Origin of the sequence: Nonomuraea sp. NEAU-A123 (genome assembly GCF_018603905.1) — a bacterium.
Classification (GTDB): Bacteria; Actinomycetota; Actinomycetes; order Streptosporangiales; family Streptosporangiaceae; genus Nonomuraea.
Genome location: NZ_JAHFZZ010000003.1, coordinates 673,390 through 786,049, shown reverse-complemented (window position 1 = coordinate 786,049; position 112,660 = coordinate 673,390). Strand labels below are relative to the sequence as shown.

At 68.7% G+C, this 112,660-nt stretch carries 113 protein-coding genes, 1 tRNA gene, 1 pseudogene and 1 riboswitch (2 of these 116 running past the window's edge); of the genes and pseudogenes, 42 read left to right on the top strand and 73 right to left on the bottom strand.

The window, feature by feature from the left end; translation table 11 throughout:
• Positions 1-581 carry the 5' portion of a TetR/AcrR family transcriptional regulator gene (locus tag KLK06_RS12095; RefSeq protein ID WP_214635439.1) on the bottom strand. The gene continues 22 nt to the left of window position 1, outside the view, so 581 of the gene's 603 nt are visible here — the first part of the coding sequence; its start codon is at positions 579-581; the stop codon falls past the left edge of the window.
• A 100-nt stretch (positions 582-681) separates the two neighbouring features.
• On the opposite strand from KLK06_RS12095, the gene KLK06_RS12090 reads away from it, so the two are divergent.
• From KLK06_RS12090 to hypF, 6 genes and pseudogenes are all read left to right on the top strand, one after another.
• Positions 682-2,163, top strand: a complete 1,482-nt coding sequence (locus KLK06_RS12090; protein WP_214635438.1) for an NAD(P)/FAD-dependent oxidoreductase — start codon at positions 682-684, stop codon at positions 2,161-2,163.
• A 123-nt stretch (positions 2,164-2,286) separates the two neighbouring features.
• The gene (locus KLK06_RS12085) at positions 2,287-3,666 is read left to right on the top strand and encodes a cytochrome ubiquinol oxidase subunit I (protein ID WP_214635437.1); all 1,380 of its coding nucleotides are present in this window, start codon (positions 2,287-2,289) and stop codon (positions 3,664-3,666) included.
• A 12-nt stretch (positions 3,667-3,678) separates the two neighbouring features.
• Positions 3,679-4,662, top strand: coding sequence for a cytochrome d ubiquinol oxidase subunit II (gene cydB / locus KLK06_RS12080; RefSeq protein ID WP_214635436.1), 984 nt, complete (start codon positions 3,679-3,681; stop codon positions 4,660-4,662).
• A 78-nt stretch (positions 4,663-4,740) separates the two neighbouring features.
• Entirely contained in the window at positions 4,741-5,505 is a 765-nt protein-coding gene (locus KLK06_RS12075) for an SIS domain-containing protein (protein ID WP_250905184.1), read from the top strand.
• Complete coding sequence (locus KLK06_RS12070) at positions 5,502-6,146, top strand: SIS domain-containing protein (protein ID WP_214635435.1); 645 nt, start codon at positions 5,502-5,504, stop codon at positions 6,144-6,146. Before KLK06_RS12075 ends, KLK06_RS12070 begins: the two co-directional genes overlap by 4 nt.
• A gap of 15 nt (positions 6,147-6,161) precedes the next feature.
• Positions 6,162-8,375, top strand: a pseudogene (hypF, locus tag KLK06_RS12065) (carbamoyltransferase HypF); the annotation flags it as partial.
• A gap of 90 nt (positions 8,376-8,465) precedes the next feature.
• On the opposite strand, the gene hypE reads toward hypF, so the two are convergent.
• The 16 genes from hypE to KLK06_RS11990 all read right to left on the bottom strand — a co-directional run bounded on the left by hypE (position 8,466) and on the right by KLK06_RS11990 (position 22,305).
• Positions 8,466-9,539, bottom strand: a complete 1,074-nt coding sequence (gene hypE, locus KLK06_RS12060; protein WP_214635434.1) for a hydrogenase expression/formation protein HypE — start codon at positions 9,537-9,539, stop codon at positions 8,466-8,468.
• Positions 9,536-10,663 carry a hydrogenase formation protein HypD gene (gene hypD, locus KLK06_RS12055; protein ID WP_214635433.1) on the bottom strand — a complete coding sequence of 376 codons (1,128 nt, stop codon included), beginning with the start codon at positions 10,661-10,663 and terminating at the stop codon, positions 9,536-9,538. The genes hypE and hypD overlap by 4 nt, the downstream gene beginning before the upstream one ends.
• Before the next feature lie 21 nt (positions 10,664-10,684).
• Positions 10,685-10,957, bottom strand: a complete 273-nt coding sequence (locus tag KLK06_RS12050) for a HypC/HybG/HupF family hydrogenase formation chaperone (RefSeq protein WP_214635432.1) — start codon at positions 10,955-10,957, stop codon at positions 10,685-10,687.
• The gene (locus tag KLK06_RS12045; RefSeq protein ID WP_214635431.1) at positions 10,935-11,297 is read right to left on the bottom strand and encodes a hydrogenase maturation nickel metallochaperone HypA; all 363 of its coding nucleotides are present in this window, start codon (positions 11,295-11,297) and stop codon (positions 10,935-10,937) included. Before KLK06_RS12045 ends, KLK06_RS12050 begins: the two co-directional genes overlap by 23 nt.
• A gap of 8 nt (positions 11,298-11,305) precedes the next feature.
• Positions 11,306-11,413: a hypothetical protein gene (locus KLK06_RS63025; protein WP_374197106.1), complete on the bottom strand. Its 108-nt coding sequence runs from the start codon at positions 11,411-11,413 to the stop codon at positions 11,306-11,308.
• A gap of 51 nt (positions 11,414-11,464) precedes the next feature.
• Entirely contained in the window at positions 11,465-12,247 is a 783-nt protein-coding gene (locus KLK06_RS12040; RefSeq protein ID WP_250905183.1) for a hydrogenase maturation protease, read from the bottom strand.
• On the bottom strand, positions 12,231-13,226 hold the full coding sequence (locus KLK06_RS12035; protein ID WP_214635430.1) for a hypothetical protein: 996 nt from the start codon (positions 13,224-13,226) through the stop codon (positions 12,231-12,233). The genes KLK06_RS12040 and KLK06_RS12035 overlap by 17 nt, the downstream gene beginning before the upstream one ends.
• 3 nt (positions 13,227-13,229) lie before the next feature.
• Positions 13,230-13,901 carry a DUF6084 family protein gene (locus KLK06_RS12030; protein ID WP_214635429.1) on the bottom strand — a complete coding sequence of 224 codons (672 nt, stop codon included), beginning with the start codon at positions 13,899-13,901 and terminating at the stop codon, positions 13,230-13,232.
• The gene (locus KLK06_RS12025; RefSeq protein WP_214635428.1) at positions 13,898-14,110 is read right to left on the bottom strand and encodes a hypothetical protein; all 213 of its coding nucleotides are present in this window, start codon (positions 14,108-14,110) and stop codon (positions 13,898-13,900) included. Before KLK06_RS12025 ends, KLK06_RS12030 begins: the two co-directional genes overlap by 4 nt.
• Positions 14,107-14,799 carry a DUF5947 family protein gene (locus tag KLK06_RS12020; RefSeq protein WP_214635427.1) on the bottom strand — a complete coding sequence of 231 codons (693 nt, stop codon included), beginning with the start codon at positions 14,797-14,799 and terminating at the stop codon, positions 14,107-14,109. Before KLK06_RS12020 ends, KLK06_RS12025 begins: the two co-directional genes overlap by 4 nt.
• Before the next feature lie 11 nt (positions 14,800-14,810).
• Positions 14,811-15,326 (bottom strand): hypothetical protein, encoded by a 516-nt coding sequence (locus tag KLK06_RS12015; protein ID WP_214635426.1) that lies wholly within the window; start codon positions 15,324-15,326, stop codon positions 14,811-14,813.
• A 9-nt stretch (positions 15,327-15,335) separates the two neighbouring features.
• Complete coding sequence (locus KLK06_RS12010) at positions 15,336-17,129, bottom strand: nickel-dependent hydrogenase large subunit (RefSeq protein ID WP_308168207.1); 1,794 nt, start codon at positions 17,127-17,129, stop codon at positions 15,336-15,338.
• 18 nt (positions 17,130-17,147) lie between these two features.
• The gene (locus tag KLK06_RS12005; protein WP_214635425.1) at positions 17,148-18,188 is read right to left on the bottom strand and encodes a hydrogenase expression protein HypE; all 1,041 of its coding nucleotides are present in this window, start codon (positions 18,186-18,188) and stop codon (positions 17,148-17,150) included.
• A gap of 243 nt (positions 18,189-18,431) precedes the next feature.
• On the bottom strand, positions 18,432-20,375 hold the full coding sequence (locus KLK06_RS12000) for a fibronectin type III domain-containing protein (protein ID WP_214635424.1): 1,944 nt from the start codon (positions 20,373-20,375) through the stop codon (positions 18,432-18,434).
• A 291-nt stretch (positions 20,376-20,666) separates the two neighbouring features.
• Positions 20,667-21,710, bottom strand: coding sequence for a hypothetical protein (locus KLK06_RS11995; RefSeq protein WP_308168206.1), 1,044 nt, complete (start codon positions 21,708-21,710; stop codon positions 20,667-20,669).
• 4 nt (positions 21,711-21,714) lie between these two features.
• Positions 21,715-22,305 (bottom strand): hypothetical protein, encoded by a 591-nt coding sequence (locus KLK06_RS11990; protein WP_214635423.1) that lies wholly within the window; start codon positions 22,303-22,305, stop codon positions 21,715-21,717.
• Between the two features lie 299 nt (positions 22,306-22,604).
• Here KLK06_RS11990 and KLK06_RS11985 point away from each other — a divergent pair, with 299 nt between their 5' ends.
• The gene (locus KLK06_RS11985; RefSeq protein WP_214635422.1) at positions 22,605-23,510 is read left to right on the top strand and encodes a hypothetical protein; all 906 of its coding nucleotides are present in this window, start codon (positions 22,605-22,607) and stop codon (positions 23,508-23,510) included.
• A 40-nt stretch (positions 23,511-23,550) separates the two neighbouring features.
• On the opposite strand, the gene KLK06_RS11980 is transcribed toward KLK06_RS11985, so the two are convergent.
• The 8 genes from KLK06_RS11980 to KLK06_RS11945 form a co-directional block, all read right to left on the bottom strand.
• Complete coding sequence (locus tag KLK06_RS11980) at positions 23,551-24,531, bottom strand: sulfotransferase (protein WP_250905182.1); 981 nt, start codon at positions 24,529-24,531, stop codon at positions 23,551-23,553.
• 152 nt (positions 24,532-24,683) lie between these two features.
• Positions 24,684-25,652 carry a virginiamycin B lyase gene (locus KLK06_RS11975; protein ID WP_214635421.1) on the bottom strand — a complete coding sequence of 323 codons (969 nt, stop codon included), beginning with the start codon at positions 25,650-25,652 and terminating at the stop codon, positions 24,684-24,686.
• Between the two features lie 502 nt (positions 25,653-26,154).
• Positions 26,155-26,340 carry a hypothetical protein gene (locus tag KLK06_RS11970; RefSeq protein ID WP_214635420.1) on the bottom strand — a complete coding sequence of 62 codons (186 nt, stop codon included), beginning with the start codon at positions 26,338-26,340 and terminating at the stop codon, positions 26,155-26,157.
• Between the two features lie 23 nt (positions 26,341-26,363).
• The gene (locus KLK06_RS11965; protein ID WP_214635419.1) at positions 26,364-27,032 is read right to left on the bottom strand and encodes a DUF11 domain-containing protein; all 669 of its coding nucleotides are present in this window, start codon (positions 27,030-27,032) and stop codon (positions 26,364-26,366) included.
• A 140-nt stretch (positions 27,033-27,172) separates the two neighbouring features.
• A complete protein-coding gene (locus KLK06_RS11960; RefSeq protein ID WP_214635418.1) occupies positions 27,173-27,613 on the bottom strand; it encodes a hypothetical protein in 441 nt (146 codons plus the stop codon).
• 190 nt (positions 27,614-27,803) lie between these two features.
• On the bottom strand, positions 27,804-36,917 hold the full coding sequence (locus tag KLK06_RS11955) for an S-layer family protein (RefSeq protein WP_214635417.1): 9,114 nt from the start codon (positions 36,915-36,917) through the stop codon (positions 27,804-27,806).
• Positions 36,910-37,893, bottom strand: coding sequence for a hypothetical protein (locus tag KLK06_RS11950; protein ID WP_214635416.1), 984 nt, complete (start codon positions 37,891-37,893; stop codon positions 36,910-36,912). The genes KLK06_RS11955 and KLK06_RS11950 overlap by 8 nt, the downstream gene beginning before the upstream one ends.
• A gap of 153 nt (positions 37,894-38,046) precedes the next feature.
• A complete protein-coding gene (locus KLK06_RS11945) occupies positions 38,047-39,021 on the bottom strand; it encodes a Gfo/Idh/MocA family protein (protein WP_214635415.1) in 975 nt (324 codons plus the stop codon).
• Between the two features lie 129 nt (positions 39,022-39,150).
• Between KLK06_RS11945 and KLK06_RS11940 the strand changes: the two genes are divergently transcribed.
• On the top strand, positions 39,151-39,777 hold the full coding sequence (locus tag KLK06_RS11940; protein ID WP_214635414.1) for a TetR/AcrR family transcriptional regulator: 627 nt from the start codon (positions 39,151-39,153) through the stop codon (positions 39,775-39,777).
• A gap of 15 nt (positions 39,778-39,792) precedes the next feature.
• On the opposite strand, the gene KLK06_RS11935 is transcribed toward KLK06_RS11940, so the two are convergent.
• From KLK06_RS11935 to KLK06_RS11925, 3 genes are all read right to left on the bottom strand, one after another.
• Positions 39,793-40,794, bottom strand: coding sequence for a fatty acid desaturase (locus KLK06_RS11935; RefSeq protein WP_214635413.1), 1,002 nt, complete (start codon positions 40,792-40,794; stop codon positions 39,793-39,795).
• Between the two features lie 19 nt (positions 40,795-40,813).
• Positions 40,814-41,122, bottom strand: coding sequence for a UBP-type zinc finger domain-containing protein (locus KLK06_RS11930; RefSeq protein ID WP_214635412.1), 309 nt, complete (start codon positions 41,120-41,122; stop codon positions 40,814-40,816).
• A gap of 363 nt (positions 41,123-41,485) precedes the next feature.
• On the bottom strand, positions 41,486-41,746 hold the full coding sequence (locus KLK06_RS11925) for a hypothetical protein (RefSeq protein WP_214635411.1): 261 nt from the start codon (positions 41,744-41,746) through the stop codon (positions 41,486-41,488).
• A 568-nt stretch (positions 41,747-42,314) separates the two neighbouring features.
• On the opposite strand from KLK06_RS11925, the gene KLK06_RS11920 reads away from it, so the two are divergent.
• Positions 42,315-43,880 (top strand): hypothetical protein, encoded by a 1,566-nt coding sequence (locus KLK06_RS11920; protein WP_214635410.1) that lies wholly within the window; start codon positions 42,315-42,317, stop codon positions 43,878-43,880.
• On the opposite strand, the gene KLK06_RS11915 is transcribed toward KLK06_RS11920, so the two are convergent.
• A complete protein-coding gene (locus KLK06_RS11915; RefSeq protein WP_214635409.1) occupies positions 43,877-45,922 on the bottom strand; it encodes a tetratricopeptide repeat protein in 2,046 nt (681 codons plus the stop codon). The two genes, KLK06_RS11920 and KLK06_RS11915, sit on opposite strands and share 4 nt — an antisense overlap.
• Positions 45,923-46,052: 130 nt before the next feature.
• On the opposite strand from KLK06_RS11915, the gene KLK06_RS11910 reads away from it, so the two are divergent.
• The 3 genes from KLK06_RS11910 (at position 46,053) to KLK06_RS11900 (ending at position 49,613) form a co-directional block, all read left to right on the top strand.
• Positions 46,053-46,421: a hypothetical protein gene (locus KLK06_RS11910; protein ID WP_214635408.1), complete on the top strand. Its 369-nt coding sequence runs from the start codon at positions 46,053-46,055 to the stop codon at positions 46,419-46,421.
• A gap of 169 nt (positions 46,422-46,590) precedes the next feature.
• Positions 46,591-48,405, top strand: a complete 1,815-nt coding sequence (asnB, locus tag KLK06_RS11905; RefSeq protein WP_214635407.1) for an asparagine synthase (glutamine-hydrolyzing) — start codon at positions 46,591-46,593, stop codon at positions 48,403-48,405.
• 29 nt (positions 48,406-48,434) lie between these two features.
• On the top strand, positions 48,435-49,613 hold the full coding sequence (locus KLK06_RS11900) for a cytochrome P450 (RefSeq protein ID WP_308168205.1): 1,179 nt from the start codon (positions 48,435-48,437) through the stop codon (positions 49,611-49,613).
• Here the strand turns inward: KLK06_RS11900 and KLK06_RS11895 are convergent.
• The 12 genes from KLK06_RS11895 to KLK06_RS11840 form a co-directional block, all read right to left on the bottom strand.
• Positions 49,610-51,886 (bottom strand): polysaccharide lyase 8 family protein, encoded by a 2,277-nt coding sequence (locus tag KLK06_RS11895; protein ID WP_214635406.1) that lies wholly within the window; start codon positions 51,884-51,886, stop codon positions 49,610-49,612. The two genes, KLK06_RS11900 and KLK06_RS11895, sit on opposite strands and share 4 nt — an antisense overlap.
• A gap of 17 nt (positions 51,887-51,903) precedes the next feature.
• Positions 51,904-53,001 (bottom strand): serine hydrolase domain-containing protein, encoded by a 1,098-nt coding sequence (locus KLK06_RS11890; RefSeq protein ID WP_214635405.1) that lies wholly within the window; start codon positions 52,999-53,001, stop codon positions 51,904-51,906.
• A gap of 269 nt (positions 53,002-53,270) precedes the next feature.
• Positions 53,271-54,011 carry a YcnI family protein gene (locus tag KLK06_RS11885; RefSeq protein WP_214635404.1) on the bottom strand — a complete coding sequence of 247 codons (741 nt, stop codon included), beginning with the start codon at positions 54,009-54,011 and terminating at the stop codon, positions 53,271-53,273.
• Positions 54,012-54,079: 68 nt separating this feature from the next.
• Positions 54,080-54,658, bottom strand: coding sequence for an MFS transporter (locus KLK06_RS11880; protein WP_214635403.1), 579 nt, complete (start codon positions 54,656-54,658; stop codon positions 54,080-54,082).
• A 2-nt stretch (positions 54,659-54,660) separates the two neighbouring features.
• Positions 54,661-55,182 (bottom strand): DUF305 domain-containing protein, encoded by a 522-nt coding sequence (locus tag KLK06_RS11875; protein ID WP_214635402.1) that lies wholly within the window; start codon positions 55,180-55,182, stop codon positions 54,661-54,663.
• A 309-nt stretch (positions 55,183-55,491) separates the two neighbouring features.
• Entirely contained in the window at positions 55,492-56,445 is a 954-nt protein-coding gene (locus KLK06_RS11870) for an anti-sigma factor domain-containing protein (protein ID WP_214635401.1), read from the bottom strand.
• Positions 56,442-57,149 (bottom strand): ECF RNA polymerase sigma factor SigK, encoded by a 708-nt coding sequence (sigK, locus tag KLK06_RS11865; protein WP_214635400.1) that lies wholly within the window; start codon positions 57,147-57,149, stop codon positions 56,442-56,444. The genes KLK06_RS11870 and sigK overlap by 4 nt, the downstream gene beginning before the upstream one ends.
• Positions 57,150-57,285: 136 nt before the next feature.
• The gene (locus KLK06_RS11860) at positions 57,286-58,101 is read right to left on the bottom strand and encodes an SAM-dependent methyltransferase (protein WP_214635399.1); all 816 of its coding nucleotides are present in this window, start codon (positions 58,099-58,101) and stop codon (positions 57,286-57,288) included.
• A gap of 84 nt (positions 58,102-58,185) precedes the next feature.
• Positions 58,186-58,572, bottom strand: a complete 387-nt coding sequence (locus tag KLK06_RS11855; protein ID WP_214635398.1) for a RidA family protein — start codon at positions 58,570-58,572, stop codon at positions 58,186-58,188.
• Positions 58,573-58,583: 11 nt separating this feature from the next.
• Positions 58,584-59,024, bottom strand: a complete 441-nt coding sequence (locus KLK06_RS11850; RefSeq protein ID WP_214635397.1) for a PaaI family thioesterase — start codon at positions 59,022-59,024, stop codon at positions 58,584-58,586.
• Between the two features lie 154 nt (positions 59,025-59,178).
• On the bottom strand, positions 59,179-59,901 hold the full coding sequence (locus KLK06_RS11845) for a glycosyltransferase (RefSeq protein ID WP_214635396.1): 723 nt from the start codon (positions 59,899-59,901) through the stop codon (positions 59,179-59,181).
• Complete coding sequence (locus tag KLK06_RS11840) at positions 59,898-60,245, bottom strand: STAS domain-containing protein (RefSeq protein ID WP_214635395.1); 348 nt, start codon at positions 60,243-60,245, stop codon at positions 59,898-59,900. Before KLK06_RS11840 ends, KLK06_RS11845 begins: the two co-directional genes overlap by 4 nt.
• 321 nt (positions 60,246-60,566) lie before the next feature.
• Between KLK06_RS11840 and KLK06_RS11835 the strand changes: the two genes are divergently transcribed.
• The gene (locus KLK06_RS11835) at positions 60,567-60,866 is read left to right on the top strand and encodes a hypothetical protein (RefSeq protein ID WP_246653767.1); all 300 of its coding nucleotides are present in this window, start codon (positions 60,567-60,569) and stop codon (positions 60,864-60,866) included.
• 21 nt (positions 60,867-60,887) lie between these two features.
• Here the strand turns inward: KLK06_RS11835 and KLK06_RS11830 are convergent, their stop codons facing one another.
• A complete protein-coding gene (locus tag KLK06_RS11830; protein ID WP_250905181.1) occupies positions 60,888-62,000 on the bottom strand; it encodes a sensor histidine kinase KdpD in 1,113 nt (370 codons plus the stop codon).
• A complete protein-coding gene (locus tag KLK06_RS11825; protein WP_214635393.1) occupies positions 61,997-62,695 on the bottom strand; it encodes a response regulator transcription factor in 699 nt (232 codons plus the stop codon). Before KLK06_RS11825 ends, KLK06_RS11830 begins: the two co-directional genes overlap by 4 nt.
• A 93-nt stretch (positions 62,696-62,788) precedes the next feature.
• Here KLK06_RS11825 and KLK06_RS11820 point away from each other — a divergent pair, with 93 nt between their 5' ends.
• The 3 genes from KLK06_RS11820 to KLK06_RS11810 are packed head-to-tail and all read left to right on the top strand — an operon-like array spanning position 62,789 to position 63,881.
• On the top strand, positions 62,789-62,962 hold the full coding sequence (locus KLK06_RS11820; RefSeq protein WP_214635541.1) for a hypothetical protein: 174 nt from the start codon (positions 62,789-62,791) through the stop codon (positions 62,960-62,962).
• Positions 62,959-63,180 carry a DUF6412 domain-containing protein gene (locus KLK06_RS11815; RefSeq protein ID WP_214635392.1) on the top strand — a complete coding sequence of 74 codons (222 nt, stop codon included), beginning with the start codon at positions 62,959-62,961 and terminating at the stop codon, positions 63,178-63,180. Before KLK06_RS11820 ends, KLK06_RS11815 begins: the two co-directional genes overlap by 4 nt.
• Positions 63,181-63,233: 53 nt before the next feature.
• Complete coding sequence (locus KLK06_RS11810) at positions 63,234-63,881, top strand: membrane protein insertase YidC (RefSeq protein WP_214635391.1); 648 nt, start codon at positions 63,234-63,236, stop codon at positions 63,879-63,881.
• Between the two features lie 8 nt (positions 63,882-63,889).
• On the opposite strand, the gene KLK06_RS11805 is transcribed toward KLK06_RS11810, so the two are convergent.
• On the bottom strand, positions 63,890-64,321 hold the full coding sequence (locus KLK06_RS11805; protein WP_308168204.1) for an ATP-binding protein: 432 nt from the start codon (positions 64,319-64,321) through the stop codon (positions 63,890-63,892).
• A 143-nt stretch (positions 64,322-64,464) separates the two neighbouring features.
• Positions 64,465-66,333, bottom strand: coding sequence for a PAS domain S-box protein (locus tag KLK06_RS11800; RefSeq protein ID WP_214635389.1), 1,869 nt, complete (start codon positions 66,331-66,333; stop codon positions 64,465-64,467).
• Between the two features lie 96 nt (positions 66,334-66,429).
• On the opposite strand from KLK06_RS11800, the gene KLK06_RS11795 reads away from it, so the two are divergent.
• Entirely contained in the window at positions 66,430-66,996 is a 567-nt protein-coding gene (locus KLK06_RS11795; protein WP_214635388.1) for a methylated-DNA--[protein]-cysteine S-methyltransferase, read from the top strand.
• 49 nt (positions 66,997-67,045) lie between these two features.
• Here the strand turns inward: KLK06_RS11795 and KLK06_RS11790 are convergent, their stop codons facing one another.
• The 3 genes from KLK06_RS11790 to KLK06_RS11780 form a co-directional block, all read right to left on the bottom strand.
• On the bottom strand, positions 67,046-68,389 hold the full coding sequence (locus KLK06_RS11790) for a cytosine permease (protein WP_214635387.1): 1,344 nt from the start codon (positions 68,387-68,389) through the stop codon (positions 67,046-67,048).
• Positions 68,380-68,489, bottom strand: a riboswitch (TPP riboswitch). (Overlaps the previous gene by 10 nt.)
• A gap of 201 nt (positions 68,490-68,690) precedes the next feature.
• Entirely contained in the window at positions 68,691-69,014 is a 324-nt protein-coding gene (locus KLK06_RS11785) for a rhodanese-like domain-containing protein (RefSeq protein WP_214635386.1), read from the bottom strand.
• Positions 69,011-69,448, bottom strand: coding sequence for a helix-turn-helix domain-containing protein (locus tag KLK06_RS11780; protein ID WP_214635385.1), 438 nt, complete (start codon positions 69,446-69,448; stop codon positions 69,011-69,013). Before KLK06_RS11780 ends, KLK06_RS11785 begins: the two co-directional genes overlap by 4 nt.
• A gap of 76 nt (positions 69,449-69,524) precedes the next feature.
• Between KLK06_RS11780 and KLK06_RS11775 the strand changes: the two genes are divergently transcribed.
• Positions 69,525-70,946 carry an MFS transporter gene (locus KLK06_RS11775; RefSeq protein WP_214635384.1) on the top strand — a complete coding sequence of 474 codons (1,422 nt, stop codon included), beginning with the start codon at positions 69,525-69,527 and terminating at the stop codon, positions 70,944-70,946.
• Positions 70,947-70,950: 4 nt separating this feature from the next.
• Here KLK06_RS11775 and KLK06_RS11770 read toward each other — a convergent pair whose 3' ends face one another.
• Both KLK06_RS11770 and KLK06_RS11765 read right to left on the bottom strand, forming a co-directional pair.
• The gene (locus KLK06_RS11770) at positions 70,951-71,829 is read right to left on the bottom strand and encodes an Fpg/Nei family DNA glycosylase (RefSeq protein WP_214635383.1); all 879 of its coding nucleotides are present in this window, start codon (positions 71,827-71,829) and stop codon (positions 70,951-70,953) included.
• 43 nt (positions 71,830-71,872) lie between these two features.
• Positions 71,873-72,478 carry a TenA family protein gene (locus KLK06_RS11765; protein ID WP_214635382.1) on the bottom strand — a complete coding sequence of 202 codons (606 nt, stop codon included), beginning with the start codon at positions 72,476-72,478 and terminating at the stop codon, positions 71,873-71,875.
• A gap of 23 nt (positions 72,479-72,501) precedes the next feature.
• Here KLK06_RS11765 and KLK06_RS11760 point away from each other — a divergent pair, with 23 nt between their 5' ends.
• Positions 72,502-73,155 carry a GPP34 family phosphoprotein gene (locus tag KLK06_RS11760; protein WP_214635381.1) on the top strand — a complete coding sequence of 218 codons (654 nt, stop codon included), beginning with the start codon at positions 72,502-72,504 and terminating at the stop codon, positions 73,153-73,155.
• Positions 73,156-73,201: 46 nt separating this feature from the next.
• On the opposite strand, the gene KLK06_RS11755 is transcribed toward KLK06_RS11760, so the two are convergent.
• Entirely contained in the window at positions 73,202-74,482 is a 1,281-nt protein-coding gene (locus KLK06_RS11755) for an LCP family protein (RefSeq protein WP_308168203.1), read from the bottom strand.
• Positions 74,483-74,742: 260 nt separating this feature from the next.
• Between KLK06_RS11755 and KLK06_RS11750 the strand changes: the two genes are divergently transcribed.
• Positions 74,743-76,089, top strand: a complete 1,347-nt coding sequence (locus tag KLK06_RS11750; RefSeq protein ID WP_214635380.1) for a hemolysin family protein — start codon at positions 74,743-74,745, stop codon at positions 76,087-76,089.
• Positions 76,086-77,102: a hemolysin family protein gene (locus tag KLK06_RS11745; protein WP_214635379.1), complete on the top strand. Its 1,017-nt coding sequence runs from the start codon at positions 76,086-76,088 to the stop codon at positions 77,100-77,102. Before KLK06_RS11750 ends, KLK06_RS11745 begins: the two co-directional genes overlap by 4 nt.
• A gap of 317 nt (positions 77,103-77,419) precedes the next feature.
• Here the strand turns inward: KLK06_RS11745 and KLK06_RS11740 are convergent.
• Positions 77,420-77,502: transfer RNA gene (locus KLK06_RS11740), tRNA-Leu, on the bottom strand.
• A gap of 199 nt (positions 77,503-77,701) precedes the next feature.
• On the opposite strand from KLK06_RS11740, the gene KLK06_RS11735 reads away from it, so the two are divergent.
• The 7 genes from KLK06_RS11735 to pknB all read left to right on the top strand — a co-directional run bounded on the left by KLK06_RS11735 (position 77,702) and on the right by pknB (position 86,404).
• Complete coding sequence (locus KLK06_RS11735; protein ID WP_214635378.1) at positions 77,702-78,442, top strand: DUF3662 and FHA domain-containing protein; 741 nt, start codon at positions 77,702-77,704, stop codon at positions 78,440-78,442.
• A 17-nt stretch (positions 78,443-78,459) separates the two neighbouring features.
• Positions 78,460-78,930: an FHA domain-containing protein gene (locus KLK06_RS11730; RefSeq protein ID WP_214635377.1), complete on the top strand. Its 471-nt coding sequence runs from the start codon at positions 78,460-78,462 to the stop codon at positions 78,928-78,930.
• Entirely contained in the window at positions 78,927-80,222 is a 1,296-nt protein-coding gene (locus KLK06_RS61395) for a Stp1/IreP family PP2C-type Ser/Thr phosphatase (RefSeq protein ID WP_214635376.1), read from the top strand. The genes KLK06_RS11730 and KLK06_RS61395 overlap by 4 nt, the downstream gene beginning before the upstream one ends.
• Positions 80,223-81,614, top strand: a complete 1,392-nt coding sequence (locus tag KLK06_RS11720) for an FtsW/RodA/SpoVE family cell cycle protein (protein WP_214635375.1) — start codon at positions 80,223-80,225, stop codon at positions 81,612-81,614.
• Positions 81,611-83,074 (top strand): penicillin-binding protein 2, encoded by a 1,464-nt coding sequence (locus KLK06_RS11715; RefSeq protein WP_214635374.1) that lies wholly within the window; start codon positions 81,611-81,613, stop codon positions 83,072-83,074. The genes KLK06_RS11720 and KLK06_RS11715 overlap by 4 nt, the downstream gene beginning before the upstream one ends.
• 21 nt (positions 83,075-83,095) lie before the next feature.
• Positions 83,096-84,463 carry a protein kinase gene (locus KLK06_RS11710; RefSeq protein WP_214635373.1) on the top strand — a complete coding sequence of 456 codons (1,368 nt, stop codon included), beginning with the start codon at positions 83,096-83,098 and terminating at the stop codon, positions 84,461-84,463.
• Positions 84,464-84,547: 84 nt separating this feature from the next.
• Positions 84,548-86,404 (top strand): Stk1 family PASTA domain-containing Ser/Thr kinase, encoded by a 1,857-nt coding sequence (gene pknB, locus KLK06_RS11705; protein WP_214635372.1) that lies wholly within the window; start codon positions 84,548-84,550, stop codon positions 86,402-86,404.
• Between the two features lie 145 nt (positions 86,405-86,549).
• Here the strand turns inward: pknB and KLK06_RS11700 are convergent, their stop codons facing one another.
• Genes KLK06_RS11700 through KLK06_RS11690 form a run of 3 tightly spaced genes read right to left on the bottom strand, consistent with a single transcriptional unit; the run spans position 86,550 to position 87,884 of the window.
• Positions 86,550-87,122 (bottom strand): aminodeoxychorismate/anthranilate synthase component II, encoded by a 573-nt coding sequence (locus tag KLK06_RS11700; RefSeq protein ID WP_214635371.1) that lies wholly within the window; start codon positions 87,120-87,122, stop codon positions 86,550-86,552.
• Entirely contained in the window at positions 87,119-87,277 is a 159-nt protein-coding gene (locus KLK06_RS11695) for a hypothetical protein (protein ID WP_214635370.1), read from the bottom strand. The genes KLK06_RS11700 and KLK06_RS11695 overlap by 4 nt, the downstream gene beginning before the upstream one ends.
• A gap of 1 nt (position 87,278) precedes the next feature.
• Positions 87,279-87,884, bottom strand: coding sequence for a class E sortase (locus KLK06_RS11690; protein WP_214635369.1), 606 nt, complete (start codon positions 87,882-87,884; stop codon positions 87,279-87,281).
• Between the two features lie 142 nt (positions 87,885-88,026).
• On the opposite strand from KLK06_RS11690, the gene KLK06_RS11685 reads away from it, so the two are divergent.
• On the top strand, positions 88,027-88,272 hold the full coding sequence (locus KLK06_RS11685; protein ID WP_214635368.1) for a cell division protein CrgA: 246 nt from the start codon (positions 88,027-88,029) through the stop codon (positions 88,270-88,272).
• A gap of 33 nt (positions 88,273-88,305) precedes the next feature.
• Here KLK06_RS11685 and KLK06_RS11680 read toward each other — a convergent pair whose 3' ends face one another.
• Positions 88,306-89,178: a rhomboid family intramembrane serine protease gene (locus KLK06_RS11680; RefSeq protein ID WP_214635367.1), complete on the bottom strand. Its 873-nt coding sequence runs from the start codon at positions 89,176-89,178 to the stop codon at positions 88,306-88,308.
• A gap of 65 nt (positions 89,179-89,243) precedes the next feature.
• Positions 89,244-89,777 (bottom strand): peptidylprolyl isomerase, encoded by a 534-nt coding sequence (locus KLK06_RS11675; protein ID WP_308168202.1) that lies wholly within the window; start codon positions 89,775-89,777, stop codon positions 89,244-89,246.
• Positions 89,778-90,041: 264 nt separating this feature from the next.
• Between KLK06_RS11675 and KLK06_RS11670 the strand changes: the two genes are divergently transcribed.
• Positions 90,042-90,437: a hypothetical protein gene (locus tag KLK06_RS11670; RefSeq protein WP_214635365.1), complete on the top strand. Its 396-nt coding sequence runs from the start codon at positions 90,042-90,044 to the stop codon at positions 90,435-90,437.
• Between the two features lie 107 nt (positions 90,438-90,544).
• Entirely contained in the window at positions 90,545-91,621 is a 1,077-nt protein-coding gene (locus KLK06_RS11665) for a hypothetical protein (protein ID WP_214635364.1), read from the top strand.
• Between the two features lie 48 nt (positions 91,622-91,669).
• Here the strand turns inward: KLK06_RS11665 and KLK06_RS11660 are convergent, their stop codons facing one another.
• Positions 91,670-92,113 (bottom strand): hypothetical protein, encoded by a 444-nt coding sequence (locus KLK06_RS11660; RefSeq protein WP_214635363.1) that lies wholly within the window; start codon positions 92,111-92,113, stop codon positions 91,670-91,672.
• A gap of 123 nt (positions 92,114-92,236) precedes the next feature.
• On the opposite strand from KLK06_RS11660, the gene KLK06_RS11655 reads away from it, so the two are divergent.
• From KLK06_RS11655 to KLK06_RS11645, 3 genes are read left to right on the top strand one after another with little or no spacing between them, the layout of a single operon-like run.
• Positions 92,237-92,908: a response regulator transcription factor gene (locus KLK06_RS11655; RefSeq protein ID WP_214635362.1), complete on the top strand. Its 672-nt coding sequence runs from the start codon at positions 92,237-92,239 to the stop codon at positions 92,906-92,908.
• Positions 92,909-92,967: 59 nt separating this feature from the next.
• Entirely contained in the window at positions 92,968-94,539 is a 1,572-nt protein-coding gene (locus tag KLK06_RS11650; RefSeq protein ID WP_308168201.1) for a HAMP domain-containing sensor histidine kinase, read from the top strand.
• 38 nt (positions 94,540-94,577) lie between these two features.
• Entirely contained in the window at positions 94,578-94,964 is a 387-nt protein-coding gene (locus tag KLK06_RS11645) for a Rieske (2Fe-2S) protein (protein WP_214635361.1), read from the top strand.
• Here the strand turns inward: KLK06_RS11645 and KLK06_RS11640 are convergent.
• The 5 genes from KLK06_RS11640 to KLK06_RS11620 form a co-directional block, all read right to left on the bottom strand.
• Positions 94,951-95,916 (bottom strand): GNAT family N-acetyltransferase, encoded by a 966-nt coding sequence (locus KLK06_RS11640; protein WP_214635360.1) that lies wholly within the window; start codon positions 95,914-95,916, stop codon positions 94,951-94,953. The two genes, KLK06_RS11645 and KLK06_RS11640, sit on opposite strands and share 14 nt — an antisense overlap.
• A 10-nt stretch (positions 95,917-95,926) precedes the next feature.
• A complete protein-coding gene (locus KLK06_RS11635) occupies positions 95,927-96,361 on the bottom strand; it encodes a hypothetical protein (protein WP_214635359.1) in 435 nt (144 codons plus the stop codon).
• On the bottom strand, positions 96,358-96,735 hold the full coding sequence (locus tag KLK06_RS11630; RefSeq protein WP_214635358.1) for an SgcJ/EcaC family oxidoreductase: 378 nt from the start codon (positions 96,733-96,735) through the stop codon (positions 96,358-96,360). Before KLK06_RS11630 ends, KLK06_RS11635 begins: the two co-directional genes overlap by 4 nt.
• A 111-nt stretch (positions 96,736-96,846) precedes the next feature.
• Complete coding sequence (locus KLK06_RS11625; protein WP_214635357.1) at positions 96,847-97,446, bottom strand: PadR family transcriptional regulator; 600 nt, start codon at positions 97,444-97,446, stop codon at positions 96,847-96,849.
• Positions 97,447-97,510: 64 nt separating this feature from the next.
• Complete coding sequence (locus KLK06_RS11620) at positions 97,511-98,317, bottom strand: MBL fold metallo-hydrolase (protein WP_214635356.1); 807 nt, start codon at positions 98,315-98,317, stop codon at positions 97,511-97,513.
• Positions 98,318-98,374: 57 nt separating this feature from the next.
• Here KLK06_RS11620 and KLK06_RS61390 point away from each other — a divergent pair, with 57 nt between their 5' ends.
• Positions 98,375-98,497, top strand: a complete 123-nt coding sequence (locus KLK06_RS61390; protein WP_284734950.1) for a hypothetical protein — start codon at positions 98,375-98,377, stop codon at positions 98,495-98,497.
• A 47-nt stretch (positions 98,498-98,544) separates the two neighbouring features.
• Here KLK06_RS61390 and KLK06_RS11615 read toward each other — a convergent pair whose 3' ends face one another.
• Positions 98,545-99,186: a response regulator transcription factor gene (locus tag KLK06_RS11615; RefSeq protein WP_308168200.1), complete on the bottom strand. Its 642-nt coding sequence runs from the start codon at positions 99,184-99,186 to the stop codon at positions 98,545-98,547.
• Positions 99,177-100,649 carry a histidine kinase gene (locus KLK06_RS59765; RefSeq protein ID WP_308168199.1) on the bottom strand — a complete coding sequence of 491 codons (1,473 nt, stop codon included), beginning with the start codon at positions 100,647-100,649 and terminating at the stop codon, positions 99,177-99,179. Before KLK06_RS59765 ends, KLK06_RS11615 begins: the two co-directional genes overlap by 10 nt.
• Positions 100,650-101,012: 363 nt before the next feature.
• Between KLK06_RS59765 and KLK06_RS63020 the strand changes: the two genes are divergently transcribed.
• From KLK06_RS63020 to KLK06_RS11595, 3 genes are all read left to right on the top strand, one after another.
• Entirely contained in the window at positions 101,013-101,252 is a 240-nt protein-coding gene (locus KLK06_RS63020; protein ID WP_214635354.1) for a chloramphenicol phosphotransferase CPT family protein, read from the top strand.
• A 117-nt stretch (positions 101,253-101,369) separates the two neighbouring features.
• Positions 101,370-102,227 (top strand): glycerophosphodiester phosphodiesterase family protein, encoded by an 858-nt coding sequence (locus KLK06_RS11600; protein WP_214635353.1) that lies wholly within the window; start codon positions 101,370-101,372, stop codon positions 102,225-102,227.
• A gap of 150 nt (positions 102,228-102,377) precedes the next feature.
• Complete coding sequence (locus KLK06_RS11595; protein ID WP_214635352.1) at positions 102,378-102,629, top strand: hypothetical protein; 252 nt, start codon at positions 102,378-102,380, stop codon at positions 102,627-102,629.
• On the opposite strand, the gene KLK06_RS11590 is transcribed toward KLK06_RS11595, so the two are convergent.
• Both KLK06_RS11590 and KLK06_RS11585 read right to left on the bottom strand, forming a co-directional pair.
• The gene (locus KLK06_RS11590) at positions 102,610-103,611 is read right to left on the bottom strand and encodes a 1-acyl-sn-glycerol-3-phosphate acyltransferase (protein WP_214635351.1); all 1,002 of its coding nucleotides are present in this window, start codon (positions 103,609-103,611) and stop codon (positions 102,610-102,612) included. The two genes, KLK06_RS11595 and KLK06_RS11590, sit on opposite strands and share 20 nt — an antisense overlap.
• Positions 103,608-104,327 carry a GNAT family N-acetyltransferase gene (locus KLK06_RS11585; protein ID WP_214635350.1) on the bottom strand — a complete coding sequence of 240 codons (720 nt, stop codon included), beginning with the start codon at positions 104,325-104,327 and terminating at the stop codon, positions 103,608-103,610. The genes KLK06_RS11590 and KLK06_RS11585 overlap by 4 nt, the downstream gene beginning before the upstream one ends.
• A 231-nt stretch (positions 104,328-104,558) precedes the next feature.
• On the opposite strand from KLK06_RS11585, the gene KLK06_RS11580 reads away from it, so the two are divergent.
• Both KLK06_RS11580 and KLK06_RS11575 read left to right on the top strand, forming a co-directional pair.
• Entirely contained in the window at positions 104,559-104,813 is a 255-nt protein-coding gene (locus KLK06_RS11580; protein ID WP_214635349.1) for a hypothetical protein, read from the top strand.
• 122 nt (positions 104,814-104,935) lie between these two features.
• The gene (locus KLK06_RS11575; RefSeq protein ID WP_214635348.1) at positions 104,936-106,129 is read left to right on the top strand and encodes a hypothetical protein; all 1,194 of its coding nucleotides are present in this window, start codon (positions 104,936-104,938) and stop codon (positions 106,127-106,129) included.
• Between the two features lie 49 nt (positions 106,130-106,178).
• Here KLK06_RS11575 and KLK06_RS11570 read toward each other — a convergent pair whose 3' ends face one another.
• The 6 genes from KLK06_RS11570 to KLK06_RS11545 form a co-directional block, all read right to left on the bottom strand.
• A complete protein-coding gene (locus tag KLK06_RS11570; RefSeq protein WP_214635347.1) occupies positions 106,179-106,844 on the bottom strand; it encodes a C39 family peptidase in 666 nt (221 codons plus the stop codon).
• 178 nt (positions 106,845-107,022) lie between these two features.
• Positions 107,023-107,874, bottom strand: a complete 852-nt coding sequence (locus KLK06_RS11565; RefSeq protein WP_250905179.1) for a DUF72 domain-containing protein — start codon at positions 107,872-107,874, stop codon at positions 107,023-107,025.
• Positions 107,875-108,306: 432 nt separating this feature from the next.
• Positions 108,307-108,861: a PIN domain-containing protein gene (locus KLK06_RS11560; protein ID WP_214635346.1), complete on the bottom strand. Its 555-nt coding sequence runs from the start codon at positions 108,859-108,861 to the stop codon at positions 108,307-108,309.
• A 2-nt stretch (positions 108,862-108,863) separates the two neighbouring features.
• The gene (locus KLK06_RS11555; protein WP_308168198.1) at positions 108,864-109,319 is read right to left on the bottom strand and encodes an excisionase family DNA-binding protein; all 456 of its coding nucleotides are present in this window, start codon (positions 109,317-109,319) and stop codon (positions 108,864-108,866) included.
• Positions 109,320-109,412: 93 nt separating this feature from the next.
• A complete protein-coding gene (locus tag KLK06_RS11550) occupies positions 109,413-109,907 on the bottom strand; it encodes a VOC family protein (RefSeq protein WP_214635345.1) in 495 nt (164 codons plus the stop codon).
• 73 nt (positions 109,908-109,980) lie between these two features.
• Positions 109,981-110,673, bottom strand: a complete 693-nt coding sequence (locus KLK06_RS11545; RefSeq protein ID WP_214635344.1) for a GntR family transcriptional regulator — start codon at positions 110,671-110,673, stop codon at positions 109,981-109,983.
• A gap of 209 nt (positions 110,674-110,882) precedes the next feature.
• Here KLK06_RS11545 and KLK06_RS11540 point away from each other — a divergent pair, with 209 nt between their 5' ends.
• Together KLK06_RS11540 and KLK06_RS11535 are read left to right on the top strand one after the other, a co-directional pair.
• Positions 110,883-111,941 (top strand): sugar ABC transporter substrate-binding protein, encoded by a 1,059-nt coding sequence (locus KLK06_RS11540; protein ID WP_214635343.1) that lies wholly within the window; start codon positions 110,883-110,885, stop codon positions 111,939-111,941.
• 8 nt (positions 111,942-111,949) lie between these two features.
• On the top strand, positions 111,950-112,660 hold the 5' portion of the coding sequence (locus tag KLK06_RS11535; protein ID WP_214635342.1) for a mandelate racemase/muconate lactonizing enzyme family protein. Its footprint extends 375 nt past the window's final position; the window shows 711 of its 1,086 coding nt (coding positions 1-711); its start codon is at positions 111,950-111,952; the stop codon falls past the right edge of the window.

Here is a 112,660-nt window from a genome sequence, read left to right as displayed (position 1 = left end):
TCCGTGGTCGCGCGGGCGAGTGCGGTGGTCGCGCGCCGGGCGGCGGCGATGACATCGTCCGGGTCGGCCTCCGTGCCCCGCGCCGACAGGAGCGCGGCTCCGGCGGTGTCGAAGACCATGCGCGTCAAGAGGCGGTCCTCCATGCTCGCCCCCTCGTCGACGAGCAGGTCGATGACGCGGTCGAAGTTCGACCGGATATCCCGGCCGCCTTCCGCCAGCCGCCTCATGACCGGCTGATTGGCCTGCGCGAAAAGCATGGCCTGAAGATGTTCGGGAGTGGTGCCCTGTAGCCAGCGCAGCGCCGCCTTCTCCAGCCGATCGGGGGTGGGCGGCTGCGCGGCGAGCCACTCGATGAAGTCGTCGAGTTCGTGCCGGCGCCCTTCCACGAGGCTCGCCACGATCTCCTCTTTGTTCTGGAAGTGGTAGTACAGCGAGGATTTCGTCATCCCGAGCGCGCTGGAGATGTCTCGGGTCGAGGTGCCCTCGTAGCCCTTCTCCGTGAACAGCCGCAGCGCGACGCGGAGGATCTCCGCGCGGGTCTCGGGGCCCGTACGCCGGTCACTTCCCGTGTTCGTCGACATGGATGGTCCCTTCGGTCGCCTCAGTGTACTTGCTCAACGAACGCCCGTTCAGTTACTGTCAACACTGCTGAACGAACGCCCGTTAAGTAAGGACTCCGCCATGAAATCCCCCGTACGCATCGCCATCGTCGGCGCCGGCCCCGGCGGCCTGATGTGCGCCCGAGTCCTGCAAGGACACGGCATCGACGTCACCGTGTACGACGCCGACGCCTCCGTCGAAGCCCGTGACGCCGGCGGGACCCTGGACCTGCACGCCGACACCGGACAGATCGCCATGGAAGACGCCGGCCTGTTCGAGGAGTTCATGAAGCTCGCCCGGCTCGAAGGGCAGGCCAAGAGCCGGCTCGACCAGCACGGCACCGTGCTCGACGCGTTCGTCCCCGACCAGGACGACACCGCCGCCCCGGAGATCGATCGCGGGCAGCTCCGCGCCATGCTCGCCGAACACGTGCGGCCCGGCACCGTGCACTGGGGACACAAGCTGGTCACCGCGACTCCGCTCGGCGACGGCGGGCACCGCCTCGAGTTCGGCAACGGCGTCACCGCCGAGGTGGGTCTGGTGATCGGCGCCGATGGCGCCTGGTCTCGGGTCCGGCCGCTCCTGAGCGACGCCACGCCTGACTACACGGGCGTCTCGTTCCTCGACGTCCGTTTTGAGGACGTGGAAACCCGTCATCCCCAGATCGCGAAACTCGTCGGGAACGGCCATCTGTTCGCCAATGACGGCGACGGCCGGGCCATCATCGGCCAGCGCAACAGCAACGGCCACATCCGCGCCTACCTGGCCCTGCGTACCGACCTCGACTGGCACGGCAAGGCCGGCGTCGACCTGGGCGACGCGGGCGCCGTACGACGGTTCCTGCTCAAGGAGTTCAGCGGCTGGGCCGAGGAGATGCTGCCCTTCCTCACGGACGTCGACGGCGGCTACCTCAACCGCCCGATCTACGCCCTTCCCGCCCCGCTCACCTGGGCGCACACGCCCGGCGCGACACTGCTCGGCGACGCGGCGCACCTGATGGCGCCTTTCGGGGGGTACGGGGTCAACCTCGCCATGCTCGACGGAGCCGAGCTCGCCCACGCCATCGCCGAGGAGGCCACTCTCGACGAGGCGATCACCCGATACGAGGCCGTCATGCTGCCTCGCTCGGGACAGCACGCCGTCGCCGCCAACGGCGGACTCGACTCGTTCTTCGCTTCGGGCGACTTCGGCTCCGCCGACTTCCCCGACCACGAGGCGGAACACCAGAGGTACCGGGAGGCCGCCGCCGCCTACCGCCGCGGGCAGTCGCGTGCCACGGCGGTGGACGGCACCTGGACGGTGAGCTTCCGCACGCCCCGCGGCCGGCAGCAGGCCGAACTGCGGCTCGCCGCCACCGCTGGCTCCCTGACCGGAGCCTTCGACGGCACCCCGATCCAGGACGGGCAGGTCGACGGCACCGAGATCGGCTTCGTCGCCACTCTCACCTCACCGTTCAAGATGAAGGTCACGTTCACCGTCTCGGTCGAGGGCGACACGATGACCGGCACGGCGAAGGCGCCGATGATGACCATCCCCATCACCGGCACCCGTCAGACCGCCTGAGGCGGCGACATGATGCTGGAGGTGTTCGAGCTCGTCATGCGACCTGGACTGTCAGCATCCTGCCCGACGACTGGCGGCGCGTCATGACAAGGCGTGCATACTCGGACACTTACAGTAAGAGTCGTGGATGCCTTGGAGCTCGCGCGCTGGCAGTTCGGGGTTACTACGGTGTATCACTTCCTGTTTGTGCCGGTCACGATAGGGATGTCGCTGTTGGTGGCGATTCTGAACACGGCGTGGGTGCGCACCGGTAAGGTCGCCTACCTTCGCGCCACCAAGTTCTTCGGGACGCTCTTCCTGATCAACTTCGCCATGGGCGTGGTGACGGGGATCGTGCAGGAGTTTCAGTTCGGGATGAACTGGAGCACCTATTCCAGGTTCGTCGGCGACATCTTCGGCGCGCCGCTCGCGCTGGAGGCGTTGCTGGCGTTCTTTCTGGAGTCGACGTTTCTGGGGCTGTGGCTCTTCGGCTGGGGTCGGCTGCCGAAGAGGGTGCATCTCGCGTGCATCTGGATCGTCGCGTTCGGGACGATGCTGTCCGCCTACTTCATTCTGGCCGCCAACTCGTTCATGCAGTGGCCTGTGGGTTTCAAGGTCAATCAGCGTGCCGAGCTGGTCGACTTCGGAGCCGTGCTGACCAACAAGGTGGTGCTGGCCACCTTTCCGCACACGGTCTTCGGGTGCTGGCTGGCCGGTGGGGTGATCCTGATGGCGGTTTCCGCCTGGCATCTGGCTAGAAAGCGGGATCTCGAGGTGTTCAGACCGTCTCTGCGGCTCGGCATTGCCGCGGTGCTGGTGGGCGCTCTGGGCACTCTTGTCTCCGGCGACATCCTTGGCAAGATCATGACGCAGACCCAGCCGATGAAGATGGCCGCCGCCGAGGCGCTCTACGAGACGCGGCAGCCCGCGCCGTTCTCCCTGTTCACCATCGGGACGCTGGACGGCACCAAGCCGATCTACCAACTGGAGATCCCGAACCTGCTGTCACAGCTCGCCACCGGCTCGTTCGACGGCAAGGTCGAGGGCATCAACAACCTCCAGGCGGCGTACGAGCGGAGGTTCGGCCCGGGCGACTACCGTCCCTACATTCCGGTCGCCTACTGGGGTTTCCGGTTGATGATCGGGTTCGGCCTGCTGGCCGCGCTGGTGGCGCTCGTCCTGCTCTGGCTGACCCGTGGCCGGCAGGTCCGGGGCACGGGCTGGGTCTGGAAGGTCGCCGTCTGGTCGGTCGTGCTGCCCTTCCTCGCGCACAGCTTCGGGTGGATCTTCACCGAGATGGCCAGGCAGCCGTGGATCGTGTTCACCCAGATGAAGACCGCCGACGGCGTCTCGCCCAGCGTCGGCGCGGGCACGGTGCTCACCTCGCTGATCGTCTTCACCATCCTGTACGGCGGGCTGGCCCTGGTGGAGGTCGGCCTCATGATCAAGTACGGCAGAGCGACCCCACCGTCCGCCGACGACGCGGAGCCGCATGACGGCGGCGAGACGTCGTTCGCCTACTAGGAGGATCGCCCAGTGGAGCTCACCGAGGTCTGGTTCGTGGCGATCACCGTCCTGTGGGTCGGGTACTTCGTCCTGGAGGGGTTTGACTTCGGCGTCGGCATGATGCTGCCGGTCGTGGCCCGGAACGAGACGGAACGCCGGGTGATGATCGACACGATCGGCCCCGTCTGGGACGGCAACGAGGTGTGGCTGATCACCGCGGGAGGCGCCACGTTCGCCGCGTTCCCCGAGTGGTACGCCTCGCTGTTCAGCGGGTTCTACCTGCCGCTGCTGCTGATCCTGGTGGCACTGATCGTGCGCGGGGTGGGCTTCGAGTATCGCGGCAAACGGGACTCCGTGGCCTGGCGGCTGCGATGGGACGCGGGCATCGTCGCCGGCTCGTTCGTGCCCGCGCTGCTGTGGGGGATCGCGTTCGCGAACATCGTGCGGGGTGTGAGACTCGACGCCGACCACGAGTACGTCGGTACGTTCTGGGACCTGCTCAACCCCTACGCGCTGCTCGGTGGGCTGACCACGCTGACCCTGTTCGCCACGCACGGAGCCGTCTTCCTGGCGTTGAAGACCCGCGGGGAGATCAGCCGGCGCGCGGCCTCGGTGGCGCTCAAGACGGGCGTCGCGGCGGCCGTGCTCATGGTGGGCTTCCTGGCTTGGACGCAGATCTACGGCGGCGTGGTCGGCACGGTCATCCTGGCCGTCTTCGCCGTCCTCGCCTTCGCCTCCGCGCTGGGCGCCATCGCCAGAGGCCGTCAGGGGTGGGCGTTCCTGCTGTCGGCGGTCGCCATCGGGGTGACCGTGATCAGCCTGTTCGTGGTCCTCCACCCCAATGTCCTGCCATCGACGATCAACCCGGCCTACAGCCTGACCGTCGAGAACGCGGCCGCGACACCGAAGACGCTCGGCATCATGACCGGGATCGCGGCGTTCTTCCTGCCGCTGGTGGTGCTCTATCAGAGCTGGACCTACTGGGTCTTCCGCCACCGAGTAGGCGCCGGTTGAGATCAATTAACAGTTTCATGGGATTGCCGGTATTTATGCCCGGGCACAGCGCATCGAGAGCCGCGGAAAGGACCGTTCATGACACACGTTCTCGGCACGTCTCTTCAGGAACGGGACGCGGCGGGCCTCGCGCTGGCGGAGGATGCCGAGCCGATCGCCCGAGCGTGTCAGGACGTGGCCCGGCGATTCCAGCGGGGCGGGCGGCTGCTGAGTTTCGGCACCGGCCAGTCGGCGGCCGACGCGGCGCATCTCGCGGTGGAGTTCGTTCATCCGGTGATCGTGGGGAAGCGGGCGCTGCCGGCTGTCTCGCTGGCCAACGACGCGTCGGCGCTGAGCGGGCTCGCCCACGCGGGAGTCTTCGCGAGCCAGTTGCGGCTGCTCGGGCGGGCCGGGGACATCGCGGTGGGCATCACGATCGACGAGGCCGGCGGCGAGGTGGCGGCGGGGCTCGCGGCGGCGCACGACCTGGGCATGATGACGCTCGCGCTGACGAAGACCGGCGTCGACCTGCCGGTGGTCGATCACCTTCTCGTGGCGCGCAGCCGTGATCCGCTGATCGCCCGAGAGATCCATATGACGACATATCACGTCCTCTGGGAGTTGGTGCACGTGTTCTTGAACGACCCCCGGCTGACGGAGGAGTGCCCGGACGAGGTATGCGTGACCTGCTCGGACGCGGCCGTACCCGTCCGGATCACCGCCCTGCGGCCCGGACACCTCGCGCTGGCCGACACCCCCGACGGCGAAGAGGAGATCAGCGTGCGGCTGGTCGACGTGCGGGCGGGCGACGTGGTCCTGGTGCACGCGAAAGAGGCCATCGCGGTAGTGGAGAGAAGGCCGTGACCGACGCGCTCTACCCTTTCCTGTCCGCAGCCGAGAGCGACGCCGAACCGCTGCTGGACACGGTGACCCGGTCCACGGTGGAGAAGGCTCGGGAGATCGTCGCGCTGCGGCGGGAGGTGCTCACCCTGTTCGGTCCGCGGATCGCCGCGTGCGGCGAAGCGCTCGCCGAGGCGTTCGCCGGCGGGGGCCGCCTGTTCGCCTTCGGCAACGGCGGCAGCAGCACCGACGCGCAGGCGGTGGCCCACCTGTTCCTCGCGCCGGGAGACGGGCACCGCGGGCTGCCGGCCATGTCGCTGACGGCCGACATCGCGCTGCTGACCGCGCTCACCAACGACATCGGCTTCGACGCGGTCTTCGCCCGGCAGCTCGCCGCCCTGGGCACCGGTGCGGACATCGCGATGGGGATCTCGACGAGCGGCGGCTCGGTGAACGTGGTGCGTGGACTCCAGGAGGCCAAGCGCCTCGGCATGGTGACGGTCGGGCTCGCCGGCTCGGGGGGCGGCCAACTGGCCGAGTGCGGTGCCGTCGACCACCTGCTGGTCATCCCGTCCTCGTCCGTCCATCGGATTCAGGAGGCGCAGGCCACCGTGTGCCATGTGCTGTGGGAGTCGGTCCAGCGGGCGCTGGACGAGGCGGCCTGACCGTTGGACCGGATCGTGCGCTCCCGGATCCGGGTCGAGGGCATCGTCCAGGGCGTGGGGTTCCGGCCGTTCGTCCACGGCGTGGCCATCCGGTACGGCCTGTCGGGCACGGTCGCCAACGACGGCTCCGGGGTGTTCATCGAGGTGGAAGGCCCTCCGGAGGCGGTGACCGCGCTGATCGAGGCGGTCCGCCGGAACCCGCCCGAGCTGGCGGTCGTGGACCGGGTGAGCGTGGCACCGGTGTCGCCCACCGGCGCCAACGGCTTCCGGATCGTCCAGAGCGTGACCGGCGGATCCCGCCGCGCGCAGGTGTCACCGGACGCGGCGACCTGCGACGACTGCCTGGCCGAGCTGTTCGATCCGGCCGACCGCCGCTACCGGTACCCCTTTGTCAACTGCACCAACTGCGGTCCCAGGTTCACGATCATCACGTCGGTGCCGTACGACCGCGCCGCCACCACCATGCGGCGCTTCGCCATGTGTACGGCATGCGAGGCCGAATATCGGGATCCCGGTGATCGCCGCTTCCACGCCCAGCCGGTGTGCTGCCCCGGCTGCGGTCCCACGCTCACGCTGCACACGTCCGGCGGCGCGGTGATCGCGGGTGACCCGGTGGCCGAGGCGGCGGGGCTGCTCGGCAGCGGATCCGTCCTCGCGGTGAAGGGACTCGGGGGCCACCACCTCGCGGTGGACGCCGCCGACGAGGACGCGGTCGCGGCGCTGCGGGCCCGCAAACACCGCGGGGACAAGGCGTTCGCCGTGATGGCGCCGGACCTGGCCGCCGTACGAGAGCTGTGTGATCTGGACGGTGCGGCGAGCGGGGTGGTGGCTGCCCTCACCGGCCCGCGCCGCCCGATCGTGCTGCTGCCGCGGCGCCCCGGCTGCCCCATCGCCGCCTCGGTGGCGCCCGGCAACCGGGACCTCGGCGTGCTGCTGCCGTACACGCCTCTGCATCATCTGCTGGCCAGGGAGCTGGGCCGCCCCTATGTGCTGACCAGCGGAAATCTGTCCGGTGAGCCCATCGCGCACCGCGACGAGGACGCGCGGCGGCTGGCCGCCGACGCCTTCCTCACCCACGATCGGCCGATCCACACGGGGCTCGACGACTCGGTGGTCCGGATTTTTCGTGACACGGAGGTTCCGGTACGGCGAGCCCGTGGGCACGCGCCCGCGCCGATCGCGCTGCCCTGGGCGTTCCCCCGGCCGGTTCTCGCGTGCGGAGCGCAGCTCAAGAGCACGTTCTGCCTGGCCACGGGGAGCCACGCGTTCGTCTCCCAGCATCTGGGCGACCTGGAGAACTACGCGACGATGCAGGCCTTCGCCGGCGGGGTCGCCCATTTCCGGCGGCTGTTCGGGATCGAGCCGGAGGTGGTGGTCCACGACCTTCACCCGGAGTACCTGTCCACCAAGTACGCCCTCACCCTCGACGGCGTTCAGCCGCTCGGCGTGCAGCACCACCACGCCCACATCGCGTCCTGCCTGGCCGACAACGGCGAGACCGGCCCGGTCGTCGGCATCGCCCTCGACGGTACGGGCTACGGCACGGACGGCACGATCTGGGGCGGCGAGCTGCTCGTGGCCGACCTGGCGGCCTTCGAGCGGGCGGGGCATCTGGAGCCGGTGCCGATGCCCGGCGGCGTCACGGCGATCCGGCAGCCCTGGCGGATGGCCGCGGCCTTCCTGCACAGCGCGTTCGGCCCCGGCTCCTTCGACGACCTCGGAGTGGTCCGCCGCAACCAGGACCGGTGGCCGGCCGTGGCGGCCCTCGTGGCGAACGGCCCGGCCGGCCAGGTGACGTCGAGCGCGGGCCGGCTGTTCGACGCGGTGTCCGCGCTCCTCGGGGTCAGAGACACGATCACCTACGACGGACAGGCGGCGGTGGAGCTGGAGCAGCGGGCGGACCCGGGGGTCCGCGGCGGGTATCCGGTCACCGTCGCCGGGACGGTCATCCGTACCACCGATCTGATCCGCGCGGTCGTCAGCGACCTGCGCCGGGGAGAGGCGCCGGAGGTGATCGCGGCGAGGTTCCACCACGGGCTGGCCACGGCGGTGGTGACGGCGGCGACCCGGGTCGCGGCCGCCACCGGTCTGGAGGTGGCCGCGCTGTCCGGCGGGGTGTTCTGCAACACCCTCCTGCTCGGCGCCGTGGTCGACGGGCTGCGCCGCCACGGCCTGCGCGTACTGCTGCACCGGCGCGTGCCCTGCAACGACGGCGGCATCAGTCTCGGGCAGGCCGCAGTGGCGGGGGCTCGGGACAGAGCGTCATCTGCCGGCGCTCGGGACCGAGCGTCGGCAGATTCGCGGCAGCGGGACCGAGCGTCAGCAGATGCGTGGCAGTGGGTCGCCGACCAGCATGTCCACGATGCGGGTGCCGCCGAAGGAGGTCTTCAGCAGCACCAGGCCGGGCGGGTCCTCCCCCACCCAGCCGATGATCGCGGCTCCGGCGCCGACCGGATGGCTCCGCATGATCTCGACCGCCCGCTCGGCGTGCTCGCCGTCCACGACGGCGACCAGCCGGCCCTCGCAGGCGACGTACAGCGGGTCGATCCCGAGTAGCTCGCACACACCGGTGACCGCCGGCTGGACCGGTACGGACTCCTCGTCCATCACCACGGTGACGCCCGAGGCGGTCGCCACCTCGTTCAGCACAGTGGCCACGCCGCCTCGGGTGGCATCCCGCAACGTCCGCACCTGCGTGGGCAGGGCGTCCAGGAGGTCGGCCACCAGCCCGTTCAGCGGGGCGGTGTCCGAGAGCGTGTCCGCCTCGATGCCGAGCTCGCCGCGGGCCAGCATGATGGCCACGCCGTGCTCACCGATCGGACCGGACACGATGACCGCGTCGCCGGGCTGGGCCGCGGAGATGGACGGCGTGCCGGGGCGGTCCACGACGCCGACGCCCGCAGTGGTGACATAACACCCGTCGGCCTTCCCCCGCTGGACGACCTTGGTGTCGCCGGTGACGATCGAGACGCCCGCCGCCTCGGCCGCGGCGGCCATCGAGGCGACGATCCGCCGCAGGTCGCCGATCGGGAACCCCTCTTCGAGGATGAACCCGGCGGACAGATACAGCGGGCGGGCGCCGCATACCGCGAGGTCGTTGACGGTGCCGTTGACCGCCAGGTCGCCGATGTCGCCGCCGGGGAAGAACAGCGGGGAGACCACGAACGCGTCCGTGGTGAACACCGCGCGCGAGCCGTCGAGCGCCAGCGTGGCCCCGTCCTCCAGCGGGGCGAGCAGCGGATTGCGGAACGCCTCCAGGAAGATCGCGTCGATCAGGTTCCGGGTCGCCTTGCCGCCGGAGCCGTGCGCCAGCGTGATCCGTTCCTCCCGCACCACCGGGCGGCGGCGCCGGATGCGCTCGATCCGGTCGAGGACCTGCTTCTCCGTGGTCATGCCCGGGTCGCCTCCCGCACTCGTTCCCGGCTGAACCGGCCGAAGTTGTAGTACGCCGCGCACGCCCCCTCCGACGAGACCATGCAGGTCCCGATCGGCGTCTCAGGGGTGCACGCGGTGCCGAACACCTTGCACTCCCACGGTTTGAGCACGCCCTTGAGCACTTCACCGCACTGGCACGCCTTGGGATCGGCGATGCGCGTACCGGGGATGTCGAATATCCGCTCCGCGTCGAAGGCGGCGTACTCCTCGGCCATGCCCAGCGCCGAGTGGGAGATGAAGCCGAGCCCGCGCCATTCGAAGTGCGGGCGTACGCGCATCACCGTCCCGATCGCCTCCATGGCGATCCGGTTGCCGTCCCAAGGCACCACCCGCGCGTACTGGTTCTCCACCTCGCCACGGCCCTCGGCGAGCTGGCCGAGGAGCATGTCGACCGAGTGGAGGATGTCGAGCGGCTCGAACCCGGCAACCACGAACGGCTGCCGGTAGTCGCGCGCGATGAACTCGTACGGCCGGCAGCCGATGATCGTGGAGACGTGGCCGGGCCCGATGAAGCCGTCGAGCCGCAGGTCGGGCGAGTCGAGTATCGCCTTGATGGCCGGGATGATCAGGACGTGGTTGCAGAAGACGGAGAAGTTCTCGATGCCTTCCTCGGCCGCCCGCAGCACGGTCACCGCCGTCGACGGCGCCGTGGTCTCGAAGCCGATCGCCATGAACACGACCCGCCGGTCCGGATGCGTCCGGGCGATCTTGAGCGCGTCGAGGGGCGAGTAGACCATCCGGATGTCCGCGCCCTCTGCCTTGGCGTCGAGGAACGTGGACTCGCCCCCGGGCACCCGCATCATGTCGCCGAACGAGGTCATGATCACATCGGGCTGACGGGCGATGTGGATGGCGTCGTCCACCCGTCCCATGGGGATGACGCAGACGGGACAGCCCGGCCCGTGTACGAGCGTCACGGCCTCCGGCAGGTAGTCCTCGATGCCGTGTTTGTAGATGGTGTGCGTGTGTCCGCCGCACACCTCCATGAACTTGTACCGGCGTCCCGGCTCGCACCGGGCCGATATCCGCGCCGCCAGCGCCCGGGCCGTTTCGGCGTCGCGGAACTCATCGACGAATCGCATCGGGCTCCTTGCAGACGAGGGTCATGAGATGTCCGATTCCTTGAGCGCGTCGATCTCGTCGGTGTACGCCTGCCCGATCCCGTGCAGCATGTCCATCACGGCCTTGGCCTCGGACTCGGAGATCTTCGACAGGGCGAATCCCACGTGGACGAGCACCCAGTCGCCGGGCTTGAGGTCGTCGTCGGCGAGCAGCCCCATGTTGATGCGGCGGCGTACTCCGCTGACGTCCACCATGGCGAGGTCGGTGAACTCCTCGACGGTCCCCACGAGCTCACCGGGAATCCCGAGGCACATCGGCTTCCCCCTCGAACTGGACCGATTCGAGGACCAGCTCGTCGCCGCCGTGGACGGCCACGTCGTCGTCGCCGCACCGCGGGCAGACGGCGAGCACGTCGACGGACTCCGACGTGTGGCCGCAGGTGCCGCAGTCCACGGTGACGGGCGTGACGACGAGGTCGAGGGCGGCGCCCTCGGCCGCGCTGCCCAGGGCCGCGAACGCGAAGGCCTGGTCGAACGCCTCACCGACGACGGCATGGCGGGCGCCGATCCGGACCCGCACGCCGGCCACCCGCCGGCCGTCCGCGTGCTGACGGACCAGGTCGACCAGTCCCTCGCACATTCCTATCTCATGCATGAACTGCCCTACATCCTTGTCATGTTCAGATAGCGCTTGATCTCCGGCCATTGCACGGCGATCACCGCGACCACCGCGACCACCGCCACCAGCCCCACCAGAGGCCCCTTCCTCATCCGTTTCCACCTCCTCGGTTTTCCGGAACCCCGGTCCGTCGATTACTTCGATCAAGTCTCGACAAGGGACCGGACCGTCTCCAGGGCCGGGCCGAGGGCCGCGCGTACCGGCTCGCTCAGTTCGACCCGTACGTCCTCGTCCGGCGCCCCGGTCATCACCGTCGCCGGTTCGCAGGCGACGACGAGCACCCGTGGTGGTATCCGGCCCAGCTCGGCGGCCAGCCGGAGCACGCGTACCGGATCCATGCCGTGGGTCTCCATGGGCACGCCCGCCTCCGGCTCCGCCGGTTCGAGCACGGTCAGCGTGCCGGGAGCGTGGCCGCGGGGCGCGGCGTCCACGAAGATCACCGTGTCGTAGCCGCGTTGCAGGGCGTAGGCCAGGTCCATGCCGCGGATCCCGAAGTCGACCACGTCCACCCCGGCGGGCAGCGGCTCGGCCGACAGCCGCCGCGCCACCTCGACGCCGAAGCCGTCGTCGCCGAGGAAGATGTTGCCGATGCCGGCGACCAGGACGCGTGCGGTCCGGCTGTCCGCCACGATCGGCTCCACCTCCTCGGCGGAGTAGAAGAACCGGTGCCCGGGCAGCTTCGCCTCTCCCAGGTCGCGGCCCGGATCGTCCTCAAGAGTGACGGCCAGATGGATGCCGCCCGCCTCGTCCTGCTCGACGCTCTCGATGACGGCGACCCGGCCGTCCAGGGCGAGGTCGAAGATGTCCGCCCGCGAGCGCGGGCGCAGCCGCACCCGGCTGCCCGCGCCGAGCGTCGCGCCGTCCACGATCACGGTGTCCGGCCCCCGTCGTTCCATCCGGGCCCAGAAGTCATCGGTCGCCGTCATGTCCTTCCTTCCGTAGGGTGCCGTGCAGCCGCATGAGCCGATCGGGTGAGAGCGAGGCGCAGCGGTCGAGGATCTCCCGCGCCCGGGGATCGCCGTCGCGGATCTCCCGCTGCTCCTCCTCGGTCAGGGCGAGCACGCTCAGGGTCAGCAACTGGTCGATCTCGGTGGCGTCGAAGAGATCTCCGGGACTCTCCGGGGAGATCCGGGGATAGTCGTAGAGGATGATCGGCGCCGCGAGCATCGTGTGCCGCTCGCCCTCCTCGCCCACCATGACCGGCCAGGCGCCGGCGTTGTCGCAGCCTTCCGCCAGGGGCCGCAGCTCCTCCGGCGGGTCCGTCAGCGAGACGAACCGTCCGCGTGGCGCGTGCAGGACCGTGTGCGCGGAGAGGAAGGTGTGTTTCAGCGCCTCGGTACGGCTTTCGCCCGCCCAGCCGGTCGTGTTGCCGACCTCGACGGTGATCCGGAAGACGCCGGGCCGCGGGCGTTCGGCCCTGATCTCGATCCGCCCGCGCAGCGCCTGCCAGCTCCGCGAAAGCGCGCCGGCCCGCTGCCCGTCGGGGCCGGTCAGCCATTCGACGTCCGCGCCTTCGGCTATGTCGATGTCCACCACGGCCGGCTGCTGGACGAGCCCCGCGAGGTCGAGCCCGAACACGGCGACCTCCCGTTCGGCCGCCTCCTCCCTGGCCACGTGGCGCTCGCCCCCGGCCACCAGCTCCGGGACCGGCACGAGGTCCTCACCGGCCACCTCGCGGGCGACGGCGTGCAGGAAGCACACCCGGACGTCGACGGTGTCGATCGGGTCCGCCTCAATCAGGACCTGCGTGCGCATCAGCGAGGGGTCGCCCGTCTCACCGCACCGCTCCGGGTAGACGCCGCCCAGGGTCCAGCGCTGCGCGTTCTTGAGCGCCGAACGGCGGTAGGGCCACAGCAGGTAGCCCTCGTACAGCACCGCGCGCGCGATCTGTGTCACCGCGTCCATCGGTCAGCCACCACCCGGTTCGCTCGCCAGCAGTTTCCCCACCACGTCTTCCCAGCTCGTCAGCGTGTGCTGGATCTTGTAGTCGTACAGCCGGTCGAACGCCTCGCGGTCCAGCCGGAGCCAGGCGCTGCGCGGGAAGTAGTGGTTCATGACGTCCTTCCAGACCTGGACCGGCATCCGGAACGCGGCGTCGGTGTCCCAGGGGATCCGGGCCACCCGGAGCAGGCCGGCGTCGGCGTAGAAGATCGTCCCGCTGAACAGGAAGTCCAGCGGGACCTCGCCGTCCGGCAGGGTGTGGAAGTACTTGGCGACCGCCACCTCGAAGTCGTAGGTGCAGCTCACGTCGATGCTCGTGATCGTGCCCCCGTCGAACCCGGGGACCTGCGTCACCACCCGCGCCCACAGCAGGCTCCTCGACGTCCTGCCCCACTCCTCGGGCGCGCCGAACAGCTCGGTGAGCCGCCGCCGGGTCGGCGGGTCGTGGCGGCGCCGCGCGGCGGCGACGCGGATCTGGGTGTCCAGCGCGAGGCACCGGACCGGCGGCGCGCCGGCGCCGTCGATCCGCAGCGTGAACCGCACCGTCGGCACGGCGGCGAAGTCCACCGCCTCGGCCTTCTCGACCGCGAACCTCAGCTCCGGCGGCCGTGCGTCGTCCCTGTTCGGTGTCGGCTTCATGCCGGGGACAGGTTGGGCATGGCCGGGTCGATCGGGTCGTGGTCCCGCGGGTTGATGCCGGTGGATCGCGCCGCCGTCGAGAAGCCGCCGGGGAGGTGGCCCGGTTGCTTCTCGTAGTTGCCGAGCGCGTTCCCCTCATGGACGCCCTTCAGGTGCGCGGGCGCGTCGGGCCGCACTTGGGGGCGGCCCACCTTGATGTTGCCGGTCATCGTGGAACTCCTTTCGACAGGTCCGCGGGCACGGGCTTGGCCCGGCCCCGCAGTTCGGTGAAGAAGGCGCCGACCCCGTTCCAGACGTCCTGGCCACCGGCCAGGCCCTTCCACCGGGACCTGAGCACGGCGACGAGGGCGAAGCAGTCGTCGATCGGCACGAGCCAGTGGTCTCGCGCGCCGCCGGTCCGGTTGACCAGGAGCGCCTCCACGTCCGGGGCCAGGTGCCGCAGCACGGGGTTGGCCGCTTCCACCTCGGCCCAGGCGGCCGGAGCGGTCGCGGCCTCGACCGCTCCGGCCGGGCCGGGGTACCGGATCACGGTCCGGCCGTCGGAGGAGTCGCGGCAGGCGAACGCCATTTGTACGGGGATCTCCAGGGACTCCCAGGTGGCGTCGTCGAGGGCGAAGTCCGGCAGGTACCAGCGGCGGTCGGGCACCAGGCGGTAGTGGTCGCCCTCCGCCGGTGGGTGGTCGAAGAGCAGGGCGCACGGCCGGCAGGCACAGCGTGGTTCGCGGGCCGCCGGCTCGAGCAGGTGCCGGTGCTCGGCCGGGATGGGTGCGGCGCACAGCTCGCACCGGCACTGGTCGGCGTCCTGGTCCGCCGGGGACCTCCCGGCCGGCCGGTCGGTGTCGTCCCGAGGCCGGTCGGCTGCTCGGTTGATGAGGCCGCGCAGACCCCGTGGCGCCATGCCGTGCTCCCTCATGACGCCCGGGTGCCGGGGCGGCGCAGGGTGTCGATGGTGATCAGGACGGGGGGCGGGCCGACCTCCTCGATCTCCACCCGGTCGAGCTCCGGGGCGGCGTTCTGGATCGCCTCCTCCAGCAGGCCCGACGGATCGGCCGCGCCACCGCAGCCACCGCGACCGCGCTGGAGCCGCACCCTCGCCACGCCGTCCGCCACGGTCACCGCCTCGACGGCCGAGCCGCCGAGCCGGGGTCGTACGCGGCTCACGGCCCGCTCGACTCGGGCGGACACGTCCATCGGATGCAGGCCGTGCAGCAACAGCAGGTAGGCGACCAGTTCGTCCTCGGCGAGCGCGGGCCCGAGCGTGTCCCCGCCGATCGCGACGATCCGGGCCAGAGCCTCGCCGTACAGGTCGAGCAGCGCCTGGAGCACCTCGACGGTGGGCCCGGGGTCGGGCAGCGACTCGACGCCGTCCAGCAGGGCGTCGACCCGGGCCACCCGCTCGGCGGCCGCGCGGTCGGTCAGTGACATCGCCCGCCCCTATCCGGAGACGCTCGTGCCCAGCGTCGGGGAGTGCACCTGCTTGAGCACCTTCCCGTCGCCGAGGTACATGTGGACACCGCACGGGAGGCAGGGGTCGAAGCTGCGTACCGTACGCATGATGTCGATGCCCTTGAAGTTCTCCGGGCCGTTCTCCTCGAAGATGTGCATCCCCTGCACGGCGTCCTCGTACGGGCCGGGAGTGCCGTAGCTGTCGCGAGGGCTCGCGTTCCACGGCGTGGGCGGGTACGGGTGGTAGTTGGCGATCTTGCCGTCGCGGATCACCATGTGGTGCGACAGAACCCCGCGCACCGCCTCGTGGAAACCGCAGCCGATCGCGTCATCGGGCACGTCGAAGTCGGTGAAGACCTTCGTCCGGCCGGCCCGTACCTCGGCCATCGCTTTGTCCAGGAAGTGGAAGGCCATCGCGGCGGAGTAGGCGATGAAGTAGATGCGGGCCCGGTTGCGCTCGATCGTGTTGGACCACTGGGGCACCTTCCACTCGAACCTCATCTCCGGCAGGAGCGTGCTCTTGGGCAGGTTGATCTCCACGCTGTGACCGGTCGCCCGGACGAATCCGGTGTCGACGATGCCGGCCAGCGCCGTCGTCCAGAGCCGGGCGAGCGCCCCGCCGCCGGTGTCGAGCGCGAGGTGATCGCCGGTGCGGTCGTCGTACCAGCGGGGGCTCATGACCCAGCTGTAGTTGCCGTCCGCCAGGTCCCGCTTCTGCGGCTTCGGCAGCGTCGTCTGGTTCCACGGATGGCGCCGGTCCACGGGGTTGCCGAGCGGGTCGTGGCTGACGAAGATCTCCTCGTTCTGCCAGTCGTCGTAGTACGAGCTGCCCAGCAGGATCCGGATGCCGAGGTTGATGTCCACCAGGCTCGTGGTGCGCAGCTCGCCGTCCAGGACGATGCCCGGGGTGACGAACATGCCCCGGCCCCACTCGCCCATGGTCCGGTAGTCGTAGTCGACGACGGCCGGGTCCTGGAAGGAGCCCCAGCAGCCCAGCATGATCCGCCGCCGGCCGACCTCCTCGTATCCGGGCAGCGCCTCGTAGAAGAAGTCGAACAGGTCGTCGTTGACCGGGACGACCTTCTTGATGAAGTCGAGGACCCTGAGCAGCCGGGACAGGTAGTCGGTGAACAACTGGGGTGTCGCCACCGTGCCCACGCCGCCCGGATAGAGCGTCGAGGGATGCACGTGCCGCCCCTCCATCAGGCAGAACATCTCCCTGGTGACCCGGCTCACCTGCAGTGCCTCGCGGTACATCGCGCCGGTGAACGGGTTGAACGCCCGCATGATGTCGGCGATCGTCCGATACCCGTGGACGTCGGCGTGCGGCGCCTCCGTGGTCTCCGCCCTGCGCAGCAGGCTGGGGTTGGTCTCCTTGACGATCTGCTCGCAGTAGTCGACGAACACCAGATTGTCCTGGAACAGCGTGTGGTCGAACATGTACTCGGCAGCCTCGCCGAGATTGATGATCCACTCGCCCAGTGGCGGGGTCTTGATGCCGTACGCCATGTTCTGCGCGTAGACCGAGCAGGTCGCGTGGTTGTCGCCGCAGATGCCGCAGATGCGGCTGGTGATGAAGTGCGAGTCCCGCGGGTCCTTGCCGCGCATGAACACGCTGTAGCCCCGGAACAACGAGGAGGTGCTCTTACACTCGACGACCTCGTTGTTGTTGAAGTCGATCTTCGTGTAGATCCCCAGGTTGCCGATGATGCGGGTGATGGGATCCCAGGACATCTCGACCAGTTGCCGAGTCTCCTGAGCCTCCTTGGATCGGATGGTCACCGCGTTGTTCCCTCTCGCCTAGCGCTGTTCCGGTTGGTAGCCACTCGTCAACTCAGGCTCGTTGTGGCGCCACTTCGGCTCCTTGTTGACCGTCCTGTTGGTGATGCCGCGCAGCTTGCGGATGAGCGATCCGTACGCGCCGGTCGCGGTGGAGGAGACCAGCGCACCGGGTGGCTGGTCCATGAACGGCATGAACTTGTCGGGGAACCCGGGCATCGTGCAGCCGATGCAGATGCCGCCCACGTTGGGGCAGCCGCCGATCCCGCCCATCCAGCCGCGCTTGGGGACGTTGCAGTTGACCACCGGGCCCCAGCAGCCGACCTTGACCTGGCACTTGGGTGAGTTGTAGTCCTTGGCGAAGTCGCCCTGCTCGTAGTAGCCGGCCCGGTCGCACCCCTCGTGCACCGTCTTGCCGAACAACCAGGTCGGCCGCAGCTGCTTGTCGAGAGGGATCATGGGCGCCAGCCCCGCGGCCTGGTACAGCAGCCAGGTCAGGGTCTCCATGAAGTTGTCGGGCTGCACCGGGCAGCCCGGCACGTTGACGATGGGCAGCCCGCCGGCCGAGCGGAAGTCGTGGCCCAGGTAGTCGCCGAGTCCCATGCTGCCCGTCGGGTTCCCGGCCATCGCGTGGATGCCGCCGTACGTCGCGCAGGTGCCTATCGCGACCACCGCCCACGCCTGCGGCGCGAGCCGGTCGATCCACTGGTTGACGGTGATCGGCTGCCCGGTCACCGGATCGTTCCCCATCGACGTCCAGTAACCCTCGCCGTTGATCTTCTCGTTGGGGATCGACCCCTCGACGACGAAGACGAACGGGCGTAGGCCGCCCTCCGCGGCCTGGTGGAAGGCGGCCATGAAGTCGCTGCCCGTCTCCGCCGCCAGCACCTTGTTGTGCAGCCGCACCTTCGGCAGTCCGGGCACCAGGCCGAGCAGCACCTCTTCGAGGCTCGGCTGGGAAGCCGCCGTCACCGAGACCGTGTCGCCGTCGCAGCTCATGCCCTCCGAGGTCCACAGAATGTGCACCTCGTCCACAGCGGTGTCCGTCGTGGTTTCGCTCATGTCCACGGCCCCCGTCTCGGCAGTTGGGCGTAATGCGTTAGGTATCGCCGCCAATGACACGGAGTAAGCGCACGATGCACATAGTGACCACGGCGATGGAGGAATGCGGACGACCAGGTCACTTCCCTTGCCGATTCATGCACTTCTCCAGCACGGAGGCCTGCGCTCCGCGAAAGCACGCGGACCTTCCAAGGCGTCATGTGAGCCGAGCATCACCCGGTAGCGCGGCAGGTCGGCGGTGCGTCAGGTGACCGAGTGGGTCACCGTGGCGGTGTATGTGCCCGCTATCGCTTGGGCGGGTACGTTCACGCCCAAGGTCGGATTCCAGGCGGCGGTGTTGACGTTGTTTCCCCCGGTCAGGGTGAAGGCCGTGCGGGACACGCTGAGGTCCTGTTTGTTGCCGGCGGTGGCTTGTCCGGGGGTGAAGGTTCCGGTGCCGGTGGTCGAGGTGGCCGTGCCGGACCAGTAGGTGATGGAGGTCTTCGAGATGGTCTCGGCGGTCGTCGCGCCGCCGGTGGTGAACGTGGTCGTCGACACCGTGGCGGTCCAGGTCAAGCCCGCCACCGCCCGGTTGTCGGTGACCGTGATGGTGCCGAGGAAAGCGCTGGTGGTCGTGCCGGCCGCCGCCGAAGGGAGTGAGGCTGACGCCGGTACGGTGATCGTCAGGAAACCGGTGGGTACGACGGTGGTGCTCGCACTGGGATCTGACGTGCCAACGGTCATCAAGGTGACGACCGTGATGGTGTACGTGGTGCCATCGGTCAGGCCGGTTATCGTACAGTTGAGCGCCCCTCCTGTCGTGCAGAACGCCCCGCCTGGGCTGGCCGTGGCGGTGTAGCCGGTGCTGGAGTTCAGGAATTCCGGCGCGGTCCAGGAAATGGCGGCAGTGGTGTCGCCGGGTGTGGCGGCGACACCAGTGGGCGGCTGGGAGGTGACCAGTACGGCGACGAGGTGTTGAGTGGTGGTGCGGTCACCGAGCTGGCCTGAGGCGTTCGCGCCCCAGCAGTACACGGTGTTGGCGCTGTCCAATGCGCACGTGTAGTCATTCCCGCCGCTGATCTGGGTGAGGGTCTTGCCGGACAGAACGCCGGAGGCGTTGACGGTCACTGCCGTCAAGGCCTGGGTCGTGGAGTTGTTGCCGAGTTGTCCGGTGCTGTTGAAGCCCCAGCAATACGCGAGACCGGCGCTGTCCAGGGCGCATGCGTGGGAGCCGCCTGCGGTGAGCTGGGTGAGGGTCTTGCCGGAGATCGGGGTACCGGTGGTGGTGACGGTCACCGCTATCAGACTCTGGGCGGTGGAGTTGTTGCCGAGCCGTCCGTTGGCACCGCTGCCCCAGCAGTAGGCCTTGCCGAGGCTGTCCAGCGTGCAGGTGAACCAGTTTCCGGCTCTGATCTCGGTGAGGGTCTTGGTGCTGATCGGGGTGCCGATTGTGGCGACGACCACCGGCACCGCGCTCTGGGTGGTGGAGTTGTTGCCGAGCTGTCCAAAACTGTTGTATCCCCAGCAGTAGGCCTTGCCGAGGCTGTCCAGCACACAGGTGTGCTCGTAGCCGGTGCCGATCTGGGTGAGGGTTTTGCCGTTGAGTGCGCCGTTGGCGATCACGGCGACCGGTGCGTTCTTGTTGGTGGTCGAGTTGTCTCCCAGTTCCCCCTCCCCGTCGTATCCCCAGCAGTAGGCCTTGCCGAGGCTGTCCAGCGCGCAGGCGAAGGAGTTACCGGCGCCGATCTGGGTGAGGGTTTTGCCGGAGAGCGCACCGGCGGTGGTCACGGCGACGGGCGCTGTCCGCTGGGTGAACGAGCTGTCCCCGAGCTGCCCGTAAGGATTCCAGCCCCAGCAGTAGGCCTTGCCGACGCTGTCCAGCGCGCAGGTGAACGACTGGCCCGCGACGATCTGGGTGAGTGTCTTGCCCGCCAACGCCCCGCCCGTGTACACGGCGACCGGCGTGGTCGTCGGGCTGACGGACGTGGTGTTGTTGCCGAGTTCGCCATTGGCGTTGCTGCCCCAGCAGTAAGCTTTGCCGCTATGGATCGTGCAGGTGTGGCTGTAGCCGGACGCGATCGTGGTGGCGTGCGCCGACACCGCCAAGGCTGACGGTACGGGCATCAGCGTGGTGAGGCCGGCCCATCCGAGCACGGTGGACAGCGCCACCATTGTGCTGAGCGCGACCGCCCGCCGGATGTGGGTCATGATGCCCTCGGGCGACCCGGCGCTCAGCGATCTGCATTCCCATCGAGTGTGCGACGGCGGACCGGGTGCCCACCTGTGACTGAGCATGGACAGCACGATATCACTCACTGAAATTGAATTATTACACTGCGTAGCCACGTCGACGTCAACGGATATTTACGTTCCTTTGTGATTAGCGTGAAGACGATCGAGCGTGAGGTGTTCAGGCTTGGTGCGATCCATGCGGTCGGTCTTCCGGACGAATTCGCAGCCCGCCCCCTTGAGCGCGTTGGTCTGCCCGCCCAGGTCGGATCAGCACGCGACGCGGCGCCGGTTTCTGCGGCGCAAGTAAATAGTGAGGACAAGCAGGAGCGTCCCGGCAGCTATCGCCCCGATGAGGATGAGGGGCTGCGGCAGGAAGGAGTCCAGGAGTGCCGGCAGTCCCCAGGCGGCATTCTTCGCCGGAAAGGTGAGTGTGCCGGTGGCCTCATGATGGACCCGGCCGCTTTCCATCAGAAGCCTGACCTTCCACGGGCCGTCGGGCAACCGGTGGTCGAGCATGACCATGACGGGTGCGCTGTCACCGGGAGCAAGTGTCGTACCGGTCTGTGCCGGGAAGGGGCCGGCTTTCAGCCCACCTGGCCCTTCGGACAGCCACAGTTTTCCACTCATGTCGAGGGCGCGTTCGCCGGTGTTGTGAATCGTCGCCTTCACCACTGGCATGCCATCCTCGGTGCGGCCCGGCGTCAATTGCTCGATGCTGAATTCCGACGGTGGATCACCACCTGGCCCGACATCGAGATAGATCCTGATGCCCACCCGGTTGACCATCTTGACATTCTCATTGGCCTTTGACGGTGAGGAGGACTCCACCTCGGCCCAGATGGCGCCATACCGCTCCCCCTTGGACGCGGATTTCGGGATGTTGATCGTCGCCTTCAACGGGGCCCGGCCGTTCGGCGGCACGATGAACTCGGCAGGGTCGATGGAAACCCATGAACTCAGCTCGTTGGCGTGTCGATCTGCCACCGGCACGAACTCGTTGTGGACGATTTCCGCCGCACCTGCGTACACCGTGACATGTTGAGCAGTGGCGGAGGAGTTCTTGACCTCCAATCGCCGGGAGATCCTGTTGTCGGGATTCATGTGATCGACGATGTAGAGCAGGGCTCGAGGATCGTCCCGACGATTCGATGAGGCTTCGAGCAATCTGATGCCGATGCTGCCGTGGATCTCCGGATGGCTCGGACGCGTGCTGTCCGAGCCATCTTCTGCGAGCACCGGAGCGCCGACGGCTCCCTGCAGGAGCAGGGAGAGTATCCCCATCGACGCCAAAATCCTGTGAAGTGCAGCCACGTGGTTACGTCACCGTATGAGTGATCGTGCCGGTGTACTGGCCTCCGACATTGTCGAGGCCCACCGCCACCGTTAGTTGTGGATTCCAGGTCGCGGTGTTGTTGCCGGTGCCAGCGGTATGGGCGTACGCGGTACGCTGCGCGCTCAGTACCTGCCCCGTCGCGGGTGGTGGCGCGGCGCATCCCGTCTGTCCGGCGGTGAAGGTTCCGGTGCCGGTTGTGGCCGTGGCAGTGCCGGAACAGTAGTACACGCTTGCGTTGGTGATGCTTTCGCCCGCATCGACGCCGTCGCCGGTGATGAAGGTTCCGGAGGTCACGCTCGCCGTCCACGCGGGCGTGGCCGATGCTCGCGCGTCGGTTACGGTGATCGCCCCGAGCGGGCCGTAGGCGAAGCCGCCCGGAACTCCGTCGTTGGCGAGGTCCGCCGCGTCGGGGACCGTGATCTGCAGCGCACCCGCGGTCACATCGAACGTGGTCGTGGTTGTGCACGCCGCGTCTTCCAGACATGTTGCGGCTTGGGCCTGCGTACTGGTCAGCATCCCCAACGCGGTCACCCCCACCAGCCCCACCAGGGTGATTCTGTAAGGCCTGTTCATTGTCGAGGATTCCTCCTTGGCATGGATTGGGACACCAGCTGTTACATCCCGATCTATGGGATCAAGAGCCACACGCAGACTAGCACTCTGAGTGATCGATATGTCACCCTCAGTAGTTGATGGCGTGTTAAGAAATCCCACATCGCATGACCGCCGAACACGATCTTCAGCAGCCCCCTGGGGGCCGCACCCACTCGCGGAGCCGTGTATTATCCATACTATTTAGGTAGGAATAAGGGAATGCAAAGGGAAGGTGAGCATCGGTGTCCAGCTCCACGTGGTGGCCTAATCTCGTCTCCATGCCGACCGACAAGGACGTTCACGAAGCCCTGCTCCCCGACCCTGACCGCGCGACGGTCGCGGTCCTGCCACCGATCGCGAGCGAGGGGCACTGGGCCGGCGGGCCCAGTGCGGTCGCGGCCGACGGGCTGATCTATCTCGCCTATCGGCTGCGGCGCCCGGTGGGACAGGGACGCGGGTACGCGGTGGTGGTCGCCCGGTCGGTCGACGGTGAGCGGTTCGAAACCCTGACGACCATCACCCGCGAGCAGATGGCCGCCGAGTCCCTGGAACGGCCCGCCCTGGTGCGTACCGACGAAGGGCGCTGGCGGCTCTACCTGAGCTGCGCCACCCCGGGGACCAAGCACTGGCGGGTGGAGGTGCTGGAGAGCGACGACCCCGCCGGGTTCGACCCGAGCTCACGCGGCACCGTCCTCCCCGGCGACCCCAAGACCGGCGTGAAGGACCCGGTGATCGTACGGCGGGGCGGAAAGTGGCATCTGTGGGCCTCCTGCCATCCGCTGGCCGACTCCGATGAGGCGGACCGGATGGTGACCGACTACGCCACCAGCGCCGACGGCCTGGAGTGGACGTGGCAGGGCACGGCGCTGAGCGGGCGGCCGGGGATGTGGGACGGGCGCGGCGTGCGGATCAGCTCGGTGCGTTTCGACGGTGACCAGGTGCTGGCCTTCTACGACGGCCGGGCCAGCGCGGCCGAGAACTACGAGGAGCGCACCGGGATCGCCGTGGGCCCCGACCCCGGCGAGCTGACCCCGGTGGGGACCGCCCCGGCGGCCATGTCGCCGTACCAGGGCGGCGGACTGCGTTACCTCGACATCGTCGACCTGCCGGACGGCCGGATCCGGCTCTACTACGAGTACACCCGCGCCGACGGGGCCCACGAGCTGCGCACCGAGCTGCGCTGATCAGGGTGGGGGCTGGCCTGATCAGCGCGAGCTGCGCTGATCAGGACGCCTTGGGCTGATCAGGGCGGGCCGGGCGGCCGTTCCTGGACTGCCGCTGGCCGGGCGGCCGCGCGCCGACCAAGCCGCCCGAACGCTCCCGAGGCCTGAGCCAGTCGCCGAAGTCCTCGCCGGTGACCCGCTGCAGGAGCCGGATGTCTTCGGTGAAGTACGGGATGAGCTGGCTCCGCTGCTCCCAGGTCAGGGGGCGGCGAGGGGCGGCCCGCCGCTGGAGCAGTTGCTCGACGGGATCGGCCAGGACCCCGGGCAGGAGCCGCCGGACCGTGGACAGCAGCGCGTGCCGCGGGCTGGCGTCGGGATGCGCCGTGACGTTCTCCCTCGGCGTCTCGGTCAGCAGCCCCTGCTCCACCCCGAGGAACCCGCAGATCCGGTCGAGCGTGTCGGCCGGCCGGTCGACGAGGTCCCGGTAGCGGAAGACCAGCACCTGCTCGCGCGGGAACAGCTCGTACAGATCGGCGAGCTGCTCGCCGTACCGGCCGAGGGCCACGTAGTGCCAGAAGTGCGCCCACCCGGCGGCGATCCGCCGGCCCTCCTCCTCGCAGGCGCGCACCACGTCGCCGATCGGTTCGAGCCCGGCCGACCACAGGTGGGTCCAGTTGGAGTGGGCCCGCTCGACCGGGTCCCGCACGATCACGATGAGCCTGGCGTCCGGGATGGCCGCCTTGATGCGCCGCTGCGCGTCCCGGTCGTACAGGTAGAAGGGTGTGCACTCGCCGGTCAGCGTGCCCGCGGGCGCCGGGGCGAACAGCGCCTCGTAGTCCGCGCGCCGCCAGACGTGCTCGCGGTACGTCTCCAGGTCGCCCGGCCCGCCTCTGGTGGGCGGCGGGCCGTCGGTGAGGAAGTACTTGGGCTCCTTGACCTGGGGCAGGTAGAGCTGAGGATGCCGCTGGAGCGCGGCGTGCAAGGCCGTCGTTCCCGCCTTGGGGACGCCTACGACCAGGAAGTTCGGCATGTGCACAGTCATCCCTCCAAATCCCTACATCTAACATCCAATTTCCTACCAATTATGTAGGACGTTGCAAGTAGGTGTTTGGCCAGGGCATGCTCACCGTGCGAGGACGTGATGATCGGCAGCCGGCGGTGTACCCGTTGCCGCCTGGCTGCCGACCGGCCTGGTCAGGGAGTCACGATGCCGAGCTGGTCTACCCAGTCCTCGGTGAGCCAAAGGTTGTCATCGGATCCGCTCACGAGGTCGAACGGCCCGGAAGGGACGGTCGGCAGCGCGTACTCGTTGATCGTCCCGGTTGTGGTGATGCTGGCGACGTTGTTGGCCATTTGCTCGACGAACCACAGGTTGTTGTCCGATCCGACGGTGATGCCCCACGCGAAGCTGTCGGGGTCAGCGAGCGTGTATTCGGTGAAGGTGCCGGTGGTGGTGACGTTGCTGACCTTTCCGTTGGCGTCGGTGTACCACAGATTGCCGTCGGGTCCTGCGGTGATTCCGACGGGCATCGCGCCGGAGGACGGGACAGCGAATTCAGTGATCGTTCCGCTGGTGGTGATCCGCCCGATGCTGTTTCCGACCGGCTCGGTGAACCACAGGTTGTCGTCCGAGCCTGTGGTGATGTGCATCGGGTAGGTGTCGCTGGTCGGCAGGGCGTATTCGGTGATCGTTCCGCTAGTGGAGATCCGCCCGATCTGGTCCCCGATCTCCTCGACGAACCACAGGGCACCGTCCGGTCCGGTGGTGATGCCCCAGGGGTAGGCGTCGTTGGTCGGCAGGGTGTATTCGGTGATGGTCCCGGAGGTGGTGATCCGCCCGATCTTGTTGCCGACCGCCTCGGTGAACCACAGCGCGCCGTCCGGCCCGACGGTGATTTGGCCCGGCTCGGAGCCGCTGGTGGGGATGGCGTACTCGGTGAACAGGCCCGCCGTTGTGACGCGTCCGATCTTGTTGGCGTAGTTCTCGGTGAACCACAACGCGCCGTCCGGGCCGGCGACGATCCCGACGGGGGACGACGGATGGGTCGGTATGGATATCTCGCTGATGGACGGTGCTCGCTGGGCTTGCGCTGTGAGCCTGGCCGGTGAAGCGAGTCGAGGTGCCGGCGGGTAGTGGCAGCGGATGCGCCGATGCTCAGGCATCCGCTTGAGCTTGAGGCAGAGCGTCACCCAGGGGCGCGGGGGGGACGGTCGGTGTGGCGGGGCGGTGGACGCGGACACGCCCATGGGCGCGCTTGTCACCAGGACCAGAGCCATGACCACGAGCGGAAATCCCAGGCGTCGAGTCGATTGACGCATGACATCCCTTCCAGAAGTAGGACGAAGGAGCGCGGATGGGCCGCACGGCACAAGTAAGTGGCGGTCGCGGCCTTGGGCCGCCATGAGGTGGAATCTGCGGCTCGGTAGAAACACGCTGAGGGCTCGAGCCGGACAATGCTGTTCCGGCGATCTCAATATCGCGCACGGTCAGCGATCGCCTGTGACCATCCGTGTTCGTGGCTGGTCATGGAAACTCCAACTCAGCGGCGGAGTCATCCAGGAGCGCGCCGGTTCGCGGGGGCGGCGATCTCCGCCGAACGCCAGATCCGAGAGGGAGCACCTCGACCGACGCACCGGTTGCGCCGTCACCGGGAGGGGCCGTTGCTCAGGCGACCGAGTGGGTGATCATGCCGGTGTAGGTGCCCGCGCCCGCGGCGGCCGGGATGGTGACGACGATCGTCGGTCGCCAGCTCGTGGACTGGGCACTCAGCACCCCCTTGCGTCCAGCGAACACGGCCACCTCCGCCGACAGGGAGACTTTGTCGTTCGCGGTGAAAGGTGCTCGCGCCACGGAGTTGCCAACGCGACTCGCTCTCACCCCGCGTCCGCCGCCCGTCTGCGTCTGCGTCTGCGGGCGTACAGCGCCAGGGAGGTCGTCGACAGCGCTCCGACTCCGGCGATCGCGTACCAGAGGCCATGGCCGTAAGCAGGGACGGGCTGGCCCTGGAGTCCCTCCGACGGCGAGGTCGCCAGCCGGTCGGAGTCGGTCGCGCAGACGATGGGCCGCTTGCCGGCCTTGGCCGAGGCGCAGGCGACGGCCGCGAGCCGCTGAAGCTGCGCAGGCAGCCGTTCGACCTGGAGGGTCACGCTGAACTGGTCCGTCTTACCGGCGGGCAAGGCCCTGCTCCACGCGATCCGGTCCGCCGAGACCTTGCCTTGCGGCGTTGACGAGACGAGCTTGAGGCCAGGAGTCAAGGTCTGCGTGAGCAGCAGGGCGGGTGTCTTGGTGGCCCCCGTGTTACTGATCTTGATGGTGTAGGTGAGCCGGTCGCCCCGCTGTACGCTCTCGTGCCCGTTGTCGATGCCGATGTGCAGCGCGAGCGATCGCTTGGGCTCGGCCGGGTGTGGCGCGCGGGCGTGTGCCGTGGGCATTCCGAGCGGCATCACGGCCAGCGAGACGACCACCGCCGCCCGGAGGGGGGTGATCCGTGGGCGACGGTGGCACGCGTCGGCTTTCCGCACACCAGTAACGCGAAAGGTCATAGATCAATCCCTTTTACTGGAAAGACTCTTATGCCTGCGCAAAATCATCAGATGAACGCCGCATACACGAATGATAGAGCCGACAGATCGCACATCTGCCAGCTCCACTTCGACACGCCGCAAGCCGTTCATAGAGTCGGCTAGAGAGTGGTGGCGACGTAATCCAGAGTGCCGGAGTAGATGTCCGGACGAACGAATGGGATGGTGATCCGATAGTTGTTGGTAATGATGTCCCCGCCCGGGGACGATGGGCTGGCCTTGGTGGCCACGACCAGCGGGTTGGAGGTCAGATGGGCGTAGGCGCCTCCCTGGGCGGGCCCATCGACCTCCAGGGCGGTCGATGGGATGACATTGCTGTTGCCCGAGATGGCCGGCGTCAGGTTGGCTGCACGCGGGACGACCGTGACGTTGTAGCCCGCGAAGTTGTTGGTGGTCACCGTCATAGTGACCGGGGTCGCCCCCGTGGTAACGGTTTCCCCTGGCGCTCCGCTCAAGGTGAACGACGAGGTGAGGTCGGTCAGCACGATCGACGACGACACGTCGACATGCGCCTCGGTGCTACCCGTGTCCGTGTCCGCCATAGCAGGTGAAGCAGTACAAGCCAGCGTCCCGACGGTCGTTACCGTGCCCGCCAGCACGAGGCACGCGCACGCGATGCACGCTTTTCGAATCCTGGACATATCGCCCCCCACGTAAATACCATTGTTTATTCACTATAATCACCATGCCATCTTTTCGGTAAACCCCGAAAATGGCAGGTAGCACCCCATGTCATTGCGTGCTGGCGATATAGTCGAGCGTCCCCGAATACCTACCAGACGGGACAAAAGGTATATCTATCTCATAATCATTACTGAGAGAGTCGCCGTTCTGCGCCGACGGGGTGGACTGGTTGTGGACCGGAACCCGGGTGATGGCCGAGAGAGGCTGGAAGGTGGACGTGCCACTCTCGCGGACCTTCAGGTTGGAGATCGAGACGGTGGCATTGGTGCCCGGCGCGGTGAGTGCCGGGGCGACCCCCCGGACGGTGACGGTGTAGCCGGCGGGACTGTTGGTGACGACGGTCATCGTCACGGCGCCGTCGCCGCGGACCGTGGTGTCCGGGAGACCGGTCAGCGTGAAGCTGCTGGTGAGGTCGCTGAGAACGATGCTCTGCGCGATGACGTCGGTGATCGCGGTGCACCGGATGTCGGTGCCGCCGGCCGGGCAGTTGGCGCCAACGGCGGCCGAGACGGCGGTGTTGGCGAGGATGCCGTTGCCGTTGTCCGGGTTGGCCGCTGTGACGGAGTAGGTGATGGTGGCGGTGGCTCCGATGGCGAGGTCGCCGGTCCAGGTCAGATCGGGCGCGGTGTAGGAGGCGGTGCCCGAGGTGGCGGAGGCGTCGTCGTTGTAGGTGGCGTCGTCCAGCACACCGCTCAGCGCGTCGGTGAAGGTCGCCGAGCTGTAGGAGGTCTGTCCGGTGTTGGCGACCGTGATGGTGTAGTGGACGGTGCCACCGGCCACGATCTCCGGTACGTCGGCGACCTTGGTGATGGTGAGGGCCGGGACGAGAACGGTGACCCTGGCGATGCAGGCGGGATCGGTGTTGCCGGCCGGGCAGTTGTTGCCGAGCGCCGTCGAGGTGACCGTGTTGTAGAGGTTCTTGTCGCCCGGATCCGGATCACGCACGGTGATGCTGTAGGTGATGGCGGCGGTGGCGCCGATGGCCAGGTCTCCGGTCCAGGTCAGGTCGGGGGTGGTGTAGCCGAGGGTGCCGGTGGTCGCGGTGGCGTCGTTGTTGTAGACGGTGTCGGTCAGCACTCCGGACAGCGAGTCGGTGACGCTCGTGCCGGTATAGGGGGTCTGCCCGGTGTTGGTGACGGTCACCGTGTAGGTGATCGTTCCTCCGGGTGTGATGGTCGCCGTGTCGGCGGTCTTGGTGATGGCGAGTTGCGGATCGAGGATGGTGACGGTGGTGGTGCAGGCCGGGTCGGTCCCCCCGACCGGGCAGGTGTTGCCCGGAGTCGCCGAGGTGATGGAGCTGGTCATCGTGCTCCCCCCGGTATGAGGGTTGTTGACCGTCAGCGACGCGGTCAGCGTCACCGTGGCCCCGATCGCCACATCACCGGTCCAGGTGACCGAACCGTCCGGATTGAAGTCCAGACTGCCGGAACTGACGTTGGCGTCGCCGCTGTAGGTGGCATTGTCAAGGGCACCGGACAAGACGAAAGTGAAACTCGCATTCGTATACGGCGTCTGCCCGGTGTTGGTGACCAGCACCGTGTAACGCACCACACCGGTCGGGACGGTGGTGCTCACATCGGTCGAGCTGATGATCGTCAGCTCCGAGACCGCGACAGTGGCGGCACATCGGGGGTCGAGTTCGCCGGATGGACAGTTGCTGCCCGATGTCGTGGAGACCACCGTGTTGGTCAGGCTCTTGTCACCCGTGTCCGGAGACTTCACCGTGACCGAGTAAGTGATGGTCGCCACGGCGGTGGGGCCGAGCGCGCCGGTCCAGGTGAGATCGGGGCTTGAGTAGGAGATGGAGCCGGTCGACGCCGCGGCGTCGGCGTTGTAGGTCGCGTCGTCCAGCACTCCGCTCAGCGAGTCGGTCAGCGTCGCCGCCGGGTAGGAGGTCTGCCCGGTGTTGGTCACCCTGATCGTGTAGTGCACGGTGGCACCCGGTGTCGTGGTGCCCGCGTCCGCGGTTTTGACGATCGTCAGAGCCGGGGTGAGCACGCCGACCGTGACAGCGCATGCCGCGGCACGACCCACGTCGGAGCAATTGCTCCCTACCGCCGTGGAGGAGACCGTGTTGGACATGATCTTGTCGCCGAGGTCCGGGTTGGTGACATGAACCGAATAGGTGATCGTCACGGTGGCGCCGACCGATACGTCACCGGTCCAGGTCAGGACCTCGCCGGAGAGCGACACCGCTCCCGCCGTCGCGGCGGCGTCGCCGTTGTAGGTCGCGTCGTCCAGCAAACCCGTCAGCGGGTCGGTGACGTCGATCCCGGTATAGGGAGTTTCACCGGTGTTGTGGACCGTGATCGTGTAACCGATCGTGCCCCCGGGGACGGTCGCCGGCGCACTCGCGGTCTTGGTGATGGTGAGCGCGGGCACCAGAACGGTCACGGTGGCGGTGCACTGCGGGTCGCCGTTCCCGACCGGGCAGTTGTTGCCCGGCACGCTCGACGTGGACGTGCTGCTGATGGTCCGGTTCCCGGTGTCGGGATTCTTGACCGTGAAGGATGCCGACAGCACGACCTGGCCGCCGACCGGGACGTCCCCCATCCACACCAACCCGGTCGGGCTGATCGACAGCGTTCCCGAGGTGGCGGTCTCATCCCCATTGGGGATCACGTCATCCAGCAGATCGGTGCCGACGTAAGAAACGCTGATGTCCACGTACGGGGTTTGGCCGGTGTTGGTGATGGTGGTGGTGAAGCGGATCACCCCACCCGGTGTCGTGGTCGACACGTCCGAACTGTTGACGATGGTCAGGCTGGAGACGGTGACCCTGACGGCGCAGCGCGGGTCGGTACCTCCGGCAAGGCAGTTGCCTGTGGGGGAACTGGACGTGAGGGTGTTGGCCAGAACGTCGTCGCCGGTGGGCGAGGCGTGCACGGTCACCGAATAGGTGACGGTGACCAACCCCGAGGCGGGCACGTTGCCGGTCCAGGTGAGGTTGGGCGCGGTGTAACCGACGGTGCCACTGGTGGCGGCGGCGTCGGCGTTGTAGGTGGCGTCGTCGAGCACGTCCGACAGCGGGTCGGTGAAGGTCGCTCCTACATACGGCGTGGCCGCCGTGTTGGTGATGGTGACCGTGTAGGAGACCACCCCTCCCCGCACGGCGGAGCTCGCGCCGGCCGTCTTGGTGAACGTCAACACGGTGGTGTCGGTGATGGGGACGATCACGGTGCACTCGGGGTGGGGAGACGCCGCCGAGCAGTCGCTGCCGGACGTGGGCGAGGTGATCGCGTTGACCAGACTGCGGTCACCGAGGACGGGGTTGTCGACGACGATCGTGTACGTAAGGGTCGCGGTCGCACCGATGGCCAGGTCCCCGGTCCAGGTCACATTCGGTGCGGTGTAGCCGACGGTCCCAGAGGTGGCGGTGACGTCGTTGCCGTACGCGGCGTCGTCGAGCACCCCGGACAGATCATCGGTCAGGGTGGCACCGGTGTACGGGATCTGCCCGGTGTTGGTGACCGTGATCGTGTAGGTGACGGTGGAGCCGGCCAGCGCGGTCGTCCGGTCAGCGGTCTTGACGATGTCCAGGGCCGGGGTGAGGACGACCACGCTCGCCGAACAGGCCGGGTTGCCGCTGCCGGGCGGGCAGGTGCTGCCCACGGCGCTGGAGGCAACGGGGTTGGTCAGCAGCTTGTCCCCTGGGTCCGGGTCGAGCACGGTGACGCTGTAGGTAATGGTCGCGGTGGCTCCTACCGCCAGGTCGCCGACCCAGGTCAGGACAGGCGCGGCATAGGAGACGGCGCCGCTGGTGGCGGTGGCGTCGGCGTTGTAGGTCGCGTCGTCGAGCACCCCGGACAGGCTGTCGGTCACGGTCGCACCGGTGTAGTCGGTCTGTCCCGTGTTGTGGACGATGACCGAGTAGCCGACGACCCCGCCGGGAACCTGCTCGGAGACGGTCTTGGTCTTGGTGATGGTCAGAGCGGGCAGGAGCACGTTCAGGCGGGCGGTGCACAGGGGGTCGGTCCCACCGGACGGGCAGTTGCTGCCCGGGGCGGCGGACACGAGAGTTCCGGTGAGAACCTTGTTCCCGGGATCGGGGTTCCGCACGGTGAGGGTGCCGGTGATGGTGACGACGCCGCCGACGGGGATGCTTCCGGTCCAGGTGATGCTGCTGGCGTTCAGCACCAGCGTGCCCGAGCTGGCGACCTGGTCACCGTTGGGGATGGCGTCGTCGATCGTGCCCGCGGTGCCGGCGGAGACGCTGATCCCGGTGTACGGGGTCTGCCCGGTGTTGATGAACGTGGCGGACAGATGCACCACCGACCCCGGTGTCGTACTGGACTCCTCGTAGCTCTGGGTGAGCAGCAGCCGGGAGAGCCTGACCGTGACCGTGCAGCGAGCGTCCTGGCCGCCGGCCGGGCAGTTGTTGCCGGCGGTGGCCGAGACGGCGGTGTTGGTGAGCAGCTGGTCTCCGTCGTCGGGGGTGTGGACGGTGACGGTGTAGGTGATGGTCGCGCTGGCTCCTACCGCCAGATTCCCGGTCCACGTCAAGGTGGGATCGGCGTAGGACACCGCGCCTGAGGTCGCGGACGCGTCGGCGTTGTAGGTGGCGTCGTCCAGCAGCTCGGTCAGGGAGTCGGTGAACGTGGCCCCGGTGTAGGGAGTCTGGCCGGAGTTGACGACGGTGACGGTGTAGTGGACGGTGCCACCGGTCACGACGGTCGCGGTGTCCGTGGTCTTGGTGATGGTGAGGGCCGGGACGAGGACGATGACGGTGGCGGTGCAGGCCGGGGCGGTGCCCCCGGTGGGGCAGTTGTTGCCCAGCGCGGTCGAGGTGGTGGTGTTGGTGAGAATCTTGTCGCCGGGGTCGGGGTTCTTGACGGTGACGGTGTAGGTGATGGTGGCCGAGGCTCCGATGGCCAGGTCTCCGGTCCAGGTCAGGTCGGGGCTGGTGTAGCTGAGGGTGCCGGTGGTCGCGGTGGCGTCGTTGTTGTAGACGGCGTCGGGCAGCACTCTGACCAGGGAGTCGGTGACGCTCGCACCGGTGTAGGCGGTGGGACCGGTGTTGGCGATGGCGACCGTGTACGTGACCGTCTCGCCGGGTTTGATCGTGGCCACGTCCGCCGTCGTCGTGATGCTCAGCTGCGGATCGAGGATGGTGACAGTGGTGGTGCAGGCCGGGTTGGTGCCGCCGACCGGGCAGGTGTTGCCCGGAGTCGCCGAGGTGATGGAGCTGGTCATCGTGTTGCCCCCGGTGTGGGGGTTGTTGACCGTCAGCGACGCGGTCAGCGTCACCGTGGCCCCGATCGCCACATCACCGGTCCAGGTGACCGAACCGTCCAGGTTGAAGTTCAGGCCGCCGGAGCTGACAGTGGCGTCACCGTTGTAGGTCGCGTTGTCCAGAGCACCCGCGAGAATGAAGGTGAAGCTCGCATTCGTATACGGCGTCTGTCCGGTGTTGGTGACCAGCACCGTGTAACGCACCACACCGGTCGGAACGGTGGTGCTCACATCGGTCGAGCTGGTGATCGTCAGCTGGGGGATCAATGCGGTGACGACCGCCGTACAGCGGGGGTCGCTCCCCCCTGACGGGCAGTTGCTGCCCGCACTGGCCGAGATCACCGTGTTGGTCAGGCTCTTGTCACCCGTGTCCGGGGACTTCACCGTCACCGAATAGGTGACCGTGACGGATCCACCGGCCGACAGGTTCCCGCTCCACGTCAACGTCGGGCTCGTGAACGAGACCGTGCCCGACGTCGCGGACACATCGGAGTTGTAGACCGCGTCATCGAGCACGTTCGACAATGAGTCGGAGAACGTCGCCGCCGTGTACGCGGCCTTGCCGCTGTTGATGACTGTGATGGTGTAATGCACGGTCTCACCTGGCGTCGCCGTGGCTACGTCCGCGGTCTTGGTGATCGTCATGGCGAGCAGGTTGACCGTTACCGTGCATCTGGCGTCGGTGACGCCCGCCGCGCAGTTGGCACCGAGGGTGGTGGAGGTGACGGTGTTGACCAGGAAGCCTTCACCCGAGCCCACGGGCTTGACGGTCATCGAGTAGGTGATCGTCGCCGTGGCGCCGGCCGCCAGGTTGCCGCTCCAGGTCACGTTCGGGCTGGTGAAGCCGGGCGTCCCCGAGGTCGCGGCGACGTCGCCGTTGTACGTGGCATCGTCCAGCGCACCCGTCAGCGGATCGGTGAAGGTGACCCCGTTGAACGGACCCGTGCCGGTGTTGTGGACGGTGACCGTGTAGTGGACGGTCGTCCCCGGCGCCGCCGCCGTCGTGTCGGCCGTCTTGGTGATGATCACGGGTCCGACTCCGATGACGAGGGTCGCCGCCCTGGTGTCGCTCTGGTTGTTGGCGTCGGTGACCCTGACGGTGAAGGGGTAGCTGCCCCCCGTCGTCGGCGTACCCGACAGCAAGCCGGTGGCGGCATTGAGAGTGAGACCGGGCGGCAGACTGCCCACACTGACCGACCAGACGAACGGCCCCGTACCCCCGCTCATAGTGAGCTGGTCACTGTAGGCGACCCCGACCTGCCCAGCAGGTGGCGGGGGGAAGGTCAACGTCGGGCTGGCGGCGATGACGAGGGTCGCCGCCCTGGTGTCGAACTGGTTGTTCGCGTCCGTGACCTTGACGGTGAACGGGTAACTTCCCGCCGTCGTCGGCGTACCGGACAGCAATCCAGTGGCGGCATTGAGAGTGAGACCGGGCGGCAGACTGCCCACACTGACCGACCAGACGAACGGCCCCGTACCCCCGCTCATAGTGAGCTGGTCACTGTAGGCGATCCCCACTTGCCCGGCCGGCGGCGGCGGGAAGGTCAACGTCGGCGAGGCGTTCGGGGTGACCACGGTCGAGTGCGCCGACGGTGGGCCGAGCCCCGCCAGGTTCTGGGCGGTGACGGTGAAGGTGTAAGCGACGCCGGGCGTCAGACCGGTGGCGGTCTGGGTGGTCCCGGTGCCGGTGAAGGACTGGGGTGTCTGAGCCACGGCGCCGATGTAGGGCGTGATGATGTATCCGGTGATGGGGCTTCCGCCGTCGGCGGGGGCCGTCCAGGTCAGCGTGGCCGACGAGTCCCCTGCGGTGGCGGCGGTGATGGTGGGCTGACCCGGCACGGCGTACGGGACCACCGCGTTGGACTGCGGGCTGGCCGTGCCGGTGCCGATCGCGTTCACCGCCGCGACGGTGAAGGTGTAGGACGCCCCGACGGTCAATCCGGTCAGCGTCCGGGTCAAGGTGGATGCGTCGAAGGACTGCACCGTCTGGGCGACCCCGTTGCGGTAGGGCGTCACGAGGTATCCGGTGATGGCATTGCCGTTGCTGGCCGGAGCCACCCAGGTCACGGTGGCACTGCCGGCACCGGCGGTGGCCGTGGGAGCGGCCGGGGTGGCCGGTTTGGCGGTGTAGACGTAGTTCGCCGCTCCGGCGACACCGTCGGTCACGACCGTCACGGTCACCGTGGTGGCCGAGGCCCGAGCCGGCATCGAGGAGATGGTGAGCGTGCCGTTGCCGTTGTCGGTGAAACATCCTGCCGCGGGCCCGGCGGCGCAGGGCAGCAGAACGACTGGTGTGCCTGCCTGTTGCTCGGCGGTGGTGCCGATCTCGATCGCGTTCGCGCCGATGAGATTGCTGCCACTGACCGTGACGGCGTTCCCGCCGGCGATCGTGCCGGTGGCGGGAGTGAGGGTGATGCCGGACGGGGCGGCTGGAATCGTCCCGACGGTCGTGGTGGTCGCGATGCCGGGGTTGGCGTCGTTCGACGAGGCCGTGGCGGTGGACGACGACTGGACCAGCGCGGGCGTCACACTGCCGCCGGTGACGATACCGACGACGGTGATGGCCGGCAGGACGGCCCCTGCGGCGAAGGGGGTGTTGCTGTTGGTGCAGGTGATCTGCTGCCCGACGGGAGACCCGCACACCCAGCCCGTCCCGAACGCCCCTACCGGGACGACCCCGGCCGGCAGCGTCTCGGTGACCGAGATCGGACCCGTCTCACTGCTGCCCGAGGCCGCCACACTGGCGACCACGGTGTAGGTCACCGGGCCACCGGGCTGGGGCGAGGAGCCGTTGTAGCTGGTCTCGGTCACGTTCAGGCTCGGAACGGTGTTGAAGCTGACCACCTTGGCGTTGTCGATCTCGTGAAAGTCGGTCAACCCTCCGGTGGAGCCCACCCAGCCGAACGAGAGCTGACGGGGAATGCCGTTGGCGTTGAGCCAGGTCGACGAGGGGTACAACGTCGGCGGGACCACGGGCAGAGTGCCCTGGAGTGTCTTCGGTGTGCCGCCGATCGGGGTGAACACCACCTTGTAGGTGCCGGCGGCGACCGTGATGCCCGAAGCCGTGACAAAGCTCGCAGTCGTGGGGTTGATGACCACCTCGACCGGCACCAGAGCAGCGCTCCGAACGCTTGAGCTCGAATGGAGTGCGAGCGGGGGAGAGAGAGTGGTGGTCGCGGTGCTGTTGATCGCGCAGTAGCCGGTGGTGCCCTTTCCTGGACCGCGGACGACCACCTGCCCGGGCACCAGCCCGCCGATGTAGGGAGGATCGCTGCAGGTGCTTCCCTCGCTGTCGGTGTTGCTGAAGTTCCCGTACACATCGAGCCCGACCCCGATGTAGGCGTTCGCCAGACCGGGGAGGTTTCCGAGCTTGGTGGAGGAGTAGCCCAGTGACCCGCCACGCTGCCCGATGGTGGCCGGTGGCAGCGGGTTCGCCGGGTCCGCCGCGGCCACCACGAAAGCGATCCCGTCGGCCGCGTTGCCTGCGTACTGGTAGGAGTTGAACGTCACGTCCAGGCCTTGCGACGTGGGCACGCTGGTGGCTCCGAACAGGCCGCCCTCCTGAGAGACCGTCGCGGCGGTAAGGCGTAGCGCGCCGAATCCGGAAGAGTCGGTGTTGGTCGAGCACGAGTGCAAACCGGTGCTGAAGTTGTTCCTCGCGGTCAGGCACACGACATTCGTCCCGCCCGAGCCGGCCGGCAGCGCCGGCAGGTTCACCGGATAAGCGGCATTTATCGTGGTGCTCTTGAAGGGCTGGTCGAACAGCGTGGTACCGGCCGCGTACGCGACCGTATGCGATGGGAACACGACCAAGGTGGCGCCGAGCATGCCCGCGAGCGCGACTCGGCTGATCAGACGGCGGACTCGGGGCGCCCACGCCCGCGACCTTCGCGGCGCGGATCCGGCAGCGGAGACCTGTTGCTCAGGCATGGGGACCGTCCCTGTAGAGGGCGGCGGCCGCCGCGCGCACCTTGGCCCGATATCGCCGCCGCACGAACCAGCCGAGCAGCAGAATCATCGCGATCGTGGCAAGCAGGATCCCCAGAAGGTGCACGGGGAAGGTGATGATCCGCACGGTGACGCCGTGCGTCTGCCCACCGGCGCCGACAATGGAAACGGTCGCGTGACAGATGCACATCAGCGGGGGGTCCCAGTTGGTGGTGACCTCGCGGGTCGCACCGCGCAGCACGGTGAAGTCCGGGAACGCGATCTCCTCACTGCCGATCCGCACCCGCAGTCGCCCGCTGCCCCGGAAGTCGTGATGCACCGTGCCGAGATCATGGATCTTCGTAGTGATCGGTACGGGTCCGTGCATGACGAAGCCGGGTGCTCGCAGATCCGTCACCTCGACCGAACTGTCGATGGGGCCCGGGACGGTGATGAACACCGGCGCGGCGATCCCACGGTTGATCCTGATGTTGTCCGCGTTCCGGCCGGCCGGGACCTTGAAGATCAGGGCGAGTTGGTGGTCACCCGGCTCCGGCTCGTCGGGCATGGCGATCCGCATCGTCACCGTCTTCGTCGCACCGGCCACCAGCCGAAAGTGGGCCGGCCGGACGCTCACCCAGGACGCCGCGGCATAGGGGGCCTGGGGCTGGAAGTTCATCGCGCCGTGCTCGTCGGTGACGAAGTCGGCCTTCTCGACCGTCACGTCGTACGATGACCGCCCTCCGTTGCGCACCTCGAAGTGCTGGGCAGTGGAGATCGTGCCGGCGGGGACGACCAGGCGCGTCGGGCTCACCTGCAGCGAGAAACCCGGCGTGGGCGGCTGTGTCCCGGCGAAGACGGCCGGACATTGTGCCCACAGAAGGCCGAGGACAGCCAGGACAGCGCCCAGGACCTGCCGCAGCGGACGAGACACGACACCGTTCACCGTGTCACCGGCCCCGAGTCGAACGGTTTCCATCCGCGCCGTCCTCGCTACGCACAGTGATCATTTGCGCACAGTATTTGGACGATTACTTCAAGTGTCAAGAATGGTCACCCGTAGGGCTCGTGGGCGGGTCGCGCTGGTCTCGGCCCCGGCACCCGGTTATGAGCCCTCGATTACACGGTGCCGCTACACGGTGCCGCGGAGAGGAAGTCCCGACTTGCGATAAATGTCGTCGATGATCGTCATGTTGGCGACGGAGTCGGCCGGTGGGGTCAGCGGCGGGGTGCCCTGGCGTACCGCTGCCGCGAAGGCGCGGAGCTGGCAGGTGTACGTCGGGTCGCCCGCGACGCGCTCGCGGCGCCGCACGCCGTCGACGGTCACGGTCATGCGGTGGAAGACCTGCGGGGCGACGAAGTTCGTGATGTGCAGTGACCCGCGTTCGCCTTCGACCCGCGCGGCGATCTTGAGCAACTGTCCCGACCACATGGAGGCGTGGATCCGCCCGGTCGCGCCGGTGGGGAACCGCAGGTCGGCGGCCATCGCACGATCGACCCCCGGAGACTGCGTGAGTGCCGCCGCGGCCACGACCGAGGGCTCGCCCGGCCCGAGCGTCCGCAGGCAGTGCACCGCGTAGCAGCCCGCGTCCATGAGCGCGCCCCCGCCGAGCTTCAGCGAGTAGCGGATGTCGGAGAACCTGGGCAGCGGAAAGCACATCCAGGTCTCGACATGCCGGACCTCGCCGAGTTGGGTGCCGACGATCTCGAGAGCCCGTTCCATCAGCGGGTGGTAGCGGTAGTGGAACGCCTCCATGACCACCACGCCGGACTGCGCCGCGGCGTCCGCGACGGACCGTGCCTCGGCGGCGTTGGAGGCGAACGGCTTCTCGCAGAGCACGTGCTTGCCCGCCTCGATCGCCTTGAGAGTCCACTCCGCGTGCAGCGCGTTCGGCAGCGGGTTGTAGACGGCGGTCAGCGAGGGGTCGGCGACCAGTTCGTCGTAGGAGTCGTGGACGTACGGGATGCCGTGCTTGGCGGCGAACTTCGCGGCCCGCGACCGGTCCCGGGCGGCGACCGCGGCCACCTCCACCTCGGGTACGGCACGGGCCGGCTTGATGAGCGCGGTGGGGGTGATCCGAGCTGCGCCGAGCATCCCGATTCGCATGATCGCATGATGCCAGATCCCCTTCCGGCGTGTCGCTTTGCCGGGGCTTGGCAGCCGATCTGTTGGAGTGGAAGGGGAGCCGACCACGCGTACCGGGGCTCGAATCGACGTGTTCCGGAAAGGAGGGGCGTGGAAAGGATCATCTCGGCCGCGTCGCGATTGTTCGCGGCCCTCGGATACGACGCGACAACGATGGCCCAGATCGCCGAGGCCGCCGAGCTGGACATCGACACCGTCATGGAGATCGCGGGTTCCAAACGGGAGCTGTATCTGGCGGTGATGGGGCGCGGTTACACAGAGCAGAAGGCGCTCCTGGAGGGTGCGCTCGCCCGCATCGACGAGTCGGGAGCGCCGCAGGCGGCGGCGAGCATCCACGCGCTCATCGATGACTACCTGGACTTCTGCCTGGACAACCCCGACATCTCCGCTCTGCTGATGCACCGATGGCTGGGCGACGCCGCCGATCTGCGCGACCTGGAGCAGATCTACAACGAGCCGCTGGTCAACAGTGTTTTCACCGTATTCAACAGAATCGCCGACGCGGGCCTGCTCGATTCTGACGCCGATGTCGAACTCTGCGTGCGAACGATCGCCTGGACCACCATCGTTTTCGTGCGCTACGCCACGATGCCCTCACCCCCCGGCGGCTTCTCGGAGGGCGAAAGGACCGTGGCGCGCTTCCGCGTCCACCTGCACCGGCTCACCGCCCGAATGCTCGGCCTGGCACCGATGAGCCCCGCGGAGACATCTCCCTGACTTCCCGATCCTCGATCAGCTTTCGGACGGCGCGCGGGCTTGTTGCGGGAGACCGGAACGGCGTCGTTCGAGGCGCTCGGGGTCGGGCCAGTGCACGTCCGTGGCCCAGCCCAGCCGCTCGAACAGGCGGATCAGGCCGGCCGAAGGGTCGATCTGGCCGCGCTCCATGCCGTGGCGGGCGCAGGTGGGCTCGCTGTGGTGGCCGTTGTGCCAGCTCTCGCCGAACGACAGCAGGGCCAGCGGCCACAGGTTCGTCGAACGGTCGTGGCGGCGGGTCTTGAACGGTCTGCTGCCGATCACATGGCAGAGCGAATTGACGCTCCAGGTGACGTGCTGCAGCAGGGCGACGCGGATCAACCCGGCCCAGAGGAAGGCGGTCAGCGCGCCGTACAGGGTGCCGCTGATCGCCCAGCCGGCCAGGAACGGCAGCGCCAGCGACAGCGCGCACAGCGCGGGAAAGGCCCGCGCCACCCTGACCATCGCCGGGTCGTCCAGCAGGTCGGGCGCGTACCGAGAGGCGGGCGTCTCATCGTTGGTGAACATCCAGCCGAGATGGGAGTGGGCAAGCCCCCGAAGCTGCCCACGCAGGCTGGTGCCGTACCGGTAAGGGGAGTGCGGATCGCCCGGCCGGTCGGTGTAGGCGTGATGGCGGCGATGGACCGCCACCCAGTCGATGATGTTGCCCTGGAAACTCATCGACCCGGCGATTCCCAGGACCACCCGCAGCCACGGCCGGGCGGTGAAGGACCCATGGGTGTGCAGCCGGTGGAACCCGACGGTCACCCCGAGCCCGGTCACCACGTAGAAGAACGCGGCCAGCAGCAGATCGGTGAGCGCGAATCCGTTGCCCCAGACCAGGAAAATCGCGACACCGAGCGCGATGAACGGCACAACCACGATCGCCCCGGTCAGCCCGACCTGGAGCCGGCCGGCCTGGGCATGCTCATCCGCGCCGGGGAATGGTGATTCGCCGTCGTATTCCGGCCGGTGTCTCACCGGTTGTTGGGAAATGGTCATGAGTCTCGTCTCTTCTCGCTCATACGGTCCGTCTGTGCACGTAGCACCATCGCCAGGTCTCGCCCGGCGCCAGCGAGGTGAACACCGGGTGGTCGGTCTCCTGGTAGTGCGCCTTGGCGTGGCCACCCGGCGAGTCGTCGGAGCAGGCCACCCATCCACAGGTCCGGCAGGCCAGCAGGCTCGTCCAGGGCCAGCCGCGGACCAGACATTCAGTGCATTCGGGCAACCCCTGCTCCGCGACCAGGCCGTCGACGTGGTCACAGCGCGGCGCCTGCCCATTCGGGGCGGCACGTGCGGCCACTTCCAGGTCTTCAGCGTCCAGGGTCATCACGACCCCCTCACGGTGAGAGTGACGCGAGATGCGTCGACTGATCACTATCAGTCAACGTGCTCGGCGGGCCGACGGAAACGCCCAATCCGAGCAAGCCCTATCACCGGCCGCGATAACGACTCCGGCGGTGATCGGCTGCGGCGATGAGCCTCACTCGGCCGCGCCTTCCGCCATGGCGGCGAGAGGGCCCAAATGGCAGCGCTTTGGCGGGACTATTCGCGGCTTCCGACAGCTCAGCGGTCACCCGCGGAAACCGCCGGTTTCCGCGCATCATAGTGCGGGGTTTTGTCGCATGGGAGATCGCCCCGCGCGGACAGGCCACGCGGAGCGACTGTTGTGCGCTGGTTGTGATGGCTGGGGCTAGCTCATGTGGCCGTGGTCGTGGTCCCAGCTCTTACACCACTCACGTTCCCAGTGGCCGTGCCGCCAGCAGAACTTGCACCACTTGTTGTGCCACCAGCGCCACTCGCACTTCCTGGCCACGCTCTGCGGCGTGGTGGTGACGTGCTGGGCGCTTGGCTGGCATGTTGCCGCGGCGCTGGCGGGCTGCGTTGTGGCCGTTCCGGTGACGATGAGGGTGGATACCGCCAAGGAGGCGGTGAGAAGCAGACGCTTGAGCATCAGAGATCACTCCCTGAAACGGATTCGGATGAGAGCGCCGGTTTCGGTTTCCCCGGGATACGCCGATACGGCTGAACATGTCCCACGATAATCGCGGCGATCGGCCCGGTCTCCCGACGATAGGCAAAACCTCATTTCACAACATGTCAGCACTTATTACGAATACGTCGGATATGTCGAGGAATGCGGCCTTGTACGAGGAGAGGGGCCCCAAGATGTCGGGCCGGGAATTTATCGTCTCCACCGGAGAGGCGAGCGGGACTTCCCCCGGCTTTCCAATGACACGCCAGGAATGTGGTAAATGACGGAAAAAGTAGCTGACGGTGACACCTCGACGAGGTCTGCTCGCCGCGCCGGACCCTGATCGAGGAGCACGCGGCACCTGGGGCCGGTGGGGAGAATGGGACGGCCGCGTACCTGTACGACGGGTCGTCATCATAAGGTGGGCTTTTACTGAGGAATCGGGCCGGTCGGAGTGGTGGTGAGCGGCGAGGGTTGGCTTCGTGTACCGATCGGCCCCGGGTCTCGCCGTTGGCGCACGGTCGGCACCAGCCGGAACGTCCTCGCGGTGGCGCGTACGGTGACCTCGGCGAGCCGGCTGCTGGACGTGCTGCCGCTGTTCCGTTCGGATCCTCGAGTCCAGGTGCTGTTCACCGTCGCGGCAGGTTCGGCGTTCGACGACGGGGTCGGCGACTATCTGCGGGATGTCGAGGCGCGCGTCGTCTCCTGGGCGCAGGCCGTGGACACGCCGTTCGACCTGGCCGTCTCCGCCAGCGCCAACGGCGAGTTGCACCGGCTGAAGGCTCCGCTGCTGCTGGTGCCGCATGGCGCCGGCCACAACCGGCTGCTCGCCGCCACGAGCGACATCACAGGCGACGCCACAGGCGCCGTCTCGGGTCTTGCCCGGCGCCAGCTCGTGCACGACGGCCGGATCGTGCCGGCGGCCATCGCCCTGTCGCACCACGAGCAGTTGACCCGGTTGGCGGTCGAATGCCCGGAAGCGGTGCCGCTGGCCGTGGTGACCGGCGATCCGTGCTTCGACCGGATCCTGGCGAACGCGGCGCGGCGCGACCGCTACCGGCGCTCCCTCGGCGCCGGTGACCGCAGACTGGTGCTGATCAGCTCCACCTGGGGCCCGAACTCCCTGCTCGGCGCCAACAGCGACCTGGTCGCCCGCCTGACGGGCGAGCTGCCGTTCGACGAGTATCAGGTGGTCCTGGCCGCCCATCCGAACATCCGGTACGGCCACGGCGGCCTCCAACTCCGGCTGTGGCTGGCGGATGCCCTCGACGCGGGTCTGGTGCTGCTCCCTCCCCAGCAGGGCTGGCAGGCGGCGCTCCTGGCGGCGGACGTGGTCGTGGGCGATCACGGGTCGGTCACCTTCTACGGCGCCGCGCTGGGCCGCCCCACTCTCCTGGCCTCCTCCGGGCGCGAGGCCGAGGAGCTCGACCCGGCCTCCCCCACGGCCGCGCTGTCCCGGGCGCTGCCCCGTCTCGACCCGCGCCGGGACCTGCTGGGGCAGATCGAGACGATCATGGATACGTACCGGCCGGGCGCCTATGACGAGGTGACCGGGCGGACGCTCGGCATGTCCGGCCAGGCGGGCACCTTGTTACGGCGCGTCGCGTACCGGCTGATGGACCTCGAACCCGGACCCGACCCCGCCGCCACCGCCCTGCCCGATCCCCTGGGGGAGCGCGGCGAGGTGCTCTCGTTCCTGGTGGAAACCGAGGTCCGGGACGGCACCGTGGCCCTGCGCCGCTTCCCCGCCGTCGGCGAGCCGGGAGAGCGGGTACGGGACCCGCATCTGGTCGTCGACGCCGAGGAGCTGGACCGGCGGCTGCTGGAGAGCGCGGCGATCATCGTCCGCGGGGACGCGGCCGACGGCTGGGCGGCGGAGACCCTGCGGCGTTACCCCGGCTGCTTCATGGCGGCCGAGGTGATCGGTGCGCGGCGGGTCCGGCTGGCGCTGCGGGACGGCCGGCGGTTCGAGGTGACCGCGACCGCTGGAGAGCGCGGCGATCCCGACCCCCGGTGCCTGCCGTCCGCGGTGTACGGCTGGCTGGCGAACGGCAACGGCCCCTTGACCACCGTCCGGGTCGGCGAACGAGAAGCAACGGTCCGCCTCGCCTAGTCACGCACGCGGGCGCGCAGTTCCTCGGCCTTCGGCAGGTTGCCTGAGGCGAGGCAGACCGCGAGGGCCTGCCGCAGATACGCCTCGGCGCTCTCCTGATCGTCCGCGAGGTCGGCCAGCAGCTCCAGGGCGCGTGTCTCCTTGGCCGGGATGCGGCGCTCGCGCATGATGTCCGCGGCGGTCCGTGCCGAGCGCAGCGCCTGCGGGTGGTGGCCGAGCTCGCGGTGGGCCTCGCCCAGCACAAGGTGGATCTTGCCCTGGCTGAGCTCGTCACCGACTTCGACCATGAGGGCCAGCGCGCGGTCGAAGGCCGAGATCGCCGCGTCGTACCGGCCCGCGCGGCTGTGGGCCAGCCCGAGATGGTAGCTCTGCATGCCGACCCCGCGCGGGTTGCCCAGCCCTTCGTGGATGGCCAGCGCCGCGGCGAAGTGGGCGATGGCGTCGTCCGGCAGATCCCGGGCCAGGGCCACCTGGCCGAGCGACTCCAGGACCACCGCCTCCATTCTCGGCTCCCCCGCCTCGCGGGCCGCCTGGTGCGCGCAGCCGAGCTCGGCCCGCGCCTGGTCGGTCTCGCCGAGCTCCAACTGGGCGCGGGCCACCTGGTTGCGCATCCTGGCCTCGACCGCGCGATCGCCGCACCGAAGTGCCGCCGCCACGCCCAGCCGGTTGGTCTCGATCCAGTCGGCATAGTGCTTGCGCGCGTGGTACAGCGGCCACAGGGCCTCGGCCAACTGCCAGACGAGCTCATCCCATTCGAGCGCCGCCGCCGCGCGCAACAGCGCGAGCACGTTGGCCCGCTCCTTCTCCAGCCAGTCGAGGGCCGCACCGGGCGTGGCGAACGGCCGGCCGGCGGCCGGCAGCCGCTCCCGGTGATCGGCCAGGCGCAGGCGCGGACCCATGGCGGCGTCCGCGGCGGCCACCTGCCGCAGGTACCACTCCGCCACCCGGCGCAGCGCCGCCTCCCGCTCCTCGGGCGGGTCCACCCGCCGCGCGCACCGGGCCGCGTGCAGCCGGACCAGGTCGTGGAAGCGGTACGTGTCACCTTCGAGCTCCTCGACGAGGCTCGCGTCGAGCAGCAGGTCCAATGCCAGCTCCGGATCGCCGTCGAGGACGGCCCGCGCCACGCCGGGCGAGAAGCCGGGGCCCGGCAGCGTGCCCAGCAAGCGGTAGAGCCGGGCCGCCTGCTCCGGCAGCCCGGTGTACGCGGAGTCGAAGACCGCTTCGACGATCGCTCTGCCCTCCGTCATCAACTGATCCAGCCGTCGTTCGGCGTCCTCCAGCTCCCTGACCAGCCGATCGACCGTCCAGGTGGGGCGTTGGACCAGCCGCGCCCCGGCCACGCGCAGGGCGATCGGCAGGCCGCCGCACAGCCGTACGAGCTCGCTCACCCGCTCGCGTTCGGCGGCGACGCGGTCCTCGCCGAGCATGCCGGCGAGCAGTCGTACACCCTCCTCGTCCTGGAGCGGCGCGATCCTGACCGGCCGCGCGCCCGCGACGAGCAGCTCGCCGAGCTGGCGGTGGCTGGTCACGACGACCGCGCTGGCGGCGGAGGCGGGGAACAGCGGCGTCACCTCGGCTGCGTGCTCGGCGTCGTCCAGCAGCACGAGCAGCCGCAGGTCGGCCGTCATGGAGCGGAACATGGCCGCCCGTTCGGGCAGCTCCGCCGGGATCCACTCCTCATGGACGCCGAACGCGCGCAGGAATCCGCCGAGGACATCGCTGACCTCGGTGCCGCCCCGATGGCGCAGCGCACCGAAGTCGGCGTACAGCTGGCCGTCGCTGAAGCGTTCGTGGACCTGGTGCGCCCAGCGGCGGCTGACCGCGCTCTTGCCGACTCCCTTGAGGCCGCTGACCACCGCGATCGCCGGTCCCCCTTCGAGGAGACGGTCGAGCAGCGCCAGCTCGGTGGTCCTGTTGACGAAGCCGGGCGGCATCGCGGGCAACTGCCGGGGGATCCGTACGGGCGGCGGAGGCGCGGCGCCTATGGTCACCGACCCTATGTCGCGGGCCTGCACCACCCCGCCGGACACCTGCCCGGACACCTCGTTGCGTATACCTGCGTCATTTCCACCGCTCTCCGGCCCAGCCACGTTTCAGTAGTGTTCCCGCCGGGCCGGACCGTGGCAAGCCGCGCGCTAGTCTGGGAGAACGTCCTTGACGAAAAGAGGCGCGATGGATCCGAGCGTCATTCCCACACTCGCGGCGGTCGTCTCCGCGATAGTCGGCGGCGCCGCGGGCGAAGTCGGCAAGAATGCCTGGACCTCTTTGACGGGCCTCGTACGCCGCCGTTTCGGTGACGATGCCGTGGCCGCCATCGAAACGGCACAGACTCCAGAAGAAACCGCCCAAAGCCTGGTCGAACGCGCTCAGGCGGATCCCGCGTTCGCGGAGACTCTGACGTCGTGGACGGCGGAGACGGCCCGCCTCGTCCAGACCAAACACGACGTGACCAACACGATCAGCGGCGACGCCCGGATCACCGGCCCGGTGCTCCAAGCCGGTGACGTCTTCGGCTCGATCAATTTCGGGAAATCCGGCTGACCTTCGGCAAGTTTCGGTCTGACAAGTCACCCCATTTTGGGCATGCCATCATTTGGGGGGTATTTGGCGCACGATTTGTACGAGTATTTCGTTTCCTGTCCATAGACCAGCCGTCCGCACACAGATACGTTGCACATACCATTCCCAGGCCCTTTGGGAGGACTCTCGCATGTGCGGAATCGCCGGATGGGTGGACTTCGACCGCGACCTGACCAATGAACGCGCCACCGGCCAGGCCATGACCGAGACGATGTGCTGCCGCGGCCCAGACGATGAGGGACTGTGGCAGTCGCCGCACGCCATACTCGGCAACCGGCGGCTCGCGGTGATCGACGTCGAGGGCGGCCACATGCCCATGACGGCCGAGGGCCCCGTTGTCATCACCTACAGCGGGGAGGTCTACAACTTCGTCGAGCTGCGGGACGAGCTGGCGGCCAAGGGGCACCGCTTCCGCACCAGGAGCGACACCGAGGTCGTGCTCCACGGTTATCTCGAATGGGGTGCGGGCGTCGCCGACCGGCTCAACGGCATGTACGCCTTCGCCGTCTGGGATGACCGCAGCCAGGAGCTCCTGCTGGTGCGCGACCGCATGGGCATCAAGCCGCTCTACTACTACCCGCTGCGCGACGGCGTGCTGTTCGGCTCCGAACCGAAGGCGATCCTGGCCAACCCGCTGGCCGAGCCGGTGGTGGACGCCGACGGCCTGCGCGAGCTGCTCACCATGGGCAGGAGCCCGGAGCAGGCCGTCTTCAAGGGCATGCGTGAGCTGCGCCCCGGCCACCTGCTGCGGGTACGCCGGGAAGGGCGCTCCCTCCGCCGCTACTGGGCGCTGGAGCCGCGCGAGCACACCGACGACCTCGACGTCACGGTCGGCACGATCCGCACCCTGCTCGAAGACATCGTGGGCCGCCAGCTCGTCTCGGACGTGCCCCTGTGCAGCCTGCTGTCGGGTGGGCTGGACTCCAGCACCATCACCGCGCTGGCCAGGAAGAGCGGGCAGATCCGGTCGTTCGCGGTGGACTTCACCGGCTACGCGGAGAAGTTCCAGCCCGACGAGCTGCGCGGTGACCCGGACGCGCCGTTCGTCAAGGAGCTCGCGGACTACGTCGGCACCGACCACACCGACATCACCCTCGACACCGCGGAGCTGACCGACCCGCGTCTACGCTCGGCGGTGGTGCGCGCCTGGGACCTGCCCCACTTCCTCGGCGACATGAACAGCTCCCTGTACATGCTGTTCAGGGCGATCCGCGAGCACTCCACGGTGGCCCTGTCGGGCGAGTCGGCCGACGAGCTGTTCGGCGGGTACGCGTGGTTCCACCTGCCGCAGGCGGTCGAGGCCGACACCTACCCCTGGCTCGCGATGGTGATGCGCGACCACAACCCGGGCGATCTGCTCGACCGGGCGCTGGTCGACCGGCTCGACATGCCGGCGTTCACCGCCGACAGTTACCGGAGCGCGCTGGCCGAGGTGCCGTACCTGCCCGGCCAGACCGGCCACGAGCGGCGGATGCGGGAGGTCTGCTACCTGCACCTGACCCGGTTCCTGCCGGTGCTGCTGGACCGCAAGGACCGGCTGAGCATGGCCGTCGGCCTGGAGGTCCGCGTGCCGTTCTGCGACCACCGGCTGGTCGAGTACGTCTTCAACACGCCGTGGGCGATGAAGAACTTCGACGGCAGGGAGAAGAGCCTGCTCCGCGCCGCAGTCACCGACCTGGTGCCCGAGTCGATCCTGCGCCGGGTCAAGAGCCCCTATCCGGCGACCCAGGACGTCGCCTACGAGCAGGGGCTCCGCGACACGCTGCGTGACCTTGCCTTCGCCGGGAAGGCGCCGGTTCTGGAACTGCTCGACGCGGCGGCCGTCAGGGAGATCACCACGGCCACGGTCGGCAAGACGACCACCACGATGTCGAGGTTCAGCCTGGAATTGGCCCTGGACCTGAACGTCTGGCTCGAGTCCTACGGCGTCCGCCTGGATCTGTAGGTCTGGCAGCTCACCGACAGGAGCCCATCGTGATCGTGTACAACCCGAATGACCCTGTGTTACGCACCGATCCGTATCCCACGTACCAGCGGCTGCGGGAGGAAGCCCCGCTCTACCACCACGAATCGGCACCCCACTACTGGGCGCTGTCCCGCCACCGGGACGTCGAGTCGGCCTGGCGGGACTTCGAGCTCTACTCCAGCGATCACGGCGCGGTGATCGAGCAATGGGCCCCCGACGCGCGGAACACCATGTCGTTCCTGGCGATGGACCCGCCCGAGCACAGCCGGATCCGCGCGCTGATCGCCCGCGGGTTCACCCCCGCACGGGTCGAACGGCTCCGGCCGCGCATCGCCGAGCTCACCCGGGGCTACCTGGAGCCGGGGCTGGACAAGGAGGCGTTCGACTTCGTCGCGGACTTCGCGAGCATGATCCCGGTCGACGTCATCTCGGAGCTCATCGGCGTTCCGGAAGCGGACCGGCCCATGCTGCAACGCCTGTCAGAGGCGATCATGGAGCGCGAGGATATCGACGGCAAACTGACCGACAGACTGCGCGACGCGATGACGCAACTGGCCGGCTACTACCACGAACTGGTCGAGGAGCGGCGGCGCCGGCCCCACGAGGACCTGGCCACTGCCCTGCTCGAAGCGGAGATCGACGGCGACCGGCTCGATCACGGTGACGTGGTGGCGACGCTCATGCTGCTGGGGACCGCGGGAAACGAGACGACGATCAAGCTGCTGGGCATCGCCTGGCGTCTGGCGTGGCAGCACCCGGACCAGCGCGAGCGCGCGTTCGCCGACGTCGACGCGTGGGTGGAGGAGAGCCTGCGGTTCGAGGGGCCCTCCCAGTACACCGCCCGGCGGGTGACGCGCGACGTGCGGCTGTACGACGAGACGGTCCCCGCCGACTCCATGATGCTGCTGCTCATGGGCGCCGCCAACCGGGACAAACGGGTCTTCCCCACCGCGGAACACTTCCTGATCGGCCGGGACACCTCCGAGACGCTGGCGTTCGGCGTGGGCCCGCACTTCTGCGTGGGCGCCGCGCTGGCCCGCCTGGAGGCCCGGGTCGTGCTGCGCGAGGTGGCCGCGATGGTGCGGCCCGACTACGAGGTGCACCTGAAGCACGCGGTGCTGGCCCGTAGTTCGAGCGTGCGCGGATACACCCGGCTGCCGACGACGATCACACCACGGGCCCGCTAGCCCGGCCGTACGGTGATCGTTTTGGAGCTGCCGCCCCGGTCCGACAGCCGTCCCCACCTGAGCGTGAGCTTCGCGCCGGTCGTGGCGCCGGCCAGGAGCGGATGGCCGCGCAGCACCCGGGCCACCGGCCGGTCCCAGGTCACGGTCAGCTCGCTCAGATCCCGCCGGGGATCCGACACGGTCACCGTGGCCGTGCCGTCGCCGCGCTCCCTGACGAGCACCGCGCAGGGAGCGGACGCGGTCAGGCCGCCGGCGGCTCCGGCGTTCCAGAAGTTGACGGCGGTCAGGCCGAGCGACGGCACCTGGACACCCTGCTGCCGCGCGGTGTTGACGAGCACCCGCAGCCAGGCCGGGTCCGTGGCGCGGGCCCGGGTCTGGGCCGGGGTCGCGCCCGGAAGGAGCGAATAGACGTAACCGGCCGCGTCCGGGTCGATCCCGTGGTCAAGCCAGAGGGTCACATAGCTTCGGGACACCGAGCCGGCGGTGCGGTGCTCGCGCAGCGTGCGCAGGAGGCCGTGGAAGATGTAGCCACCGTGCCCGGCCAGGTGCGCCCAGCCCGCCTTCTGATCGAGCGTGAGAAGCGCGCCGGTCCTGCGGTTGTCCACGATGGTCTCCACCGGTACGCCGTCCCGCCCGGTGATCCCGGCGCCCAGGCAGACCACGGCGTCGTCGAGGAAGAACCACGACTTGAACGCCTCCATCGTGCTCTCGAAGCCGTTCAGGTGCTGGCCGACCGCCGCGTACGTGCCGTCCGTGGCCCCACCCACCCAGCGGCCCGGCGGGCAGGTGTCGCCCCACCCGTCACCGGCGCCGTCGGCCAGCCGCTTGGTGGAGACGGTCGTGCCCGGCAGCCGGTACGGGTCGACGGTCGGCCAGAACGAGTCGGAGTACTGGTCGCCATGGCCCTTGGCCCACCAGTAGAGCATTCCCGAGCCGGTGTGCCAGCCGCGGGTGTTCTCGCCGTTGCCGTGCTCGTAGTGGCCGATCCGGTTGGAGGCCATGCTGAGGCCGGCGCACCAGCCCGGCCCGCGATGGACGGCGCGGGCGCTCATCGGCAGCAGCCGGTGCCCGGCCGACTCCGGCGAAGCGGGGATCGCGTCGTCGTCCAGGACGGCGGCGAGGCGGGCGTGGAACCCGAGGTCGGCCTCGTCGAGCATGGGCTTGACCGTGTCACGTACCGCCCAGCCCTTGACCAGCCCCTGCCAGCGGGTCCGCGCCGCGCCGGGCGCCGCGTCGCCCAGCAGCAGGATCGCCGAGGCGATCATCCGTCCCCTCTTGTGGTCACCGTACGGATCCCGGCCGATCCCGCGCCCGCTGACGAGGTCCATGCAGAAGCCGTCGTGGACGAACGGCGCGAACGACCGCTCGACCATGTCGAAGATGTTCGGGGCGGTGATCTCCCACGGCGTGCCGCGCAGCACCGCGAACAGCGTCGCGAGGCCGGACAGCATCACGGCTCCGTACCCGCCCTGGTAGGGGACGGAGGTGTGCTGGAGGAACGAGCCGTCCCGGTAGAAGCCGTCGCCCTCGGTGACGTACGGGAAGACCGGCGACAGCGCCGAGACGGCCAGCGCGGCCTTGTCCGGGTCGGCTCCGAGGATGGCACGCAGCAGGGTCACCGTGCACAGGTCCACCCGGTTGGCGCCGGTGCTGTTGCCGCTGTAGTCGTCCAGGCGCCGTTCGGGGACGAAGTGGTCCACGGCCTCGCTCAGTGCCCTGCACTGCCGGTCCGTCAGGTGCGGGCCGATCAGCAGGGCCACGTCGAGGAGCCGCTTCGGAACGCCGATCTGCCAGGGCCACCAGTTGCCGGCCGGGCGCGCGCCCGCCGCGTACACCTGCCGCCGGTAGTGGTCGAGGCCGGTGGCGACGGCCGCTCCCAGGCTCGCGTCGCCGGTCAGGCCGGTCCCGGGCAGGGCGTACGCGCGGGCCATGGCCTGCAGCCGCACCGTGGTCTCGACGAAGGACGGGAACACCAGGCCGGGCCAGAGCGACGTGCCGACCGGCGCCATGCTGTCCCGATAGCCGGCCGCCGTCCTGCCCAACCGCACCAGCCTGGTCCGGTACGGCTCAACGGCCGCGTCGAACCCCGCTCCCGCCGACACGTCCCGCCACCGGCGGCGCAGGAGGGCGAAGTCCGCCGCGTGGGCGGCCCGCGCCGGGAAGGCGCCGGTCCTGGAACTGCTCGACGCGGCGGACTTCGCGGTGGGGATCAGCCTCCCGGCCACGGCGGCACCGCCGAGCCGGAGGAGTAATCGCCGGGAGTATCCGTTCACGGAGGGATTATCGCGGATCAGTCCTTCGTGACGATCCCGATGAGCTCGGTGGCGGCGGAGAAGTCGGCGGTCAGCCGGTTCTTGGTCACCGCGAACGCGATACCGCTCGCCGTGTCCCCGTACGCGAAGCTCCCACCTGCGCCGCCCATCCCGAACACGCTCGTAACCGGCTCGGCGGCACCCGGCAGGCCGATGGAGAACCCCAGCCCCCACGTGGCCGGATTGCCGAAGACCTGGTCGATGCCCTCGGCCGTGACGGTCGTGACCTCGCGCAGCCGCTCCGGCGAGATGAGGCGTGTACCGGGGACGTCGCCCAGGAGCGCGGCGTACATGCGCGCGATGGCGCGGGCCGAGGTCTTGCCGCCCGCCGGGATGTCGGCCTCCAGGACGTCCTCCCGGTTGCCGAGTGCGGCCGACGGGAACGTCGCCGGCGGCCCCGCCCTGAACATCGGCGAGTCCGCGGGCAGGCCCGCCATCATCTCCCCCGCCCCCTCCGGGTCCTCCAGCCGGGCCAGCCGGCCGTGCTCAGCGGCCGGCATGCCGAAGTAGAGCTCGTCGGCCACGCCCAGCGGCCCGGTCACCTCCTCGCGCAGTACCTGCGAGATGGGCTTACCGGTCGCCCGGCGGACGATCTCACCGAGGATGTAGCCGAAGGTGTAGGCGTGATAGCCGACCGCGGCGCCCGGCTCCCACCACGGCTCGGCGTCGGCGATGGCCGCGCACATCTTGTCCCAGTCGCACAGGTCCGCCACGGTGGTGTCCGCCGGCACGCCCGGCACGCCGGCCGCGTGGGTCAGCACGTGCCGGACGGTCGCCGCGCCCTTCCCGTGCGCGGCGAACTCCGGCCACAGCTCCGCCACACGCGTGTCGTACGAGAAGGCGCCGCGCTCGGCGAGCACGTGCACCACCGTCGCGGTCGCCGCCTTCCCGATCGAGTAGTTGTAGAACACGCTGCCTGATGTCACCGGCCGTCCGGTCGCCGGATCCGCGATCCCGGCGACCGCGTCCACCAGTTGCTCGCCGTGCAGGTAGACGGCGACCTGCACGCCACGCTCCGCCCCCGACTCGACCATCCGGTCGATGGCCCGCTGAACCCGCTGCTGGATGTCGCTCATCCCCGCTCCCTCCGCCTGCTGCTACCGCTGTCGCAGGTGTAGACAGGCTAGCCACCGCAAACTCATCGGAAGCGGCGCTGACGAGCTCGACGGCCCGCCTGGTGCCCCGAGCCGGGCACGCTAGGCGGACCGTCAAGCACGTCCCGAGACCTGGCACGCTGGGCGGCCGTCAAGCACGTCCCGCGGCCCGACGCGCTAGGCGGTCGACGACCGCCGCCTGAAGCCTGGCACGCTAGGCGGCCGTCGAGCGCCGCCTGATGCCTGGCACGCTAAGCGGTCGTCGAGCGTCGCCTGAAGCCGACCAGCCCGATGCCGCCGCCCACGAGGCCGACGATGATGCCGGCCACGCCCATGATCCGGGCAGTGCCGTCGGACACCGGCGACGAGGCGGCCTGCTTCATCATGGCGACGCTCTGGGCGGCCTGCGTGGCGGGCGGAGACGCCGCGGGCATGGCCATCCCGGCGTGCTCGTCGCCGCCGGAGGCCGCCACCAGCTTCAGCGTGGGCGTCGGATGCTCCGCCTCAGTGCCGTCGGCCTTGGGCTCATCCGCCCACTTGACGACCTCGCCACCGGAGTAGGTCTGCTCGGTGGGGAAGGCGATCTCGTCCACGTCCTTGGGCAGTGGCCCGACCGACACCTCGAACTCCTGGAACTGTCCCGGCTCGATCTTGCCGCCGGTCCAGGTGATCTTCAGGACGGATTCGGTGACCTTGTCCCCGTCGTCGGCGACGATGGGCTCGGGCAGCTTGCCCTCGGTCAGCTCGGCCTTCCAGCCGGGCACGGGCTTGACCGAGACGAACGGCAGAGGGTGGTCGGTGGGGAAGGTGACGACGAGCTTGGTGGTCGAGGCGTCGTCACGCTCATTGGGCACCCGGAAGGCGAGCTTGGTCCAGCCGCCCTTCTCCGCGGTGCCGGGGTTGATCGAGACATGTGCGAGTGCGGGCACGGCGAGGCCGACCGTGAGGGCCAGGGCTGCCGCGGCGATGGTACCGATTCGGCGGTAAAGCATGGGGTCTCCACTTCGTTTTCAGAAATGCCGGACATGACGCTCAAGCAGGCTGCTCGCGTCGTGGGGAGTCAGGCAGAACGAAATGGAGGTCCGCGCCGTACGACCGCGTACCGCAACATGTGCTCGCGCGGCCGGTCGGAAACGAGGTCCGCGGCCACGGGAGCGGCGAGCGGCCACATGGGGTCGTTGACGGGCGGGAGGATCCGTACGGCGCGCGCGGCGAGACGGCGCAGCAGCGACCAGAGCGCGGCCTCGCCACCGGCCAGCCACCACGCGGTCAGCAGCGTGGCGACGGCGTGGCACAGGAACATACCGGGCCAAGTGCTCTGCCCATGTACTCCGGCCAGATGCGGGGTCTCCCCCTGCGAGGCGAACAGCACGTGCAGGCCCACCTGCGCCGTGCCGAGCAGCCCGATGATCAGCGGCCGGGATCGCTCCCTGCCGGCCATCGCGGTGGCCGCGGCCAGTACGACGGCGCCCGCGCCCGCGACCATGGCCGGCCCGGGTGCGTTGCCACCCGCCAGCCAGTGCCCGATGGCGGACAGGGCCACGCAGACGACCGTGAACGAGGCCGACCGCGCGAGGCGCAACGGCATCCGGGCGCGCGTCACGCCCACCTGCCGCCACGAATCCTGAGTACTGGTCACGGTCAGGCCAGCTGCTCCTTGATCTCCGCGATCTCGGCGGTCTGCTCAGTGACGAGTCGTGCCGCCATCTCGATCGTGGGAGCGTGCTTCCCGCCACTCTGCGCGGCCGAGGCCATCATGACGCCGTGGTCGAGGTGCTGCGAGATCAGCGACAGCCAGAGCTTGTCGAACTCCTTGCCGGACTTCGGGCTCAACTGGGCGACCTGCTTGGCGACACCCTTGTCGTCCTCGGCCGGCACGGCCACCTGCCAGGACTTCAGCCACGACGACATCTTCTGGATGTCGGCCTTCTCACCGGCTTCCAGCTTCTCGCTCAGCTCGCGTACGTACGGCGTGGTGGTGCGTTTCGCGACCAGTTCGGCCAGCTGAATGGTCTGGCGATGGTGGGTGATCATGTCCTGGCTGAAGCGGACGTCTTCCTGGTCGTAGGCGGCCATGGCGGCGGGCGCTCCCGCCGCTGATGCGGCACAGCCGCCGGCCAGCGCTACGCACAGCAGCGCGCCGGCAATCGTGGTCCAACGCATGCTTCCCCTTGTTGGGGTGGGGATGGGTCACGTGGAGATACGTGGGACACCGGATAACAGTTCAACAACGGACCGGTCGGCGCGTCACTCACGAGATGGCCAAGAGTGACGCGCTCGCCGATGCTGCGGTACCAGGCATTCGTTGCGACCCCCCGGCTGGATGGGTGACGACTCCAAATCGGGACGGTCGGATCGCATAACGGTCCCGAACCGGGTGACCAGCCAGCGCCGATCAACGGATCGGGGTCGGCCGGAGTCGGACGACCGGCCGGAGTCGGACGACCGATCGGGGTCAGGAGTCATTCCCGGTCAGGTGGTGGGCAGGTTCACCAGGAACAGTGGCTTGGTGGTCGGCTGCGTGGAGCCGCCGGCCGGTTCGACGGTTACGCCGATCTTGGCTACTCCGGGTCCCGGGGCGGTGATCACCGGCAGCATGTGGCCTGCGGCGTCGGCGGTGAGCAGTCCGGCCGAGCTGATCTGTCCAGGGGCCAGTTGCCAGAGTTGGTACACGCTGCCTTCCGGCAGGTCGGCCAGCCCCGCCGCCAAGAAGACCATCTTGCCCCGCGAGCGTGACACGACCACCGTGCCGCGACCGCCCTGCCGGGCCGAGGCCGTGGCGGTGCGGGAGTCCGGCGCCGTCAGCACGGCGGCGACCTCACGATCCGTACGCCGTACCTGTTCCAGCTCGTCGCGGGCCCGCAAGGCGGTCGCACCGAGCACGGCGACCGCTGCCAGACAAGCGGCAACGCCCACGGCCGCCACCAGCGGCCGCCACCGTGACCGCCGCCGCGCCCGTCCCTCTGGCCGCCGCCGTAGCCCCCTCTGTGCCCGTCGCTCTGCCCACTCCTCTGACCGCCCCGCCGGCCGTCTCTCGGACCACTCATCCGACCGCCCCGCCGGCTGCCCACCTGACCACTCGTCCGACCGACCCACCGGCCGTTCCTCTGCCCACCCCTCTGGCCGCCGCTGGGGTTGCCACTGGGATTGGTCCCCGTGGGTGGGTTCGGCGACGGTCGGTGGGGCCTGCCGGACCTGGTCGATCTGGGCGAAGACTCGGTCCTTGAGGGCGGGCGGTGGCTCGATGGCCACGGCGGAACCCAGCCGGGCCGCCGTCTCGGCGAACCCCGCGATCTCCAGGGTGCAATCGGGGCACCCGGCCAGATGGTCCTCGAAGCGGTGCCGTTCGATCTCGTCGTCAATGGCGTCCAGCGCGTACGCGCCCACCAGCGTGTGCGGATCGGACCCGCCGGTCGTACCCCTCATCGCTCCACCCCCAGGCAGTCGCGCAGCCGGATCAGCCCGTCGCGCATCCTGGTCTTCACCGTCGCGAGCGGGACTTTGACCAGCTCAGCGACCTCACGATAGGAGTATCCGCCGTAATAGGCGATGGTGACAGACTCTCGCTGCAGCGCGGTCAGGCCCTGAAGGCAGCGGCGCAGGCGCTCGCGTTCCAGCCGGCCCTCGACGGACTCGACCACCTCGTCGAAGGGCCGGTACACCTCCATCCGGGCCGCCCGCTCTTCGCGGTCCATGCTCGCCTGAGACGAGCGGACCCGGTCGATGGCGCGGCGGTGCGCGATCGTCAGCACCCACGCCAGCCCCGAACCCCGCCCCGACTGGAAACGGGCCGCGTTGCGCCACACCTCCACGAGCACCTCCTGAGCGACCTCCTCGCTCTGGGCCCGATCCCGAAGCACCCGCAGCACCAACCCGAACACCCGCGGCGCCACCGCCTCGTACAGCCGCTCGAACGCCGCCCTGTCACCCCGCGCGGTGGCCTCCAGCAGCTCCTCGACCCCCGGTGGCTGCCCACCTCCGCGACCCGGCTGCGGTCCCGCCTCGAAACGACCCGGCTCACGTCCCGCTGCGAAGCGACCCGGCTCGTGTCCCGCCTCGAAGCGGTTCGGCTCGATGCGGTTCGGCTCGCGTCCCGCTGCGATGCGGCCCGGTTCGCGTCCCGCTTCCATGCACCCTCCAACGGTGGTCGACGCGGCGCCGACCATAGGTGCTTCGGATCAGAGAGCGCAATGGATGTCCGGAAACCGGTACGGCTTAGGCGCGATGTCACATATCGCGCTCATCCCACGCACCGTCCAGAAGCCGCTACGGCTTACGCGCGATGCCGCACACCGCGCTCACCACCTTGGACGGCTCATTCCACGCGTCGGTCGGCCGCCGCCACTCGGGAGTGGGGACGACGCCGGGCTCGACGAGGTCGAGGCCCTCGAAGAAGGTGCCGATCTGCGCGGGGCTGCGCAGGTGGTAGGAGTTGGCGGCGGCCTTGTTGTAGGCGCTGACGGCCGCCATCAAGGCCGGGTTGGTGTTGGTGCCGTCGCTGAGCACCAGGTAGCTGCCCGACGGTAACGCGGCCACCAGCCGGTCGACGATCGCCCACGGGTCGTCCTCGTCGGGCAGTTGCCCGGCGATGCTCAGCATCACCAGGGCGATCGGCCGGCTGAAGTCGAGGGTCTTGGCCGCGCCTTCGATGATCACGTCGGGGTCGCGCACGTCGGCGTCGATGTACGCGGTGACGCCCGGATGAGTGCTGGTCAGCAGGGCCCGGGCGTGGACCAGCACGATGGGGTCGTTGTCGACGTAGACCACCCGGGTCTCGGGCGCGGTGCGCTGGGCGACCTCGTGGATGTTGTTGGCCGTCGGCAAGCCGGTACCGATGTCCAGAAATTGCCGGACACCGGCCTCCTCCACCAGGTACGTCACCGCACGGATGAGGAATTCACGTTGCAGCCGGGCAACCTCGGCGAAGTCAGGAAATGTCCGGAGGAGCAGCTCGCCGGCCTCACGGTCGGGCGCGAAGTTGTCCTTGCCGCCCAGCAGGTAGTTCCACACGCGGGCTGAATGAGGGATGGTCGTGTCAATGCGTTCCCAGGCGGACTGGCCGGCGGGGCTGTCATCGCTCATGACACTCCATTCCAGAGGGTGACCGTGGCCCCCGGCCACACTCGTCCAAGGGCTACTTTAGTGGCCTATTTCGGGTACTTGATCTCACCCGGCGGCGACGGCCTCGATCTCCAGAAGCCATGCGCTGTCGAAGATCTCGGCGATGATCACCGTCAGTGCCGGCGCGTGCTCACCGAGCACCTCCCGGCGTATCGCGCCGTTGACATCGGCGTATCGGCGATCGGACAGGAACGTCGTCACCTTGACCAGGCTCGACACCTCCAGGCCCGCCTCGCGCACGGCGGCGAGGACGTTGGACCAGACGAGCCGGCACTGCGCTTCGAAGCCCTCGGGGACGGTGCCCTCTCGGGTCTGCGGGATCTGACCGCTGATGAACAGGAGCCTGGACGCCCCGTCGACCGCCAGCGCCTGCGTATAGCCGCCGAGGGCTTCGGGCGCGCTGTCGGCGTTGATGGGAATGAGTTTGATCACACCACATGCTCTCAGCCCCGGCGGGTCTGGAGGTGCGCGGTCGCGGTGGCCACGGCCACGGTCTTGCCGTCGGGCGCGATGAGCTCGCCGGCCAGGAAGCACACCTCCCTGCCGCGCCGCACCACCCGCCCCCGGCCGATGAGCCGCCCCGGCCGCGCCGGGCGGAGGTATTGGACGTGCAGGTCGAGGGTGACCGCGAACTGGTCCTCCGGCAGCGTCGCGACCAGCGCGGGACCGAGCGTGTCGTCGAGCATCGCGGCGAGGAAGCCGCCCTGGATCACACCGATGGGATTGACGAACCGCTCGCTCGCCTTGAAGGCCACCTCGATGGTGCCCTGGCCGGGATCCACCTCGATCAGCTCCCAGCCCAGGGTCTCGGCCGCGGCGGGCGGCGAGACCCGCCCGGCCAGCATGTCCCAGAACGGCCCACGTCTCCGCGGTTCGGTGTCCATGAGCCCGTATTCAACAGGCCCGTACCGACAATTCCGCGGGCGGCAGCTCGGAGGTGACCCGCGCGCACCACGGTAAACACAACGCGGGGAAACGGCCCTTTTCCCCGCCGATCGGGGAGTTGACGAAGTTTGCCGGATTTAGCGACGCAGGGGGCTAGCCCTTGGGGCGGAGTTTGTTGAGGTTTTGGGTGATTAGCGGCTCCCGAGTGGCGAGCGCGCGTGCCACGTCCCGCAGTTGCCTGGCCCGATGCACCTGGGCCCGCCAGTCCGTGCCGGTGGCCCGATGAGCCATCTCCACCTCGACCTCCTCCACCCGGTAGCCCTTGCGCAGCAGGTCGATCGTCAGCGCCGTCTCCACGCCGAACCCGTGCGCCAGCGGCCGGGCGGCCTCGAAGGCGTCTCTGGTGATGCAACGCTGACCGTTGAGCGGCTGAGCGGCCTCGAAGCCGGTGGCCCTGCGGATGCCGTCCCTGGACAGGCGGACGACCAGGCCGTGGCCGCCCAGCCTGACGCGGGTGACGAAGGCCGCGATGGTCATGTCGGCCGTGCCGGAGCGCACCGGTTCGATGAGCGGAGCCGCGGCCCGCGCGGTCTCGCCCAGATCGGCGTCCAGGAAGAGTAAGTAGTGAGGCGTCTCACCGTCGAGCAGGCGCACGGCTTCGGCGCCGGACTCCATGGCCGCCGCCTTGCCGCGGTTGCGGCTGTGGCGTACCACCCTGGCCCCCGCGGCCCGCGCCACCCGGCCCGTCTGGTCGGCCGAACCGTCGTCGACGACCACGACCAGGTCGACGCCCGGCAGGGCGAGCGCCGCGCTGACCGTGGCACCGATGCGGTCGGCCTCGTCCTTGGCCGGGATGATGACCGCCGTGTCCGTCATGACCCCTCGGAGATGAGGAACTCCTGCGGCACCTCGTCGTGCACGGTGAAGACCGAATCGAGGCCGGTGACCTGCAGAATCTTCCGCACGGCCGGCCGGGGGGCGGCGACGTCGAGCGCCCCGCCCTGCTCCTTGACGCGTTTGAGCGCGGACAGCAGCACGTTCATCCCCGTGGAGTCACAGAAATCCACGCCGGACATGTCGATGACCACGCGGCTGGGCCCGTCCTGCAACAGCCGAGCGAACTCCGCCTGCAGGTGGGGTGCCGTATAGAGGTCGATTTCACCGGTGATGGCGACTAGCGCATGGCCGGCATGTGATCGAGTCGAGACCTTGAGCTCCACATGGGCAGGCTAGCGGCGCGGAGCCTTCCGGTCACGTTGTCACGCCGATAGGGCAAGCACAGGTTTTTGTCCTCCGTTTGGGCTCCATGAAAACAGAGAGTACGCGAAGCTTGACTGTGTGACACCGGCATGGCCGGAGAGGGGGGCGGCCCGGCACCTCGCTTCTGGTCACTACTTCACTGAGAAGGAGGGGCCGGGCGACCACGGGCCCGAGCATTCATGAGAACAGACAGATCCGAAGATCCGCACCGACAGCGACTCCGCGAACGACTGGAAGCCATCCTCATTCGCACCGAGAAGGCCACCTCGTGGCATGACAGAGTGGGACGCCTGCGTAGCCTGGTCAATCACGAGGGCTTCGTCCCCGTACACACGAAACTCGCCGGCGAGGACCTCGACTTCCTCGCCGACGCCCGCGACGACCTGCTCAGATTCTCCGAGCTCGGGCTGCGGCTGTTCGACCTCCACCAGCCGCGCGACGCGGGAGGCATCACCAGCGACTCCGCCAACCCCATCCTGCGGTGCCGGAGTTGCATGTGGCGCTGGCCGTGTCCGACGTTCCGCGCGATGTCGGAGTCGTTCGGCGGCGGCCACGACAGCACCCTTCCGGAGTCCGGTTGAAGTCCCGACCTGACGGGCGCGCTATCCCGTGACCAGCGGCAGCCGGATCTCGAAGCGGCAGCCCGGCCCGTCGTTGACCACGCCGATCACCCCGTCGTGCGCCTCCACGATGCCCTGAGCGATCGCCAGGCCCAGCCCGGCCCCGCCGTCTTTGGTCGGGGTCCGGGCCGCTTCGCCCCTGAAGGCCACCTCGAACACCCGGTGCAGGTCCTCGTCGGGGATGCCCCCGCAGCAGTCGCTGACCGACAGGCACGCCATGCCCGAGTCGACGGCCGCCCGCAACACCACCGTGCGGTCCGACGGCGTGTGCCTGATCGCGTTGACGACCAGGTTTCCCAGCGCCCGGCTCAGGGCGTTCGCGTCCGCCTGCACGGGCACCGCCTCGGCGGCCTCAGCGGTCAGCCGCACGCCCTTGGCGCGGGCCAGCGGCTCGGCCCCCGCGAGCGTGTCGGCGACCAGGTCGGCGAGCCCGATCCGGACAGGAGAGAGCCGCAGCGCCCCGGCGTGGATCCGGGACAGCTCGAACAGGTCGTCGACCATCGCCGACAGCCGCTCCACCTGCAGCTTGATCTGGTGGTGATAGCGCGCGACGGTCACGGGGTCGGACACCACCCCGTCTTCGAGCGCCTCGGCCATCGCCCGCATCCCGGCGAGCGGGGTACGCAGGTCGTGGCTCACCCAGGCGACGAGCTCGCGCCGCGCCCCCTCCAGGGCACGCTCCCGCTCGTACGCCTCCTCCAGCGTGTTCGCGATCGTCTGCAGCTCCGACGGCAGCCCCTTGGGCGCGATGAACGGCAGGTCGCGTACGGCCGCCACCAGCCGCCTGCTCTCGCCCACCACCCGCCGGGCCAGCACGAACGCCACTCCCAGGCCGACCAGCCCGCCGACGGCCACCACGCTGAGCACGATGTCCTTGACCGAGCCCTCGATGATCATCTTGAGCGTGATCGCCACCACGCCGGCCAGCGTCGCCGCGATCGAGACCACCATGACGACGCCCAGCATGACCCCGATCGAGCGGGTACGCAGCCACCACATCACGGACACGCCCAGGATGCCCACCAGCAGCCCCAGCCCCGCGGTGACCGCCACGATCATGCCCAGGTCGCTCACCATCGCGGGGTGGGGGCTCATGGCTGGCCTTCGAGCGGTTCGTACCGGTATCCCACACCCCAGACCGTGACGATCCTCCGCGGCGCGGTCGGGTCCGGCTCGATCTTCTCCCGCAGCCGCCTGACGTGCACGGTCACCGTGGACGAGTCGCCGAACGACCATCCCCACACCTGGTCGAGCAGCGCCGACCGGCTGAACGCCTGCCGCGGGTTGCGCATCAGGTAGGCCAGCAGGTCGAACTCGCGGGCGGTGAGCATCACCTCGGCGCCGCGCAGCCCGACCTCGTGGGCCCCGACGTCGACCACCAGGTCGCCGTCACGCAGCACGCCCGTGCCGCCCGTGACCGAGGCGCCGCGGGCGCGGCGCAGCACCGACTGGACGCGCAGCGCCAGCTCGCGCGGGCTGAAGGGCTTGGTCACGTAGTCGTCGGCGCCGGTCTCGAGGCCGACCACGCGGTCGATCTCCTCGCCGAGCGCGGTCAGCATGATCACCGGGACCGGCCAGCGCTCCCTGAGCTTCTTGCACACCTGCAGCCCGTCCATCTTGGGCAGCATCAGGTCGAGCACCATCAGATCGGGCGGCCTGGCGAGCGCCCGGCGCAGCGCCTCCGCGCCGTCACCCACGCATTCGACCTCATGCCCGTCGCGCTCCAGGTAACGCGCCACCACTTCGGCCACGGTCGGATCGTCGTCGACCACCAGGATGCGCGTATTCACTCTTTCACCGTACGGCGGGGCACCCCGAATCGACACTTACGTCATTGGTTCGTAAGCCTCGCGGATCATGCCCGCAGGACGTACGGTGGGCGCATGAGTCGAGTCGTCATGCTCGTACTGGGCGCCCTTCTGGGGCTCTTCGTACTTTTCAACTTCGTGCTGCCCATGATCATGGGGCTGCTCAAGGTCGCGCTCATCATCGGAGTCGTCGCCCTTCTGGTGTTCATCGCCGTCACGCTCGTCGGGAAGTCGTCCTCGTCACGGTGACGCTCTTCCTGCTCGATCCTTGGCTCATCGGCGTGACCATGGTGGCGATCCTGCTGCTCGCCACCTGGGCCGCCCGGCTGCTGCCCGCCATCGGCGGCGACGCGCCCGGCTTCCCGCTGAGCTATGCCCGGCGCACGGCCTTCCAGCGCCTGCGCCACCCCGCCGCCGCCGGTCGGCCGCGGCCTCGAGCTCCGTCATCGCGCCCCGCTTCCGGCTAAGCGGGGCTCTCTCTTCAGTGAGCCCTGATCCATCTTTCTTGATTGAAGGGCTCATGTTCGACTCTCTCGTCTCGTTCCTGCTGACCGTCTCCGGCGACAACGCCGCGGTCGCCATCATGCTGTTCACCGTGGCCGTACGCCTCCTGCTGCTGCCGCTCGGCATCCGCCAGGCCCGCGCCACGCAGATCCAGAAGCGGCTGGCGCCCAAGCTGCGCGAGGTGCAGAAGCGGTGGTCGCGCAATCCCGAGCGGCTGGCCAAGGAGACCTCCAAGCTGTACGCGAAGGAAGGCACCTCGCCTCTGGCCTCGATCCTGCCGGGATTGGGGCAGCTCCCGTTCATGTGGGTGATGTATCGGGTCGCCACGCACCCGACCGCCTTCCTCGGCCACAACCTGCTGGGCGCTCCGCTGGGTCAGCATGTCGCCGGAATTGTCACCAATTACGGTCTGGTCAGTGTGCCATTTATGGTCTTCGCCGTGGTCATCGCGCTGATCGCGGTCGTGGCATGGTTTTCGGCCCGGAAGGTGAGCGCCACACTGCCGGAGGAGCAGCCCGCCTTGATGCGCAGGCTCATGCCGCTGATGCCGTTCGGCTCGGTGCTGGCCGCCGCGGTGCTGCCGCTGGCGGCGGGACTCTACCTGCTGATCTCCACGGCGTGGGTCGCCGGCGAGCGGGCGATCCTGGCCGCCCGGCCGCTCTGAGCGCCCGGCTACCCGGCCTCTCTGAGTGCGTGGACCTGCCCGTTCATCGTTCCGTTGGGGGCGAGCAAGATCGCCCACACCGTCGTGATGTCACCGTCGTGGCGGACTCCCCAGCTCTCCGCGACGTACTCGACGATGCCGAGCCCCCTGCCCCCGAGCGACGACATGGTCGGCCGGCCGGCGCGGGGCTCGGTCGAGGCACCCCCATCGCTCACCGCCACCTCGATGTGCTCGTCGCTCTTCAGCCAGGCCACCCTGACCATGCCCGACGGCAGCGGATGCGCATGCCGTAGCGCGTTGCTCAGCAGCTCGCTCACCACGAGGACGGCATCGTCGATCGCGGTGGAGAAGACACCGCAATCCCGCAGGTCAGTGGATAGACGCTGGCGGGCGACGGCGACGCTGGACGGCGCGTACGGCAGTAGCACCACGCTTGACACACCCACCTCCCCGCTCCCAGTGCCCCCCACGGGAACACTTCCCCGGTACGACCGAAATGCCCCGTTACTCGATCCCAGAAACCGCATCTCGATCACAGCTTGTACACATTGGACGATAGATCAGCTCAACTGTGACCACGTCGTTACCGCATCGGTGTGTCGGATCGGATAAGAGAAGCGTTGCCCAACACGAGGCGCATTCGGGTGCCTCCGCCGGGTCGCGGATGAGCGCTGACATCGCCGCCCTGGGCCCTGGCGAGGCTGCGGACGATGTAGAGCCCAAGGCCGACTCCACCGAACCTGCGCCGGTCACCACTGTCGACCTGGACGAACCGTTCGAAGACCCGTTCGCGGTCCGGCGCGGCGATGCCGACTCCCTCGTCGTCCACGACCACGACCACGGCGTCCTCCTCGGGCCAGGCGCCGACGCTGATCAGGCCGCCCCTCGGCGAATACTTGAAGGCGTTCTCCAGCAACTGGCCGAGGATGATGTCGGTGGCGAGGGCGTCGCCCCTGACGTGCGGCAGGGCGTCGGAGATGGCCACCTCGACCCGGTGCCTGTCGGACAGCACGGGCAGCCCGAGCGTGGCCGCGTGGATCCGCTCGGCCAGATCGAACGCCTCGATGCGTACCGGCGGCTCGTCGGCGCCCGCCCTGGCACCGAGCAGCAGGTGGTCCATGAGCTGCCCGAGCGACCTGGCCCGCTCGGCGATCGTGTGGACGGCGGCGCGGCGCTCGGCGTCGCTCAGCTTGTCCCAGCGCGAGTCGAGCGTGCTGGCGAACCCGCGGACGATCGTGATGGGCGTGCGCAGCTCGTGGCTGGTCGTGGCCAGGAACAGGTCCTTGGCCTCCTCCAGCTCCTTGGCCGTGGTCACGTCGCGGAAGTCGATGACCACCTCTCCCGTCTCCTCGATCTCGGCGCTGACCACGTCCAGCCAGCGCCCGGTCTCCAACTGGTAGGTGAGCTTCTCCCCCGGGCTGGGCAGCGGGAACGGCAGCGGCCCGCCGATGACGGCCTCGACCGGCATCGCGGTGAGCTCGGCCGCGGCCGGGTTCCACTGGCTGACCCGCCCTGCCCGGTCGAGCACGGCGATGCCGTCGGCGCTGGCGTCGAACACCGCCCGCTCGTGCGCCCGCTGGCGTACCGCCTCCTGGTAGGCCACCGCGTTGCCGACCGCGATGCCGGCGTGCCCGGCGAGCAGCTCCAGGAGTTCGAGCTCCAGGTGGCCGGGCTTGCGCTTGGCGAACAGCGCGTACAGCGCGCCATAGGGACGCCCGCCGACCGCGGCCAGCCCGAGCGCGATCGTGTGCAGCCCGTCGAGCTCGGCCCAGACCAGGTCGCCGAGGCCCTGCGACTCCAGCATCACCGTCTTGCCGGTGCGTAAGAGCTTGCCGACCAGGCTGGTGCGCAGCTCGGCCGTCACGCCCTTGAGCGAGTCGGGCAGCTGGTGAACGCTCACCAGCCGCAGCCGCTCGTCCTCGATGAGCACGAAGCCGCCCGCGTCGGCGCCGGTCAGCTCGGTCAGGCTGGCCGCGATGCGGTCGAGGACCGCGGGCAGCTCCAGCTCGGCGTTGATGTCACCGACCACGTCGGTGAGCCGGCGCACCAGCCTGGCCCGCCGCGCCATGCGGGTCCTGGCGGCCTCGTCGGCCTCGGTCAGATGGTGCACGAAGACGTAGCCCGCCACGGCGCTGCCCGTGAGCAACGCGCTCGTGTCGACCCGTAGATCCAGCACGGTGCCGTCCCTGCGCAACCGCTTGGTGCGCAGCGACACCTGGCCACCCGTGCGCACGCGTTCGAGCACCGCGTTGTGCTCCGCTGTCAGCTCCCCCGGCACGATCGGCGCCCTGCGGCCCAGCATCTCCTCGGCCGACCAGCCGAAGAGCCGCTCCGCCGCGCGGTTCCAGACGAGTACGGTCTGATCCCGGTCGAGCGCGATCACGGCGTTGGGCGAGCTGGCGAGCACCGCGCGTGCGATCTCATCGTCACTGCCTGCTCTGTCGTCACCCACACCTCCATAGTGCCTGTGGCGTGCGGCGTTCGTCGGGCGATCCGTCCGATACGCTGCGGGCACGGCCTTTCCAGGCGGGGGAAGAAGGTGACGGGTATGTCGAGTGGCGATCTCGATGCCCTGCTGCGGGTGACCTCCGCCACCTACCGCGGCGAGGTGCCGCCCGATGTGGCGTTCGGCACCTATGACGGCGCGGTCGGCCGGCTGGTGCTGGCGGTGAGCGGCAAGGGCGTCGTGGCGTGCAGCTTCGAGGCTGAGGACACCGTCTTCGAGCTGGTCGTCAGGCATGTCGGCGCGTTCATCGGGCCCGACCCCGGGCGACTCGACCCGGTGCGCAGGGAGCTCGACGCCTACTTCTCCGGCCGCCTGCGGGCCTTCGCCACGCCGGTCGACCTGTCCATCGCCACGTCGTTCGCGCGTACGGTGCTGCAGAAGACGATGGCCGTGCCCTACGGCAACACGGCGACCCTGGACGAGATCGGCGAGAGCATCGGCCGGCCACGCGCGCTCCGCGCGGTCGGCAACGCGCTCAACGCCAATCCCGTCTGCGTGATCGTGCCCTGCCACCGGATCGTGCCGGCCGACGGCGAGCTCGGCGACTACGCGGGCGGCCAGGCGGCCAAACGCCACCTCCTCAACGTCGAGCAGCGCTCGCGCGCCTGACGCCCGTACGCGAAGCCTGACGCCCGTGTACAAAGCCTGACGCCCGCGCTCAGCGGCGGGTGCTCGCCGCGCGCCTGGCCGCCGCGCCGATCGCCAGCGTCACCAGCGCCGCCACGAGGGCCGCGCCCAGCGCGCCGTTCATCCACGGCTGCCGGGTGAACCCGATGGCCTCGCGCACCACCGCCCAGAGGTGGTCCCATGGCGCGACCGTGGGCGTGGAGGTGGTCAGCCAGTACGCCACGAAGCCGAGCGCCCAGGGCACCAGCATGGACCAGCGGGCGGGCGCGTCCTCCTCGGTGTTCCACCGCGCGTACCCGCCGAGCAGGAAGTAGTCGACCGCCAGCACCGCGAACATCGGCACGAACACCGCCCCGATCACCCCCAGGAACGCCCCGTACGAGTTCACGTCGACCACGAGCGCGATGCCGGTGGTAAGCACGCCGATGGCGATCGAGAAGACCCGCCGGTCGACGCGCGGCATGAGGTTCTGCAGCGACATGGTCGTGGAGTAGACGTTCGCGAACGACTGGTCGGCCTCCCGCAGCACCAGGATCGCGAAGAACAGCGCCCCCAGCGGCGCCGCGACGAACGGCCCGAACACGGCCGTACCGTCGGCCGTCACCGCGGCGGACCCGGCGATAGCCACCGCGTACACGCCCAGCCCCAGGCAGGCGACCTGCGCCAGCGTGTAGCCCCCGACCACACCGGTGAAGGCCGCCCGGCTCGACCTGGAGTGCCGGGCGAAGTCGGCCGCGATCGGCACCCACGAGACCGACAGCGCGATGACATAGTCGACCGCGGGCGCGAACGCCGTCCACGACCCGCCGCTCTGCGGCGGAGCCTTCGACAGGAACTCCACCGCGAACCAGACGAGCGAGATGATCACCCCGATGGTGACGTACCGCCGCAGCAGCCGGATCGACCCGAGCGGCCAGATGGTCAGCGACGTGGTCAGCACCCCCGCCACCACCACCCACACCTGGTACGGCACGGCGTCGCCGAAGATGGCCATGGCGCCCTTGGAGATCACCCACAGCTCGAAGGCGCCCCACCCGATCATCTGGACGATGTTGAGCACGGTCGGGATGTACGACAGCCGCGCCCCGAACAACCCGCGCAGCAGCACCATCGCCGGCCGCCCGGTCTGCGTGCCCGGAATGGCCGACAGCCCCACCATGGCCGTGCCGACCAGACTGCCGACCAGCGCGGCCGCCAGGGCGGCGGCCAGGGTGAGCGGGGCCCCGCCGAGCGGGTCGAGCAGGAACAGCGCTCCGCTGAACCCCAGCAGGCTCACGGCCAGGTTCGCCCACAGGGCACCCTGGTCGAGCAGCCCGAGCGTCTTGGGGGGAGTTCCCTCGAGGGTCAGCGGAACTTCGTCAACGACATGTGTCATCGCTCACTCCCTACGCCGGCATTACCCGGACAGGTTCAAGCGGTCGGCAGCGGCTCGCTACCCTCTCAGCCCGGCGCCCCGAGCTCCCGCGTCAGTTGTGCAGTTTGCGCCCTCATCTTGCCTTATGCAGGAGGCAACTGACCACAGGGGGTCTCACACCCTCCGTCGGTGATCGTCCGAAAAGCCATATAAGGGCGGTTCATCCCAGTAAGATCGCCGCCATGATCGCCGTCTGCCCCAGCAGTCACCACGAGGCCGTCGGTCACGCCTGGGACATCAAGAAGTACTGACCGGTCGTCCGTCAGGCGACGAACGGCGGGTGCCCCGTCTCACTGACCATCGGACGGCTCGCACCCGCCCAAGACTGCATGCCGCCGTCGACGTTGACGGCCTCGCGCCCGAGCTGGTTGAGCCAGGCCGTGACCTGGAACGACCGGCCGCCGACCCGGCAGACCACGTAGACGGTCCGGTCGCCCGGCACCTCCTCGACCCGCCCCTGGATCTGCGTCATCGGGATGTGCACTGCCTCGGGCGCGTGCCCCGCCACCCATTCGTCCTGCTCCCGCACGTCGAGCAGGTAGCCGTCGGCGGGAACGTCGCTGGCCGGGATCTCTGGAACCGTCATGCCTCCATCATCTCGCGTCGCTCGTCGTAGGCGGCACGCGCCTCGGCGATCTCCCGCTGGTGCTCCTCGGTCCAGGTGACCAGGCTCTTGATCGTCTGGTGCAGGGTCCGGCCGAGGGGCGTGAGCGCGTAGTCGACCCGCGGGGGCACCACGGGATAGACCGTACGGCTGACCAGGCCGTCGCGCTCCAGGTGGCGCAGGGTCACGCTGAGCATCCGCTGACTGACGCCGTCGATCTCGCGGCGCAACTGGGTGAAGCGCAGGCTCTTGCAGTCGAGCAGGGCGATGACCAGCAGCGACCACTTGTCGGCGACGCGGTCGAGTATCTGCCGGACCTCGCAGTCCTCCCTGGTGTCCCACTGCCGCACGTCGTAGTCGTCGTCGTCCACGGTGCCCTCGCAGTAACCGGGTGACTTTGAAGTGCCGTCTTCCATGGGATCTCATGCTGCCGGATCATTTGCACGGTTACAAGAGATAACCGAGATGCCGATAAGTAACCGGGGGTTGATCATGTCCAAACGCGCTTGGGGCATGTTGATCGTGCTGTGCGGGGCCGTCTTCATCGAGGGCACCGACGTGGCGATGCTGAACGTGGCCCTGCCGTCGATCAGGGCGGATCTGGGGCTGTCCACGGGCATGCTGAGCGGGGTGGTGAGCGCCTACGTCCTGGGCTGTGGCGGCTTCATCCTGCTCGGCGGCCGGGCGGCCGACCTGCTGGGCAGGCGCAGGATGTTTCTGCTCTGGCTCGGTGTGTTCGTGGTGTGCTCCGGGCTGGGCGGGTTCGCGACCGAGGGGTGGGTGCTGCTGGTCGCCAGGTTTCTCACCGGTGTCGCGGCCGCGTTCATGATGCCCGCCGGGCTGTCGCTGATCACCACGAGCTTCCCCGAGGGCAGGCAGCGCAACCGCGCGCTGCTCGTGTACGCGGGAACGGCCGCGGCCGGGTTCGCGCTCGGGCTGGTGATCGGCGGCCTGCTGAGCTCGATCGGCTGGCGCTGGGTCTTCTTCGCGCCGGTCATCCTGTCGCTGACGATCCTGATCATCGCCGTCCCGGTGCTGAAGGAGCAGCGCACGCCCCGGCCCGCCGGCGGCGTCGATCTGGCGGGGGCGGCGACCATCACCGGCGCGATGACGCTGCTGGTCTACGGCCTCGTACGGCTGGAGCACCCCGCCGAGGGCCCCGGCTGGACCATCGGCGCGTTCGCGGGAGGCGTGGCGCTGCTGGCGGCGTTCGTGGCGATCGAACGGCGGGCGGCCACACCCCTCGTCCGCCTCGGCGTCCTGCGCTCCGCGCCGCTGGTGCGCGCCAACCTGACGGCGCTGCTGCTCACCGCGTCGTTCTTCGGCTTCCAGTTCCTCATCACGCTGTACCTACAGGAGCTGCGCGGCTGGTCCACCGTCCAGACCGGCCTGGCCCTGCTCGCCGCCGCCGCCGACGTGGTGCTCGCGCCCACGCTGACCCCCTGGCTGGTGCAGAGGTACGGCAACGCCCGGGTGATCTTCGGCGGCCTGCTGTCCGGGCTGGCGGCCTACGGCCTGTTCATCGGGGTCGGGATGGACTGGTCGTACGCGGCCATGCTGCCGTCGATGCTGCTGATCGGGCTGATGTTCGCCTTCGTGTACGGCCCGCTCACGATCGTCGCGACGGATGGCATCGCGGAGGACGAGCAGGGGCTGGCCGGCGGGTTGCTGAACACGGCCTTCCAGTTCGGCGCGGCACTCGGGCTGTCGATGGTCACGGCCGTCAGCGTGGCGGCGCTCGGCGACGCGACCTCCGCCGAGGCCGGGCTGGCGGCCATCAGGACGGCGCTGCTGGTGCCGGTGGCCGCCACGGCGGTCGCCGCGCTCGTCATCGCCACCGGCCTCCGCCGCCGCCCGGCCGCCCCCACCGACCAGCCCGGAGCGGCCGAGGAGTCCGTCGCCGTCAGGGCGTGAAGCGTTACTTCAGCAGGCGGGACAGGCGGCGGTCGGCGAGCGGCTTGCCGCCTGTCTGGCAGGTGGGGCAGTACTGGAGCGAGGAGTCCGCGAAGGACACCTCGCGGATCGTGTCACCGCAGACGTCGCAGGCCTGGCCAGCGCGGTTGTGCACACGGAGGCCGGACTTCTTCTCCGCCTTGAGGTCCTTGGCGGCCAGGCCGTGCGCCCGCTCGACCGCCTCGCGCAGCGTGGTGACGATGGCCTCGTGCAGGTCGGCGATCTGGGCGTCGGTGAGGGTGGCGGCGATCTTGAACGGGGACATCTTGGCCGCGTGCAGCACCTCGTCGGAATAGGCGTTGCCGATCCCCGCGATGACCTTCTGGTCGCGCAGCAGGCCCTTCACCTGGGTACGGCTGCCGCCCAGGATGGCCTTGAGCGCGGCCACGGTGAAGGCGTCGTCGAGGGGGTCGGGGCCGAGGGCGGCGACACCCGGCACGTCATCCGGATTTTTCGTGACATAGACGGCGAGGCGCTTCTGCGTTCCCGCCTCGGTCAGCTCGAACCCGGGCGCCAGCCCCTCGTCATCGGGCGCCAGCCGCACGCGTGCCGCGAGCGGGCCCTTGCCCGGACGGACCGGCTTCGCGCCCGAGAGGTCCTCGCGCCAGCGCAGCCACCCCGCGCGGGCCAGGTGGATGACCAGGTGCAGCCCGTCGCAGTCGAGGTCGAGGAACTTGCCGTGCCGCGCCACGCCGGTGATGGTCAGCCCGCCGAGCGCGGTGACCGGCGGGTCGAACGTCTTGAGCGCCGAGAAGGCGACCACGTCGACACCCAGGACGGTACGGCCAACCGCCCGCTCGCGCAGGAAACCGGCGAGCGATTCCACTTCGGGGAGTTCCGGCATGCCACCAGGGTACGTGCCATGGTCGTCCACAGCCTGTGGACAACTACGGCACGTCCCAGAACGCCAGCTCGTGCGCCATGCCCTCGGCGAACAGCGCCTCGGCGCGCGCGGGCTCGGGCCCGGCCTCGTCGATCATCTGGCCGATCCGCACGGTCAGCGCGGCGAAGCCGGGATCGGCGTACGTCTCCACCCACCTGCGGTAACGCGGCTCGGTGGGCAAATTCTTCACCAACATCTGGCCAAGCTCTGAATATCCCCACATACATGGATAAAGCGCCGCCAGCCCTTCGCCGTAATCGGCGGCCGACTCCAGCAGGAACGCCGTGTAGGCCGCGCACGCCGGTCCCTTCCGCGCGTTCTCGAGGTCCGCCCCGAACGGGGCCGACAGCTCCCGGTGCAGGCCCAGCTCGTCATGGAAGGTCGTGTGCGCCAGGTCCACGAGGTCGCCCAGATGCGCGGCCGGCGCCTGCCAGGCCAGCCGCGCGAACACCCGCACATAGTCCAGCAGGAACAGGTAGTCCTGCTCCAGCCACGACCGGAACACCGGCTCCGCCAGATCGCCACGCCCGATGCCCACCACGGTGGGATGCGCGAGCTGCGCGTCGAGGAGGGGGCGCCCCACCGCGTGCAGCTTCTCCGAGATACCCATGAACGGCACGTTAGTGTCAAAGGATGAGTGTCACGATCGCGGAGGAACTGCTCTTGCTCGCCTACAGCGAGGAAGAGGGCAAGCAACTCATCGGCGCCACCCAGCTCGATCCGGCGCTCGGCGGCGCGATCCTGGCGGAGCTGGCGGTGAACGAGCGGGTGGCCCTGACCGACAAGAAGGTGTCGGTCGAGAACGCCGCCCCGCTGGGCGACGACGAGCTCGACGCGGCGCTGAGTCGCATCGCGGAGGAGAGCAAGGAGCGCAAACCCGACTGGTGGGTTCAGAAGCTCCACTCCACCAAGCTGCGCAGGCGCCTGCTGACCCGGCTCGCCGAGGCGGGCGTGCTGACCGAGGAGCGCGGCCGGGTGCTCGGCATCTTCCCCACCACCCGCTGGCCGGAGGCCGACGGCAGCGTCGAGGCGGAGGTCAGGCAGCGCGTGGGCGACGTGCTGGCCGGCGCGGAGCCCGACGCGCGCACCGCGGTGCTCATCGCCGTCATGTACGCGGCCAAGCTCGACCGCAAGGCGTTCCCCGGGGCGAGCAAGGAACGCGTCAAGGAGATCGCCGAAGGAGAGTGGGCGGGCGACGCGGTGGCCAAGACGATCGCCGCGATCAACTCGGTCCTCGTCATCGCCGCCTCGACCGCCGCCATCGGCGCCATCGCCTCAGGTAACTGAAAGGTCCGGTACGGCAGGCCGTACCGGACCCTCCGGAGACGCGGGGTCAGCCGGCGTCGATGATCTCCTTCGGCACCGGCTTGTCCTCCTTGAGCGCGTTGAACAGGGCCAGGGCCCTCTCCTTGTCCCACTTGACCGCGCTGCCGCCGCCCGCGATCTCGTTGCCGCCGAACGGCACGACCGTGGTCACCGGGCTGTCGCCCATGGCCAGGCCCAGAGAGAGCATGTCGAACGCCCCCGTGCTCGAGTCGACGGCCACCGCGTCGGTGGCGCTCATGGCCAGCGGGATCGAGGTGAACGGGTTGATCAGCACGCCGGGGCTGGCCGCCTTCTTCACGACCGCGCCGAGGAACTGGCGCTGGCGCTTGGTCCGCTCGAAGTCGGGCAGCGCGCCGCCCTTGCGGGTACGGACGTAGCCGAGCGCCTGGCCGCCGGTCAGCGTCTGGAGCCCCTTCTTGAGCTTCAGTCCGGCCTTGGGGTCGTCGACCGCGGCGCGGACGTTGATCTCGACGCCGCCGACCGCGTCGACGATGTCCACGAACCCTGCGAAGCCGATCTCCATGTAGTGGTCGACGCGTATCCCGGTGACGGTCTCGACCGTCTGGGCCAGCAGCTTGGGGCCGCCGAAGGCGTACGCGGCGTTGAGCTTGTTGCGGCCCTTGCCGGGGATGGTGACCGCCGAGTCACGCGGCAGGCTGACCAGGGTCGGCTTGTCGCTGCCTGCGGGAATGTGCAGGAGCATCATCGAGTCGGTGCGCTGACCGGCCGCGCGGCCGGTGGCGAGCTTCTTACGGTCGGCCGCCGACAGGCCCTTGCGGCTGTCGGAGCCGACGAGCAGCCAGTTGGTGCCCGGGGTGTCGGCGGGACGGCCCGCGTAGTCGTCGAGCACGCCGGGGATCCCGGTCAGCCGCGAGTCGATCCAGAAGAACAGGCCCACGCCCACCACGAGCAGCAGCGCCACCACGGCGGCGACGATCGTCAGTATGGTCCGGCCCTTGATCCGCCTGCGCGGCGGCTTGGGACCCGACGGACCCGACGGGCCGGACGGGGATGACTCCGACTTGGGCGTGAACGGCTTGATCGGGCTGCCGCCAGAGCGCTGCCGGCCGTACACGCGCGAGCTCCCGGCCCGAGGCGCGTCGGAGACCGGCTCGGCGGGCAGCGGGTTCGCCGGCGGCGCCTGCTGAGCCGTCGGCGGAACCTGCTGCGCCGACGGGATCCGATGCGCGGGAGCACCGCCTGAGCGCGCGCCGTCGGCGTTCCTGCCGGGCAGCGGGCGGCCATCGCCCGGCGAGCGCATGGCTCGCGTCCGGTCTTCCTCAGACACTTGGCCTCTTTCCCCTTCGGTTGTCATAGACGCTACGTCCAACCCCCCACCAGTGAAGACGTCTCACCAAGGTTTTCCCACGGAAAAGTACGCAGAACTAGCGGAGCGTCACTTCGGAAACATTGCTGCCAACCCCATCGTTACGGTTTATGGACTTCCGCCATCGAAGGGATGATCGTGTCCGCCCCGGACCCATGGAATATTCGCCCGTGCACACGCACGGGATCCCCTGAGTACTCTCTTTTCCAGAGCTCACCACGGTGAGCGCGTATCTCGGGCTGTTGGCCCTCTTCCTGCTCACCGCCGCGACCGGCTACTTCGTCGCGCAAGAGTTCGCCTTCGTGGCCGCCGACCGGGGTCTCCTGCGTGAGCAGGCCGCCGCCGGCGATCCGGCCGCGGAGAAGGCCCTCCAAGTGACCTCCCGCCTCTCCTTCATGCTCTCCGGCGCGCAACTGGGCATCACCGTCACCGCGCTGCTGGTCGGCTTCCTGGCCGAGCCCGCCATCGCGACGATCGTCGGCCCATGGCTGACCGACACCGGTCTACCCGAAGGGGTCGTCACCGGCCTGTCCGTGGCCATCGGGGTGTTCGTCGCGACCGTCGTGCAGATGGTCCTCGGCGAGCTGGCGCCCAAGAATCTCGGCATCGCCCGTCCGGAGCCCGTCGCCAAGTTCCTCGCCGGATCCACGCTGGCCTACCTCACCGTGGTCGGCCCGGTGGTCCGGCTGTTCGACTCGGCGGCCACGGGCCTGCTCAGGCTCGTGGGCATCGAGCCCGTCGAGGAGGTGGAGCACGGCGCGACCCCTGAGGAGCTCTCGCGGATCATCGCCGAGTCCACCCTTGCGGGCGAGCTGCCCCCGCGCCTGTCCGAGCTGCTGGAGCGGGCGCTGGAGTTCGGCGACCGCACCGCCGAGGAGATCATGGTCCCGCGCCCGCGCGTGGTCGTGGTCCGCGACTCGCAGCCGGTCTCCGACCTCGTGGAGGCCATCCGCGAGTGCGGCCACTCCCGCTACCCGGTGCTCGGCACCGACGGTGACGTGATGGGCGTGACGGGTGTGCGCGAGCTGATCACGTCCGGTCTCGACGACGGCCCGATCATCGGCATCACCCGCCCCGCGGTGCTGGTGCCCGACTCGCTGCCGCTGCCCGCCGTACTGAACGAGATGCGCTCGTCCAAGGACGACCTCGTCTGCGTCATCGACGAGTACGGCGGCCTCGCCGGCGTCATCACCATCGAGGACCTGGCGGAGGAGCTGGTCGGCGAGCTCATCGACGAGAACGACCCGGAGCCCGACGGCGCCGTCGAGCAGCCGGGCGGCATCTGGGAGGTGCCGGGCCGGCTCAGGCTCGACGAGGTCGAGCGGGCCACCGGCGTCTCGCTGCCCGAGAGCGACGACTACGACACGCTCGCCGGGCTGGTCCTCGCCAGGCTGGGGCGCATGCCCGACCCCGGCGACACCGTGACCGTGCCCGTCATTCCGGAGATGGACCCGTTCGCCGAGAACGACCAGGAACACCTGGCCGAACTCACCGTCCTGTCGCTCAACCGCCGCGTGCCCGAACGGGTACGGCTGGCACCGGTTCAGCACGCGGAGGCGGCCCGATGACGATGATCCTGATCAGCCTGGTGTTGCTGTTGCTGAACGCGCTGTTCGTGGCGGCCGAGTTCGCCTTCGTCTCCGCCAAGCGGCACCGCCTGGAGGAGATGGCGGCTCACGGCAACCGCCTGGTACGCATCACCGCGAAGTCAGCGGTAGGCGGCGGCCGACGACTCTCCCTGATGCTGGCCGGCGCCCAACTCGGCATCACCCTCTGCACACTGGGCCTGGGGCAGGTGACCGAGCCCGCGATCGAACACTTCCTGGAGCCGGTCTTCGCCGCAGTCGGCATACCGGAATCACTGCGCATGCCGATCGCCCTGACCATCGCCTTGGCTCTGGTCACATTCCTCCACATGGTGGTGGGCGAAATGGCGCCGAAGTCCTGGGCACTGACCCACCCCGAACGAGCGGCCCTGATCCTGACACTCCCCTTCCGCGCCTTCACCTGGCTGATGCGCCCCTTGCTGTCCACCCTCAACGGCCTGACAAACGTGATCCTCCGCCTATTCGGCGTAAGCCCCCGAGACGAGCTGGCCACAACAAGAACCCCCCGCCAGCTAGCCATGCTGGTAGGCGAATCAGGCCGCATGGGCCTCCTGGACAGAGAAGAACACGACCTCCTCACAAGAGCCCTCCGCCTACAGGCAGAGGGCATAGAACGCCTCATGGTCCCGGTCGACCGTTTCGTCACGGTCCCACCATCGGCCGACGCCAAGAGAATCAGACAGGCAACAGCGGAGAGCGGTCATCTAAGGCTCCTAGTGGGCACCACAGACGACGTACAAGGCGTCCTCCACGCCCGAGACGCCCTACTCCACCCCAACCGCACAGCGGCCGAACTGGCCCACCCAGTCCCCAAGCTGCCCTGCGTAACCCAATCCCCCGAAGCAGTGACAGCACTGCAAGAGGCCCGAGCCCACCTAGCCCTGGTCACAGACCAGACCGGCAAGATCATCGGCATGGTAAGCCTGACCGACCTACTAGGCGAACTCCTAGACACCCGAGCATTGGCCGCCTAACCCCCCAGTGTGTCCAAAACCACACGCCCGGCCGGAAACCAATCCGAAAGCAAACTGCAACCGGCCAGCCCTACCGTCCAACCGCCAGAAGCTTCCCAAAAAAATCAAAAAGCCCCGGCTCTTGCGAACCGGGGCCCTCTTTCGTCAGTGTAGGTCTGCGCTTAGGAGGCAGAGCAAAAGGCAAAGTCTCATACGGCAGACCAACCACGAGCGGGTCTCCCGCTGGGGGCCCGGGGGTTATCCCCCGGTGTAAACGACGAGGGGACCGAGGGAAGCGATCCCGTAAGGGTCGCGACCATGGGTCCCCTGTCACCGAGTGGGCGAGGAGGGATTTGAACCCTCACGTCCTTTCGGACACACGGACCTGAACCGTGCGCGTCTGCCGTTCCGCCACCCGCCCTTGTGGGTGCGGAGAAACAGTAGCACGGAACAGCCGCTGGTACTGAACCCGGATACGATCGCATAAGACACGGGAGCGGAGGAGCTGGGCGCGACAGCCGACGAGCGCCGGGACCACCCGCGACGTGGGACGAGCGGAGGCCAGGCGCGGCGAGCGTCCGGTGGCCGCGATCATATGCACGGAGGAAGGGAGGTACCCGGTGGGAGTCCTTCAGCGCTTCGAGCGAAGGCTCGAAGGCTTGGTTGAGGGGGCCTTTGCGCGGGCGTTCAAATCTGACCTTCAGCCGGTCGAGGTCGCCAGCGCGGTTCAGCGGGAGATGGATGAGCGTGCGGCGATCGTCGCTCAAGGTCGGACGCTCGTGCCCAACGACTTCGTGGTGGAGCTGTCCACGACCGACAGCGAGCGGCTTGAGGTCTATGCCGACAGCATCAGCCACGAGCTGGCCAACCTCGCCAGGGAGTACGCCAAAGAACAGGGCTACTCCTTCGTGGGACCGGTCCGGGTCCGTTTCGAGACCGCCGCCGACCTGGCAGTGGGGTTGTTCCGCATCAGGTCGGGGGTCATCCGCGGCGCCACTGTGGAGCAGGACGAGATTCGCCAGCCGGCGAGTGATCTGCCACCATCCAGGCCCAATGCCTTCAACGGGCGGCCCCGGCTGCTCGTGTCCACTCAGGACGATCCGCAGGGCGACCGCTCCTACGAGCTCACCACTCCGGTGACCTTGCTGGGCAGGGGCACCGACTGCGATCTTCGTCTTGTCGACCCCGGCGTCTCTCGCCACCACGCGGAGTTGCGCGTCGAGGGTCAGCTAGTCGCCCTAGTCGATCTCGGATCGACGAACGGCACGTTCGTCAATGGCCAGCCGGTACGCAGAGTCGAGCTCCAGAACGGCACGCGAGTGACCCTGGGACGCACGACTCTGGTGTTCCGGCGCGATTAGGGGTAGACAAACGGTCCATGTCCGAGCTCACGCTGCTGCTGATCCGGCTCGCCTTCCTGGCTGTGCTGTGGTTCTTCGTCATTGCCGCAGTCGGCGTGATCCGGACTGACTTGTTCGGATCACGTACGGCCCCCGCGGGTCCACGCAAGGGCATCAAGCCCACCAAACCGGCGGCTAAGCCGAAGAATAAGAAGGGCGAGCCACGCCAGCTCGTTGTGACGGGTGGCCCGCTGCAAGGCACCACCATTAATCTCACGGAGACGCCCATCACCATTGGCCGGGCGAACGACGCCACGCTGGTAGTCACAGACGACTACGCTTCCAGCCGGCATGCCCGGCTCTTCCCTCAGGACGGTCAGTGGATCGTGGAAGATCTCGGTTCGACCAACGGCACATACCTCGACCGCTCAAAAGTCACCCGCCCGACCCCGGTGCCGCTCGGTGTTCCGATCCGCGTCGGCAAGACAGTCATTGAATTGCGCAAATGACCATCGCACTCCGCTACGCCGCCCGCTCGGACGTCGGCCTCCTCCGCGAAGGGAACGAGGACTCGGCGTACGCAAGCGGCCGCCTGCTAGCCGTCGCCGACGGTATGGGCGGACACGCACACGGTGAGGTGGCGAGTTCTGTCGCCATCGCCGCAATGGCCTCTCTCGAAGAGGCTCAACAGGGTGGTGACCTGCTCAACGCCATCGAGGCAGCGGTACGCGACGCCAACCGCAAGCTGCACGAGATGGTGGGCCGGGACCCCAGCCTCAAGGGCATGGGCACCACGCTGACCGCCATGTTCTGGCACGGCACCTCGGTGGCTCTGGTGCATGTCGGCGACTCGCGCGCCTACCTGCTCAGACGCGGGGAGCTCTACCAGATCACCCACGATCACACACTGGTGCAGCAACTGGTCGACGACGGGCGCATCACGCCGGAGGAGGCGGCGACGCACCCGCAGCGCTCGATCCTGCTGCGGGCACTCGACGGGAGCGGCGAGGTCGATCCCGATCTCACGTTGCGCGAAGCGCAGGTGGGCGACCGCTATCTCCTCTGTTCCGACGGGCTGTCCGGAGTGGTGAGCGCGGAGACGCTGCACGCCACGCTCACGAACATCGACGACCCGGAAGAGGTCGTACGCCAGCTCATCGACCTCGCCAACAGAGGCGGTGGGCCCGACAACATCACCTGCGTGCTGGCAGACGTGCTGGAGCTCACCGACGGGCAGCAGGTGCCCGGCGAGGTGGCGATCGTCGGGGCGGCGGGCATGACCCGCCTGCGGCACGAGCCGCAGGACACCTCGCCGGGGCGGGCCGGTGCGGTGACCGCGCCCCAGCCGGTGCTGACCGATGACGACTTCGAGGATTCGGGCCCACAGGCGGTCCGGCGGCCGGTCAAGCGGCGCCGGGTGTGGCCCATGCTGGTCTCGGTGCTGGGCGTGGCCGTCGTCGCTATTGGCGTCGGCGGCTATTTCGGCTGGCAGTGGACTCAGGACCAGTTCTTCGTCGGAGCCAAGGGCGACGAGGTGGTCGTCTTCCGGGGCATCCGCCAGGAAGTGGGGCCGTTTCAGTTCTTCTCGGTCGCGCAGCACACCGGCAAGCCGCTCTCCCAGCTCTCCGAGCCCGACCAGGCGCTGGTCAAGGGCGGCATCGATGTCACGACCGTGGCGGAGGGCATGACACGCATCAACGGTTTCAAGGCCACGGCCGAGCAGACGGAGCAGAAGGCCACCCCGAGCGCGAGCGCCTCACCCACCCCGAGCGCGACGAAGACGAAGGCGAAGCCGCAGTAGATGAGTGAAGTGGCGGAAGCACCTGTCCTGATGCCGGCCAAGCGGCGTGGCGCCCAGCTGGCCATGCTGGCGTTCGCGGTCTTGATCGTCATGGGCGCCTATGCCAACGTCGGGCTGGGGCTCAACGGCACGATCCCGGCCGGCATGCTGACGTACGGCCTTGGCCTGGGCGGTCTGATGCTGGCCGCCTACCTGGTGCTCGCCAAATGGGCGCCGTGGGCCGACCCCCTCATCCTTCCCCTCGTGACGCTGGTCAACGGGCTCGGCCTGGTCATGATCTACCGGCTGGAGAACTGCGGCTGCAAGCTCCAGGCCGGCGCGTCGGCCACCAGCCAGATCATCATGACCGGCGCGGGCGTCGTGCTCTTCACGGTGACGCTGATCGTGCTGCGCGACCAGCGCATGCTGCAGCGGATGACCTACACAGCGGGGCTGATCGGCCTGGGCCTGCTCGTCTCGCCGCTGCTCCCCGTGGTCGGCCAGGAGATCAACGGCGCGCGCATCTGGATCGGGATCCCCGGCGTCTTCAGCATCCAGCCCGCGGAGTTCGCCAAGATCGCGCTGGTCATCTTCTTCGCCGGTTACCTGGTCGCCAAGCGCGACGTGCTGGCGCTGGCCGGGCGGCGGCTGCTCTTCATCGACCTGCCCAGGGCCCGCGACCTCGGCCCCGTGATCATCACCTGGGTGGTCGCCATCGGCGTGCTGGTCATGCAGAAGGACCTGGGCTCGTCCCTGCTGCTGTTCGGGGCGTTCGTGGTGATGCTCTACGTCGCCACGCAGCGCACCTCGTGGGTGCTGATCGGCGTCCTGCTCTTCGTCGGCGGCGCGTGGCTGGCCGGGCAGATCTTCAGCCACGTGGGCGACCGGTTCGACGTCTGGCTCGACCCCGGCAGCAACGTCTTCTACAACCGCACGTTCGGCGGCAGTTACCAGATCATGCAGGGCCTGTTCGGGCTGGGCGCCGGCGGCATCATGGGCACCGGCCTGGGCCAGGGCCATCCCGACCTGATCCCGCTGGCCTTCTCCGACTTCATCTTCCCCGCCACCGGCGAGGAGATCGGGCTGACCGGGCTGATGGCGCTGCTGATGGTCTACGCGCTGATCGTCGAGCGCGGGCTGCGCACCTCGCTCGCCGCCCGCGACCCCTTCTCCAAACTGCTGGCGGGCGGCCTGTCGTTCATCCTCGCCTGGCAGGTGTTCATCATCGTCGGCGGCGTGACCAACCTGATCCCGCTGACCGGACTGGTGACCCCGTTCATGTCCCAGGGCGGATCCGCGCTGCTGGCTAACTGGATCCTTATCGCGCTGCTGGTACGCATGTCGGACGCGGCGCGGCAGCCTCCACCCCAGGCGATCCAGAACGAAGGAATGACGCAGGTGTTCCAGCGATGAACGGCACTCTGAAGCGCGTGGCCGTAGCCTGCCTCGCCATGTTCGCGCTCCTGATGATCAACGTGAACATCCTGCAGGTCGGGCGGGCCGAAACCTACAGCAGCGATGCCCGCAACACCCGCAACTACTACGACCGCTATGCCGTCGAGCGCGGCCGCATCACCGCCGGCGGCAAGGTGATCCTGGCGCAGTCGGTCGAACAGAAGGAAGGCGACTTCCGCTTCCTGCGGAAATACCCCGACGGCAAGCTCTACGCCCACATCACCGGCTTCTTCTCGCCGGAGAGCGCCTCGCAGATCGAGGCGTCCGAGAACAAACTGCTCGACGGCTCCAGCCCCGACCTGCTGCTGCGCCGGAGCATCGACCTGTTCACCGGCGAGCCCACCAAGGGCGCCAACGTCGACGTGACGATCAACCCGAAGGCCCAGAAGGCGGCCTACGACGCGCTGCGCGAGAGCGGCAAGCGCGGCGCGGTCGTCGCTCTCGACCCGAAGACCGGGGCGATCCTGGCGATGGTGTCGCTGCCCACCTACGAACCGGCCGAGCTGTCGGACACCGACAAGGGCAAGGTGTTCCCCCTCTATGACAAGCTGGCCAAGGACAAGGGCCAGCCGCTGCTCAACCGCGTCACCGACCGCACCTACCCGCCCGGCTCCACGTTCAAGGTGGTGACCGCGGCGGCATACCTCGAGGACGACTCCAGCCGCGGCCCCCAGACGGTCGTGGACGCCCCGCAGCAGCTCCAGTTGCCCAACACCAGCATCAAACTGCCCAACTACGGTGGCGCGGCCTGCGGAGCCGGACAGGTCCCGCTGGTCTACGCGCTGGAGAAGTCCTGCAACACGCCGTTCGGCAAGATCGGCATGGAGCTCGGCTACGACAAGATGCAGGAGCAGGCGGAGAAGTTCGGCATGGGGAAGCAGATCACCATCCCGATGTCGGTGGCCCAGAGCTCCTTCGGCCCGAAGGAGGACCAGGCGGCGGTCGCCATGGCCTCCATCGGCCAGCGCAGCAACCAGATGACTCCGCTGCAGATGGCCATGATCGCCGCGGGCATCGCCAACGACGGCAAGGTCATGAAGCCGTACCTGGTCAACAAGATCACTGACTCCAAGGGCGACTCGATCCAGGACGCCGAGCCCGAGGAGCTGTCGGAGGCGGTCAGCTCCGAGACGGCGGGCAAGCTGCGCGAGATGATGGTCAGCGTCGTCAACAACGGCACCGCCAACCTGGCCCAGATCCCCGGCGTCGAGGTGGCGGGCAAGACGGGCACCGCGGAGACCACCGGCAACCTGCCGCCGCACGCCTGGTTCATCAGCTTCGCGCCGGCCAACGACCCGAAGGTCGCGGTCGCGATCATCGTCGAGTCGGGCGCCGCCAACGTCGGCGCCGAGGCGACGGGCGGCCACACCGCCGCGCCGATCGGCAAGGCCGTCATGGAGGCGGTGCTGAACAAGTGATGACCGCTACGCTGCTGGATCATGCGGCTCGGTAACCGCTACCTTCTGCTCTCCCGCATCGCCTCGGGCGGTATGGGGGATGTCTGGCGCGCCCGGGACGAGCTCCTCGGCCGCGAGGTCGCGGTCAAGGTGCTGCGCAGCCACATCCAGGCCGATCCCACCTTCCGCGGCCGCTTCCGCAACGAGGCCAGGATCACGGCCGCCCTGGGCGACCCCGGCATCGCGCAGATCTTCGACTACGGCGAGCAGAGCGACCTGGCCTACCTGGTGATGGAGCTGGTGCACGGCGAGCCGCTGTCCGCCATCCTGGCCCGCAACGGCGCGCTCGGCCCCGATGTGGCGCTCGACGTGGTCCACCAGACGGCCAAGGCGCTGCACGCCGCCCACTCGGCGGGGGTCATCCATCGCGACATCAAGCCGGGCAACCTGCTCGTCACGTCCGAGGGCGCCATCAAGGTGACCGACTTCGGCATCGCCCGCGCCGTGGAGGCGGCTCCGGTGACGCTGACGGGGACCGTGCTCGGCACCGCCCAATACGTCAGCCCGGAGCAGGCGCAGGGCCTGCCGCTCACCCCCTCGACCGACCTCTACTCCCTGGGCGTGGTGGCCTACGAGTGCCTGTCGGGGCGCACGCCGTTCCAGGCCGAGGGCCAGGTGGCGATCGCGCTCATGCACCTCAACGAGCCGCCGCCGCCGCTCGGCGCCGACGTGCCCACGGCGGTGCGCGAGCTGGTCATGACGCTGCTGATCAAGGACCCGCGGCACCGGCCGACATCGGCGATCAATGTCGCCGAGCGCGCCCGCATGCTGCGCGAGTCACTGGCCGGCGGCGAATCGGCCACCGAGCTCAGCATGCTCACCGACCCGGCGGGCTTCCGGGTGCGGCAGCCGGCGGCCGAGCACACGACCCACGACTTCGGCGGCTCGCCGGGCACGACGATGCACGCGTCGCCCACCGGCTCGATCACCGGACCCCGCCGCCGCCGGGGCCGGCTGACGCTGGCGCTGGTCGCCAGCGCGGGATGCGCCGCCGCCGTCGGGCTCAGCGCCTTCACGTTAATGGAACGCGACGCGGTGCCCGGCCCGCCCAGCGTCGCCGACCCGTCGGAGTCGGCGAGCCACGCTCCGACCTCGAAGCCGCCTCGGGCCAAAGCTCACACTCGACGACCGCCGGTGATTACGGTGAAGTCGAAGAGGCCGGTACCCTCGCGGTCGGCTACGGTAAGCGTGTCGGCAAGTCCAACGAGGAAGCCAACCCCCAAGCCGACGCCGACCACCCGGACCCCGACTCCGACACCAACCCCAACGCCCACCACGACACCGAAAAGTCCGACACCAAGCGCTTCGCCTGACCCCGGGGTAACAAACCCGCCGAAGGAGAAGACGTGATGCGCCACGGGGTCGATGATGGACACCGGCGTCCCCCCCGAGCAGGCCGGTACCCAAGATGAACGGTAAGGGACAGTGCAGGAAATGACTCAGCCTCGGCGACTCGGAGGTCGCTACGAGCTCGACGGCGTCGTCGGGCGCGGCGGCATGGCCGAGGTCTATCGCGCCCGAGACATCCGGCTGGACCGCATAGTCGCGATCAAGACTCTCCGCTCGGATTTGGCGCGCGATCACACCTTCCAGGCCCGTTTCCGGCGTGAGGCGCAGTCCGCGGCTTCGCTGAACCACCCGGCCGTCGTCGCGGTCTACGACACGGGTGAGGACGTCAGCGAGGGCGCCCCCGTGCCCTACATCGTGATGGAGTACGTCGACGGCAGGACGCTGCGTGACCTGCTGCGGGCCGACCGGCGGCTGCTGCCGGAGCGGGCGGCCGAGCTTGTCGACGGCATCCTGCGGGCGCTCGACTACAGTCACCGCGGCGGCATCGTCCACCGCGACATCAAGCCCGCCAACGTCATGATCACCCGCGCCGGCGACGTCAAGGTGATGGACTTCGGCATCGCCCGCGCGATGGCCGACTCGGCCGCGACGATGACGCAGACCGCGCAGGTGATAGGGACCGCCCAATACCTGTCGCCCGAGCAGGCACGTGGTGAGCGGGTCGACGCCCGCAGCGACATCTATTCCACCGGTTGCGTGTTCTACGAGCTGCTCACCGGTCAGCCGCCGTTCACCGGCGACTCCCCCGTGGCGATCGCCTACCAGCACGTGCGCGAGGAGCCGATCCCGCCGTCGCAGATCGACCCCGAGATTCCCCCGTGGTGCGACGCGATCGTGCTGAAGGCCATGGCCAAGGATCCCGCGCACCGCTATCAGAACGCGGGCGAGATGCGGGCAGACATCCAGCGGGCGGTGTCCGGCCAACCGATCGACGCCCAGACGATGGCGATGACCGGCAACTACGGCGCGGGCACCCGCATGATGACGGCGACCCAGGCCGCCACCGGCCCGGCCACTCAGGGCACCCGGGCGGTCCCGCCGTACGAGTACGACGACGGGCACACCGGCCGTGGCGGCCGGCGGCGCGCGTCCGGCGGCGGCGGCAACCAGGCGCTCAAGACCGCGGCCTGGATCATCATCCCGTTGCTGATCATCGGGGCGTTCATCGGCATCGGTTACGCGGTGTTCAGCAGCGGCGGCGACAAGACCACCGGGCAGATCAAGGTCCCCTCGCTCTCCACGCAGGATTCGAAGGCCGCCCAGGCCCAGCTCACCGCTCTGAGCCTGAAGCCCGAGGTGGTGCCGCAGGCCAGCGCCGAGTTCGAAAAGGGCACGGTGATCAAGACCGATCCCGCCGAGGGCACCGAGGTCCCGAAGGACTCCACGGTCAAGCTGTTCGTGTCCAAGGGGCCGCCGAAGGTGAAGGTTCCCGAGGGGCTCGTCGGCGCCACGACCGAGGAAGCCAACAAGATCCTTGAGGAAGCCGGGCTGACCAGCACGATCACCACCAAGGTCTCCAGCAAGCCGCAGGGCAAGGTCATCGAGACCGACCCCAAGGCCGGCGAGGAGGTCGAGAAGGACGGCACGGTCACCCTTTACGTGCCCAAGGCTCTCTCCGACATCCCTAGCGTGATCGGCCTGACCCAGCAGGAAGCCGTCAAGACGCTCAAGGGGGCGGGCTTCAGGTCAAAGGTGGACTCACAGCCGAGCGACCAGCCGAAGGGTACGGTCATCCAGCAGAGCCCCGAAGCGGGCGCCAAGGTCAACCCCAACACCACCGTGACGATCGTGGTATCCACGGGCCCCGAGCAGCAGCCGACGCAAGACCCGCAGCAGCCGACGGCCGAGCCCACCGACGACTCGCAGCAGCCTACGGAAGAGCCCACGGACGACACACAGCCGACCGACGACTCACCGATCGACGACGGCGACCTGGGCTGACCCCAAGCCGCCCGCCAGGGCCGCCCTCCCGCACCGGGAGGGCGGCCCTGGCGCGTCAGGGGGTGGGCACGCAAAAGAGCGCCCCCGCCGCTCGGGGGCAACGGCGGGGACGCTCATCTGTCTGTCGTCCGGCGGCGGGTGAGTGTTACACGATCCCGCGCAGCCAGTTGCCGAGCAGTTGGTGGCCATACTCAGACAGCACGGACTCGGGATGGAACTGCACGCCCTCGATGGGCGCTGTGCGGTGCCGCAGCCCCATGATGACGCCGTCGGTGGTGCGTGCCGTCACGCCGAGCTCGGCGGGCACCGTGTCGGGCCGTACGGCCAGGGAGTGGTAGCGGGTCATCCGCACCGGCGAGGGGAGCCCGGCGAACACCCCGAGCCCGTCGTGCGACACCGCGCTGGTCCGGCCGTGGACGAGCTCGGGCGCCCGCGACACGGTGGCACCGTAGGCCAGGCCGATCGCCTGGTGTCCGAGGCAGACCCCGAGCAGCGGCAGGCCGCGCAGGGCCGCGTAACGCACCAGGGGGACGCTCACGCCCGCCGCCTCCGGCGTGCCGGGGCCCGGGCTCACCAGGACGCCGTCGAAGCCGTCGGCGTCGCCCACGCGGACGTCGTCGCGCGGGCGCACCTCACACGTGGCGCCCAGCTCGCGCAGGTATTGGACGATGGTGTGGACGAAGCTGTCATGGTTGTCCACGACCAGCACGCGGGTCATTTCCGTACGGTCACCTCGTCGAGCGTCACCGCGGGTTCGAGAAGCGGGAACACGGCATACCAGAGTACGGCCACCGCCACGGCGACCAGGACGGCGGCCGCCAGCAGCTTGGCGCCCGTGCCGCCCGGCAGGCTGCGCCAGAGCCATCCGTACATGTCATTCCTTCCTGAGTTCGGTCTTCTTCAGCACGCCGGACACGATGAGCCGCTGGGCGGCGGAGTATTCGGGGTGGCAGGTCGACAGCGTGATGAAGGCTCTGGTGGGCCTGCTGTCGGGCTTGCCGGGCACCGGGCTGAGCACGTCCACCTCATCGGGCTCCACGATGTCCTGCGAGGTCACCCGGTAGGTGTAGCGGGCCTCAGCGGCGTCGATGATGATCTCGTCGTCGCGTTTGAGCTCGTCGATCCGATTGAACGGCGCCAAATACGTGGTCCGGTGCCCCGATACGACGAAATTTCCGATCTGTCCGGGGAGGGCGGTGCCGGGGTAGTGGCCCGGGCCCTTCTTCAGATGCTCGGTGTCCACGCCCTCCACCACGGCGTAGTGGTAATCGCGCCCGAACTTCGGGATGCGCAGCATGGCCACGGCCCGGCCCAGCTCGATCTTCGGGAGCGCATGTTTCTCCCCCAGCTCCTGCTGCAACTGCACCTGCATGCGCTGGGTGTAGACGCCCGTCCCCCAGAGCAGGTAGGCGCAGAACAACAACAGGATCAGGCCCGCGGTGATGCTCAGCTCCCCCGCGGCCCGCAGCACGGCCCTCACTCACTCAGCGTATGCGCGCCCCAACCGACGGCCGGGGATCGCCATCTCGTGCGCGTGGCGACTATCCTGGGCACGCTTCAACTACGCTCAACGAATAGCCTGCGGACAATCCGGATGCCCAGGCGCCCAGCAGGAGTTTCCAGTGCCCAAGTCCAAGGCTCGCAAGAAGGCGGTTTACACGCCGCCGCAGAAGTCCCAGCAGGTCACGGTCAGCCCCCGCTGGCTGGCGCCCACCATGGTGGTGTCGTGGATCATCGGCATCCTGTGGATAGCCATCTACTACGTGGCTCCCGGCGCACCCTTCATCGGCGATCTCCACAACTGGAATCTGCTGATCGGGTTTGTTTTCATCATCTTCGGGGTGGTGCTTTCCACCCGCTGGCGTTAGTTTTTTCCACAGTTTTTCCACACCCTGGGGAAGTCAGCCCGCGACGCCGCTCAAGAGGGCCGAGGATCTGACGGCCACGAGCACGACGAGGATGGCCAGCGCTCCCACGATCGTCAGCACCTGCCAGAGGGTCCTGTTGCTCTTGGGAGCGTAGGCCAGGGCCCCGGCCAGGGCCGATCCGGTGATCAGTCCACCGATGTGGCCGGTCCAGCTGATGCCTGGGACCACGAAGGTGATCACTAGGTTGATCACGATCAGCACGGCGATGCCGCGTACGTCCATGTTCAGCCTGCGCCCCACGACGAACATGGCGCCGAACAGGCCGAAGATCGCCGCCGACGCGCCCACCGTGAAGTTGTCGAGCGGGTCGAGCCAGTAGCCGAGCACCGAGCCGCCCAGCGCGCTGACCAGGTAGATGCCCAGGTAGCGGGTGTGCCCGAAGGCCCGCTCCAGGTAGGGGCCGACGACGTAGAGCGCCCAGCAGTTGAACAGGATGTGGAAGACCCCGCCGTGTACGAACGCCGAGGTGAGCAGCCGGTAATACTCACCCTGCGCGGCGACGTCGTACGGCCGCATGGCCAGCTCGGCGGTGACCACGTTGCCCGTCAGGTATTGGGCGCCGAAGACGAGCACGTTGAGGGCCAGGAGCACATACGTCACGTATGGGGTGGCGACCACGGTGCCGCCGAAGGCCGACCGTGCCTGGCGTAGCCCTCGATTGCCCTCGGCCACGCACTCGGGGCACTGGAAGCCCACGGCGGCGTCGCGCATGCAGTCGGGACAGATGGGGCGCTCACAGCGCTGGCAACGGACCCAGGTCTCTTTATCCGGGTGCCGGTAGCACGTCGGCACGGCCTCCGCGGGCTGCTCGGGCTGCGGGGGCGGGCTGGGCGGCTGGCTGGTCATGACCGCAGCCTATGGCCTGCGCGACGCTGCCGCGCTGGCCTCTACAGCCCGCCCCGTGCGCCCTGTCAACCCTGGACGCGGTCGATCGTGACCGACTCCAGGACCACCTCGTCGATCGGCTTGTCGCGCTGGGTCGGCGTCTTGGCGATCGCGTCGACGACGTCCTGGCCCTCGATCACCTCGCCGAAGATGGTGTGCTTGCCGTTGAGATGCGGCGTGGGCACGACCGTGACGAAGAACTGCGACCCGTTGGTGCCCTTGCCGAACCGGATGCCGGCGTTGGCCATGGCCAGCAGGTAAGGGCGGTTGAAGTAGAGATCCGGGTAGATCTCGTCGTCGAAGTCGTAGCCCGGGCCGCCGATGCCCTCGCCCAGCGGGTCACCACCCTGGATCATGAAGCCTGGGATCACCCGGTGGAAGATCGTGCCGTCATAGTAGCGGCCGGTGCTCCTCTCGCCGGTGCCCGGATGGGTCCACTCACGGCCGCCTTCGGCGAGCTCGACGAAGTTGCGGACCGTCTTGGGAGCCTTGTTGGGGAAGAGCTCTATCTTGATATTTCCACGATTTGTCTGCAGGTTTGCGATCAGTTTCTCGGCCACGAGACAGTAGCCCCCTCTATGCACAAGGTTGGTTTTGTGTTGATTTGATGACGACGGCCGTAAGGCCTCGGGAGCCATCCTGCCATGGACGGCCATGATTGAGCCGCCCCGCTACGGGCAGGTCAGGCTCGGGGCCTCATCAAGACAGGGGAGGTTGTTGTGTCCCTGACACTCAGAAATCGCCGCGTGGTCATCGTAGTCCCAGACACGTGGATGGGCCGTATGAAGGCCCGGGCCGTACGAACCGGCCGGCAAATGGCACCGATGGCGGATCAGGCCAAGGTGGTCGCCGCCCATCGCATCGAAGACGCCCGCTACTGGGCGGCACCGAGGCTCGAGGAGGCCGCGCATCGGGTCGAGGATCAGCTCGCCCCCAAGGTCAGCGCCATGCTGGTCACCGCGGCCGACAAGATCGACCCCACACCGCGCAGGTCGCGGCAGTGGCCGGTCATGATCCTGATGACGGGTCTCGCTGTGGGCACGATCGGTTATCTGTTCTACCGGCGTAACGCCCAGCAGTGGACCGAGCACATGAAGGACTCGGCCTCGGACGCGTCGCGCTGGGCCAGCGACACGGCGGACAAGACCGCGGGCACCACCGAAGGGATGGCGTCCACGGTGACCGACACGGCAGACGAGACATCGCGCAAGATGTCATGATCTGCACGAAGGTGCGCCCCCCGCTCGATCGAGCGGGGGGCGCACCTTCACGTTCGGGTGCGTTTCCCTGTTGACGCCTATACCAAGCGCTTGCTACAACGAGCGGCATGGCGCTGTCCCCGCTCGACGACTACCCCATCCACCAGGCGGCCCAGGTCATGCGGCACGTGGCGACCTCCGACCGCAATTTCTACGACCGCTACTACTTCAACTGCCACGCGGGCACCGACGAGCTCATGCTGCTCGTCGGCGCCGGCCAGTACCCGAACCTGGGCGTCACCGACGCCTTCGCCTGCGTCCGCTACGGGAACCTGCACCGCGTCGTCCGGGCCTCGCGCGAGCTCGGCGCCGACCGGATGAACACCGAGATCGGCCCGTTCCAGGTGAAGGTCATCGAAGGGCTCAAACGGCTCCAGATCATCCTGGAGCCCAATGAGCATGGCCTCTCCTTCGACCTCACCTGGGAGGGCACGATCCCGGCGACGCTCGAGCCACGGCACTTCGTCCGCTGGCAGGAGCGGGTCATCTTCGACTCCATCCGGCTGGCGCAGACCGGGCTCTGGTCCGGCCACATCCGCATCGACGACGTGGACATACCGGTCACCCCGGATCGGTGGCAGGGCGCCCGCGACCGTTCCTGGGGTATCAGGCCCGTCGGCGAGCCCGAGCCGCCGGGCATCCAGACGAAGAACGCGGGCACCTTCTACTGGCTGTACGCGCCCATGAGGTTCGACGACCATGCGATCCTCTGCATCGTCCAGGAGGACGAGAAGGGCCGCCGGGTGCTGGAGGAGGCCACCCGGGTCTGGTCCGACGGGCGCGAGGAGGAGTACCTGGGCCGACCCGAGTACCACCCCGTCTACGCCCCCGGCACCCGTGACGTCGTCGAGGCCACGATCACGTTCTCACCGCCGGGCGGCAAGGCCTTCGACGTGCGCTGCACGCCCGTGCTGCCGGTCCACCTCATGGTCGGCACCGGTTACGGCCTGGAGCCGGACTGGAAGCACGGGATGTATCAGGGTGCCGGGCCGGTCGTGCAGGGCGTCACGTACACGCTGCCTGACGACGCGGCCAAGATGTGGGGGATGGTCGACGCCGTGGGTCGTTTCGAGTACGACGGGCTGGTGGGACACGGCCTGTTCGAGTACTGGGCTCTGGGGCCGCACCCGTCGTTCCCCGAATGAGCGTGCGCCCGCCGTACACCCCCGGTGCTACGGCGGGCGCGACCTCACTTACTTCGACGACTCACACTTGATGGTGATCGCCTCGAGCGGGGCGCTGCCGTCCTCCGCCTTCTGGGCGGTGCCCCTCTCCAGCTTCACAGCGGCGGTCGGCTCGCCACCGCTGGTGGTGAACCCCTCACCCTCGACAGGGGTGGCGGGCATGGCCGGGACCGCCTCCAAGACCTCCCCCTCCGGGACCTCCTTGATCTCGACCTGGCCGTCTTCGGTACGGGTGACCGCGATCCCCTCAGGCGCCTCTGCCTTCGACACCTCACCGGGCACTCCCACGGCGTCCGCCCGCGCGAACGCGATGGATTTGCCGTCGCTCGTCGTGCACGTCACCTTGGCACCCGGGGCCGTCGACGGGACCTCGTCGGCCATCGCGGATCCGCCCAGGGCCGTGAGCACGAGCACGCCCACCGCACCGAGTACCGCGAGACGTCGCTTGAACATGGAATCTCCTTGCTGGAAACGATCGGACGCCCCGAGCCTGACCCGCCGTACCTGAAGTGATCCTGAAGACAGCCGAAACGATCTTCAGGTTGGCTTTAGGTGAAGTGCGGCACTCTGGCCGGTGTGCGAGTGCTATTGGTGGAGGACGAGCAGCGGCTGGCCGATTTGGTCAAGGGCGGCCTGGCCGGCGAGGGGTTCGCCGTCGACGTGGCCTATGACGGGCGCGACGGGCTCTGGATGGCCTCGGAGAACGTGTACGACGTGATCGTGCTCGACGTGATGCTGCCCAGGCTGAACGGCTACACGGTGTGCTCCCGGTTGCGCGAGGCGGGCAACTGGACACCGATCATGATGCTCACCGCCAAGGACGGCATCTACGACGAGGCCGAGGCGCTCGACACGGGCGCGGACGACTACCTCGCCAAGCCGTTCTCGTACGTGGTGCTGCTGGCCAGGCTGCGCGCGCTGGTACGGAGGGGCGGGCACGAGCGGCCGGTGACGATCACGGTCGGCGACCTGGTCGTCGATCCGGCCGGGTTGCGGTGCCGCCGGGGGGAGGTGCAGATCGCGCTGACGCCGAAGGAGTTCGCGGTGCTTCATGGGCTGGCGCGGCGGGCCGGTGAGGTGGTGTCCAAGAGTGAGCTGCTGGCACAGGCTTGGGACTTCGCCTACGACGGCGATCCGAACATCGTGGAGGTGTACATCAGCGCGCTGCGCCGGAAGATCGACCAACCGTTCGGGAGGACGACCTTGGTGACGGTGCGTGGCGCTGGGTACCGGTTGGAGGCGGCATGACCACGTGGCGCGCTCACCTGGCCGCGGGCCGGGCCCGACTGGCTTTAGGACGGGATCGCGTGGCTTTTCGGTGGAGGCGTCTGACGGGATGGGTCGCTGAGCGGCTCGCGGGACGGCTGCCGATGGGGCTGGCGTCCGTGCGGCTGCGCGCGACCGCGGCGGCGACGCTGGTGGTGGCCGTGGCGCTGGGGCTGGCCGCCGTCGTGCTTGTGGTGGCGTTGCGGGGCAGTCTGCTGACCAGCGCGGACGAGGAGGCGGCCAGGAAGGTCGTGGCCGCGGCGCCGTACGCGCAGACCATCGCACTGAGCGTCGAACCCCACCAGGCCGTGACCGGCCAGGTGCGCACGTTCGGCGAACCGGCCACGACCAGCGGGGTCAGCACGCCCGCCGAACCGGCCACGACCGACCTGGTCCGCATGTGCAGCGAACCCGCCACGACCAGCCCAGTCCATGCGCCCAGCGAAGCCACCGCGACCAGCCCAGACCGCACACCCAGCGAAGCCCTCACGACCGGCCAAGACACCTGCGGCGAACCCCCCACGACCGGCAAGGTCCGCAGCTACAGCGACATGCTGACCGGGCGGACGGCCGAGTCGGGTGTTGCGGTGCGGATGGCCGATCTGGACGTCGTGGTCACCGCCGAGCAGGCGCTGCCGGTGGAGAGCTGGGCGCAGGGCGGCGAATTCGCCGTCGCGGGCATGCCCGTGTCGACGTCCAGCGGGTCGGGGATGCTCTGGGCCAGGGCTTCGCTCGCCAGTGCCGACCAGGCGCTGGCGACGCTCAACGGCGCCCTCCTGCCCGGCGTGCCCGCGCTGCTGCTCGTGGTGGCGGGCATGACCTGGTTCTCGGTCGGCCGCGCGCTCGCCCCGGTCGCGGCCATCAGGACCAAGGTGGCCGACATCACGGCCCGCGACCTGCACCAGCGGGTGCCCGTACCCCGTTCGGGCGACGAGATCGCCGCCCTGGCGACCACCGTGAACGGCACGCTCGACCGGCTGGAGACGGCCGTCGAGACGCACAAGCGGTTCGTCGCCGACGCGGCGCACGAGCTGCGCAGCCCGATCGCCACGCTGCGGGCCCGGCTGGAGCTGGCCGAACCTAGCGAACTGACCGCCGAGGCGCTCGCCGACGTGAACCGTCTCCAGTCGCTGGCGGCCGACCTGCTCCTGCTGGCCAAGCTCGACGCGGGTGAGCCGCTGCGTACGGGCGACCTCGATCTCGGCCAGGTCGCGGCGGAGGAGTCGCTGCGCATCAAGCGGCGGCCGGAACTGCGGATGGAGCTGGACGTCGAGCCCGACGTGGTCTTCCAGGGGTCGCGCGCGCACCTGGCCCGCCTGGTGACCAACTTGGTCGACAACGCGGTACGGCACGCCGCGACCGTCGTACGGGTGCGGGTGCACGAGGAGGACGGCCAGGCCGTGCTCCGCGTGCTCGACGACGGGCCGGGGATCCCGGAGGGGCAGCGGGAGGCGGTGTTCGACCGCTTCACCAGGCTGGACGAGGCGCGGGCCAGGGATGTGGGCGGCGCCGGACTCGGGTTACCGATCGCGCGGGACATCGCGTCGCTGCACGGCGGCACACTCGTCGCCGAAGAGGGCGGATTTATCGCAAGATTTCCCCTGAACCACTAGCCACTTCTCAGCCGTGTGGATAGTTGAAGGAGGCAATCATGCTCACACGTCGTGCACTGATCACCCGAGGTGGCGCCGCGGGCGCAGCAGGAGTCGTTTTCCTGTTCGCACAACCGGCCGAGGCGGAAGAGGAGGCCGCCGGTCCGGTTCTGGCCAGCGCCAAGAGCATCCCGGTCGGCAAGGGAAAGATCGTTAAGGGCAAGTACGTGATCACCCACCCAAAGAAGGGCGTCTTCAAGTGCTTTAGCGCCATCTGCACGCACCAGGGTTGCACCGTGGCCAGCGTCAGTGGCGGGAAGATCCATTGCCCGTGTCACGGCAGCCAGTTCAGCGCCACCACGGGCAAGGTGGTCCATGGTCCGGCCAAGCGTGCGCTCGCCCCCAAGAAGATCAAGCTGGTGAAGGGCAAGATCACGCTGGCGTGATCGTCAGCGAGTACGCCGTAGCGCGCTGGTAGACCTCGAACCCGGCGCGGGTGTAGACGCCGACAGCTCCCGTGGGGTTGTCGGCGTCGACGCTCAGGCCCGCCCGGTCGTACCCCTGCTCCTTGAACGCGGCGAGCGCGTGCGCGATCAGGCCGGCCGCCACTCCCTTGCCGCGCCACTCCCGCAGCGTGCCGATGATGTCGATCCAGGCCGTACGCACGCCGGTCGCGGCCGTGGCCGCCTCGTGGTGATGAGTCATCACGATGGCGACCGCCTCGTCCCCCGCGCGGGCCACGAAGGACGATTCGGGCTGGAAGCCGTGGCTGCCGGTGATGTTGTGCCGCCAGCTCTCCGCGGTGTGCGGTGCGCTGCCCCAGTGGTCGCGGAACGACTCGTTGCGCACCCGCCGGGCGCCCTCCTCGAATTCCGGCGTGTACGTGACGAAGTCGATTCCGTCGGGCACCCGCACCTGGGGCGGCTCCCCCGACAGGTCGCGGTGCATCTGGGAGAACCAGCGCGTGGCGGCGAACCCCTTGCGTTCGAGCAGCGCCGCCGCCGCGGTGTTCGCCTGCGGGACTCCGGTCTGAAGTTCCAGCCCCTTGCCGGGGAAGGCCCGCTCATGCAGCTTCGGCGCCGCCTCGATCGCCCAGTCGAGAACCCGCCCACCATGTCCCCGCCCACGGAAGGCGGGGTGGACGCCGGCGCGGAGGAACATCGCGTGCACGCCGTCGCGTACCTGCTTGACCGGCAGGTAGCCGTAGGCGATCAGCCGCTGCCCGTCCCTGGCCGTGAGCGTGCCCTCGGCCAGGTCGAGCATCGGGTTCGCCAGGTGTCCGACGACGTCTTCGAGGCTGAAGTGCTCTCCGGTCCGATCCTCAGCCTCGATCGCGGCGGCCAGCTCGGCGAGCGGCTCGGCGTCGTCCTCGTCCATGGGCGCCCATTCCAGACTCATGGCCGGCAGCCTAAGCGAGGCGCACGGAGCACCCCAAGTCCTCTCCTATCCGGGCAAGCCCCTTGGCGAACCCCTCGCGAGTGGCCTCGTCGAAGCCGATGAAGAACCGGTTCGCCAGCGGTACGGCCCAGCGCAGCCGCTTGGCGACGTTGTAGACCTGGTGGACGACGAGCGTGCCCTGCGGGTGCCCCGAGTGCGACCATTCGCCCCGATACCACCAGCCGCCCTGGTAGGCGATCGAGCGGTCGGTGACCTCGACAGTCAAGGTGTGGCCCGGCCAGTCCTCGACGGTGAACCGACCCTCGCCCGGCACTCCGCCCGACACTCCACCGGGCATGCCGTTGGGCACGCCGTTGGGGATCAGGCTCTTGACCAGTGACTCGCGCACCCGTTCGGGCGGCGCCTCGACCACCCCGGACACCTCGGCCAGCAGTGACCGCTTCATGGCCGGCCCACCCGGGTGTTCTGGAACGAGGCGAAGCGCCAGCCGTCGGGCGTGCTGACGGCGGTGAAGGTGACGATCGAATCGCGGCTCGGGTCGGGCCGCCCGTCGACGGTCGAGCCGCCACCGGAGATCACCAGCGCGGCGCCGTCTCCCAGCGGCTTGATGATCGGCTCGCCGCCGCCTCCGGTCAGCTTGATGGGGCTCTTGAAGAGCTGCCGATGGGTGACCTCGATGGCCTCCCGGCCCTGGAGGTGCAGGCCGAAGAAGGTGATGTAGTCGGCGTCCTCGGTGAACAGCTCGGCGTAGGCCGTGGCGTCGCCGGAGTTCCAGGCTTCGGTGAGCCTGGTGAGAAGGTCCTTGATCTCAGTGGACATGGCACAGCTCCTGTCGTCGCGGCGCCTATCCTGAGACTGCGAGTCCTGGACAGGGCAGGCGCCTTGTTCGGATTTCCGGCCGCTGGGGTGTTGGCGCACCCCGGCGGCCACTTAACTTTCCAGCACTTGCTCCATCAGCGACTGCTTGACCGTGCCCGTCCAGTCGAGCTCGCCCTTGTCCAGCCGGTCGAGCACGTCGCGCAACCAGGCCAGCTCGGCCGTGTAGAGAGCCTGCTCGCATTCCAGCTTGAGCATGAGGATCTCCGGCAGGCCGCTGTCGGCCATCGCCCGCCGGTGCGCGTCGATCCCGCTGATCGTCCCCTCGATGGAGGCCGTACGCGTGCGTAGGGCCCGCTTGGCGTCGGGCACCTCCAGCGCGCCGAGCAGGGATACGGCGGCCACCAGCGTGCGCCGGTCGGGGTCCGGCTGCTCCACCAGCCTGTGCAGTCTCGTCGCCAGCTCCCGGCGGCCGTCGTCGGTGATCTCGTAGACCGTCCGCTCGGGCCGGCGGCCTTCGCGGTCGGTCTTCGCGGGGATGATCAGCTCGTCCTTCGCCAGCCGTTCGACCGCGTGGTAGAGGCTGCGCGGCAGCCCGGTCACGTAGTCCTTGTGCGTGTCGATGATGAAGCGGTGCAGCTCGTAGGGATGGCTGGCACGTACCGAGAGCATGGCGAGCACCGTCAGCCCCACCAGGTCATGGCGTCGTGCCATGATGCCTCCTTCTATAGTGCAATATGCAATATAGAAGGAGGCAGCACGGCTGTCCAGGCTTCGGCTACGCCAGCTGGCTGTCGAGCTGCAGGAAGGCTCGCTCGATGGCCTGCCTGGCCACATCCTCCGGGTACGGGAAGCGGGTGATGAGGTCGCGCAGGCCCTCCACGTGCGCCCGGGTGGCGAGCTCGGCCACGGCGACCAGCTCGGCCTGCTGGGCGAGGGCGAAGCCACGATCGACCACCGCGCCGTGCCCCGGCACGATCACCTGCTCGGGCAGCTCGGCCAGCATCGCGGCGACCGTGACGGGCCAGTCGAGCGGATAGGAGTCGCCGAAGGCCGGCGGCGCGCCCTCTTCGATCAGGTCACCGGCGAACACCACTCCGGCATCGGGCACGTGCGCGACGATGTCGTTGCTGCTGTGGCCGAGGCCGAAATGGCGCAGGTGCACGGCCCGGCCGCCGATGTCGAGCGTGGCCATGGAGGTGAACGTGTGGTCAGGTGGGACGATCTCCACCTCTTCCAGCTCCGCCCGCCGGTCCGCGGGCAGGAGCTCGATCCAGGTCGCCCGCTGCTGCTCGCCGTGCAGCTCGATCTCCTCGGCGCACCTGGAGTGACCCCAGATCTCACCCGGCAGGAACATCGCGTTGCCAAAGTAGTGGTCGAAGTGGGAGTGGGTGTTGACGACCGTCCACGGGCTGGCGGTGATCCGCCTGATCGCCTCGATCAGGTCGGTGGCCTCGCGGTGGGACACGCGCGTGTCGAGCACTAAGCAGTGGCCGTCTCCGACGATCAGGCCGACGTTCATGTCGAATGACTTGTGGCGCCGGACGTAGACCCGGTCGCCGATTTCCCGCCACTGCTCGTTCATCGCTCGATCCTGAATCTCATGTCGGGACGCTGCTAGGACTCTACTTAGGATCGCGACATGGCATGGGCCTTTCAAGCCATGATCGTCGACACCGAAGACCCGCACGCGCTCGCGACGGACTGGTGGGCCGGCGCGCTCGGCTGGCAGGTGGAGGGGCGCGGCCCGATCAGGCCCGCGTAAACGAACTCCGCACCACGCGTGGTCAACCCCGCAAGGGCGCGGCCCGATCAACCCCGCAGATACGCCAGTACGGCCAGCACTCGGCGGTGGTTGTCGGCCGCCGGTGGCAGGTCCAGTTTGGTGAAGATGCCCGCGATGTGCTTGGCCACAGCGGCCTCGGTGACGAACAGCTCCCGTGCGACCGAGGCGTTCGAGCGGCCCTCAGCGATCAGTGCGAGCACCTCCTGCTCCCTCGGGGTGAGCCGCTGGAGGGGATCGCGGCGGCGTCTCAGCAGCTGGCGCACCACCTCGGGATCGACGACCGTGCCACCCGCCGCCACCCGGTCAAGCGCGTCGACGAACTCGCGCACGTCACCGATGCGATCCTTGAGCAGGTAGCCGATGCCGGCCCCGCCTTCCGAGTCGAGCAGCTCGGCCGCGTACGTCTGCTCGACGTACTGGCTGAGCACCAGCACGGCCAGCCCTGGATCCTTCCCGCGCAGCTCCAGCGCGGCCCGCAGTCCCTCGTCCGCGAACCCGGGTGGCATCCGCACATCGGTCACCACCGCGTCGGGCCGGTGCTCCGTCACGGCCTCGACCAGCGCGAACGCGTCGCCTACCGCGGCGACGACGGTGTGGCCGAAGCGTTCGAGCAGCCCGGCCAGGCCCTCGCGCAGGAGGACGGCGTCCTCGGCGATCACTACGCGCACGGGATCTCCACTCGCATCAGGGTCGGGCCGCCCACCGGGCTGGACAGAGACAGTCTCCCGCCGACCACGGCGAGCCTGTCGGCCAGGCCGGTGAGCCCGGTCCCCCGGGCCGGGTCGGCGCCGCCGCATCCGTCGTCGTGGATCTCGACGACCAGCCTGTCTTTCTCCAGGTGACCGTTGATCGTGACTTTCGTGGCCCGGGCGTGCTTGGCGACGTTCGCCAGGGCCTCGGCGACCACGTAGTAGGCGGTGGCCTCGACGGCCACAGGCAACCTGACCGGCGAATCGCCCCCGACAGGTGCTGGCGAGTTGCCCGCCCCACCCACACGTGCGGGGGAGCGGCGGGTCAGATCGGTGTCCGGCTTCTCGGGTACCGCTTTCTGGAGTGCCGGTCCCCCGGACGCCGATCCCCCGAACGCCGGCTCCTCGGGTGACAGCTCCCCGGACACCGACTCCTCAGACGCCGCTCTCCCAGACGCCGACTCCCCGAACACCGATCCCCCGGACGCCAGCTCCTCGGGTGACAGCTCCCCGGACGCCGCTCTCCCAGGCGCGGGTTTGTTGGATGACGGTTTCTTACGGACAGGTGGGTGGGGGGTCAGGTCGATGTGCACATCGACGGGGAGGGGCGAGCGGCCGGCCAGGTCGCGTACGGCCGCGGGCAGGCCGCGGTCCGTCAGCACCTGCGGGTGTACGCCCCTGATCAGCTCGCGTAGCTCGGCCAGCGCCTGCTTGGCCTGGTCGTGGGCTCGCTCGATCAGCTTGCCGGCGGGGTCGTCGGCGGCGAGGTCCAGCCTGGCCAGGCCGAGGGTCATCGACAGGGCGACGAGCCGCTGCTGGGCGCCGTCATGCAGGTCGCGCTCGATCCTGCGGCGCTCGGCCTCGAACGCGTCGACCAGCCGGGCGCGCGACCTGAGCACCTCGTTCAGCTCGGGCGGGGCCAGCATCGCCCGGACCATGGCGCCTCGGGCGCCGGCCCAGGCAGTGATCGTGTACGCGGCCACCGGCAGCAGCAGCACCCCCGCCAGCGCGGCCACCCCGGCGACGAGCCCGGTCGTGTCGGGCTGGACGACAGGAGACAGGATCAGGACAACCGGCCCGCCGGTGGTGAACCCGACCACCACCAGGTCGATCCACCACAGCCCGAACACCGTGACGAGGGTCAGCACCATCTCCCGCCTGCCCCGGTCGGGCGTCTCCGGCAGCGGGGCGCCGTCCACCAGCCGCAGCCGCAGTCGCTCGAACCGGGTCACCAGGGGCTTGCCCAGCACCACCACGGCCAGCACGACAGCGATCACCACCAGAGGCAGGCGGAAGAGCACCCCGTTCGCCACGACGGCGAACACCACGAGGCCCGGAGCCGCACCGGCCAGCAGGTACGCCAATGAGCGCCACGGCCAGGCGGACCGCAGGAAGGCCGGCGGCCGCTGAGTCAGCGCTTCCAGCGCGGTCCTCGTCAACACGCGATCGACGGTATCCGCTGGTGGGCGGGCAGGCAGTAGTGCTGGGTCTACCTCTCATCGCGACATTCGACGGCACCTCCAGCGCGGGCAAGACGACGCCGACCCTGGCCGTCCAGCCTGCGCACAGGGGATCGACGGAGTGCTGCCAAAGCGGGGGCGGCAGGCGTGGCGGACCGCTGAGCCGGGAAGGCTTCCGTCACGACAAGTACTTGTCCACTCACGGAGGGCAACCATGGTCGAGTTCCAGTACGGGCCCGCAAGGCGCCGGATGCTGGAGGCCGCATACCCATCGATCGAGGTCCTGCCGAGATCGGGACTCCATGTGGTCATCGACGAGATGTCGCCCTCCCCGATCTCATCCACGTGTGGAGGTCAGCGCCGGCCGGGCTCGATGTGCTGTTCGTGGGGGTGCGCTGCTCGCTGGAGGCCGCCGAGGAAAGGAAGCGGACGCGGCCTGGCCAGAGGGCACCTGCGCACGGTCCACGCGCACGGCATCCCGTACGACTGCGCCGTCGGCCCGACCGACACCCCTCCGGAGCGGCTGCCCGAAGCCGCACCGGAACGTCAGGAGCACGTCGTGGGCGGGGCCATCTGACGAGATAGCCCGGTGTCCGAATGCTCATCCTCCCGGCATCAGCGAGTTGCCCTTCCCTCAACTTCGCGTCACACGTGGTTGTCAAGTTTGGATTGCCGGCTGCTTCCCCAAGCCCGAGGAGCCCCATGTTCCGCCCACTCGGAGCAATCGTCGTCATCTCCTTCGCCGCCCTCGCCGCCGTAGCCCCCACGGCCTCCGCCGGATCGTCGTCGACGATCATCACCCATCGCGAAGCTAACGACATCACCGCCGTCGCGCATCGCGGAGCCTCCGCGTACGCGCCCGAGAACACCATCACCGCCTTCCAACTGGCCGGGAAGCTGGGAGCCGACTCGTTCGAACTCGACGTACAGGAGACCAAGGACCACGAGCTGGTCCTGATGCACGACACGACGCTGTCCCGCACCACGGACGTCGAACGGATCTTCCCCGACCGGGCACCCTGGCGGGTCGGGGACTTCACGCTCGCGGAGATCCGCAGGCTGGACGCGGGCTCGTGGTTCGCCGACAAGTACGACGGCGAGCCTGTGCCGACCCTCGAAGAGACGCTGCACGAGATGGACGGCAGCGGCCTCAGCCTGCTCCTGGAGGTCAAGGAACCCGCCCTCTACCCGGGAATCGAAGGCCGCGTGGCCGACGAGCTGCGGCGCAACACCTCGTGGCTTAGCCCCGGCCGGCTGATCGTGCAGTCGTTCAGCTGGGCATCGATGCGGACATTCCACCGCGCCATGCCTGAGGTGCCCATCGGCCTGCTCGGCACCCCGTCCGTCGCGGACCTACCGAAGCTGACGACCTATGCCAGCCATATCAACACACCGTATGGCAACCTCTCCGCGCAGTACGTCCGGCGCGTCCACAGCCTGGGGATGGCGGTCTTCGCCTGGACGGTGGACAATCCCGACGTCATTCGCCGCCTGCTCACCTATGGGGTGGACGGCATCATCACCAACAAGCCCGACACGCTCACGTCCTTGGCTCGATAGAACGGCCCCTGGTTGCCCGTGGTCCGGTGACGACGGGCGACCAGGGGGTGGCCGGGGTCAAGAATGCGCACGTCACGGCGCTCAGCCCGTGAACCGGAGGAGCGTTCCCCTGGAGGGAGCCGGGCCACGTGCGGCGGGTGGGGCCGGCCCATGCCGGCCGTAAAATATGTGGCCTTTTATGCGGCTTATACGGTGCGCAGCGCTTCGGCGGGCGGCGCGGAGGGCCGGAAGAAGTCCGGCGATCCGCAGCGCGGCATCCACGCGATGAGCCCGGCGGCCGAGACAGGCGCCAACGCACTGTCCATCGTGCGGGCCACCGTGAACGCCCACGACGCGGACATCGCCACGGTCGCGCGGGCGGAGGGCGGCCTGGACATCACGGTCATCTTTCCACTTGCATGATCGCGCTTCTGGAGTGGCAGGTGGCCGGTCCGGTCAGCGCGAGCGCCGCGGGGAAGCCCGCGCGGCCGTCGCGTTCCTCGACGACGCCGGTGCGCACCCGGGCGTCGACGGCGACCCGCTCGACGGCGCCGCTACGTACGTGGGCCTCGGCGATTCTGGCCAGCGCGGTGCGGGCCTCGTGCCGTCTTCCGGTGGGCGCGAGGCGTACGGGAGCGAAGAGGGTCACCTCGACGACCAGGCCCCGGGTCGCGGTCACCCGCAGGAGGGAGGCGAGCAGCGAGTCATCCCCGACATAGCAGCCGCGGGTCGACGTCGACTCTCCCTCGCGGTAGCGCAGCGCCGCCGGGCGTACCGCGGCACCCGCGTCGATCGCCGCCTGGAAGACGGCCGGGCGGAACTCCCCCATCCCGCGCCCGCACCACGTCGTGCCCTCGGGGAACGCGACCACCGTGTCGCCCGCTCTGAGGGCGTTCGCGACCGTCGCGACGGCCGACGGGAGGGCGGAGAGCCGTTCCCTGTCGATGAACAGCGCGCCGGAGCCCGCCGCCAGCGTACGGATGAGCGGCCATTCACCGATCTCCCGCTTGGCCAGCGGGCGTGACGGCACCGTCGCCGCCATGACCAGCGGGTCGAGCCAGGAGATGTGGTTGGCCACGAGAAGAGCTCCTTCGCCCTGCGCGACCGGCGCCACCTCCGCGGAGAACGCGACGTCAGCCGCGGTCTCGACCCTGATGCCGAGCGCGCGCAGCAGCAGCCTCGCCCACATCTTCGTGATCTCCGCCCGCCAGGCCGTACGGGCTCGACAGGCGGCGAGGGAGATCGAGAGGCCCGCGAGCAGGACGAGGAAGGTCGCGAGGAGCCGCGCCACCCGGTGGACGTGGCCGACGGCGGCGGCCGGGGCTTCCACGCAGGCATCGGGGGAGCACGGCCCCATCCGGAGCCAGGGGTTGATCTCCAGGGGGCGGGCGGCGGTGACGCTCACAGCGGCTCTCCGAGGAAGTACCGCAGGTAGCGGGCGTTCACGTTGTCCATCGAGAGCAGGACGAAGAAGTCGGCGGTGCCGAAGTCACGGTCATGCGCGGGCGCCCCGCACACCCAGGAGCCCAGCCGCAGGTAGCCGCGGAGAAGAGCCGGCGGCACGAACCGGTCGGAACCGGCCACGCCCCGGCCCCGCCGCCACGGGTCGCGCGGCGTCACGCGGTACTCCACTGGACCCAGCGGCACCCGTTCGACGACACCGGCCGCGAGCACGCCCCGGTCATCGAGGGGCACCGAGCAGCAACCGGCCAGCCACTTGTGACCGCCGTTCACCATGTAGCGCGCGATGCCCGCCCACATCAGGCCGACCACCGCGCCGCCTCGGTGATCGGGATGTACGCAGGTGCGACCTGCCTCGACCAGGTTCTTCCTGATGGGCGCGAGGTTGGCCAGCTCGAATTCGGCGTCGGCGTACAGCCGGTCCATACGCCCTGGGGGGAGCAGCCGGTAGGTGCCGACCACTTTGTCGTCGTAGCGGACCAGGAGGTGGTCGCAGTACGCGTCGAACCTGTCCACGTCGAGGCCGGAGACCGGGCTGTCGAGCCGCGCCCCCATCTCCTCGCCGAAGACCTGGTGTCGAAGCCGTTGCGCGGCCTGTACGTCGGCAGCGCTCGTGGCCATGCCAACGGTGTAGCGGCCGGTGTCAAGAGCGATCGTCATGGGCGCGGGTCCTTCCCCTGAAAGCGTCTCGCGACCATGTCGACATGCCGAAATGACGGTGGAGTCTCCCATCGGGGGCAGCCAGGCGTCCGCATGGTGAACCTCGGGCGGTCTCCCCGGATCTACGCCTGCCGCCCGGTCATCTCGTCAAAAGGCAAAGCTTCGGTGCGAGCTGGGCGAATGCCCGCGCCGAAACTTCTGGGAGACGGCGGCCGATCTTATGATCACTCCGTGCTGGATACGGCGATCCATCTCATCTTCTGCGGACTCTTTATCGGCTTCATCATTGTTTGGGTGGTGCAGCTGGTCAGGGTCATGCGGCAACGACGCATACACAAGTACACGGATCCGATGCGAGCCATGGACATCACTGGTCGCGTGCGCCAGCTCAAGGTGCGCGGCGACGAAGACGAAGCCGTACGCCTGGTGCAGGACGAGCTTGCGATGCCCATCAACAAGGCTCGTTCGTGGGTGAAATCCATATAGCGCTGGGGAAAGCGGCGTTACCGCTGGCACTTGACTAGTCGCAGAACGCGAATATTGACGGCTCTTGTGAAGATTGATAATGTCCCGTGCACGCGTGGCCACTCCTGAGCCGCACGGGGGTCTTGACTACATCGGAGCGCGACATCAAGACATCATCTCGCGGCGCCTTATACAAGCGCCGCCATTTTCCCGTCATCCGCTTCAGCCGTTTCATCCGGGCGACCGTCGCCGTCGCGGCCGCGACCGCGCTGATGGCATCCGCCTCCAGCGCCGGCGCCGAATCTCGGGTGCCCGCACCGGCAACGAGCGTCTCGGCCGTCGATGCGCGGCCCAACGATGGTTCCGGGTATTGGCCGGACTTCTCGAACACCGGCTATGCCAACACGCCGGCCAACGCCGGCGGACTGGGCTTGGGCGCGTACCCGGGCAGCCTCACCGACTATGCCGCGAACATGAGCGCCAGCAAGCCGTTGACGCTGCGCTATCCAGACAACAGCGTCATCTCCTTCAAGCATTTCCTGGCGTTGAAGGTGTCGATCTACGGCGATAATCTTACGTTCGTCGGCTGCTTGTTCGAGGGCACCGATCCCAATGACAATCTCATTCAGATCTACTCGGACAACAACATCAAGTTCCTGTATTCGACGCTCAAGCCCAACTCCTATTCGATGCCGCCCGGCAACGACGGCACCGTCTCGTCATCCCACTCCAAGCCGGGCACGCCTTTCGACAAATCCTGGCAGTTGGCCACGACGATGAAGGAAGCCGTCGCGGTCATGGACCACAACGACATCTGGGGCAACGCGGGTTTGGAGATGGTGACGGGTTTCCCGGACCGCCCGTCGACCTGGACGAACAATTACATTCATGACATGGCTGATACGTCGCATAACGTTTATCACCACGACGGCATCGGCCCGCAGAGTGAAGGCAATGGCGGTCCCATGATCGTCGACCACAACACCCTGGCCTCTTTGGGCAATACCAACGCCCTGGCCCTGCAGGGCGATGGCGTCTACGACCACATCTCGTTCACGAACAACTATGTGTCCGGCTGGGGTTATGCCGTGAGCATCGGCGTCACCGACAATGCCACCAACATCACCGTCACCGGCAACATCTTCTCGGCCGAACTGGAGCAGTTGTACGGCTTCTTGTACGGCAATATCTGGGGCGGATCGGCGCGCGGCTCCACGTGGCGCGACAATCTCGTCCAGGCACGTACAGGGGACGGCAACAGCGCTTTTTCGACGGCCGACAACGGCAAGTACCTGTGGCCGGACGGCGAGAGCCACACCACCGACTACACAGGCTGAGCCGCATCGCCGCGGTCCGCTTGCCGGCCCGCGGCGATGCCCGCTCCACTCAGAGCTTGGAGACGTAGTACATGTTGCCGCCCGGCTGGAGAACCTTGGCCAGGGCCGAGGCGCTGAGGGTGTGGGAGCCGCCCGTCGGCTTCCACGGGTCGTACACGGTGATCGTGCCCTTGGTCTTGTCGTAGCCGTAGGCGATGATCGCGTGGCCGATCTTGGTGCCCTTGACCTTGCCCTTGTTCCAGGGCAACTGCTCCATCCACACGGCGATCACCGGCGCTCGGTGCAGGTCGCCGATGTTCCCCGACACCCGGCTCATGAGCACTCTGGGGTTCCCGTCCGCGTCGGTGGGGATCGTGTACTTGTAACCGCGCGACTTGACGTAGGAATTGATGACCGGCACGGCGTTCGCGCCCTTGGTGCCGGACGTCGTGGTCTTCATCTTCTTGGCCAGGGTGGCCTGGCTGACGTTGACGCCGAAGCTCGACAGGCTCATCGATGACGAGGCGGGCACACAGTAGTAGTTCGTCTGCTGCCGCTGCCCCTTGAGCGAGAGCTGGTAGCGCGGCGGCGTGAAGATCCCCTTGGTCGTCGCACTGGCAGTCGGAGACGGCGTTGCGGTCGGGGTCGGGGTCGGGGTCGCGCTCGGGGAGGGGGTAGGGGACGCATACGCCGGTGTCAGAACGGTGAACTGCAGGGCGCCCACGGTCGCTGCCATCGTGAGGGCGATGCTGGTTCCCGTCTTACACTTCTTCACTTGATCACTCCGCACATGAATGCTGACAGTGGTCAAGGACCGTAGTTGATCTGGCCAAAGTTACGCAAACAGCCCATCGCGCCTGACGGGACGGAAGGGGCGCGTGGGACGGCGCTGACCGACGACGGAGGCGCGGCGGTCAGAAGAGGGTCAGCGGCTCGTTCGGTATGGGCTCAGGCAGCGGCTCGATCTCGGGCAACCGGCTCCGCACCTCATCGTGGAACCGCCGGGCAAGCATGAGGGCGTCGGCGTTGTCCGGAGTATGCACGAACACGGTCGGCGAGCGCCCTTCGCGCAGCCATTCGACGACCGTATCGAGCCATTGCCGCCAGCCTTCGACCGTACGCGCTGTGGCGTCCCTGCCGAGGTAGCGAACGATCGGACGGTCAGTAAGGGCGGACGACCGGCGGGGCACGCGCGGTTTCTTCGTCCACGCATCTCGTTCGGCGTCGCTGGTCGGAGGGCTCTGGAAGAGGGTGGTGGTGTCGAACGGGACCCATTCGGCCTCAGCGCGGGAGAGAACGCTTTCGAGCAGCCGTACGGATCGCGCGTCATCGAAGAACGCGCGGTGCCGAACTTCGACGGCGTACCTGTAGGAGCGGGGAAGCTGCCGAAAGAAGCCCGCCAGGGTGCCGAGATCGGTCGGACCGAACGACCCCGGCAACTGGACCCAGAGGGCGTGGACTCGCGATTCGAGCGGCTCGACTGCCTCCAGGAACGACCGGAGCTCCTCATCGATACCGGTAAGTCGGCGCTCGTGCGTGATCGACTTGGGCAGCTTGACCACGAACCGGAAGTCGGGCGCGGTCTGCCGCGCCCACGACTCCACCGTGCTCCTCGCCGGTGTCGCGTAGAACGTCGTGTTGCCCTCCACCGCGTTACACCAGCTCGCGTAGGCGCGCAGGCGTTCCCCGGGCGGAAGTGGATGAGGCAGAAAGCGCCCCTGCCATGGCACGTGCGTCCACATCGCGCATCCCACATGAAGCCGCATGACCCCGACGCTACCGCGCTCGCTCAAGCCGCGATCACTGCAACCAGCGCGTAGCTTCTAAGCCTCACTCGATCCACCACCAGCCATTCCCGAGATCCCGAGCCGGGGCGCCGAGGTCACCGTCCGCCGTCTAAAGCAGCCTTCGAGAATCTGCCGTGCCCGCTATGTAGGCGAACTCGACGCCGCTTTCGGCCCGCCACAGATCCACAGCCCGTTCTTCTGGGCTTGCACCTCTCCATCCACGGCCAGAGACCTCATCCACCCAGGCACCGCGACAGGCAGATCTCTCTCATAGGCGGCGGCGACTTCGGCGAAGGCTCGGACGTACGACGCGATGGATGAACAGCTCAATCGCGTGAAAGATCGACATGTGCCAGCGGACCTGATGATCGCCTGCGTGGCCATCGCGAACCGGCTCCTGAGCGGAGTGCTCTAACCAGCGCGTAGCGCGGCGACCGACTCTACGAGACCCGCAGCTTCCAGGGCGTCGAGTACATCCTCGATCGTCTCCGGCGGGTTGGTTCGCGAGTCCGCTATCTGCTGGACACACGCCCACACGATCCGGTCGTCCAGGCCGATCTGATCGAGCACGAAGTCATCCGGAGACTTGGCCTCTACGCCCCATATGGCCAAGTCCTCGGCGGGAAAGTCCTTAAGGTTGGAAGTGACGATTACCTGCGCGCCCGTCTTGATAGCTGCGGCTAGCACATGTCGATCATCGGGGTCAGGGAGCTTCAAACCCTCAACAAGCGGTTCATAACCCTCTACCAGGCAGTCCCGGACCGCCGAGTTCATGAGGCGGCAAAGCTTGTTCAGCTTCTCTTGCGTGATGTCCGGCCGGTTGACTGCAAGGTTACGCTGCACCTCGCCGAGAATCTCGTTGGTCCATTTGGCCTGCACGCGACCCGTCATGGCGAGGCGAATGAGCAGGTCGCGCAGCGTGTTGCCATAGAGTGCATTGGCGTCGTAGATCACCACGAAGGCCATGATTAAATGCCCAGTTCTTGGCCCAGTGCGCCAAGTTCGTCGGCGGCGGTCCGGCGCCTGGCGTCGTCGTGACGCTTGTAGTCTTGGAGTGCCTCGTAGGTAACGCGTCGGTGCTTGCCTACCAGCCGGAAGGGGATTTCCCCCGACTCCAGAAGCTTGATCAGGTAAGGGCGCGAGACGTTCAGCATGTCCGCCGCCTGCTGGGTGGTCAGCTCAGCGTTCGACGGTATGACAGTTACGCCTCGCCCCTCCGCTGCCTGGGCAAGTACGAAGACGAGCAGGCTCACGGCCTGACGAGGCAAGATCAACGCATCCTCTCCGCCATGCTCCCCTGCGACAGGGATGGCGGTCTGCTCAGGATGCCTCATGAGATAGTCCTTGATTCGGCGTACCGCGCGGCCAGCAACCTCTGCGTCGATGGTTCCGGGCTCGACACGCTTTGCCTGGATGTCTGCCACTGGCTACCCCCTCTCATCGCAGTATCCGCAATAAACGAAGCAAACGCAACAAGCAGAGTTCGCGCGACACGATTGTCGACGACGTCACCGCTGCTATTGGGGTGCGGGAAGGGCGGGGCCGAGGGTTGACCGCAGGTAGGTCATGGCCTCGGTGTACTTCGGGTCGCCGGCCCGTTCGCCGATCTGTTCGGGGGTCAGGTCGGCGACGCGTTCCTGGATCCACCAGATGTTGCCCAGCGGGTCGCGTACCCGGCCCACCTTTTCGCCCCAGAACAGCTCGGTCGGCTGAGTGACGACGCCGGCCCCGGCTTTCACCGCGCGTTCGACGACCGCGTCCGCGTCGGCCACGTACAGCCGCAGCAGTCCCGGGGTCTCGATCGGGAAGGGTGAGTCGAACATCATCACGATGGAGTCGCCGATCCGCGCCTCGGCGTGGCCGATCGCGCCGCCGTCCACCTCAACACGGCCGAGCTCTTCGGCGTCGAACGCGTCCTTGATGAAGTCAAGGAGGCCGGCGGTGTCCTTGGTGACGATCCAAGGCGTGACGGTGTGGTACCCCTCGGGGGCAGGGGGAAGGTTGGCTGCCATGAGGTTCGTCCTTTGCGTCAAGGGCCGTTGACCTCTATCAATATAGCAGAACGGAATGGTTTGTTCCACTTTGCTACGTGAGGCGCTGCTGGGCTCGCCGCAGGTGGGTGAGCATCGCCGCTCGTGCGAGCTCGGCGTCGCCGGCCGCGATGGCGGCGGTGATGTCCTGGTGCTCGGCGATGGTGGCGGACCCGAGCCTCGTGCTGTAGCGCTGGCGGAACAGGTGCAGGTGGCAGTGTGTCCGGACAAACGCCTGTAGGAGTTGGTCGTTGCCGGACAGTTCGGCGATCTGCCGGTGGAAGCGCTCGTCGTGGCCGGCCAGTTCGCGGTATGCCTGGTAGGTCTCGCCGGTCGGAAGCGTGTCGACGGAGTCCACCTCGGCCTGGAGGCGGGCGAGACTGGCGGCGTCTCGTCGCTGTGCGGCTCTCGCCGCGGCCCAGGGCTCGATGACAGTACGGAACTCGAACAGCTCCTTGACCTCATCGGGCGTCAGCACCGGCGTGGTGGTGTAGCCGCGCAGCGCCTCCTTCCGGGCCAGGCCCTCCGACTCCAGCCGGATCAGTGCCTCGCGAATCGGAGTCGACGAAACGCGCAGGTCGCGGGCCAACTGGTCGATGCTCAACCGGGCTTGCGGGGCGATGACGTGATCCATGATCAGGGTCTTGATCGCCTCGTAGACGTCGTCAGTCAGAGACTGGCGGCTGGGCAACGGGGCGATCATCGACTCCGCCGATCTGCCGGCCGCGCCGACCCGATCCCTGGCCATCACTGCCCCCCACGCCTCTGGACATCATCTCCTGCAGCGTATCACGCACGATGTACGATTTTCGGCCCCTGCCGGGCACAACCCCAGCGCCGCCGCGCGGTACACACCGGCTTGTTTCGCGGACGTTAACCCTTGACGTGTCCAACCACCTGCGACTATACATCCAGGAAATATCCTATAGGATCGATGATGTCGCGAGAGGCGCGGTCATGAAGCAAAGACCATTCACCAGGCTCGGCGGAGTGGCTGCCCTCCTGGCGCTCGCCGTCGGCACCATGGCCGGTTGCACGAGGAAGAGCGACGACACGGCGACCGGCACGACCACCCGGAAGCCCGACCAGGTCAAAATCGCCCTGGTCCCGGGCGGTGCGCACCCCTACTTCCAGCCGTGGAAGGCAACGGGCGCCAAGGTGAAGACCGACCTGGGGCTGGGCGACGTCACCTTCAACGAGACGTCCGACTGGGATCAGACCAAGCAGAACGACGTCCTCAAGTCGCTCGCCGCCCAGGGCTACAACGCCTTCGGCGTCTTCGGAGTCTCCCCGGAGAACATCAACGCCACCTTCGAGGACCTGACGCGCCAGGGCTACCCGACCGCCTCCCTTGGCTCGTGCCCGGCCGGGGACATCGACAAGGCCGGCTTCTGCCTGTCCACCGATGTCCAGCAGGCCGCGTACAAGGCCGCACAGGCCGCGATCCAGGCCATGGGCGGCCAGGGCAACCTGGTGCACCTGACCGGCAACAAGGTCGACTCCAACACCCAGCGCCGTATCGCCGGCGTGCAGAAGGCGGTCGACGAGACCGGCGGCAAGGTCAAGCTCCTGCAGACGGTGACCGACGTCGACAAGGACCTGCAGAGCGCGCAGAAGGCCGTCGCCGACCTGCTCGCCGCCAAGGGCACCCAGATGCAGGGCATCGTCAACACGGCCTACAACCCGGCGGTCGCCTCCGCCGACGGCGTCAAGCAGGCCAAGCTGCCGATCAAGGTGATCGCGATCGACGACGACCAGACCATCCTCGCCGGCATCAAGGATGGCTCTGTCGCCGGCACGGTGCTGCAGAACCCGGTCGGCCAGGCGTCCGTCGGCTCGTACGCGCTGATGAAGCTGGCTGGTGGCTGCACGATGAGCAAGCCGGGAGTGGCCGTCGACTCCGGCTCCTTCGTCGTCACCAAGGCCAACGTCGACAGCTACGACGCCGAACGGCAGGCGAAGACCGAAGAGCTGCGGAAGGCCTTCGACAGCCAGTACCTGACCTGCAAGAACTAGGAGCTTCGTTGCCCGCGATCAGTCACGTCGAGGCGTACCTTGTCGATCTGGAGGTCGAGACGGTACGCACCGACGCAGTCCAGTCGTTCCTCAAGCAGGAGACCATCTTCGTCGAGATCAAGACCGATGACGGCGGCTTCGGGACCGGCTACTCGTACACGATCGGCACCGGCGGCACCGCCGTGCTCGCCCTGCTGCGCGACTACCTGTTGCCGCGGCTGGTCGGCGCGGACCCCAGCCGGGTGGAGGCGGTGTGGCGGGACCTGTTCGCCGCGACGCGGGCCACCACGGTCGGCGCGATCACCTCGCTGGCCCTCGCCGCCGTGGACACGGCGCTGTGGGACTGGCGGTGCCGCGACGCCGGCCGGCCGCTGTGGATGCTCGCGGGGGGCGCGAAGGATCGCATTCCGCTGTACGACACCGAGGGCGGCTGGCTGCACCTGAGCACCGAGGAGCTGATCGTCGGCGCGAAGGCGAGCCAGGCCGCGGGCTGGCGCGGGGCGAAGCTGAAGCTCGGCCGCTCGCCGGTGCAGGACGCCGATCGGCTGGCCGCCGTGCGCGCGGCCGTCGGCCCCCATTTCGACCTGATGCTCGACGCCAACCAGTCGCTCACGTCGGCCGAGGCCGTCCGGCGGGCCCGGCTCCTCGAACCGGCGGACCCGTACTGGTTCGAGGAGCCGCTGCCCGGCGACGACGTCTCGGGGCACGAGGCATTGGTG

Excerpts from the sequence above, each read along its gene's own strand:
- KLK06_RS11930 (WP_214635412.1), bottom strand. The coding sequence starts at position 41,122 with ATGACCCTGGACGCTGAAGACCTGGAAGTGGCCGCACGTGCCGCCCCG.
- KLK06_RS11660 (WP_214635363.1), bottom strand. The coding sequence starts at position 92,113 with ATGTTCAAGCGACGTCTCGCGGTACTCGGTGCGGTGGGCGTGCTCGTG.
- KLK06_RS12090 (WP_214635438.1), top strand. The coding sequence starts at position 682 with ATGAAATCCCCCGTACGCATCGCCATCGTCGGCGCCGGCCCCGGCGGC.
- KLK06_RS12040 (WP_250905183.1), bottom strand. The coding sequence starts at position 12,247 with ATGACGGCGACCGATGACTTCTGGGCCCGGATGGAACGACGGGGGCCG.
- KLK06_RS11765 (WP_214635382.1), bottom strand. The coding sequence starts at position 72,478 with ATGGGTATCTCGGAGAAGCTGCACGCGGTGGGGCGCCCCCTCCTCGAC.
- KLK06_RS11730 (WP_214635377.1), top strand. The coding sequence starts at position 78,460 with ATGTCCGAGCTCACGCTGCTGCTGATCCGGCTCGCCTTCCTGGCTGTG.
- hypD (WP_214635433.1), bottom strand. The coding sequence starts at position 10,663 with ATGCGATTCGTCGATGAGTTCCGCGACGCCGAAACGGCCCGGGCGCTG.
- KLK06_RS11570 (WP_214635347.1), bottom strand. The coding sequence starts at position 106,844 with ATGGCAGCGACCGTGGGCGCCCTGCAGTTCACCGTTCTGACACCGGCG.
- KLK06_RS12020 (WP_214635427.1), bottom strand. The coding sequence starts at position 14,799 with ATGGCGCCACGGGGTCTGCGCGGCCTCATCAACCGAGCAGCCGACCGG.
- KLK06_RS61390 (WP_284734950.1), top strand. The coding sequence starts at position 98,375 with ATGGCATGGGCCTTTCAAGCCATGATCGTCGACACCGAAGACCCGCAC.
- KLK06_RS11885 (WP_214635404.1), bottom strand. The coding sequence starts at position 54,011 with ATGCTTTACCGCCGAATCGGTACCATCGCCGCGGCAGCCCTGGCCCTC.
- KLK06_RS11810 (WP_214635391.1), top strand. The coding sequence starts at position 63,234 with ATGTTCGACTCTCTCGTCTCGTTCCTGCTGACCGTCTCCGGCGACAAC.
- KLK06_RS12030 (WP_214635429.1), bottom strand. The coding sequence starts at position 13,901 with ATGAAGCCGACACCGAACAGGGACGACGCACGGCCGCCGGAGCTGAGG.
- KLK06_RS11620 (WP_214635356.1), bottom strand. The coding sequence starts at position 98,317 with ATGAACGAGCAGTGGCGGGAAATCGGCGACCGGGTCTACGTCCGGCGC.
- KLK06_RS11680 (WP_214635367.1), bottom strand. The coding sequence starts at position 89,178 with ATGACCAGCCAGCCGCCCAGCCCGCCCCCGCAGCCCGAGCAGCCCGCG.
- pknB (WP_214635372.1), top strand. The coding sequence starts at position 84,548 with ATGACTCAGCCTCGGCGACTCGGAGGTCGCTACGAGCTCGACGGCGTC.
- KLK06_RS11950 (WP_214635416.1), bottom strand. The coding sequence starts at position 37,893 with ATGGAAACCGTTCGACTCGGGGCCGGTGACACGGTGAACGGTGTCGTG.
- KLK06_RS11820 (WP_214635541.1), top strand. The coding sequence starts at position 62,789 with ATGAGTCGAGTCGTCATGCTCGTACTGGGCGCCCTTCTGGGGCTCTTC.
- KLK06_RS11935 (WP_214635413.1), bottom strand. The coding sequence starts at position 40,794 with ATGACCATTTCCCAACAACCGGTGAGACACCGGCCGGAATACGACGGC.
- KLK06_RS11670 (WP_214635365.1), top strand. The coding sequence starts at position 90,042 with ATGGCGGATCAGGCCAAGGTGGTCGCCGCCCATCGCATCGAAGACGCC.
- KLK06_RS11980 (WP_250905182.1), bottom strand. The coding sequence starts at position 24,531 with ATGACTGTGCACATGCCGAACTTCCTGGTCGTAGGCGTCCCCAAGGCG.
- KLK06_RS11795 (WP_214635388.1), top strand. The coding sequence starts at position 66,430 with ATGTCGAGTGGCGATCTCGATGCCCTGCTGCGGGTGACCTCCGCCACC.
- KLK06_RS11975 (WP_214635421.1), bottom strand. The coding sequence starts at position 25,652 with ATGCCTGAGCATCGGCGCATCCGCTGCCACTACCCGCCGGCACCTCGA.
- KLK06_RS11870 (WP_214635401.1), bottom strand. The coding sequence starts at position 56,445 with ATGAGGGGTACGACCGGCGGGTCCGATCCGCACACGCTGGTGGGCGCG.
- KLK06_RS11700 (WP_214635371.1), bottom strand. The coding sequence starts at position 87,122 with ATGACCCGCGTGCTGGTCGTGGACAACCATGACAGCTTCGTCCACACC.
- KLK06_RS11540 (WP_214635343.1), top strand. The coding sequence starts at position 110,883 with ATGAAGCAAAGACCATTCACCAGGCTCGGCGGAGTGGCTGCCCTCCTG.
- KLK06_RS11875 (WP_214635402.1), bottom strand. The coding sequence starts at position 55,182 with ATGCGTTGGACCACGATTGCCGGCGCGCTGCTGTGCGTAGCGCTGGCC.
- KLK06_RS11645 (WP_214635361.1), top strand. The coding sequence starts at position 94,578 with ATGCTCACACGTCGTGCACTGATCACCCGAGGTGGCGCCGCGGGCGCA.
- KLK06_RS11600 (WP_214635353.1), top strand. The coding sequence starts at position 101,370 with ATGTTCCGCCCACTCGGAGCAATCGTCGTCATCTCCTTCGCCGCCCTC.
- KLK06_RS11560 (WP_214635346.1), bottom strand. The coding sequence starts at position 108,861 with ATGGCCTTCGTGGTGATCTACGACGCCAATGCACTCTATGGCAACACG.
- KLK06_RS11665 (WP_214635364.1), top strand. The coding sequence starts at position 90,545 with ATGGCGCTGTCCCCGCTCGACGACTACCCCATCCACCAGGCGGCCCAG.
- KLK06_RS11760 (WP_214635381.1), top strand. The coding sequence starts at position 72,502 with ATGAGTGTCACGATCGCGGAGGAACTGCTCTTGCTCGCCTACAGCGAG.
- KLK06_RS11585 (WP_214635350.1), bottom strand. The coding sequence starts at position 104,327 with ATGACGATCGCTCTTGACACCGGCCGCTACACCGTTGGCATGGCCACG.
- hypE (WP_214635434.1), bottom strand. The coding sequence starts at position 9,539 with ATGACCACGGAGAAGCAGGTCCTCGACCGGATCGAGCGCATCCGGCGC.
- KLK06_RS11625 (WP_214635357.1), bottom strand. The coding sequence starts at position 97,446 with ATGGCACGACGCCATGACCTGGTGGGGCTGACGGTGCTCGCCATGCTC.
- KLK06_RS12005 (WP_214635425.1), bottom strand. The coding sequence starts at position 18,188 with ATGAGCGAAACCACGACGGACACCGCTGTGGACGAGGTGCACATTCTG.
- KLK06_RS11960 (WP_214635418.1), bottom strand. The coding sequence starts at position 27,613 with ATGGCGGACACGGACACGGGTAGCACCGAGGCGCATGTCGACGTGTCG.
- KLK06_RS12045 (WP_214635431.1), bottom strand. The coding sequence starts at position 11,297 with ATGCATGAGATAGGAATGTGCGAGGGACTGGTCGACCTGGTCCGTCAG.
- KLK06_RS11545 (WP_214635344.1), bottom strand. The coding sequence starts at position 110,673 with ATGGCCAGGGATCGGGTCGGCGCGGCCGGCAGATCGGCGGAGTCGATG.
- KLK06_RS11595 (WP_214635352.1), top strand. The coding sequence starts at position 102,378 with ATGCCGGCCGTAAAATATGTGGCCTTTTATGCGGCTTATACGGTGCGC.
- KLK06_RS11695 (WP_214635370.1), bottom strand. The coding sequence starts at position 87,277 with ATGTACGGATGGCTCTGGCGCAGCCTGCCGGGCGGCACGGGCGCCAAG.
- KLK06_RS11710 (WP_214635373.1), top strand. The coding sequence starts at position 83,096 with ATGCGGCTCGGTAACCGCTACCTTCTGCTCTCCCGCATCGCCTCGGGC.
- KLK06_RS11830 (WP_250905181.1), bottom strand. The coding sequence starts at position 62,000 with ATGAGCCCCCACCCCGCGATGGTGAGCGACCTGGGCATGATCGTGGCG.
- KLK06_RS11990 (WP_214635423.1), bottom strand. The coding sequence starts at position 22,305 with ATGAACAGGCCTTACAGAATCACCCTGGTGGGGCTGGTGGGGGTGACC.
- KLK06_RS11630 (WP_214635358.1), bottom strand. The coding sequence starts at position 96,735 with ATGTCCACTGAGATCAAGGACCTTCTCACCAGGCTCACCGAAGCCTGG.
- KLK06_RS11780 (WP_214635385.1), bottom strand. The coding sequence starts at position 69,448 with ATGGAAGACGGCACTTCAAAGTCACCCGGTTACTGCGAGGGCACCGTG.
- asnB (WP_214635407.1), top strand. The coding sequence starts at position 46,591 with ATGTGCGGAATCGCCGGATGGGTGGACTTCGACCGCGACCTGACCAAT.
- KLK06_RS11720 (WP_214635375.1), top strand. The coding sequence starts at position 80,223 with ATGAGTGAAGTGGCGGAAGCACCTGTCCTGATGCCGGCCAAGCGGCGT.
- KLK06_RS11785 (WP_214635386.1), bottom strand. The coding sequence starts at position 69,014 with ATGACGGTTCCAGAGATCCCGGCCAGCGACGTTCCCGCCGACGGCTAC.
- sigK (WP_214635400.1), bottom strand. The coding sequence starts at position 57,149 with ATGGAAGCGGGACGCGAACCGGGCCGCATCGCAGCGGGACGCGAGCCG.
- KLK06_RS11985 (WP_214635422.1), top strand. The coding sequence starts at position 22,605 with ATGCCGACCGACAAGGACGTTCACGAAGCCCTGCTCCCCGACCCTGAC.
- KLK06_RS63025 (WP_374197106.1), bottom strand. The coding sequence starts at position 11,413 with ATGAGGAAGGGGCCTCTGGTGGGGCTGGTGGCGGTGGTCGCGGTGGTC.
- KLK06_RS11635 (WP_214635359.1), bottom strand. The coding sequence starts at position 96,361 with ATGAAGCGGTCACTGCTGGCCGAGGTGTCCGGGGTGGTCGAGGCGCCG.
- KLK06_RS11640 (WP_214635360.1), bottom strand. The coding sequence starts at position 95,916 with ATGAGTCTGGAATGGGCGCCCATGGACGAGGACGACGCCGAGCCGCTC.
- KLK06_RS11775 (WP_214635384.1), top strand. The coding sequence starts at position 69,525 with ATGTCCAAACGCGCTTGGGGCATGTTGATCGTGCTGTGCGGGGCCGTC.
- KLK06_RS11845 (WP_214635396.1), bottom strand. The coding sequence starts at position 59,901 with ATGACGGACACGGCGGTCATCATCCCGGCCAAGGACGAGGCCGACCGC.
- KLK06_RS11770 (WP_214635383.1), bottom strand. The coding sequence starts at position 71,829 with ATGCCGGAACTCCCCGAAGTGGAATCGCTCGCCGGTTTCCTGCGCGAG.
- KLK06_RS11860 (WP_214635399.1), bottom strand. The coding sequence starts at position 58,101 with ATGAGCGATGACAGCCCCGCCGGCCAGTCCGCCTGGGAACGCATTGAC.
- KLK06_RS12075 (WP_250905184.1), top strand. The coding sequence starts at position 4,741 with ATGACACACGTTCTCGGCACGTCTCTTCAGGAACGGGACGCGGCGGGC.
- KLK06_RS11925 (WP_214635411.1), bottom strand. The coding sequence starts at position 41,746 with ATGCTCAAGCGTCTGCTTCTCACCGCCTCCTTGGCGGTATCCACCCTC.
- KLK06_RS11910 (WP_214635408.1), top strand. The coding sequence starts at position 46,053 with ATGGATCCGAGCGTCATTCCCACACTCGCGGCGGTCGTCTCCGCGATA.
- KLK06_RS11745 (WP_214635379.1), top strand. The coding sequence starts at position 76,086 with ATGACGATGATCCTGATCAGCCTGGTGTTGCTGTTGCTGAACGCGCTG.
- KLK06_RS12015 (WP_214635426.1), bottom strand. The coding sequence starts at position 15,326 with ATGTCACTGACCGACCGCGCGGCCGCCGAGCGGGTGGCCCGGGTCGAC.
- KLK06_RS11565 (WP_250905179.1), bottom strand. The coding sequence starts at position 107,874 with ATGCGGCTTCATGTGGGATGCGCGATGTGGACGCACGTGCCATGGCAG.
- KLK06_RS12035 (WP_214635430.1), bottom strand. The coding sequence starts at position 13,226 with ATGGACGCGGTGACACAGATCGCGCGCGCGGTGCTGTACGAGGGCTAC.
- KLK06_RS12000 (WP_214635424.1), bottom strand. The coding sequence starts at position 20,375 with ATGACCCACATCCGGCGGGCGGTCGCGCTCAGCACAATGGTGGCGCTG.
- KLK06_RS11850 (WP_214635397.1), bottom strand. The coding sequence starts at position 59,024 with ATGGACACCGAACCGCGGAGACGTGGGCCGTTCTGGGACATGCTGGCC.
- KLK06_RS11790 (WP_214635387.1), bottom strand. The coding sequence starts at position 68,389 with ATGACACATGTCGTTGACGAAGTTCCGCTGACCCTCGAGGGAACTCCC.
- KLK06_RS11955 (WP_214635417.1), bottom strand. The coding sequence starts at position 36,917 with ATGCCTGAGCAACAGGTCTCCGCTGCCGGATCCGCGCCGCGAAGGTCG.
- KLK06_RS12050 (WP_214635432.1), bottom strand. The coding sequence starts at position 10,957 with ATGTGCCTCGGGATTCCCGGTGAGCTCGTGGGGACCGTCGAGGAGTTC.
- KLK06_RS11945 (WP_214635415.1), bottom strand. The coding sequence starts at position 39,021 with ATGCGAATCGGGATGCTCGGCGCAGCTCGGATCACCCCCACCGCGCTC.
- KLK06_RS11715 (WP_214635374.1), top strand. The coding sequence starts at position 81,611 with ATGAACGGCACTCTGAAGCGCGTGGCCGTAGCCTGCCTCGCCATGTTC.
- KLK06_RS11965 (WP_214635419.1), bottom strand. The coding sequence starts at position 27,032 with ATGACCTTTCGCGTTACTGGTGTGCGGAAAGCCGACGCGTGCCACCGT.
- KLK06_RS12025 (WP_214635428.1), bottom strand. The coding sequence starts at position 14,110 with ATGACCGGCAACATCAAGGTGGGCCGCCCCCAAGTGCGGCCCGACGCG.
- KLK06_RS11890 (WP_214635405.1), bottom strand. The coding sequence starts at position 53,001 with ATGAGCGACATCCAGCAGCGGGTTCAGCGGGCCATCGACCGGATGGTC.
- KLK06_RS11550 (WP_214635345.1), bottom strand. The coding sequence starts at position 109,907 with ATGGCAGCCAACCTTCCCCCTGCCCCCGAGGGGTACCACACCGTCACG.
- KLK06_RS61395 (WP_214635376.1), top strand. The coding sequence starts at position 78,927 with ATGACCATCGCACTCCGCTACGCCGCCCGCTCGGACGTCGGCCTCCTC.